General features: G+C 70.5%; 97 protein-coding genes, 1 tRNA gene and 2 pseudogenes (2 of these 100 cut by a window edge). 42 read left to right on the plus strand and 58 right to left on the minus strand.

What is annotated here, in order from left to right; genetic code table 11:
• On the minus strand, positions 1-573 hold the 5' portion of the coding sequence (locus ABZ865_RS07940; protein ID WP_361225613.1) for an SDR family oxidoreductase. 225 nt of this gene lie to the left of the window's left edge; the window shows 573 of its 798 coding nt (coding positions 1-573); its start codon is at positions 571-573; the stop codon falls past the left edge of the window.
• A gap of 107 nt (positions 574-680) precedes the next feature.
• Between ABZ865_RS07940 and ABZ865_RS07945 the strand changes: the two genes are divergently transcribed.
• From ABZ865_RS07945 to ABZ865_RS07955, 3 genes are read left to right on the plus strand one after another with little or no spacing between them, the layout of a single operon-like run.
• Positions 681-815, plus strand: a complete 135-nt coding sequence (locus ABZ865_RS07945) for a hypothetical protein (RefSeq protein ID WP_361225616.1) — start codon at positions 681-683, stop codon at positions 813-815.
• Positions 815-1,984, plus strand: a complete 1,170-nt coding sequence (locus ABZ865_RS07950; RefSeq protein ID WP_361225619.1) for an acyl-CoA dehydrogenase family protein — start codon at positions 815-817, stop codon at positions 1,982-1,984. Before ABZ865_RS07945 ends, ABZ865_RS07950 begins: the two co-directional genes overlap by 1 nt.
• A complete protein-coding gene (locus tag ABZ865_RS07955) occupies positions 1,984-3,027 on the plus strand; it encodes an acyl-CoA dehydrogenase (protein WP_361225622.1) in 1,044 nt (347 codons plus the stop codon). Before ABZ865_RS07950 ends, ABZ865_RS07955 begins: the two co-directional genes overlap by 1 nt.
• Positions 3,028-3,132: 105 nt before the next feature.
• On the opposite strand, the gene ABZ865_RS07960 is transcribed toward ABZ865_RS07955, so the two are convergent.
• The 3 genes from ABZ865_RS07960 to ABZ865_RS07970 form a co-directional block, all read right to left on the minus strand.
• Positions 3,133-4,140 carry a substrate-binding domain-containing protein gene (locus tag ABZ865_RS07960; protein WP_361225625.1) on the minus strand — a complete coding sequence of 336 codons (1,008 nt, stop codon included), beginning with the start codon at positions 4,138-4,140 and terminating at the stop codon, positions 3,133-3,135.
• A 120-nt stretch (positions 4,141-4,260) separates the two neighbouring features.
• Positions 4,261-5,352 (minus strand): ABC transporter permease, encoded by a 1,092-nt coding sequence (locus ABZ865_RS07965; protein WP_361225628.1) that lies wholly within the window; start codon positions 5,350-5,352, stop codon positions 4,261-4,263.
• Positions 5,349-6,938 (minus strand): sugar ABC transporter ATP-binding protein, encoded by a 1,590-nt coding sequence (locus ABZ865_RS07970; RefSeq protein ID WP_361225631.1) that lies wholly within the window; start codon positions 6,936-6,938, stop codon positions 5,349-5,351. The genes ABZ865_RS07965 and ABZ865_RS07970 overlap by 4 nt, the downstream gene beginning before the upstream one ends.
• A 264-nt stretch (positions 6,939-7,202) precedes the next feature.
• On the opposite strand from ABZ865_RS07970, the gene ABZ865_RS07975 reads away from it, so the two are divergent.
• Together ABZ865_RS07975 and ABZ865_RS07980 are read left to right on the plus strand one after the other, a co-directional pair.
• On the plus strand, positions 7,203-8,264 hold the full coding sequence (locus tag ABZ865_RS07975; protein ID WP_361225635.1) for a LacI family DNA-binding transcriptional regulator: 1,062 nt from the start codon (positions 7,203-7,205) through the stop codon (positions 8,262-8,264).
• Between the two features lie 185 nt (positions 8,265-8,449).
• Complete coding sequence (locus ABZ865_RS07980; RefSeq protein ID WP_361227224.1) at positions 8,450-9,658, plus strand: Ig-like domain-containing protein; 1,209 nt, start codon at positions 8,450-8,452, stop codon at positions 9,656-9,658.
• A 586-nt stretch (positions 9,659-10,244) separates the two neighbouring features.
• Here ABZ865_RS07980 and ABZ865_RS07985 read toward each other — a convergent pair.
• A complete protein-coding gene (locus ABZ865_RS07985; protein WP_361225638.1) occupies positions 10,245-10,976 on the minus strand; it encodes a hypothetical protein in 732 nt (243 codons plus the stop codon).
• Between the two features lie 495 nt (positions 10,977-11,471).
• Here ABZ865_RS07985 and purU (ABZ865_RS07990) point away from each other — a divergent pair, with 495 nt between their 5' ends.
• A complete protein-coding gene (gene purU, locus ABZ865_RS07990; RefSeq protein WP_361225641.1) occupies positions 11,472-12,344 on the plus strand; it encodes a formyltetrahydrofolate deformylase in 873 nt (290 codons plus the stop codon).
• 111 nt (positions 12,345-12,455) lie between these two features.
• Positions 12,456-13,253 (plus strand): IclR family transcriptional regulator, encoded by a 798-nt coding sequence (locus ABZ865_RS07995; RefSeq protein WP_361225644.1) that lies wholly within the window; start codon positions 12,456-12,458, stop codon positions 13,251-13,253.
• A gap of 371 nt (positions 13,254-13,624) precedes the next feature.
• On the opposite strand, the gene ABZ865_RS08000 is transcribed toward ABZ865_RS07995, so the two are convergent.
• The 10 genes from ABZ865_RS08000 to ABZ865_RS08045 form a co-directional block, all read right to left on the minus strand.
• Positions 13,625-14,227: a sarcosine oxidase subunit gamma family protein gene (locus ABZ865_RS08000; RefSeq protein WP_361225647.1), complete on the minus strand. Its 603-nt coding sequence runs from the start codon at positions 14,225-14,227 to the stop codon at positions 13,625-13,627.
• Positions 14,220-17,495: a sarcosine oxidase subunit delta family protein gene (locus tag ABZ865_RS08005; protein ID WP_361225650.1), complete on the minus strand. Its 3,276-nt coding sequence runs from the start codon at positions 17,493-17,495 to the stop codon at positions 14,220-14,222. Before ABZ865_RS08005 ends, ABZ865_RS08000 begins: the two co-directional genes overlap by 8 nt.
• An 11-nt stretch (positions 17,496-17,506) precedes the next feature.
• The gene (locus tag ABZ865_RS08010; protein ID WP_361225653.1) at positions 17,507-18,739 is read right to left on the minus strand and encodes a sarcosine oxidase subunit beta family protein; all 1,233 of its coding nucleotides are present in this window, start codon (positions 18,737-18,739) and stop codon (positions 17,507-17,509) included.
• Positions 18,736-20,022: a serine hydroxymethyltransferase gene (gene glyA, locus ABZ865_RS08015; RefSeq protein ID WP_361225656.1), complete on the minus strand. Its 1,287-nt coding sequence runs from the start codon at positions 20,020-20,022 to the stop codon at positions 18,736-18,738. The genes ABZ865_RS08010 and glyA overlap by 4 nt, the downstream gene beginning before the upstream one ends.
• Positions 20,019-20,879 carry a bifunctional methylenetetrahydrofolate dehydrogenase/methenyltetrahydrofolate cyclohydrolase gene (locus ABZ865_RS08020; RefSeq protein WP_361225659.1) on the minus strand — a complete coding sequence of 287 codons (861 nt, stop codon included), beginning with the start codon at positions 20,877-20,879 and terminating at the stop codon, positions 20,019-20,021. Before ABZ865_RS08020 ends, glyA begins: the two co-directional genes overlap by 4 nt.
• A gap of 22 nt (positions 20,880-20,901) precedes the next feature.
• Positions 20,902-23,340 carry an FAD-dependent oxidoreductase gene (locus tag ABZ865_RS08025; RefSeq protein WP_361225663.1) on the minus strand — a complete coding sequence of 813 codons (2,439 nt, stop codon included), beginning with the start codon at positions 23,338-23,340 and terminating at the stop codon, positions 20,902-20,904.
• Between the two features lie 216 nt (positions 23,341-23,556).
• Positions 23,557-24,525, minus strand: coding sequence for an ABC transporter substrate-binding protein (locus ABZ865_RS08030; RefSeq protein WP_361225666.1), 969 nt, complete (start codon positions 24,523-24,525; stop codon positions 23,557-23,559).
• A gap of 14 nt (positions 24,526-24,539) precedes the next feature.
• Positions 24,540-26,540, minus strand: coding sequence for an ABC transporter permease subunit (locus ABZ865_RS08035; protein ID WP_361225669.1), 2,001 nt, complete (start codon positions 26,538-26,540; stop codon positions 24,540-24,542).
• Positions 26,540-27,628, minus strand: a complete 1,089-nt coding sequence (locus ABZ865_RS08040) for a glycine betaine/L-proline ABC transporter ATP-binding protein (protein WP_361225672.1) — start codon at positions 27,626-27,628, stop codon at positions 26,540-26,542. Before ABZ865_RS08040 ends, ABZ865_RS08035 begins: the two co-directional genes overlap by 1 nt.
• A 20-nt stretch (positions 27,629-27,648) precedes the next feature.
• Complete coding sequence (locus ABZ865_RS08045; protein ID WP_361225675.1) at positions 27,649-29,118, minus strand: aldehyde dehydrogenase family protein; 1,470 nt, start codon at positions 29,116-29,118, stop codon at positions 27,649-27,651.
• 220 nt (positions 29,119-29,338) lie between these two features.
• Here ABZ865_RS08045 and purU (ABZ865_RS08050) point away from each other — a divergent pair, with 220 nt between their 5' ends.
• On the plus strand, positions 29,339-30,211 hold the full coding sequence (gene purU / locus ABZ865_RS08050) for a formyltetrahydrofolate deformylase (protein WP_361225678.1): 873 nt from the start codon (positions 29,339-29,341) through the stop codon (positions 30,209-30,211).
• A 77-nt stretch (positions 30,212-30,288) separates the two neighbouring features.
• On the opposite strand, the gene ABZ865_RS08055 is transcribed toward purU (ABZ865_RS08050), so the two are convergent.
• On the minus strand, positions 30,289-31,122 hold the full coding sequence (locus ABZ865_RS08055) for a 5,10-methylenetetrahydrofolate reductase (protein WP_361225681.1): 834 nt from the start codon (positions 31,120-31,122) through the stop codon (positions 30,289-30,291).
• 3 nt (positions 31,123-31,125) lie between these two features.
• Positions 31,126-32,796: a choline dehydrogenase gene (gene betA / locus ABZ865_RS08060; RefSeq protein WP_361225684.1), complete on the minus strand. Its 1,671-nt coding sequence runs from the start codon at positions 32,794-32,796 to the stop codon at positions 31,126-31,128.
• Between the two features lie 155 nt (positions 32,797-32,951).
• Here betA and ABZ865_RS08065 point away from each other — a divergent pair, with 155 nt between their 5' ends.
• Positions 32,952-33,749 (plus strand): IclR family transcriptional regulator, encoded by a 798-nt coding sequence (locus ABZ865_RS08065; RefSeq protein ID WP_361225687.1) that lies wholly within the window; start codon positions 32,952-32,954, stop codon positions 33,747-33,749.
• A 121-nt stretch (positions 33,750-33,870) separates the two neighbouring features.
• Here ABZ865_RS08065 and ABZ865_RS08070 read toward each other — a convergent pair whose 3' ends face one another.
• The 5 genes from ABZ865_RS08070 to ABZ865_RS08090 all read right to left on the minus strand — a co-directional run bounded on the left by ABZ865_RS08070 (position 33,871) and on the right by ABZ865_RS08090 (position 38,650).
• Positions 33,871-35,004 carry an aromatic ring-hydroxylating dioxygenase subunit alpha gene (locus tag ABZ865_RS08070; RefSeq protein WP_361225690.1) on the minus strand — a complete coding sequence of 378 codons (1,134 nt, stop codon included), beginning with the start codon at positions 35,002-35,004 and terminating at the stop codon, positions 33,871-33,873.
• 129 nt (positions 35,005-35,133) lie between these two features.
• Positions 35,134-36,294 carry an FAD-dependent oxidoreductase gene (locus ABZ865_RS08075; RefSeq protein ID WP_361225693.1) on the minus strand — a complete coding sequence of 387 codons (1,161 nt, stop codon included), beginning with the start codon at positions 36,292-36,294 and terminating at the stop codon, positions 35,134-35,136.
• On the minus strand, positions 36,291-36,653 hold the full coding sequence (locus tag ABZ865_RS08080; RefSeq protein ID WP_361225696.1) for a bifunctional 3-phenylpropionate/cinnamic acid dioxygenase ferredoxin subunit: 363 nt from the start codon (positions 36,651-36,653) through the stop codon (positions 36,291-36,293). The genes ABZ865_RS08075 and ABZ865_RS08080 overlap by 4 nt, the downstream gene beginning before the upstream one ends.
• Before the next feature lie 279 nt (positions 36,654-36,932).
• Positions 36,933-37,565 carry an MBL fold metallo-hydrolase gene (locus tag ABZ865_RS08085; protein WP_361225699.1) on the minus strand — a complete coding sequence of 211 codons (633 nt, stop codon included), beginning with the start codon at positions 37,563-37,565 and terminating at the stop codon, positions 36,933-36,935.
• The gene (locus ABZ865_RS08090) at positions 37,565-38,650 is read right to left on the minus strand and encodes an S-(hydroxymethyl)mycothiol dehydrogenase (RefSeq protein ID WP_361225702.1); all 1,086 of its coding nucleotides are present in this window, start codon (positions 38,648-38,650) and stop codon (positions 37,565-37,567) included. Before ABZ865_RS08090 ends, ABZ865_RS08085 begins: the two co-directional genes overlap by 1 nt.
• 327 nt (positions 38,651-38,977) lie before the next feature.
• Here ABZ865_RS08090 and ABZ865_RS08095 point away from each other — a divergent pair, with 327 nt between their 5' ends.
• A complete protein-coding gene (locus tag ABZ865_RS08095) occupies positions 38,978-39,724 on the plus strand; it encodes an ABC transporter substrate-binding protein (protein WP_361225705.1) in 747 nt (248 codons plus the stop codon).
• Positions 39,721-39,984, plus strand: coding sequence for a hypothetical protein (locus ABZ865_RS08100; protein WP_361225708.1), 264 nt, complete (start codon positions 39,721-39,723; stop codon positions 39,982-39,984). The genes ABZ865_RS08095 and ABZ865_RS08100 overlap by 4 nt, the downstream gene beginning before the upstream one ends.
• A 53-nt stretch (positions 39,985-40,037) precedes the next feature.
• Here the strand turns inward: ABZ865_RS08100 and ABZ865_RS08105 are convergent, their stop codons facing one another.
• Genes ABZ865_RS08105 through ABZ865_RS08115 form a run of 3 tightly spaced genes read right to left on the minus strand, consistent with a single transcriptional unit; the run spans position 40,038 to position 42,342 of the window.
• A complete protein-coding gene (locus ABZ865_RS08105; RefSeq protein ID WP_361225710.1) occupies positions 40,038-40,475 on the minus strand; it encodes a hypothetical protein in 438 nt (145 codons plus the stop codon).
• Positions 40,476-40,526: 51 nt separating this feature from the next.
• Positions 40,527-41,387 (minus strand): heavy metal-binding domain-containing protein, encoded by an 861-nt coding sequence (locus ABZ865_RS08110; protein WP_361225713.1) that lies wholly within the window; start codon positions 41,385-41,387, stop codon positions 40,527-40,529.
• 13 nt (positions 41,388-41,400) lie between these two features.
• Complete coding sequence (locus ABZ865_RS08115) at positions 41,401-42,342, minus strand: heavy metal-binding domain-containing protein (RefSeq protein WP_361225716.1); 942 nt, start codon at positions 42,340-42,342, stop codon at positions 41,401-41,403.
• Between the two features lie 296 nt (positions 42,343-42,638).
• On the opposite strand from ABZ865_RS08115, the gene ABZ865_RS08120 reads away from it, so the two are divergent.
• The 5 genes from ABZ865_RS08120 (at position 42,639) to ABZ865_RS08140 (ending at position 45,958) form a co-directional block, all read left to right on the plus strand.
• Complete coding sequence (locus tag ABZ865_RS08120) at positions 42,639-43,541, plus strand: RNA repair domain-containing protein (RefSeq protein WP_361225719.1); 903 nt, start codon at positions 42,639-42,641, stop codon at positions 43,539-43,541.
• A gap of 73 nt (positions 43,542-43,614) precedes the next feature.
• The gene (locus ABZ865_RS08125) at positions 43,615-43,848 is read left to right on the plus strand and encodes a hypothetical protein (RefSeq protein ID WP_361225722.1); all 234 of its coding nucleotides are present in this window, start codon (positions 43,615-43,617) and stop codon (positions 43,846-43,848) included.
• A complete protein-coding gene (locus ABZ865_RS08130) occupies positions 43,778-44,014 on the plus strand; it encodes a DUF6193 family natural product biosynthesis protein (RefSeq protein ID WP_361227227.1) in 237 nt (78 codons plus the stop codon). Before ABZ865_RS08125 ends, ABZ865_RS08130 begins: the two co-directional genes overlap by 71 nt.
• Positions 44,015-44,177: 163 nt before the next feature.
• Positions 44,178-44,477 (plus strand): hypothetical protein, encoded by a 300-nt coding sequence (locus ABZ865_RS08135; RefSeq protein ID WP_361225725.1) that lies wholly within the window; start codon positions 44,178-44,180, stop codon positions 44,475-44,477.
• Positions 44,474-45,958, plus strand: coding sequence for a ubiquinol-cytochrome c reductase cytochrome b subunit (locus ABZ865_RS08140; RefSeq protein ID WP_361225728.1), 1,485 nt, complete (start codon positions 44,474-44,476; stop codon positions 45,956-45,958). The genes ABZ865_RS08135 and ABZ865_RS08140 overlap by 4 nt, the downstream gene beginning before the upstream one ends.
• Positions 45,959-46,602: 644 nt before the next feature.
• Here the strand turns inward: ABZ865_RS08140 and ABZ865_RS08145 are convergent.
• Positions 46,603-48,189 carry a Na+/H+ antiporter gene (locus tag ABZ865_RS08145; protein WP_361225731.1) on the minus strand — a complete coding sequence of 529 codons (1,587 nt, stop codon included), beginning with the start codon at positions 48,187-48,189 and terminating at the stop codon, positions 46,603-46,605.
• 297 nt (positions 48,190-48,486) lie between these two features.
• Positions 48,487-48,609: a hypothetical protein gene (locus ABZ865_RS08150; protein ID WP_361225734.1), complete on the minus strand. Its 123-nt coding sequence runs from the start codon at positions 48,607-48,609 to the stop codon at positions 48,487-48,489.
• A 1,010-nt stretch (positions 48,610-49,619) separates the two neighbouring features.
• Between ABZ865_RS08150 and ABZ865_RS08155 the strand changes: the two genes are divergently transcribed.
• The 6 genes and pseudogenes from ABZ865_RS08155 to ABZ865_RS08180 all read left to right on the plus strand — a co-directional run bounded on the left by ABZ865_RS08155 (position 49,620) and on the right by ABZ865_RS08180 (position 52,340).
• Positions 49,620-50,519, plus strand: a complete 900-nt coding sequence (locus ABZ865_RS08155; RefSeq protein ID WP_361227230.1) for a replication-relaxation family protein — start codon at positions 49,620-49,622, stop codon at positions 50,517-50,519.
• Between the two features lie 484 nt (positions 50,520-51,003).
• Positions 51,004-51,300 (plus strand): hypothetical protein, encoded by a 297-nt coding sequence (locus ABZ865_RS08160; protein ID WP_361225737.1) that lies wholly within the window; start codon positions 51,004-51,006, stop codon positions 51,298-51,300.
• Between the two features lie 22 nt (positions 51,301-51,322).
• Positions 51,323-51,526 (plus strand): annotated as a pseudogene (locus ABZ865_RS08165) (hypothetical protein); the annotation flags it as partial.
• A gap of 55 nt (positions 51,527-51,581) precedes the next feature.
• Positions 51,582-51,770: a hypothetical protein gene (locus ABZ865_RS08170; RefSeq protein ID WP_361225739.1), complete on the plus strand. Its 189-nt coding sequence runs from the start codon at positions 51,582-51,584 to the stop codon at positions 51,768-51,770.
• Between the two features lie 53 nt (positions 51,771-51,823).
• On the plus strand, positions 51,824-52,021 hold the full coding sequence (locus tag ABZ865_RS08175) for a hypothetical protein (protein ID WP_361227233.1): 198 nt from the start codon (positions 51,824-51,826) through the stop codon (positions 52,019-52,021).
• Between the two features lie 91 nt (positions 52,022-52,112).
• Complete coding sequence (locus ABZ865_RS08180; RefSeq protein WP_361225742.1) at positions 52,113-52,340, plus strand: hypothetical protein; 228 nt, start codon at positions 52,113-52,115, stop codon at positions 52,338-52,340.
• A gap of 57 nt (positions 52,341-52,397) precedes the next feature.
• On the opposite strand, the gene ABZ865_RS08185 is transcribed toward ABZ865_RS08180, so the two are convergent.
• From ABZ865_RS08185 to ABZ865_RS08195, 3 genes are all read right to left on the minus strand, one after another.
• Entirely contained in the window at positions 52,398-52,589 is a 192-nt protein-coding gene (locus tag ABZ865_RS08185; protein WP_361225745.1) for a hypothetical protein, read from the minus strand.
• 548 nt (positions 52,590-53,137) lie between these two features.
• Positions 53,138-53,413, minus strand: a complete 276-nt coding sequence (locus ABZ865_RS08190) for a hypothetical protein (RefSeq protein WP_361225748.1) — start codon at positions 53,411-53,413, stop codon at positions 53,138-53,140.
• Positions 53,410-54,228, minus strand: a complete 819-nt coding sequence (locus ABZ865_RS08195) for a phytanoyl-CoA dioxygenase family protein (RefSeq protein WP_361225751.1) — start codon at positions 54,226-54,228, stop codon at positions 53,410-53,412. Before ABZ865_RS08195 ends, ABZ865_RS08190 begins: the two co-directional genes overlap by 4 nt.
• 73 nt (positions 54,229-54,301) lie before the next feature.
• Between ABZ865_RS08195 and ABZ865_RS08200 the strand changes: the two genes are divergently transcribed.
• Positions 54,302-55,096: an AraC family transcriptional regulator gene (locus ABZ865_RS08200; protein WP_361225754.1), complete on the plus strand. Its 795-nt coding sequence runs from the start codon at positions 54,302-54,304 to the stop codon at positions 55,094-55,096.
• Positions 55,097-55,349: 253 nt separating this feature from the next.
• Here ABZ865_RS08200 and ABZ865_RS08205 read toward each other — a convergent pair.
• The 7 genes and pseudogenes from ABZ865_RS08205 to ABZ865_RS08235 all read right to left on the minus strand — a co-directional run.
• A pseudogene (locus ABZ865_RS08205) lies at positions 55,350-55,442 on the minus strand (IS5/IS1182 family transposase); the annotation flags it as partial.
• A gap of 44 nt (positions 55,443-55,486) precedes the next feature.
• Positions 55,487-57,469, minus strand: coding sequence for a glycoside hydrolase family 31 protein (locus ABZ865_RS08210; RefSeq protein ID WP_361225756.1), 1,983 nt, complete (start codon positions 57,467-57,469; stop codon positions 55,487-55,489).
• Between the two features lie 109 nt (positions 57,470-57,578).
• Positions 57,579-58,568 (minus strand): aminoglycoside phosphotransferase family protein, encoded by a 990-nt coding sequence (locus tag ABZ865_RS08215; RefSeq protein WP_361225757.1) that lies wholly within the window; start codon positions 58,566-58,568, stop codon positions 57,579-57,581.
• A gap of 85 nt (positions 58,569-58,653) precedes the next feature.
• Complete coding sequence (gene yicI, locus ABZ865_RS08220; protein ID WP_361225760.1) at positions 58,654-60,936, minus strand: alpha-xylosidase; 2,283 nt, start codon at positions 60,934-60,936, stop codon at positions 58,654-58,656.
• Positions 60,933-62,333 (minus strand): GH1 family beta-glucosidase, encoded by a 1,401-nt coding sequence (locus tag ABZ865_RS08225; RefSeq protein ID WP_361225763.1) that lies wholly within the window; start codon positions 62,331-62,333, stop codon positions 60,933-60,935. Before ABZ865_RS08225 ends, yicI begins: the two co-directional genes overlap by 4 nt.
• A gap of 41 nt (positions 62,334-62,374) precedes the next feature.
• The gene (locus tag ABZ865_RS08230; protein ID WP_361227236.1) at positions 62,375-63,358 is read right to left on the minus strand and encodes an acetylxylan esterase; all 984 of its coding nucleotides are present in this window, start codon (positions 63,356-63,358) and stop codon (positions 62,375-62,377) included.
• Positions 63,359-63,559: 201 nt separating this feature from the next.
• The gene (locus ABZ865_RS08235) at positions 63,560-66,397 is read right to left on the minus strand and encodes a glycoside hydrolase family 3 C-terminal domain-containing protein (RefSeq protein WP_361227239.1); all 2,838 of its coding nucleotides are present in this window, start codon (positions 66,395-66,397) and stop codon (positions 63,560-63,562) included.
• 240 nt (positions 66,398-66,637) lie between these two features.
• Between ABZ865_RS08235 and ABZ865_RS08240 the strand changes: the two genes are divergently transcribed.
• The 9 genes from ABZ865_RS08240 (at position 66,638) to ABZ865_RS08280 (ending at position 79,325) form a co-directional block, all read left to right on the plus strand.
• Positions 66,638-68,305: a Tat pathway signal sequence domain protein gene (locus ABZ865_RS08240; protein WP_361225767.1), complete on the plus strand. Its 1,668-nt coding sequence runs from the start codon at positions 66,638-66,640 to the stop codon at positions 68,303-68,305.
• Positions 68,302-69,249 carry an ABC transporter permease subunit gene (locus ABZ865_RS08245; RefSeq protein ID WP_361225769.1) on the plus strand — a complete coding sequence of 316 codons (948 nt, stop codon included), beginning with the start codon at positions 68,302-68,304 and terminating at the stop codon, positions 69,247-69,249. Before ABZ865_RS08240 ends, ABZ865_RS08245 begins: the two co-directional genes overlap by 4 nt.
• Complete coding sequence (locus tag ABZ865_RS08250) at positions 69,246-70,220, plus strand: carbohydrate ABC transporter permease (RefSeq protein ID WP_361225772.1); 975 nt, start codon at positions 69,246-69,248, stop codon at positions 70,218-70,220. The genes ABZ865_RS08245 and ABZ865_RS08250 overlap by 4 nt, the downstream gene beginning before the upstream one ends.
• A gap of 96 nt (positions 70,221-70,316) precedes the next feature.
• Positions 70,317-71,345, plus strand: a complete 1,029-nt coding sequence (locus ABZ865_RS08255; protein WP_361225774.1) for a LacI family DNA-binding transcriptional regulator — start codon at positions 70,317-70,319, stop codon at positions 71,343-71,345.
• A 26-nt stretch (positions 71,346-71,371) separates the two neighbouring features.
• Positions 71,372-73,357, plus strand: a complete 1,986-nt coding sequence (locus ABZ865_RS08260; RefSeq protein ID WP_361225777.1) for a beta-galactosidase — start codon at positions 71,372-71,374, stop codon at positions 73,355-73,357.
• A gap of 34 nt (positions 73,358-73,391) precedes the next feature.
• Positions 73,392-75,533: a glycoside hydrolase family 36 protein gene (locus ABZ865_RS08265; RefSeq protein ID WP_361225780.1), complete on the plus strand. Its 2,142-nt coding sequence runs from the start codon at positions 73,392-73,394 to the stop codon at positions 75,531-75,533.
• Positions 75,534-75,764: 231 nt separating this feature from the next.
• The gene (locus ABZ865_RS08270) at positions 75,765-75,947 is read left to right on the plus strand and encodes a hypothetical protein (RefSeq protein WP_361225783.1); all 183 of its coding nucleotides are present in this window, start codon (positions 75,765-75,767) and stop codon (positions 75,945-75,947) included.
• A gap of 73 nt (positions 75,948-76,020) precedes the next feature.
• Complete coding sequence (locus tag ABZ865_RS08275) at positions 76,021-77,532, plus strand: glycoside hydrolase family 43 protein (protein ID WP_361225786.1); 1,512 nt, start codon at positions 76,021-76,023, stop codon at positions 77,530-77,532.
• Positions 77,533-77,579: 47 nt separating this feature from the next.
• Positions 77,580-79,325, plus strand: coding sequence for a cellulase family glycosylhydrolase (locus ABZ865_RS08280; protein ID WP_361225788.1), 1,746 nt, complete (start codon positions 77,580-77,582; stop codon positions 79,323-79,325).
• Between the two features lie 160 nt (positions 79,326-79,485).
• Here the strand turns inward: ABZ865_RS08280 and ABZ865_RS08285 are convergent, their stop codons facing one another.
• From ABZ865_RS08285 to ABZ865_RS08340, 12 genes are all read right to left on the minus strand, one after another.
• Positions 79,486-80,193: a FadR/GntR family transcriptional regulator gene (locus ABZ865_RS08285; RefSeq protein WP_361225791.1), complete on the minus strand. Its 708-nt coding sequence runs from the start codon at positions 80,191-80,193 to the stop codon at positions 79,486-79,488.
• Complete coding sequence (locus ABZ865_RS08290) at positions 80,184-81,197, minus strand: aldo/keto reductase (RefSeq protein WP_361227242.1); 1,014 nt, start codon at positions 81,195-81,197, stop codon at positions 80,184-80,186. Before ABZ865_RS08290 ends, ABZ865_RS08285 begins: the two co-directional genes overlap by 10 nt.
• Positions 81,198-81,258: 61 nt before the next feature.
• Positions 81,259-82,353, minus strand: a complete 1,095-nt coding sequence (locus tag ABZ865_RS08295; protein ID WP_361225794.1) for a sugar kinase — start codon at positions 82,351-82,353, stop codon at positions 81,259-81,261.
• On the minus strand, positions 82,350-82,982 hold the full coding sequence (eda, locus tag ABZ865_RS08300; RefSeq protein ID WP_361225797.1) for a bifunctional 4-hydroxy-2-oxoglutarate aldolase/2-dehydro-3-deoxy-phosphogluconate aldolase: 633 nt from the start codon (positions 82,980-82,982) through the stop codon (positions 82,350-82,352). Before eda ends, ABZ865_RS08295 begins: the two co-directional genes overlap by 4 nt.
• Positions 82,979-83,740 (minus strand): SDR family oxidoreductase, encoded by a 762-nt coding sequence (locus ABZ865_RS08305; RefSeq protein WP_361225799.1) that lies wholly within the window; start codon positions 83,738-83,740, stop codon positions 82,979-82,981. Before ABZ865_RS08305 ends, eda begins: the two co-directional genes overlap by 4 nt.
• Positions 83,737-84,780 (minus strand): alcohol dehydrogenase catalytic domain-containing protein, encoded by a 1,044-nt coding sequence (locus ABZ865_RS08310; RefSeq protein WP_361225802.1) that lies wholly within the window; start codon positions 84,778-84,780, stop codon positions 83,737-83,739. Before ABZ865_RS08310 ends, ABZ865_RS08305 begins: the two co-directional genes overlap by 4 nt.
• Positions 84,777-85,214: an RbsD/FucU domain-containing protein gene (locus ABZ865_RS08315; protein ID WP_361225805.1), complete on the minus strand. Its 438-nt coding sequence runs from the start codon at positions 85,212-85,214 to the stop codon at positions 84,777-84,779. The genes ABZ865_RS08310 and ABZ865_RS08315 overlap by 4 nt, the downstream gene beginning before the upstream one ends.
• Positions 85,205-86,110, minus strand: coding sequence for an amidohydrolase family protein (locus ABZ865_RS08320; protein WP_361225808.1), 906 nt, complete (start codon positions 86,108-86,110; stop codon positions 85,205-85,207). Before ABZ865_RS08320 ends, ABZ865_RS08315 begins: the two co-directional genes overlap by 10 nt.
• A complete protein-coding gene (locus ABZ865_RS08325; protein WP_361225812.1) occupies positions 86,103-87,428 on the minus strand; it encodes an L-fuconate dehydratase in 1,326 nt (441 codons plus the stop codon). Before ABZ865_RS08325 ends, ABZ865_RS08320 begins: the two co-directional genes overlap by 8 nt.
• A 93-nt stretch (positions 87,429-87,521) precedes the next feature.
• Positions 87,522-88,562, minus strand: a complete 1,041-nt coding sequence (locus tag ABZ865_RS08330; protein ID WP_361225814.1) for an ABC transporter permease — start codon at positions 88,560-88,562, stop codon at positions 87,522-87,524.
• A complete protein-coding gene (locus ABZ865_RS08335; protein WP_361225817.1) occupies positions 88,555-90,120 on the minus strand; it encodes a sugar ABC transporter ATP-binding protein in 1,566 nt (521 codons plus the stop codon). Before ABZ865_RS08335 ends, ABZ865_RS08330 begins: the two co-directional genes overlap by 8 nt.
• A gap of 47 nt (positions 90,121-90,167) precedes the next feature.
• Positions 90,168-91,232, minus strand: coding sequence for a sugar ABC transporter substrate-binding protein (locus tag ABZ865_RS08340; RefSeq protein WP_361225820.1), 1,065 nt, complete (start codon positions 91,230-91,232; stop codon positions 90,168-90,170).
• A 465-nt stretch (positions 91,233-91,697) separates the two neighbouring features.
• Here ABZ865_RS08340 and ABZ865_RS08345 point away from each other — a divergent pair, with 465 nt between their 5' ends.
• Positions 91,698-93,929 (plus strand): alpha-L-fucosidase, encoded by a 2,232-nt coding sequence (locus ABZ865_RS08345; RefSeq protein ID WP_361225823.1) that lies wholly within the window; start codon positions 91,698-91,700, stop codon positions 93,927-93,929.
• 212 nt (positions 93,930-94,141) lie between these two features.
• Here the strand turns inward: ABZ865_RS08345 and ABZ865_RS08350 are convergent.
• From ABZ865_RS08350 to sucC, 3 genes are all read right to left on the minus strand, one after another.
• Positions 94,142-94,226: transfer RNA gene (locus ABZ865_RS08350), tRNA-Leu, on the minus strand.
• A 189-nt stretch (positions 94,227-94,415) separates the two neighbouring features.
• The gene (sucD, locus tag ABZ865_RS08355) at positions 94,416-95,297 is read right to left on the minus strand and encodes a succinate--CoA ligase subunit alpha (RefSeq protein WP_361225826.1); all 882 of its coding nucleotides are present in this window, start codon (positions 95,295-95,297) and stop codon (positions 94,416-94,418) included.
• An 11-nt stretch (positions 95,298-95,308) separates the two neighbouring features.
• On the minus strand, positions 95,309-96,439 hold the full coding sequence (gene sucC, locus ABZ865_RS08360; protein WP_361225829.1) for an ADP-forming succinate--CoA ligase subunit beta: 1,131 nt from the start codon (positions 96,437-96,439) through the stop codon (positions 95,309-95,311).
• A 145-nt stretch (positions 96,440-96,584) separates the two neighbouring features.
• On the opposite strand from sucC, the gene frc reads away from it, so the two are divergent.
• The 4 genes from frc to ABZ865_RS08380 all read left to right on the plus strand — a co-directional run bounded on the left by frc (position 96,585) and on the right by ABZ865_RS08380 (position 102,773).
• Positions 96,585-97,826 (plus strand): formyl-CoA transferase, encoded by a 1,242-nt coding sequence (gene frc / locus ABZ865_RS08365; protein WP_361225832.1) that lies wholly within the window; start codon positions 96,585-96,587, stop codon positions 97,824-97,826.
• Positions 97,827-97,830: 4 nt separating this feature from the next.
• Positions 97,831-99,975, plus strand: coding sequence for an acetate--CoA ligase family protein (locus ABZ865_RS08370; RefSeq protein WP_361225835.1), 2,145 nt, complete (start codon positions 97,831-97,833; stop codon positions 99,973-99,975).
• A gap of 124 nt (positions 99,976-100,099) precedes the next feature.
• On the plus strand, positions 100,100-101,488 hold the full coding sequence (locus ABZ865_RS08375) for an OFA family MFS transporter (RefSeq protein ID WP_361225838.1): 1,389 nt from the start codon (positions 100,100-100,102) through the stop codon (positions 101,486-101,488).
• 61 nt (positions 101,489-101,549) lie between these two features.
• Positions 101,550-102,773 carry a low temperature requirement protein A gene (locus ABZ865_RS08380; protein WP_361225841.1) on the plus strand — a complete coding sequence of 408 codons (1,224 nt, stop codon included), beginning with the start codon at positions 101,550-101,552 and terminating at the stop codon, positions 102,771-102,773.
• A 40-nt stretch (positions 102,774-102,813) separates the two neighbouring features.
• Here the strand turns inward: ABZ865_RS08380 and ABZ865_RS08385 are convergent, their stop codons facing one another.
• The 4 genes from ABZ865_RS08385 to ABZ865_RS08400 form a co-directional block, all read right to left on the minus strand.
• Complete coding sequence (locus ABZ865_RS08385; RefSeq protein ID WP_361225844.1) at positions 102,814-103,491, minus strand: GntR family transcriptional regulator; 678 nt, start codon at positions 103,489-103,491, stop codon at positions 102,814-102,816.
• A 127-nt stretch (positions 103,492-103,618) separates the two neighbouring features.
• The gene (locus ABZ865_RS08390) at positions 103,619-104,566 is read right to left on the minus strand and encodes a beta-ketoacyl-ACP synthase III (RefSeq protein WP_361225847.1); all 948 of its coding nucleotides are present in this window, start codon (positions 104,564-104,566) and stop codon (positions 103,619-103,621) included.
• Positions 104,567-104,741: 175 nt separating this feature from the next.
• A complete protein-coding gene (locus tag ABZ865_RS08395; RefSeq protein ID WP_361225850.1) occupies positions 104,742-105,269 on the minus strand; it encodes an isochorismatase family protein in 528 nt (175 codons plus the stop codon).
• Between the two features lie 19 nt (positions 105,270-105,288).
• On the minus strand, positions 105,289-105,726 hold the full coding sequence (locus ABZ865_RS08400) for a MarR family winged helix-turn-helix transcriptional regulator (protein WP_361225853.1): 438 nt from the start codon (positions 105,724-105,726) through the stop codon (positions 105,289-105,291).
• Between the two features lie 130 nt (positions 105,727-105,856).
• Here ABZ865_RS08400 and ABZ865_RS08405 point away from each other — a divergent pair, with 130 nt between their 5' ends.
• A complete protein-coding gene (locus ABZ865_RS08405; protein ID WP_361225856.1) occupies positions 105,857-106,774 on the plus strand; it encodes a zinc-binding dehydrogenase in 918 nt (305 codons plus the stop codon).
• Between the two features lie 30 nt (positions 106,775-106,804).
• Here the strand turns inward: ABZ865_RS08405 and ABZ865_RS08410 are convergent, their stop codons facing one another.
• Positions 106,805-107,812 (minus strand): bile acid:sodium symporter family protein, encoded by a 1,008-nt coding sequence (locus tag ABZ865_RS08410; RefSeq protein WP_361225859.1) that lies wholly within the window; start codon positions 107,810-107,812, stop codon positions 106,805-106,807.
• 188 nt (positions 107,813-108,000) lie between these two features.
• On the opposite strand from ABZ865_RS08410, the gene ABZ865_RS08415 reads away from it, so the two are divergent.
• A complete protein-coding gene (locus ABZ865_RS08415) occupies positions 108,001-108,870 on the plus strand; it encodes a LysR substrate-binding domain-containing protein (RefSeq protein WP_361225862.1) in 870 nt (289 codons plus the stop codon).
• 36 nt (positions 108,871-108,906) lie between these two features.
• Here the strand turns inward: ABZ865_RS08415 and ABZ865_RS08420 are convergent, their stop codons facing one another.
• Positions 108,907-109,896: an AsnC family transcriptional regulator gene (locus ABZ865_RS08420; protein ID WP_361225865.1), complete on the minus strand. Its 990-nt coding sequence runs from the start codon at positions 109,894-109,896 to the stop codon at positions 108,907-108,909.
• Between the two features lie 107 nt (positions 109,897-110,003).
• On the opposite strand from ABZ865_RS08420, the gene ABZ865_RS08425 reads away from it, so the two are divergent.
• The 3 genes from ABZ865_RS08425 to ABZ865_RS08435 all read left to right on the plus strand — a co-directional run.
• Complete coding sequence (locus ABZ865_RS08425; RefSeq protein WP_361225868.1) at positions 110,004-111,503, plus strand: MFS transporter; 1,500 nt, start codon at positions 110,004-110,006, stop codon at positions 111,501-111,503.
• A 369-nt stretch (positions 111,504-111,872) separates the two neighbouring features.
• The gene (locus ABZ865_RS08430; RefSeq protein ID WP_361225871.1) at positions 111,873-113,699 is read left to right on the plus strand and encodes an AMP-dependent synthetase/ligase; all 1,827 of its coding nucleotides are present in this window, start codon (positions 111,873-111,875) and stop codon (positions 113,697-113,699) included.
• Between the two features lie 181 nt (positions 113,700-113,880).
• Positions 113,881-114,556, plus strand: the 5' portion of a protein-coding gene (locus ABZ865_RS08435; protein WP_361225873.1) for an aldo/keto reductase. Its footprint extends 161 nt past the window's final position; 676 of the gene's 837 nt are visible here — the first part of the coding sequence; its start codon is at positions 113,881-113,883; its stop codon lies off the right edge, out of view.

Here is a 114,556-nt window from a genome sequence, read left to right on the forward strand (position 1 = left end):
GGCCTCGACGGCGGCGCAGCGGGTGAGCGCCATGACGCCGGCCTTGGCGGCGGCGTAGTGCGCCTGACCCTTCTGCGCGCGCCAGCCGATCACGGAGGCGTTGTTGACGACGACGCCCCCGCCGCCCGCCGCCTTCATCCGGCGCAGCGCGGCGCGGGTGCAGCGGAAGGTGCCGTTCAGGGTGACGTCGAGGACCTTGTCCCACTGTTCGTCGGTCATGTCGACGAGGTCGGCGGTGCCGCCGAGTCCGGCGTTGTTGACGACGATGTCCAGGCGGCCGTGCCGTTCCTCGGCGAGGTCGAACAGCGCGGCGACCTGGGTCTCGTCGGTGACGTCACAGGTCAGCGCCGCAACACGGTCCGCGCCGAAGGCCGCGGCCAGTTCCGCTTCGGACTCCTTGAGCCTGCGGGCGTGGGCGTCGGAGAGGACGACACGCGCGCCCTCCTCCAGCAACCGCCGTGCGGTGGCGCCCCCGATACCGGCGCCGGCGGCGGCGGTGATGACGGCAGTGCGGTCTCGGAGGAGACCGTGGCCGGGGACGTACGGGGGTGGGGTAGGCGCGGGCGAGGTCATGGGCGGGCCTCCTTGGGCAGGCAGCTCATCGGCGGCTGTGGAGGGCTCTCGACGGCTGACAGCCCGTTAGATTAACCTACCAAACACTTGTTAGGGAAGGAGGGCAGATGTCCGCTGCCCGCACCACACCCACGGAGCCCGTCCACACCGAACGTCACAGCTGCTGGGACCACGTCGAACCGCGCGCCGAACTCGCCGATCGTGCACTGTGGTTGGCCATCCGGGCGGAGGCCGGGGCCTGATGGATCTCACCTTCACCGCCGCCGAGGACGCCTTCCGGGCCGAGGCCCGCGCCTGGCTCGCCGCCCGTGTGCCCGAGCGCCCGCTGCCCTCGCTGGAGACGGCGGAGGGCTTCGCGGCCCACCGGGAGTGGGAGCGCACGTTGTCCGCCGACCGCTGGTCGGTGGTCTCCTGGCCCGAGGAGTACGGCGGCCGGGGCGCCTCGATCCTCCAGTGGCTGATCTTCGAGGAGGAGTACTACGCGGCGGGCGCGCCCGGCCGGGTCAGCCAGAACGGCATCAACCTCCTGGCCCTGACCCTGTTCGAGCACGGGACGGCCGAGCAGCGCGCCCGCATCCTGCCGTCCATGGCGAGCGGCGAGGTGATCTGGGCCCAGGCCTGGTCCGAGCCGGAAGCCGGTTCCGACCTCGCCTCGCTGCGCTCCACGGCCCGGCGCACCGACGGCGGCTGGCTGCTCAGCGGTCAGAAGACCTGGTCGTCGCGGGCCGCGTTCGCCGACCGCGCCTTCGGCCTGTTCCGCAGCGATCCTGGCGCGGACAAGCCCCACAGGGGCCTGACCTACCTGATGTTCCCGCTGGACGCCGACGGGGTGACGGTACGGCCCATCGGGCGGCTCGACGGCAAGCCGGCCTTCGCCGAGCTGTTCCTCGACGACGTCTTCGTGCCCGACGAGGACGTGATCGGCGAGGTGGGCCAGGGCTGGCGGGTGGCGATGAGCACGGCGGGCAACGAGCGCGGGCTCACCCTGCGCAGCCCGGGTCGTTTCACCGCGGCCGCCGACCGGCTGACCCGGCTGTGGCGCGAGCGGGCCGACCCGTCCGACACCGCGCTGCGCAACCGGGTCGCCGACGCGGTGATCGGCGCCCGCGCCTACCAGTTGTTCACCTTCGCGGGCGCCTCGCGGCTGGCGGCCGGGGGGTCGATCGGCGCGGAGTCGAGCCTCAACAAGGTCTTCTGGTCCGAGCTGGACATCGCTCTGCACGAAACCGCCCTCGACCTGCTCGGCCCGTACGGCGAACTCTCCGACGAAGCCGGGGAAGCGCCCGCGCACGGCGGCTGGGCCGAGGGCTACACCTTCTCCCTCGCGGGCCCCATCTACGCCGGCACCAACGAGATCCAGCGCGACATCATCGCCGAGCGGCTGCTCGGCCTGCCGAAGGGACGCCGGTGATGCGGTTCCTCCTCGACGACGAGCAGCGGGAGTTCGCCCGCTCGCTGGACGGCATGCTGGCGGCGGCAGGCACCCCCGCGGCCGTCCGGGCCTGGGCGGGCGGGGACCACGGCCCCGGACGCGCCCTGTGGGCCCGGCTGGCGGAGGCGGGGGTCTTCGGCCTCGCGGTCTCCGATGAGCACGGCGGTTTGGGTGTGCTGCCCATCGAACTGGCCGTCTCCTTCGTCGAGTTGGGCCGCCACGCGGTGCCGGGCCCCTTGGTGGAGACGGTGGCCGCCGCCGCCCTCCTGGACCGCCTGGACCTCCTGAACCGCCAGGTCCGCGTGAACCGCCTGGACCTCCAGGTCCCCCAGGGCAACGAAACCGCGGCCGCCGCCTGGCTGCCCGGCATCGCCGACGGCAAGACCATCGCCTCCCTGTGCCTGCTCTCCACCGAGAGCCCCTACGCCCTGGACGCAGACGCCGCCGACGCGGTGTTCGTCGTCGAGCGCGACACCGTACGCCTCACGCAGGACCACGGCGACCCCCAGCCCTCCCTCGACCCGGCCCGCCGCCTGGCCCGCCCACGTGGCGGAACCGTCCTGGCGCGGGGGCCCGAGGTGCTCGCCGCGGCCGCGCACGCCGCCGATGTCGCCGCACTGGCCACCGCCGCCCAGGCCCTCGGGCTGGGCCGCGCCCTGCTGGACCGGACCGTCGCCCATGCCCGGCAGCGCACCCAGTTCGGGGTGGCCATCGGCTCCTTCCAGGCGGTGAAGCATCGCCTCGCCGACACACTCCTCGCCCTGGAGTTCGCCCAGCCCCTGGTCCACGCCGCGGCCCTGGCCCTCGCCTCGCACGACCCGGACGCGGGTCGGGACATCGCCGCGGCGAAGGTCTCCTCCTGCGAGGCCGCCTACGCCGCCGCCCGCACCGCCCTCCAGATCCACGGCGCCCTCGGCTACACCGAGGAGCTGGACCTGTCCCTGTGGATCCGCAAGGCCCGCGCGCTGCGCTCCTCCTGGGGCACACCGTCGGCCTGCCGCGCCCGCGTCCTCGCCCCCTGATCCCACTCGCCATGGATCGACCTCGCGGACGGGCGGCGGGAATGCCGGAGAACCCATGGCCAGGGCCATGGGTTCTCCGGTCTCCGGGGGTCGGGTCGGGGCGGGTCAGCCGAGCTTGGCGGACATGTCGTACCGCTTGTAGATCTCCGCGGCGTTGTCCTTGGTGATCGCGGTGGTCTCCAGGGTCTGCTTCTTGCTGACGGTCTTTCCGTGCGCGATGGCCTCGGCGGTGTCCGCCGCCTCCTGGGCGCCGGTCGGGTAGATGAAGGTGGTGTACATCTGGCCGAGCTGCACGGCGCGGATGCCCCCGGTCGGGATGGCGAGGCCGTCGATGCCGATGAACTTGATGCCGTCGGCCTTGCGGGCGCCGCGGGCGGCGAGGACGGCGCCGAGGGCCATGTCGTCGTTCTCGCCGTAGACGAGGTCGATCTTCTTGTTCTGGGCGAGCCAACGCTGCGTGATCGCGGTGGCGTTGGCCTTCAGCCACTTCGCCTCCTGGTGGTACACGACGTTGATGCCGTGTCCGGCGATGGCGTCTCTGAAGCCCTTGTCGCGGTCGATCTGCGGCTGGTCGGACAGGGTCCCCTGCAGCTCGGCCACGTTGCCGCCGTGCGGCAGGGCCTTCACCGCCGCCTCACCGGCCATCTTGCCGATCTTGTAGTTGTCGCCGCCGATGAAGGACGTGTAGCAGTCGGTGTTCACCGTGCGGTCCAGGACGATGACCGGGATGTGCGCGTTGCACGCCTGCTGCACCGCCGCGGTCAGCGGGGCCGGCTCGTTGGGCGAGAGGATCAGGACGTCGACCTTCTGCTGGATGAAGTTCTGCACCTGGCTCACCTGGGTGGCGCTGTCCTGGTGCGCGTCCGTGATGGGCAGCAGCTTGAGGTCCGGGTACTTCTTGACGAAGTACTGGAGCTGCTCGTTGAGCTGGGCGCGGTACGGCTCGGCGTTGTTGGACTGGGAGTAGCCGACCACGAACGTCTTCTTGCCGCCGCTGCCCGAGCCGGCGGCGTCGGTCTTCGGCGCGTGGGCGGCGCAGGAGGTGAGGGCGGCGACGGTGGCGACCGCGCCGGCGACGGCCACAGCGGTGCGGCTCAGGGACACAGCGGACACAGGGGACTCCTTGCGTGGGTGAGGGTGAGGGTGAGCGTGAGCGGTGGTGCGGGGGGGGTGAAGGGGGCCGGGAGCGCCGGGGAGTGTGGGGGGCCGGGGATGCCGGGGGCGCGGGGAAGGTCAGGCGCGGGTGCGCAGACGGCGCAGCGGCTCGATGAGGGGCTGGAGGAAGCCCGGGCGCTGCAGCACGACGGCGGCGACGACGATGAGGCCCTTGATGATCATCTGCATGTTGTCGCTGATCGCGTTGAGCCCGAGGATGTTGTCGAGCAGGGTGAGGATCAGGGCGCCGATGGCGGTGCCGGTGATGGTGCCCTTGCCGCCGGCCAGACTGGTGCCGCCGATGACGGCCGCGGCAATGGCGTCCAGCTCGTAGGAGGTGCCGGCCATCGGGTCGGCCGAGGCGCTGTAGGCGGCGTCGATCGGACCGGCGAAGCCGGCCAGCAGGCCGCACAGCGTGAAGACGGCGATGATCACCAGGTTGACGTTGACCCCGGAGAGCCGGGCGGCGGTGGGGTTGCCGCCCACGGCGTACACATGCCGGCCGAACCGGGTCCTGGAGAGCAGCAGTTGGACCAGGACGCAGACCGCGACGAACGCGAACACGGGGTAGCCGATGCCCGCGATCAGGGTGTGCCCGGGGGTGCCCAGCGCGGCGAACGCCTCGGCCTTGGGGGTGAGGTGGCCGTGCGGGTCCACCAACTGCACACCGACGGCCACGTTGTCGCTCATCTGCCGGTCGATGCCGCGCACCACCGAGAGCATGGCCAGGGTCATCACGAAGGACTGGATGCGCAGCCAGGTGGTGCCGATCCCGTTGAGGAGGCCGAAGAACGCACCCACCAGCGCGCACAGCGGGACGATCGCCCAGGGCGACAGGCCCTGGTGGACCAGCAGCATCGCCGCGGTCATGGAACCGATGCCCAGCACCGAACCCACGGACAGGTCGATCCCCGCGGTGAGGATGACCAGGGTGACGCCGACCGCGAGGATGCCGCGCGAGGCGAACGCGGTGACGGCGTTGGTGAGGTTGTCCTGGTTCCAGAAGATCTGGCCCTTGGTGACGATGCCGACGGCGACCACCAGCAGCAGGCCGATGTAGCTCTGCAGCGAGCCGAGTGCCGGCAGGGCCCGGGACAGGCGCTCGCGCAGCGTCTGGAGCTGCTCACCGGTCCCGGTGGCCGTGTCGGCCGGTGGGAGTGTCTTGCTCATTTCTCTGCCTCGTTCCCGTCCGCCGGTGGTCCGGCCACAACGTTCTGCCGTGCCATCGCCGCGGTGAGGATGGCTTCCTGGGTCGCGGCCGGCCCGTGGGCCGGGTCGCGATGGAACTCGCCGGTCAGCCGCCCCTCGCAGAGGACGATGATCCGGTCGCACATGCCGATCAGCTCCGGAAGCTCGGAGGAGACGGCGATGATCGCGGTGCCCTGCTTGGCGAGGGCGTCCATCAGGGCGTGGATCTCCGCCTTGGCCCCGACGTCGATCCCCCGCGTCGGCTCGTCGAGCAACAGCACCGAGGGCTCGGTGAGCAGGCACTTGGCCAGCACCACCTTCTGCTGGTTGCCGCCGGAGAGGGTGCCGACCACCGCGTCCAGGCTGTGCGTCTTGGTGCGCAGCTCGGCGACCTTGCCGGCCGCGGCCGCCTTCTCGCGGCGGGCGTCCACCGTGCGCCACGGCCTGAGGTAGCGGTCGAGGGCGGCGAGGGTGGTGTTGAACCGTACGGTGTTGCCGATCACCAGGCTCTGCGCCTTGCGGTCCTCGGCGACCAGGGCGATGCCCCGGCGGATCGCCGTACGAGGGGTGTGCGGGGTGTACGGGCGGTCGTTCAGCGTGATCTCGCCGCGCACGCGGTCGCCGGCGCCGAAGAGGGCCTCCAGCACCTCGCTGCGCCCGGCGCCCATCAGCCCGGCCACGCCGAGGATCTCCCCGGCCCGCACCTCGAGGTCCACCGAGTGCAGGGGCGTACGGGTGCCGGCGGGCGCGGGAGTGGTCGTAAGACCCTTCACGCGCAGTCGTACCGGGCCGTCGGACCGCTGCTCCGGCGCCCGGGGGAACAGCTCCCCGAGCGGCCGTCCGACCATCAGCCGCACCAGTTCGGCGCGGTCGGTGCCGGCGATCGGGCGGTGGCCCGCGAAGGTGCCGTCGCGCAGCACGGTCGCCGAGTCGGCGATCTCCTCCAGTTCCTCCAGCCGGTGGGAGATGTAGATCAGCCCGACGCCCCGGGCCGCCAGCCGGCGGATCACGGCGAACAGCCGCTCCACCTCGGCCTCGGCGAGCGCGGACGTCGGCTCGTCCAGGACCAGGATCCGCAGGGTGCCGTTCAGTGCCTTGGCCACCTCGACGAGCTGCTGTTCGGCGATGCGGCAGTCGCGGACCAGCCGCCCGGGGGGCAGGGAGAGGCCGAGGTCGGCCAGCAGCTCCGCGGTGCGGGCGTGCATCGCCGCGCGGTCCAGGGTGCCGCGTGCGGTGCGCAGTTCGCGGCCGAGGAAGACGTTGTCCGACACGGACAGCTCGGGCACCAGGTTGAGCTCCTGGTGGATCATCGCGATGCCGTGCTGCTGGGCGTGCTTCGGTGAGTGGATCCGCACCGGCTCACCGTCGATCTCGATGGTGCCCTCGTAGTCGGCGTGGACTCCGGCGAGGATGTTCATCAGCGTCGACTTGCCGGCGCCGTTCTCGCCGAGCAGGGCCACCACCTCGCCGGGGTGGACGGTCAGTTCGACGTCGCTGAGCGCCCGGACGCCCGGGAACTCCTTGCTGATGCCCCGCATTCGCAGCAGGGCGGGCGGCGCGCCGCTCATGCCGCGCCGTCCGCGTTCATCCGCGCCATCGCGGACCTCCATGGTGCACAGGTGCCGTAGTAGGAATAGGAACAGGATCAGGAAATCGATTTCATGAGATCGCGCACCAAACCCCTCCAGCAAAGGAAAGTGGTTCAGGAATGGCCGCCTTACAGCGGTGGATGGCCCAGCGGGCTCTTGAAATCCTTTTCAGAGGGAACGTAGGGTTTGATCTCCGAGGGTGTCAAGAGTCCGGTACAGGTCGGGCGAGAGGTCGGAGGACCGATGACGACGATCAACGACGTGGCCCAGGCCGCCGGGGTCTCCCCCGCCACGGTCTCCCGCGTCCTGAACGGGGGCCGTGTCACGGCCGAGCGCGCCGAGCGGGTCCGGCGCGCGGCGGCCGAGCTGGGCTTCGCCCCAAACCGGGTCGCCCGTTCGCTGCGGATGCGGCGCAGCAGCCTCGTCGGACTGATCATCCCGGACATCGAGAACCCGTTCTTCACGGCGCTGGCCCGCGGCGTCGAGGACGCCGCCCAGCGGACCAGCTTCTCGGTGGTGCTGTGCAACACGGACGGGAACGTCGACAAGGAACGGCGCTATCTGGACATCGCGGTCGCCGAGCGGATGGCGGGCGTCATCGTGGCCGCCGCGTCCCAGAGCCGCACCGACGTGTCGCCCCTGCAGAGCCGCGGCATACCGGTGGTCGCGGTGGACCGCCGCCCCGGCGGGGCCGGAGTGGACGCCGTACTGGTGGACAACGAGGAAGGCGGCGCGGCCGCCACCACCCACCTGCTGGCCCGCGGCTACCGGCGGATCGCCTGCATCACCGGCCCGCAGGGCGCCTCCACCGCCGAGGAACGGCTCGCCGGCTACCGCAGGGCGCTACGGAGATTCCTGGACGCCGACGGGGGCGCTGCGGCCACTCACGCCACTCCATCTGCTCCCACCACTTCAGCCCATGACGTGGACCTGCTGCACGACTACACCCGGCACGCCGACTTCAAGGTCGAGGGCGGGTACACGGCCATGACCGATCTGCTCGCGCTGCCGCAGCGGCCGGACGCGGTTTTCGCGGCCAACAACCTGATGGCCGTGGGGGCGCTGCAGGCGGTGCGCGAGGCGGGGCTGGAACCACCGGAGATCGGCGTCCTGTCGTTCGGCGAGGTGCCCTGGGCGCCACTGGTGCATCCCGGCCTGACCACGGTCCAGGTGCCCTCGTACGACCTGGGGCGGACCGCGGCCGGACTGCTGCTGGACCGGATCTCCGGAAAGGAGCAGCCGCTGCGCACCGTGGTGCTGCGCAGCTCCCTCCAGATCAGGCAGACCACCGCGGGACCGGCGTGAGCCGAGGCGCCGCCGGGCGCTCTCGCGGCGCGTGGAATTCGACACAATTTGCCCGCTTCAGGTCACATGGATGCATAAATGGTTCTTTGAAGTCGGCTGCTCCTCGGTAACCGGCTCCAGGGATTCAACGACCAGTGGCATGGGAGAAGCGTTTGATCACGGTACGTAAGCGACGCACGGGGCTGATGGCTACGGCCGGCGTACTCGGCGGCGTACTCGCGCTCACGGCCCTCGGCGGTACCAGCAGCGCTGCCACCGGCGGCAACGACACCGGGAGCCAGCAGAAAACGCAGGCGCAGGGAGATCAGGCCGCCGCCCAGGACGCTTCCGACGCCCGAATAAAGATCACTCCCGGGTACGGTGCCTACAGCGTCGGGATCAACGACCCCGTCAAGGTCACTGTCAGCGACGGCAAGCTCACCAAGGTGGTGATGACCGCCGTCGCGACCGGTACCGAGGTTCGGGGCGCCCTGGCCGCGGACGGCACGTCCTGGAAGGTGGACGGACCGCTGAAGCGGGCCACCAAGTATCAGATCGCCGCGGAGGCCGAGGACGCCAAGGGCCGCTCCGTCACCGGGAACGCCACGATCACCACGGTCTCCCCGGCCAACAACTTCATCGGGCACGTCTCCCCCGAGGCCGGCTCGACCGTCGGCGTGGGCATGCCGGTCAGCGTCAACTTCGACAAGGCGATCAGCGACAAGGCCGCCGTGGAGTCGGCGATCCAGGTCAGCTCCACCAGCGGCCAGCGGGTCGTCGGTCACTGGTTCAACGACAACCGCCTGGACTTCCGCCCCCAGAACTACTGGCAGCCCGGCTCCACCGTCACCGTCAAGCTCACTTCCTACGGCGTCCAGAAGACGGTCACGTTCAAGATCGGCCGGAGCCAGATCAGCACCGTCGACGCCAAGACGAAGCAGATGACCGTCGTACGGAACGGCAAGACGATCAGGACCATCCCGATCTCGTCCGGCAGCCCCGAGCACCCCACGTACAACGGCCAGATGGTCATCTCCGAGAAGTACCGGCAGGTCCACATGAACGCGGCGACCGTCGGCCTCACGGAGAAGGACGGCAAGCCCTCGTACGACATCAAGGCCGTACCGCACGCCATGCGGCTGACCGACTCGGGCACGTTCATCCACGGCAACTACTGGGGTGCCGACTCGGTCTTCGGCAAGGTCAACACCAGCCACGGCTGCGTGGGTCTGAAGGACGTCAAGGGTGGCGGCGACGGCAAGCAGCCCGCCGCGTGGTTCTTCGACCACTCGTTGACCGGTGACGTCGTGATCGTCAAGAACTCCGCGGACAAGACCACGCTGGCCCCGGGCAACGGCCTCAGCGACTGGAACATGCCGTGGAGCGAGTGGGTCGCGGGGAGCGCGACCGGCTGACGCCACGCCGCTCGGCCCACATCTGAACCTGATTCCCTCCCGCCAGGCGGCGGCCGACACCATGCCGGCCGCCGCCTGCGGCGTCAGGACACTCGAACAGTCCGCGGCTACGGGTTACTTCTGCGGGAGCGTGGCGGGGCCCGGGAGTCGTATCCAGCTCCCGGGCCCCTGGGGATGCCACCCAATTGCGCACGCCGGCGGCGTTTAAGAGGACGGATCAGTCATCATGCCGTCGTGTTCTTCCTTTGAACTACCGCACCGCGTGAGAGGTGCAGGCGAGATTCGAACTCGCATCCGACGGCGTTCGTCCGGCCTCGTTCGATCCGGCGATCGGCGGCGATGCTGAGACTGGAGCGAGAGTCTGAGATTGACCGCGGCTGCCTCTGCCATGTTGGGCTACCCCGGCTCGTGGGTGGTGCTGTGCCGGGGGAAGGACTCGAACCTTCACTGTCACCGCGTGCTTCAGGCTGAACTTCAGTGTCAGCTTGCGCTCATCACGCGAACCAGGCCTCAATCCGGCCCGCGTCTGTTGCGCACCCCCGCGCTCGCACGCGGGGGCGATCGTGGATGCTACCCGTGGCCGGTGTCAGCCGAGCAGGTAGCCGAACACCGCGTCGCCGATGCGCTGGTCGGTGACCTCGGCGCCGTTGGCCTCCTCGCGGGCGAACTTCACCGCCTGCTGGAGCTTCTCGACCCGCTCCACCAGCTCGTTCACCCGCCGCGCCGGAAGGGCTCCGGAGAATTTCACGGTCGTCCAGTACCCGATGGGCACGTCCTCGTAGTACACCTCCACCTGCGCCGGGTGCTTGTCGGTCGCCTCCGCCTTGACGTGGTTGCGCGGGACCTTCTTCGTACGGATCGTGCGGACCGGGTCCGTCTTCCACCAGTCCGTCGACGGGTCGTGGGACCAGGACTCGGCAGCGTCGAGGGTGGGCAGTTTCCTGACGAACGTGTGCAGGTCGGTGAGCTGCTTCTCCAGGAACAGGAGGTAGCTGACCGGAACGTCGGCGACGATCGTGCGGCCGTCGACCGTGACGTCCGCGCGGGCCGCGCAGTTCGCCCAGTCCTTGGTGGCGGTCACGTCGAAGAGCCGGGTGAGCGACGCGGACATCTCCCGCAGCACGTCCTCGGCCTGCACCTGTACCCGCGTGGACTCGGGCGGCAGCTGCTCGCCCTCCTCGTCCTTCGGCTGGTACGTGCGCGAGATGCCAGCCAGCAGCGCCGGCTTCTGCACCTTGTGGTGCGCGGCGGTGATGTCCTGGAGCGACTTGCTCTTGACACCCTTCTCGACAGCGATGATCTGGTTCAGTTTCGCCACTTCGGGTCCCCCTTCGAACAGGCAGGAACGTACCTCAGCGACTCGAACGCCCGCACTCCCTTTATCGCCCCGCCTCGCCTCAGGCTGCACCCTCCAGGTGAAGACTTGTCCCGGACAGACTGTGTCGGTCACCGGCCTGGGTGTCGGTGCGGCCGCGCGGCGCATGTGCGCAGGGGGGCCGATGGCGGCGGGGTCGTCCGGCACGTCCCAGTCGGCGACCCGGTCCGGGTCCAGCAGCCGACTGCGGGCCACCAGGAGGGCGATGTCGTCGCGCGGGCGGTCGGGCAGCAGGGCCTCCAGCGCCGCCGCGGTGCGGGCCGCGGCCGAGGAGATCTTCGCCCGGCTCGGCCATCTCGGCCGACCCTGAGCAGTTGTTGCGCACTGCGCACTTCAATGCGCCATAGAAGACATACCCCTTGACCACCCCTCGCCCCCGACGCGACGATGTTGCGTATCACTCTCATCGTTGCGTATGACGCATTCACGGAGGATGCCATGTCTCCTCGCCCGCAGCCCGGCCGCGAGTTCGTCCTCACCCTCTCGTGCCCCGACCAGGCCGGCCTCGTCCACGCCGTGACCAGCTTCCTCATGAGCCACTCCGGCAACATCCTGGAGAGCCAGCAGTTCGACGACCGTCTCCAGGACCGCTTCTTCATGCGGGTGCACTTCGACGTCTCGCACCCGGCCACGTCCCTGGAGCAGTTGCGCTCCGGATTCGGCCCGGTCGCCGAGGCGTACCGGATCACCTGGCAGCTGCACGACGCCTCGACCCCGACCCGCACCCTGATCATGGTGTCGAAGTTCGGCCACTGCCTGAACGACCTGCTCTTCCGCCAGTCCACGGGCGCGCTTAACATCGAGATCCCGGCGATCGTCTCCAACCACCGCGATTTCGAGCCCCTGGCCCGCAACTACGGCATCCCCTTCCACCACATCCCGGTGACCAGGGACACCAAGGCCGAGGCGGAGGCCCGGCTGCTGGAACTCGTCGACGAGCTCGGCATCGACCTCGTGGTGCTCGCCCGTTACATGCAGATCCTCTCCGACGACCTGTGCAAGAAGCTCGACGGCCGGGCCATCAACATCCACCACTCCTTCCTGCCGAGCTTCAAGGGCGCCAAGCCCTACGACCAAGCGCACGAACGCGGCGTCAAGCTCGTCGGGGCCACGGCGCACTACGTCACCCCCGACCTCGACGAAGGCCCGATCATCGAGCAGGACGTCGTCCGCGTGAACCACTCGCACGCCCCGGACGAGCTGGTCACCATGGGCCGCGACGTCGAGGCCCGGGTCCTCGCGCGTGCCGTGGAATGGCACAGCGAGAGCCGCGTGCTCGTGAACGGCAACTGCACGGTCGTGTTCCGCTGACATCCGCGTGCGCAGACGGCCTCCCGACCCGGGGGGCCGTCGTATAACCTCCCTCTGCAACCCCCTCGGCAACTACGGGTCATCCGGGCCGCCCATGCGTATAGTTGCATCATGAGCAACTACCGCGCAGATGGCGAAACAACGGCTCCCGCCGTGAGCGGCGTGCAGTCCGTCGACCGTGCCGTCAGCGTGCTGGAGATCCTCGCGCAGCGCGGGGAAGCGGGTGTCAGCGAGGTCGCCGCCGAGATCGACGTCCACAAGTCGACCGCGTTCCGTCTGCTCGGGGCGCTGGAGGCGCGGGGTCTGGTCGAGCAGGCGGCCGATCGCGGCAAGTACCGGCTCGGTTTCGGGATCGTGCGCCTGGCCGGCGCGGTCACGGGCCGTCTCGACATCACCCAGCAGGGCCGGGAGGTGTGCGAGCGGCTCAGTGAGGAGATCGGCGAGACCGTCAACATCGCCGTCCTTCAGGAGCACTACGCCGTCAACCTCTACCAGGTGCGCGGCCCGGGCGCCGTCGGCACCCACAACTGGGTCGGGCAGCTCACCCCGGTGCACGCCACGTCCAGCGGCAAGATCCTGCTCGCCCACCTGCCGGCCAAGCAGCGCGACGAAGTGCTCGCGGCCTCCGGACTGCAGAAGCTCACGCCGCACACCCTGACGGCCAGGAAGAGGCTGGAGAAAGACCTCACCGAGGCGCGCGAGCGCGGGTACGCGGTGACGCTGGAGGAACTGGAGATCGGACTGCACGCCATGGCGGCCCCGGTCCGCTCCCACCACGGCGAGGTCATCGCCGCCATCAGCGCCTCCGGTCCCGCGTACCGCTTCACCGAGGAGCGCATGCACGAGCTCGCGCCCCTGCTGGTCAAGGGCGCGGAGGAGATCAGCCACCGGATGGGCTACATCGGCTGAGCCTCCTCGGGCGAGGGGACACGGCGGCGCTCCAGGCCGTCCGCCCACGCACCTCGGAATGCCGTGGGAACCGCTGTCAGGCGCCCAGGCGCTGCAGGGGCACCGGCGCCGCGGCCGCCGTTTCGGCGCCCCAGCGCGCGGCCACCCGGACCGCGTCGAGCGTCGAGGCCACGTCGTGCACCCGTAGGACATTCGACCTCGCACCCCTCCAGCCGGCCCTCGGCATCGTCGCGCACGGCTGCGGGCCTTTCTTGTACTCGTTCTGCGGGGAGGCGGCCTGCCGGGCCGGTGGACATGGAACGGCGGTGCCGGGCCGACTGTCCTCGTCGGTCCGGCACCGCCGGGTCATTTCTGCCGCTCTGCCGGGCCGCTCACCGGTACTCGACGGCCGCGTCCAGCAGCCAGTCGGTCAGGTAGCCGGCGAAGGAGGAACGCACCAGGACCCAGAAACCGGCCCTCGCCTCCTCGCGGGCAACCAGGACGACCTGGGTGCGGGCCAGCGTCGTCTGGGCGCTGCGGCCGGGGCCGAAGGCGCGCGGGTGCAGGTCCAGCGCGCACCCGTGGGCCAGCAGGTCCCGGGCGCGCGGTCCGGCGACCAGAAGGGTGGTGCGCTGGGCGGAGACGTCGGTGACGGAGACCGGTTCGTCTCCCGCCGCCGAGCGGATCCGGCTCTCCAGGTCCCGCTGGGTACCGGGCCGGCCCACCACCAGCCATTCGTCGGGGCCGAGCCACACCACGGTCACGTCCCCCGCGTGCACGACGGTGTCGGGTTCCAGGGGCAGCTGGAGTCCCAGGGCGAGGCCGACGGCGTCCGCCGCCGGGCCCTTGGCGTCGAGCCGGACGTCGATCTGCGCCAGGAAGGGCAGTTCGGCCAGGCGGATCGCGCCCCGGGAGGAGCGCGTCGCGGCGGCCAGTCGGTGGGCGGCATGCGCCAAGGGGCTGCGCTGCCGTGCGGTCAGGGCGGTGTCAGCCATCGCGGCGGGCTCCCTCGGGGTCGTAGAGGACGGGGCTTGCGACGGTCACCGGGACCAGCCGGTCGCCGACGGGTGCGTAGAGGCGTTCGCCGATGCGGTCCCGGCCGCCCTTGACCAGGGCGAGCGCGAAGGTCCGGCCGAGCGCCGCGCTGCGGTAGCTGGAGGTGACGTGACCGAGCATCGGCACGGGCGGGGCCGGCAGTTCGCCGTCGGCGACCAGGTGGGTGCCCTCGGGCAGGAAGAAGGCCGGGTCCTCGGGGAGCAGGCCGACCAGGTGCTTGCGGTCGGGGCGGACGGTGTCGGCGCGGGCGTAGGAGCGCTTGCCGATGAAGTCCGGCTTCTTCTTCGACACCACCCAGCTCATGCCGAGGTCCTGCGGGGTGACCGTGCCGTCGGTGTCCTGGCCGACGATCGGGTAGCCCTTCTCGGCGCGCAGGACGTGCATGGTCTCGGTGCCGTACGGGGTGATGCCGTACGGCGCGCCGGCCTCGTACAGCGCCTCCCACAGGGTGACGGCGTCCCACGGCGACACGTTGATCTCGTAGGCGAGTTCGCCGGAGAAGCTGATCCGGCACACGCGCGCGTCGATGCCGGCGACGGTCGTCTCCCGCCACGCCATGAACGGGAAGTCGTCGTTGCCGACGGCCAGTTCGGGCGCGAGCGAGCCGAGGACCGCGCGGGACTTCGGGCCGACCAGGGCCACGGTGGCCCACTGCTCGGTCACGGAGGTGCAGTGGACCCGGAGCTCGGGCCACTCGGTCTGCAGCCACTCCTCCATCCAGTCCAGGACCGCCGCCGCATTGCCGGTCGTGGTGGTGACCAGGAAGCGGTCCCGGGCGAGCCGGATGACCGTGCCGTCGTCGAAGACCATCCCGTCCGGGCGGCACATCACGCCGTAGCGGATCATGCCGACCTTCAGGGTGCTCATCATGTTGGTGTAGAGCAGGTCGAGGAAGGCTCCGGCGTCCGGGCCCTGCACGTCGATCTTGCCGAGCGTGGAGGCGTCCATGAAGGCCACGCCCTCGCGGGCGGCGCGGCACTCGCGCAGTACGGCGGTCTCCATGTCCTCGCCGCCTCGCGGGTAGTACCAGGGCCGCTTCCACTGGCCGACGTTCTCGAAGAGCGCGCCGCGCTCGACGTGCCAGTCGTGCAGGGCGGTGGTGCGGACCGGATCGCTCAGCGCACCGCGGTCGCGGCCGGCGAGAGCGGCGAAGGAGACGGGGGTGTACGGCGGCCGGAACGTGGGCAGGCCGAGCGCCGAGATGTCCACGCCGAGGAGTTCGGCGACGACCCCGCTCGCCAGGACCCCGGCCGTCCTGCCCTGGTCGCCTCCGGTACCGGCGGTGGTGTAGCGCTTGGTGTGCTCCACCGAGCGCAGGCCCGCCCCGGTCGCCCGCGCCAGGTCGTCGACCGTGACGTCGCGCTGAAGGTCGACGAAGCGGGGGGCACCGATGGAGGTGGGGATGGTGAACACGTGCGCGGGCGGGGTGTACGGCTGGGCCGCCACGGCCGGCAGGGCGGGCACCTCGGCGGTGTAGCCCTCCGCCTCGACCGCGCGGGCGCCGGCCTGCGCACCCTGGGCGAGGACCGTCGCGAGGTCGAAGGCCCCGTTCGCGCTGCCCGCGACCTCCACCGCCTGACGGCAGGTGTCCGGGACGAAGGCGCCGAGCACCTCGTCGTGGCGGAGCTTGCCGCCCGCCTGGCTGTACAGGTGCGCGACCGGGTTCCAGCCGCCGGAGACCAGGAGCAGGTCGACGGCGAACTCCCGCTGTCCGGCGGACTCCCCGAACGGCGCGACCGTCACGGCGGTGAGCCGGTCCGCGCCCTCGGTGCCGGTCACCGCGTGCCCGGCGAGCACCTCGATCCCGGCGGACCGGGCACGCTCCGCCCACGGTCCCGGCTCGGGCCGGGTGTCGACGATGGCGGCGATGTCCACGCCCGCGGCCGCCAGGTCGAGTGCGGCGACGTAGGCGCTGTCGTTGGTGGTGAACACGACCGCGTGCCGGCCGGGCAGCACGGCGTACCGGTGCAGGTACGTCCGGGCGGACGCCGCCAGCATCACGCCGGGGCGGTCGTTATCCCCGAACGCCAGCGAACGCTCGTGGGCGCCGGTCGCGAGGACCACGCGCCGGGCGCGGATCCGCCAGACGCGCTCGCGGGAGACGTCGGTTGGGGCGTCGGCGCCGAGGTGGTTGGTGCGGCGCTCGACGGCGAGGAGGTGGTTGTCGTCGTAGTACCCGAAGACGGTGGTGCGGGCGAGGACGCGCACCTCGGGGGCGGCTTCGAGCCGTGCGCGCGTCGCCTCGGCCCAGTCGAGGTGCTCGCCGGTGCCGAGCAGGCTGCCGCCGGGTTCCGGCTGGTCGTCGGCGAGGATGACGCGGGCGCCGCTGCGCGCTGCCGCCGCTGCGGCGGCGAGGCCGGCCGGCCCCGCGCCGACGACCAGCAGGTCGCAGTGGGTGTGGACGGCGTCGTAGCGGGCGGGGTCGGGTTCGGTGGCGAGGCGGCCCTGGCCCGGGAGGCTGCTCGCGACCAGGCCGTCGTAGAGTTCGACGGTCGTGGCGGGGAGCATGGGCTCGGGGAAGGGAGCCTCGATCTGGATGACGGCGTTGGGTTCTTCGACGCCGGCGGAGAAGATGCCCCGGGGGCGGCCCAGCTTGATGCTGGTGGCGGCCTGGATGACGCCGTTGGCGAGGAGGGCGGAGGCGAGGGTGTCGCCGCGGTAGCCCTGGTATGCGATGCCGTCGAAGGTGAAGGTGAGGGGGGTGTCGCGGGCGATGCGGCCGCCGGTGGGGGTGCGGAAGGGATGGTCGCCCCCGCCGCCCCTACCCGTCCCGTCCTCCAGGGGCGCTGCCCCTTCGACCCCGCCAAGGGGCTCTGCCCCCTGGACCCCCGTCGGCCCTGAAGGGGCCTCGTCCTCAAGCTCCCCCAGAGGGGGTACCCCCAGACGGGTTGGTACAGCCAAGACCGGCTGAGGAGTCACCGGCCGCGGCTCCACCGTCTCCGGGCGCGACTCCCCCACCTTGTAAACGGCGAGGATCTCGTTCGTCGCCGTGTTCCGCACCGCGTTGAACCACTTGCGGCAGCCCGCCGCATGGCTCCACCGCTCCGCGAACGGTCCCTTGGGGTTGTCGCGGAAGAAGAGGTAGCGCGCCCACTCCTCGTCGGTGAGGGCTGCGGGGTCCTCGGGGTAGGGCACATGGGCCTGGCCACCGTAGTGGAACTCGGCCTCGTCACGGGGCCCGCACCACGGGCACGAAATGAGCAGCATGGTTCGGCTCCCTAGTGGGCCACCGCGGCCGCGCCGTGCTCGTCGACGAGCGCGCCGGTGGTGAAACGGTCGAGCGAGAAGGGGGCGTTCAGGGCGTGGGGGGTGTCGTGGGCGATGGTGTGGGCGTAGACCCAGCCGACGCCCGGGGTGGCCTTGAAACCGCCCGTTCCCCAGCCGCAGTTGAGGTAGAGGTTGTCGACCGGGCTGAGGCCGACGATGGGCGAGGCGTCGGGGCTGACGTCGACGATGCCGCCCCAGGTGCGCAGCACATGGGCCCGCGCGAACACCGGGAAGAGCTCCAGGGCGGCCGCCATCTGCTCCTCGATGATGTGGAACGCGCCGCGCTGGGTGTAGGAGTTGTAGGCGTCGATGCCCGCGCCCATCACGAGCTCGCCCTTGTGTGCCTGGCTGACGTACACGTGGACGGCGTTGGACATGACGACCGTCGGGTGCACGGGCTCCAGGAGCTCGGAGACGAGCGCCTGCAACGGGTGGCTCTGGACAGGCAGTTCGATGCCGGCCATGGCGGCGAGGACCGAGGTGTGGCCCGCCGAGCACAGGGCCACCTTGCCGGCCGCGATCGGCCCCAGGGTGGTCTGGACGCCGACCACGCGGTCGCCGACCACGTCGAGACCCGTGACCTCGCAGTTCTGGATGATGTCGATGCCGGCGGCGTCCGCGGAGCGGGCGAAGCCCCAGGCCACGTAGTCGTGCTTGGCGATGCCGGCGCGCGGCTGGTAGGTGCCGCCGAGCACCGGATAGCGCACGTCGGGTGAGGTGTTGACGATCGGGCAGACCTCTTTGACCCCGTCCGCGTCGAGCCATTCGGCGTCGACGCCGTTGAGCCGGTTGGCCTCGACCCTGCGCACGCTGTCGCGGACGTCCTGGAGGCTGTGGGCGAGGTTCAGCACGCCGCGCTGGGAGAAGAGGATCGGGTAGTCCAGTTCCTCCTCCAGTCCCTCCCACAGCTTGAGCGCGTGCTCGTAGATGCCGGCGCTCTCGTCCCAGAGGTAGTTGGAGCGGATGATCGTGGTGTTGCGGGCCATGTTGCCGCCCGCGAGCCAGCCCTTCTCCAGGACCGCGACGTTGGTGATGCCGTGGTTCTTCGCCAGGTAGTGGGCGGTTGCCAGGCCGTGTCCGCCGCCGCCCACGATGATCACGTCGTACGACGGCTTGGGCTCGGGGTTGCGCCAGAGCAGGTCCGGGTGGTCGGGCAGGTCGGCGCCGGGGGTGCGGGGGCTCATCGGGCGTCTCCTGAAGGGCCGGAAAGGTGCGGGTAGAGCGGGTGCTCGGCGGCCAGCGCCTCGGTGCGGGCGCGCAGGGCTGCCACGTCCGGCTCGGGCTGGAGGGCCAGCGCGATCACGTCGGCGACCTCGGTGAAGTCCTGCTCGGTGAAGCCCCGGGTGGCGAGGGCCGGGGTGCCGATGCGCAGGCCGGAGGTGACCATCGGCGGGCGCGGGTCGAAGGGGACGGCGTTGCGGTTGACGGTGATGCCGATCTCGTGCAGGAGGTCTTCGGCCTGCTTGCCGTCGAGTTCGGAGTCCCGCAGGTCGACCAGGACGAGGTGGACGTCCGTGCCGCCGGTCAGCACCTTCACTCCGGCCGCGGCCGCGTCGGGCCGGGTGAGGCGCTCGGCGAGGATGCGGGCGCCGGCCAGGGTGCGGGCCTGGCGTTCGGTGAACTCGGGCGACGCCGCGACCTTGAAGGAGACGGCTTTCGCGGCGATGACGTGCTCCAGCGGGCCGCCCTGCATGCCGGGGAACACCGCCGAGTTGATCTTCTTGGCGAGGTCGGCGTCGTTGGTGAGGATGACGCCGCCGCGGGGACCGCCGAGCGTCTTGTGCGTGGTGGTGGTGATCACGTGGGCGTGCGGGACGGGGCTCGGGTGCAGTCCGGCGGCGACCAGGCCGGCGAAGTGCGCCATGTCCACCATGAGGAGGGCTCCGACCTCGTCGGCGATCCGGCGGAAGGCCGCGAAGTCCAGTTGCCTGGGGTACGCCGACCAGCCCGCGATGATCATCTTGGGCCGGTGTTCCTTGGCGAGTCGCTCCACCTCGTCCATGTCGACGAGGTTGTCACTCTCGGAGACGTGGTACGGCACGACGTTGAGCATCTTGCCGCTGTAGTTGATGCGCATGCCGTGGGTCAGGTGACCGCCGTGCGCGAGGTCGAGGCCGAGGACGGTGTCGCCGGGCTTGAGCAGGGCGAAGAACACGGCGGTGTTCGCCTGCGCGCCCGAGTGCGGCTGGACGTTGGCGAAGCCCGCCCCGAAGACGGACTTGACACGCTCGATGGCCAGGCGCTCGGTGACGTCGACGTGCTCGCAGCCGCCGTAGTAGCGGCGGCCGGGGTAGCCCTCGGCGTACTTGTTCGTCGCGACCGAGCCCTGCGCCTCCATCACGGCGGTGGGGGCGAAGTTCTCGGAGGCGATCATCTCCAGGGTCGACTGCTGCCGGTGCAGCTCGGCACGGAGGGCCGCGTGGACCTCGGGGTCCAGCTCCGCGAGGCGGGTGTTCAGGGCGTTCATACGGCGTTCGCGTTCCTCTCGGCGGCCTCGACGACGTTGGCGAGCAACATCGCCCTGGTCATGGGTCCCACTCCTCCGGGCATCGGCGCGACCCATCCGGCGACCTCGGCGACCTCCGGGTGGACGTCGCCGACGAGCCCGTCCTCGGTGCGGGTGATGCCGACGTCCAGGACAGCCGCGCCGGGGCGCAGCATGTCCTTGGTGATCAGTCCGGGCGAGCCGGCCGCGGCGACGACGATGTCCGCCTCGCGCACGTGCCAGGCCAGGCCCTTGGTTCCGGTGTGGCACAGGGTGACGGTGGCGTTCTCCGACCTGCGGGTCAGCAGGAGTCCGATGGGCCGTCCGACGGTGATGCCCCGGCCGATCACGCAGACCCGGGCTCCGGCGAGCGGGACGTCGTGGCGGCGCAGCAGTTCGACGATGCCGCGCGGGGTGCAGGGCAGCGGGGCGTCCACGCCGAGGACGAGCCGGCCGAGGTTGACCGGGTGCAGTCCGTCGGCGTCCTTGGCCGGGTCCATGCGCGCGAGGACGGCGTTCGCGTCCAGGTGGCGCGGGAGCGGGAGTTGGACGATGTAGCCGGTGCAGGCCGGGTCGGCGTTGAGTTCGTCGACGACGTCCTCGACCTGCTGTTGGGTGGCGTCGGCGGGTAGTTCGCGGCGCAAGGAGGCAATGCCGACCTGGGCGCAGTCGCGGTGCTTCCCGGCGACGTAGGCGTGGCTGCCCGGGTCGTCGCCGACCAGGACGGTGCCGAGGCCCGGCGGGCGGCCGGTCGTGGCCGTCACCTTGGCCACGCGCTCGGCCAGTTCACGACGGATGGCGGCGGCGGTCGCCTTGCCGTCCAGCAGTTGAGCGGTCACCGGCGGTGCTCCTTCTGCACGGTCAGCCACGAAGGCGGGACATGGTCGGGTCGAACAGGGGCTCCTCGGCGACGACGGCCTCGACGTGCTGGTCGAAGTAGCCGATGTGCACAGTGGTGCCAGGGGTGGCCAGTTCCGCCGGGAGCCAGGCGTAGGCGATGCCCTTGCCGATCGTGTAGCCGTACGCGGCGCTGGTGACGTAGCCGACGGCGCGGTCGCCGTCGTACACCGGCTCCTTGCCCATCACGACGGCCTGCGGGTCGTCGATGGTGAGGCAGGTGAGCCTGCGCCGCACGTCGGCCTTGCGCCGCTCCAGCGCCGCCTTGCCGATGAAGTCGTCCTTGTCGGCCTTGACGGCGAAGCCGACGCCGGCCTCGTACGGGTCGTGCTCGTAGGTCATGTCGGTGCCGAAGGAGCGGTAACCCTTCTCCAGGCGGAGGCTGTTGAAGGCGCCGCGGCCGGCGATGATGCCGCCCAGCGGCTCGGCCGCCTGCCAGAGGGTGTCCCACAGCTTCAGGCCCTGGTCGGCGGTGGTGTAGAGCTCCCAGCCGAGTTCGCCGACGTACGACAGTCGCATCGCGATGACCGGCACCGAGCCGATGTAGGCGCGCTTGGCGCGGAAGTACTTGAGCCCCTCGTTGGAGAAGTCCTCGTCGGTCAGCGGCTGCAGGACCTCGCGGGCGAGCGGGCCCCACAGGCCGATGCAGCAGGTGCCCGGAGTGATGTCGCGGACCTGCACCGTGCCGTCGGCGGGCAGGTGGCGGGTGAACCAGTCGAGGTCGAGGTTGCCGTTGGCACCGACCTGGAACAGGTCGCGGGCCAGGCGGGCGACGGTGATGTCGCTGCGGATGCCGCCGTCGTGGTCGAGGAGCAGGGTGTACGTCACCGAGCCGACCGACTTGTCGATCTTGCCGGTGCACAGCCGCTCCAGGAAGGCGGCGGCACCGGGGCCGCTGACCTCCAGACGCTTGAGGGCCGTCATGTCGTACATCGCGACCGTCTCGCGGGTGACCTGGGCCTCGGCGCCGACGATCGGGGACCAGTACCGCGCGGCCCAGTCGTTCGGGGTGGTGATGGAACGGCCGTCCACCAGCGCCGCGTTGGCCTCGTACCACTGGGGCCGCTCCCAGCCGTTCGCCTCCAGGAAGAACGCGCCGTGCTCCTGCTGGCGGGCGTGGAAGGGGCTGGTGCGGATCGGGCGGGGGGCACCGGCCGGCTGGAGGGGGTGGAGGATGTCGTAGACCTCGACGAAGTTCTGGCAGTCGCGGGCCAGGACGTACTCCGGGGAGAGCTGGTGCGGCTCGAAGCGGTTGACGTCGCACTCGTGCAGGTCGAAGGAGGAGCAGTAGCCGTCGACCAGCCATTCGGCGACGGCCCGGCCGACGCCCGCGGAGTGGGTGACCCACACGGCCTCGGCGACCCAGAAGCCCTTGACGTCAGGGGACTCGCCGAGCAGCGGGTAGCCGTCGGTGGTGAAGGAGAACAGGCCGTTGATGCCCTCCTCGACCTTCGCCTCCTTGGTCGCCGGGAGCAGGGACCGGGTCTCGGTCCAGGCGTCCTCGAAGTCCTCCTCGGTGAACTTCAGGACCGAGGGCATCTGTTCGGCCTCGTCCACGGAGAGGATGTCGTCGGCGGAGGCCGGCATCGGGCGGTGGCCGTAGTAGCCGATGCCCAGGCCGTCGAAGCGGTCGCGGTAGTAGAGGTCGGCGTCCTGGTGGCGCAGGATCGGGCGGACCGCCTCCTCGGTCTGGCCGGCGAGGGCGGGGACCGGGCCGGTCCAGGCGAGCTGGTGGGCGAGCGGGGTGAGCGGGAGGTTCATCCCGACCATGCGGGCGATCTTCGGGCCCCAGATGCCGGCACAGCACACGACGATGTCGGCGGGGATCTCGCCCTGGTCGGTCACCACGCCGGTGACGCGGCCCTCGCTCTGCTTCACGTCGAGGACTTCGTGGCGGGCGAGGAAGCGCACGCCGCGCTCGGTGGCCCGGCGGATCTGTGCCTCGACGGCGAGGACCGCCTTGGCGAGGCCGTCGGTGGGGATCAGGAGGCCGCCGAGGATCTTGTCGCGGTCGACCAGCGGGTGCCGCTCCACGCACTCGTCGGGGGTCAGCAGGTGCGCCTCGATGCCCCAGGCGGTGATCCAGCCGTGGCGGCGCCGGAGTTCGGCGAGGCGCTCGGGGCTGGTCGCCACTTCGAGGCCGCCGACCTGGAGGAAGCAGGGCTTGCCGTCCACCTCGAGGGAACAGAACTTCTCGACGGTGTAGCGCGCCAGCTCCGTCATGGTCTTCGACGCGTTCGTCTGGAAGACCAGGCCCGGCGCGTGCGAGCTGGAGCCCCCGGTGGCCGGGAGGGGGCCCTGGTCGACCACGGTCACCTCGGTCCAGCCGCGTGCGGAGATCTCGTCCGCCAGGGCCGCTCCCACGACGCCCGCTCCGATGATGACCACTCGGGGTCCCGCCATCGTCCAACCTCCGAACTCGAAACCGGGAGTTGCTTTGTGCGCAACGAGATTCAGGTTGCGCAACTCAATGTGCCTGTCCCGGAAGGGGGTGTCAAGGGGTCCGTGACGTCGGAGAACGCCCCGAAACACGCCCCTGGACACGGCAATGCCCGGCGGGCGGCGCGCACCTGCACGCACCGCCCGCCGGGCATGTCCGACCCGTCCTCCCGACTCGGCCTACTTGAGCCAGGCGTCCACCTTGTCCTTGTTGGCGTCGACCCACTTCTTCGCGGCCGCCTCGTCGGACATCTTGTCCTGGGCGATGTACTTGGCGACCTCGTTCTGGTCGTCGTTCGTCCAGTTGAAGTTCTTCACCAGGTTGTAGGCGGGGCTGCCGGACTTGGCGAACTTCGCGCTGACGATCTTGTTCAGGTCGTACACGGGATAGTCGCAGGCGATCTTCTCGGCGACGGCGTCACAGCCCGTCGTGTACTTCGGCAGCGAGACCTTCTTCAGCGGGACCTCGGACAGGAACCACTGCGGCTCGTAGAAGTAGCCGATCACCCACTTCTTGTTCTTCTCGGCGTCTCGGAAGGACTGGATGAGCGCGGTCTCACTGCCCGCGTACACCACCTTGAAGTTCAGCTTCAGGTTCTTCACCAGCGCCGCGTCGTTGGTGACGTACGACGGGTCGCCGTCCAGGAGCTGGCCCTTGCCGCCCGACTCGGAGGTCTTGAAGTTGGACGCGTACTTGTCGAGGTTCTTCGAGTCGAGGATGTCGGGGTGTGCCTTGGCCAGCCACGGCGGCACGTACCAGCCGATGACGCCCTTGTTGCCGGTCTGGCCGGCGTCGACGGCGGTCTTCTGCTGGGTGATGTACTTCTTCACCAGGTCGTCGTGGCCCCAGTTCTCCAGGATGGCGTCGACCTCGCCGGTGCCGAAGCCCTGCCAGGCGATCTCCTCCTTGAGGTTCTTCTTGGTGACCTTGCAGCCGAGGTTGTGCTCGGCCACGTACGCGACGACCGCCGCGTCCGCCTCGTAGCCCACCCACGGGTTGACCGCGAGGTTGAACGTGCCGCACTTGCCAGAGCTGCCCGCGTTGTCCGAACCCGAGGAGGTGTCGCCGACCTTCGCGCCTCCGCACGCGGTGAGCGTGAGGCCGAGGACGGCCAGGCCGGCCGCGCCGGCTCGCCAGTGTCTTGCCATGGTGTCCTGCTCCTTTAAGCGCTCGCGCGTCGCGCCGCTGCCTGAGTGATCCGGTCGAACATGACTCCGAGCAGTACGATGGCGAGTCCCGCCGCCAGCCCCTTGCCGTACAGCTCTCCCTGCGAGAATCCGGCCACGACGTCGTAGCCGAGGGCCCCTGCTCCTACCAGGCCGCCCACAACAACCATCGACAGCACGTAGATCAGGCCCTGGTTGGTCGCGAGCGTCAGGGCACCGCGTGACATCGGCAGTTGAACCTTGGTGATGATCTGCCAGGTGTTGCACCCGGCGGAGGTGGCCGCCTCCACGGTGGTCTCGGGCACCGCCCGGATACCGTCCGCGATGATCTTCATGGCGACCGGCGCGCCGTAGACGACGGCGGCGACGATGGCCGTGAAGCGGGTGGCGCCGAACAGCGCGAGGAACGGCACGAGGTAGACGAACGGCGGCATGACCTGGGCCGCGTCCAGGCTGGGCCTGATCAGCCGGTCCACGAGCGCGCTGCGCCCCATCCACACACCGAAGACGATGCCGAGGATCATCACCAGCACCGTCGCGACGAGAGTCGAGGCCAGCGTCGTCATGGCGTCCGACCACACGCCGGTGGCGACCAGCAGGCCCACGCACACGGCGGTGGTGATCCCGGCCTTCCAGCCGCCGAGCACCACTGCCAGTGCGACCAGCACCGCGCCGACGAGCCACCACGGGGAGTCGGTGAGCAGCGTCTGGAACGGGTTGAGCAGGCCGTTGGTGAGGGCGTCGCGGAAGGCGTTGGTCAGGCCCGACAGGTTGTCCTGCGCCCAGTTGGTCGCGGTGTCCGCCGCGCTCGCGATGTGGCTGCCGACGGTGCCGTCACCGGGGAAGTCGGCCGCCCACACGTAGGTGTGCGACAGGTGGACGAGAACCGCCGTGACCGCGGCGCCGGCGCCCAGCAGCGGACGCCGCCACTTCACGAAGCGGTTCTTGGAACGCCGCGCGTTCTCCTCGCGCGCGCTGGCCGCGGTCGTGACCCGGTCCAGGACGATCGCCATGACGACGATGGCGAGGCCCGCGTTGAAGGCCGTGCCGACGTCGAGCGACTGCAGTGCCTGGAGGACGTTCACACCGAGACCCGGAGCGTTGATCAGGGCCGCGATGGTCACCATGGCCAGGGCGGCCATGATGGTCTGGTTGACGCCCATCACCACGGTCCGCTTGGACATCGGCAGCAGGACCTTCAGCAGCGACTGACGGCGCGTGGCACCCAGTGAGTCGGCCGCCTCGACCGTCGTCTTCGACACGTTGCGGATGGCGTGCGCCGTGATGCGGATCGTCGGCGGGGCCGCGTAGATCACGGTGGCGATGGTGGCGGACGCGCCGCCGATGAGGAAGAAGAGGGTCAGCGGCGCCAGGTAGACGAAGGTCGGCATCGTCTGCATGAAGTCCAGGAAGGGCGTCATGAGCCGGTTGAACCGGTCCGAAAGACCGGCCCACACCCCGAGCGGGATCGCGAACAGCAGGGCCACGAACACCGCGCACAGGATGAGCGCCAGGGTGTCCATGCTCTCCTGCCACAGCCCCTGCAACCCGAAGAAGGTGAAGCCCGCGACGGCCAGCAGGGCGACCTTCCAGTTGCCCAGGGCCCAGGAGACGTAGCCGGCCAGGCCGACGACGCCGAGCCAGCCGATCTCCGGGACCGGGCGGGCCTCGGACGGCTGGGAGATCAGATGCTGGACGAAGGTCACCAGGTTGTCGATGACCAGCCGGATCTCGTTGAAGAAGTACAGGAAGAGCGGGTTCGAGTTGCGGTTGGCGCCGATGGAGTCGTTGAAGTCGTTGATCCACCGGTGCAGGTCGGTCAGATCGGCCACCGCCAGGGACAGGGTCTGCTTGCCGCGCAGTACGGCGAACAGCGCCAGCCAGACGACGAGGATCGCGCCGATCACCACGGGCCGGCTGACCTTGCGCGCGCCCCGGGCGGGCGCGGCCGGTTCCGCGACCTTTGTTTTCTCGGGCTTCTCCATGGCGACGGTCATCACGCGCCGCCTTCCCGCCCGGCGACCACGGAGAGGATCTCCTCGTCGCCGACGATGCCGAGCAGCTTGCCGTCCTCGACGACCTTGACCGGCTTGTCGGCCGCCAGTACCGCCCGGGTGGCCTCCTTGACCACGACGTCCGGGCCGAGCTCGGGGCCGTCCAGCTCGTCGCCGTCCTCGGGGGCACGCATGATCCACCGCAGGGTGAGCACGTCGCCGCGCGGCACGTCCTTGACGAACTCGCGGACGTAGTCGTCGGCGGGGGCGCCCACCAGCTCGTCGCCGGTGCCGCACTGGACCATCTTGCCGTCGCGCATGATCAGGATGCGGTCGCCCAGCTTGAGCGCCTCGGACAGGTCGTGGGTGATGAACACCATGGTCTTGCCGACCTCGTGGTGCAGCCGGATGATCTCGTTCTGCATGTCGCGGCGGATCAGCGGGTCGAGCGCGGAGAACGGCTCGTCGAAGAAGAGCACGTCCGGGTCGCCGGCCAGAGCCCGGGCGAGGCCGACGCGCTGCTGCATACCGCCGGAGAGCTGATCGGGGTAGGAGTTCTCGTAGCCGGCGAGGCCCACCAGTTCGACGACCTCCAGGGCCCGCCTGGTGCGTTCGGCCTTGCTCATGCCGCGGATCTCCAGACCGAAGGCCACGTTGTCGACCACACGGCGGTGGGGCAGCAGCCCGAAGTGCTGGAAGACCATGGAGAACTTGCGGCGGCGCAGCTCGCGCAGGTGCCTGTCGTCCGCCTCGCGGATGTCCTGGCCCTCGAAGACGACCTCACCGGCGGTGGGTTCGATCAGCCGGGTCAGACATCGCACCAGCGTGGACTTGCCGGAGCCGGACAGACCCATGACGACGAACACCTCGCCCGGCGCCACCTCGAAGTTCACGTCGCGTACGGCGGCGGTGCATCCGGTGCGTTGCATGAGCTCGCGGCGGGACAGACCGCACAGCTCTTCTGAGCCCGGCACCCGGTCGGCCTTCGGCCCGAACACCTTCCACAGATTGCGCACGGATATGACCGGAGTGGCGTCCGAGTCCTGGGGTGTGCCGCGCCGCTGCGGCACCTCGGTCTGTGTTGGGGTCACGATCGACCTCTCTTCGGCGTTCAGCCGCGGAACCAGTGCTGCGGCCGGGGGTGGATGTTCTGCCAGATGTGTTTGGGCTCTCGGTACTCGTTCAGGCCGGTCGGCCCCAGCTCCCGGCCCACGCCCGAGCGCCCGAAGCCACCCCATTCCGCTTGCGGCACATAGGGGTGGTAGTCGTTGATCCACACCGTGCCGTGGCGCAGCCTCCGGGCGACCCGCTGGGCCTTCCCGGCGTCCTGGGTCCACACGGCTCCGGCGAGTCCGTACTCGGTGTCGTTGGCGATGCGTACGGCGTCGTCCTCGTCGGTGAAGCGCTCGACGGTCAGGACGGGGCCGAAGGACTCCTCGTGCACCACGCGCATGTCCTGCCGGCACTCGTCGAGGACGGTCGGCGGGTAGTAGTGGCCGTTCGCGAGAGCCGGGTCGGCCGGCCGCTGTCCGCCGCAGCGCAGTACGGCGCCCTCGGCGAGGCCGGCCGCGACGTACGCCTCGACCTTGTCCCGGTGCTGGGCGGAGATCAGCGCACCGGTCTCGGCCTCGGGGTCGAAGGGTCCGCCGAGGCGGATCCGCCGGGCGCGGCGGACGACCTCGTCGACGAGGCGGTCGTGCAGGGAGTCCTCGACGATCAGGCGGGCGCCGGCCGAGCAGACCTGCCCGGAGTGCAGGAAGACGGCGGTGAGGGCGAAGTCCACGGCCGTCTCGAAGTCGGCGTCGGCGAAGATCACGTTGGGGTTCTTGCCGCCGAGTTCCAGCGCCACCTTCTTGACGGTGGCGGCGGCGGTGGCCATGATCCGCTTGCCGGTCTCCAGGCCTCCGGTGAAGGAGACCATGTCGACGGCCGGGTGCTCGGCGAGCGGCGCGCCCGCCTCGGCTCCGGCGCCCAGGACGAGGTTGGCGGCACCGGCCGGCAGCCCCGCCTCCTCGAGCGCCTTCATCAGCAGGATCGAGGTGGAGGGTGTGAGTTCGCTGGGCTTGAGGACGACCGTGTTGCCCGCGAGCAGGGCAGGGGCGATCTTCCAACTGGCCTGCAACAGCGGGTAGTTCCAGGGGGTGATCAGTCCGCAGACGCCGACGGGCTCGTAGGTGACCCGGCTGACGGCGTCGTCGCGGCCGGTGTCGACCACCCGGCCGGCGTCGGTGCCGGCGATGCCGCCGTAGTAGCGGAAGCAGGAGGCGACGTCGGCGATGTCGTACTCGCTCTCGACCAGGCGCTTGCCGGTGTCGAGGGACTCGGCGCGGGCGAACTGCTTGGCATCGCGCTCCAGGATGTCGGCCGTGCGCAACAGCAGGGCGCCGCGCTCGCGTTCGGGGGTGTGCGGCCAGGGGCCTTCGTCGAACGCGTGGCGGGCCGCGGTGATCGCCGCCTCGGTGTCGGGGCGGGTTCCCTCCGAGACCGTCGCGACGAGCGTGCCGTCCGCCGGGCAGCGGATCTCCCGTTGGCCGCCCGCCACCGGGGCGCGCCATTCACCGTCGACATAGAGATCTGCCATGCGCCGACCCTTCATTCGGAATCCGTTGCGCATTGTGCATTGCTTTGCTTGTGGTGGAACACCTTGTCCGAACGGACGGACAACCGTCAAGGGGGTCTGCGGATCCCGTTTCTACCGCCGGGTCCGTTGCCGCCCCCACCCTTGACCGCGAGGGGCGCGAGCACCCATCTTGTTGCGCATCGCTCACCGTGTTGTGCCATACGCATCGATGGAGGCCCGCATGTCCCCTCTGCCGCAGCCCGGCCGCGAGTACGTCCTCACGCTGTCGTGTCCGGACACCGCCGGACTGGTCCACGCCGTGAGCGGATTCCTCGTGCGCAACTCCGGCAACATCCTCGAGAGCCAGCAGTTCGACGACCGCCTGCAGGGCCGCTTCTTCATGCGGGTCCACTTCGACGTCTCCGATCCGGACATCGGTCTGGAACATCTGCGTCACCGGTTCGGCCCCGTCGCCGAGGCACACGGCATCACATGGACGCTCCGGGACGCCTCCACCCCGACCCGGACGCTCCTCATGGTGTCCAAGTTCGGCCACTGCCTGAACGACCTGCTCTTCCGCCGGCGCACCGGCGCGCTGAACATCGAGATCCCGGCCATCGTCTCCAACCACCGGAACTTCGAGACGCTGGCCGAGACCTACGGCATCCCCTTCCACCACATCCCGGTGACGAGTCAGACCAAGCCGCAGGCCGAGGCGCGTCTGCTGGAGCTGGTGCGGGAGCTGGACGTCGACCTCGTGGTCCTGGCCCGCTACATGCAGATCCTCTCCGACGACCTGTGCAAGGAGCTGGAGGGCCGCGCCATCAACATCCACCACTCCTTCCTGCCGAGCTTCAAGGGAGCGAGGCCCTACGACCAGGCGCACGGACGCGGGGTGAAGCTGGTCGGCGCGACGGCGCACTACGTGACGCCGGACCTGGACGAGGGGCAGATCATCGAGCAGGACGTGGTCCGGGTGGACCACTCCCTCGACCCCGACGACCTCGTCACGGTCGGCCGCGACGTGGAGGCGCGGGTGCTGGCCAACGCGGTGAAGTGGCACACCGAGAGCCGCGTCATGGTGAACGGCAACCGCACGGTGGTGTTCCGCTGAGGGGCACATGGTGAGCGGGCGGGGCCGGAGTCGCTGCACTCCGGCCCCGCCCGGCGTTCGTATACGACGGGACGCGTTCAGGCGAGCCGGTCGAGCAGCGCCCGGCGCCACCGTTCCGTCTCCGCTATCTGGTTGAAGGTGAACAGGTGCAGGCCGGCCACCCCGGCCGACGGCGCGGTGAACGCCTGCGCACCGCGGTCCAGCAGCCGCTCGGGCACGTATCCCCCGGGGGTCGCGAACCGCAGGAACCACGAGGCGTGCTTGGTGAGGAAGCGCGTCGACTCCCCCACCCCGATCTTCGTCGCCATGGCCAGCAGCTTCGCCCGCTGCACGGGCCCGGCGACGCCCACGTACACGGGCAGCGTGACGTCACGGCGCCGTATCCGGGCGATCCAGTCGCCGAGCACCCGCGGATCGAAGCACATGTTGCTGACGATGTACGTGGCGTGCGCCCGTTTGTCCCACATCGACTGGATGGTGATGTCGTCGTGGATGAGCGGATGGCTCTCCGGATAGCCGGTGATCCCCGTCTGCGGGAAGGGCCTGCCCAGCTCGTCGAGCGTGCGCAGCACCGGCAGCGCACCGTCGTACGGCCCGGCCGGCGGGTCGGCGTCTCCCGCCGGCACGAAGACGTCGTCGACGCCCGCGGCGCGCAGCCGCTCGGCGACGTCCTTCAGGTGCGCGTCGTCCCGCAACAGCCGTGCGGGCACGTGCGGGACGACGCGGAACCCGTGCGCCGTGAGCCGCTCGGTCAGGGCGAGCGTCGGCTCCAGGCCCTTGACCGGCGACGCCGTGACCGTGACCACGACGTCGCGCGGGACATGGGCGAGCACCTTCTCCTCGGTCGCCCTGGCCGGCAGCACCTCGTAGCGGACGCGGGCGAGCAGCGCCCGCAGGGCCTCGGCGGACATCTTCTACCCGGCTTGCTGCTGGGCGTCGCGGTGCCGGTAGTACGCGGCCTTGGAGGGCTCCAGCGGTTCCTTGCCGAGGATGAGGTCGGCCGCCTTCTCGGCGATCATCATCACCGGCGCGTAGATGTTGCCGTTGGTGACGTAGGGCATGACCGAGGCATCGACGACGCGTACCCCCTCCAGCCCGTGCACCTTCAGGCTCAGCGGGTCGACGACGGACATCTCGTCGGTGCCCATCTTGCAGGTGCACGAGGGGTGCAGGGCGGTCTCGCCCTCCTTGGCGACCCAGGCGAGGATCTCCTCGTCCGTCTCGACGGACGGCCCGGGCGAGACCTCGCCGCCGTTGTAGGGGGCGAGCGCGGGCTGGTTGAGAAGCCTGCGCGCGACACGGATCGCCTCGACCCACTCCCGGCGGTCCTGCTCGGTGGAGAGGTAGTTGAAGCGCAGCGCGGGCTTCTGCCGCGGGTCCCTGCTCTTGATCTTCACCGAGCCGATGGCATCGGAGTACATGGGCCCCACGTGCACCTGGTAGCCGTGGCCGCCGGCCGGCGAGGAGCCGTCGTAGCGGACCGCGACGGGCAGGAAGTGGAACATCAGGTTGGGGTAGTCCACGTCCTCGTTGCTGCGGGCGAAGCCGCCCGCCTCGAAGTGGTTGGTGGCCGCCGGGCCCTTCCGGAAGAGCCACTGCAGCCCGATGAAGGGGGCGCGCCACTTCGCCATGTACGGCTGCATGGAGACGGGCTGCTTGCAGGCGTACTGGACGTAGACCTCCAGGTGGTCCTGAAGGTTCTCGCCGACGCCCGGCAGGTCGTGGACGGCTTCGATGCCGAGGGCGGCCAGCTCGGCGGCATTGCCGACGCCGGAGAGCTGGAGCAGCTGCGGGGAGTTGATCGCGCCGCCGCACAGGATGACCTCGCCGGCCCGGACCTGCTGCGGCGCGCCGCGCCCGCGCCGGTACTCGACGCCGACGGCCCGCTTGCCCTCGAAGAGGACGCGGGTGACAAGGGCCCGCGTCGTCACCGTGAGGTTCGACCGCTTCATGGCGGGCTTGAGGTACGCCTTCGAGGCCGACAGCCGGCGCCCGCGGTGGACGTTGCGGTCGAACTTGGCGAAGCCCTCCTGCCGGTAGCCGTTGACGTCGTCCGTGGGGGCGTAGCCCGCCTCCTCGGTGGCCTTGAGGAAGGCGCCGAACAACGGGTTGGTCGCCGGGCCGCGCTCCAGGACGAGGGGGCCGTCGTGGCCGCGGAACTCGTCGTCCGGGTCGGCCGCCAGACAGTTCTCCATCCGGCGGAAGTACGGCAGACAGTGGGCGTAGTCCCAGGTCTCCATGCCCGGGTCGGCGGCCCAGCGCTCGTAGTCCATGGGGTTACCGCGCTGGAAGATCATGCCGTTGATGCTGCTGGAGCCGCCCAGCACCTTGCCGCGGGCGTGGTAGATGCGCCGGCCGCCCATGTGAGGCTCGGGCTCGGACTCGTACTTCCAGTCGTAGAAGCGGCTGCCGATCGGATAGGTCAGCGCCGCGGGCATGTGGATGAACACGTCCCAGGGGTAGTCGGACCGGCCCGCCTCCAGGACGAGCACCCGGTTGCCGGGGTCGGCCGAGAGCCGGTTCGCCAGTGCGCTGCCGGCTGATCCACCGCCGACGATGACGAAGTCGTACTGCAGAGGAGCCATGGTGCCTCGTCTCACTCGGTCGCGCCGTCGATATGCGGGGGATGCTAGTACGAGTATCGCGATGCGCACTAGGTTGCGGACGACGCAACCTGCGAGGTTTTGGTTTCGGTCACATTTCTTGCAAGCGCGTTGTTTACCTTGCGTATAGTTTCGCTATGAGCAACTACAGTCCGGATAACGAAACAACCGGCCCGTCCTCCGGCGGGGTGCAGTCCGTCGACCGTGCCATCAGCGTTCTCGAGATCCTGGCCCAGCGCGGCGAAGCGGGCGTGAGCGAGGTGGCCGGAGAGCTCGATGTGCACAAGTCGACCGCGTTCCGGCTGCTCGGCGCCCTGGAGGCGCGCGGCCTGGTGGAGCAGTCGGGCGAGCGCGGCAAGTACCGGCTCGGCTTCGGCATCGTCCGCCTCGCCGGCGCCGTCACGGGACGTATCGACATCACCCAGCAGGGCCGTCCGGTGTGCGAGCGCCTGGCGCAGGAGATCGGCGAGACGGTCAACATCGCCGTGAGGCAGGAGCACTACGCGATCAACCTCTACCAGGTGCGCGGTACGGCCGCCGTCACCGCTCACAACTGGGTCGGCCAGCTCACCCCGCTGCACGCCACGTCCAGCGGCAAGATCATGCTGGCCCACCTGCCGGCCAAGGAGCGCGGCGCGCTGCTCACGCAGTCCGGCCTGAAGAAGGTGACCCCGCACACGATGTCCTCCAAGGCGAAGCTGGAGAAGCAATTCGCCGAGGCCCTGGAGCGCGGGTACGCCTGGACGCTGGAGGAGCTGGAGATCGGACTGCATGCGATGGCCGCCCCGATCCGTGACCGGGAGGGCCAGGTCGTCGCGTCGATCAGCGCCTCCGGGCCCTCGTACCGGTTCACCGAGGAGCGTATGCACGAGCTGGCCCCGGTGCTGGTCGAGGGCGCGGACGAGATCAGCCACCGCATGGGGTACCTGGGCTGAGGACCCTAGCGCCTGTCCTGGCACGACCGCCGCACGCGATGGCCGGGCCGACCGCCCGGAGCACGACCGCCGCACGGCCCGCGTACGCCCCCCGCGCGGGCCCCGGGCACTCCTGACCGCGTCACTCCGGCTGACGCGTCCCGAGCCGCTCATGCACCCAGTCGTGGAAGGCGCCGATGTGGTGCTCGCTGGGCACCAGCACGCCGCCCTTGGCGTACATGCGTGAGCTCATGCCGGGCTGGGTGCGCTCGCAGGCGTCGAAGTCCTGACGGTTGACCCGGTGGAACAGCTCCACGGACCGGCTGACGTCCTTGCCGCTCTCCACCACGCCGGGCAGGTAGAGCCAGTCGCACTCGACGACCGTACGGTCGACGGCCACCGGGTACATCCGGTGGAAGATCACATGGTCCGGCACCAGGTTGATGAACACCTGCGGCTTGACGGTGATCGCGTAGTAGCGGCGGTCCTGGTCCTCCGCGACGCCGGGGATGCGGTCCAGGCCCTCGCTGCCGTCGACGGTGAAGCCCTTGACCTCCTCACCGAACTCCGCGCCGTGGCCGACGTAGTACTGCGCCGCGTAGCCGTCGGCGAACTCCGGGAGCACCTCGGTCAGTTCGGGGTGAATGGTCGCGCAGTGGTAGCACTCCATGAAGTTCTCGATGATGAGCTTCCAGTTCGCCTTGACGTCGTAGACGATCCGCTTGCCCACGGCCAGGTTGTCGATGTCGTAGCGCTCGATCGACGCCACGTCGCCGAGGCGCTCGACGACCGCGCCGATCACGTCCTCCTCGAAGGAGGGCGGGTTCTCCGCCAGGCACACCCAGACATAGCCGAGCCATTCGCGCACGGCCACGCTCACCAGGCCGTACTCGGTGCGGCCGACGTCGGGCATCTTGGTGAGGTTGGGCGCCGCGACGAGCTTGCCGTCGAGGTCGTAGGTCCAGGCGTGGTACGGGCATTGGAAGGCGCGCTTGACCTCGCCGTTGTCCTCGGTGCAGAGCTTGGCTCCGCGGTGCCGGCAGACGTTGAAGTACGCACGGATGCCGTTGTCACGCGCGCGGGTGACGAGGATGCTCTCGCGGCCCACGTCGACGGTGCGGAAGGCACCAGGCTTGGCCAGCTCGGAGGAACGCGCGACGCAGAACCACATCGCCTCGAAGATGCGCTCCTGTTCCAGGGCGAAGAGTTCCGGGTCCGTGTAGGAGGAGCCCGGGAGGGTGGCGATCAGGCTGTCCGGCAGGCTGCTGGAGGTCACGTGCACTCCTCGGGGGAACGTCGTGGGTCGATGGGTCACGCGCCGGGAAGAGCGGCTTCGAACGGCGTTGTGCATGAAGCAACACTGTGTTCTATGTGCAACGCAGCTTGGGTGGCCGCGTGGGCGGTGTCAAGATGCGGCGGCGAGCTGCTTGCGCCAGCGTGTGAACAGCCGCGGCTGGTTCATCCCGAGGGCGGCGACGGGCCTGCCGGCCCGGCGGTAGACGGCGAGGAAGCTGCGCTCGTCGATGGAGCCCTCCTCGACCGTGACACTGTCGGCGCCGGCGGCATGCCCGGTGAACTGGATCTTCACGCCGTACTGGTCGGACCAGAAGTACGGCGGCCGGGGCACGCCCGGCTCGTTCGCGCCGTGGGCGAGCAGCGTGGCCACGGCGGCGGCGGGCCGCTCCAGCGCGCCGGTCCAGTGCTCGATGCGGCGATGGCCGCCGGTGTGCGGGTCGTACCAGTTGGCGCAGTCGCCGACGGCGACGACCCCGGCCAGGCTGGTACGGCCGTCCGCGCCGCACTTCACGCCGTTGTCGAGCGCGACGCCGGATCCCTGAAGCCACTCGACGCAGGGGCGGGCCCCCACGCCGACGACGACCGTGTCCGCGGAGATACTGCGGCCGTCCTCCAGCAGGACGGCGTCGACGCGGCGCTCGCCGCTCAGCCCCTTGACCCCGACCCCGCACAGCAGGCGTACGCCGTGGTCGGCATGGAGGGCGGAGACGACGGCGCCCATGTCCGGGCCGAGCGGTCCGGACAGCGGGGTCGGCGCGGCCTCGATCACGGTGACGTCGAGGCCGAGGGCGTACGCCGTGGAGGCGACCTCGGCACCGATGAAGCCGCCGCCGATCACCACCAGCCGTCCGCCCAGGGCCAGTTCGTCGCGCAGGGCGCGGGCGTCGTCCAGGGTGCGCAGCACGTGGACTCCGGCGAGCCCGTCCGTGCCGGGCAGGGTGCGGGCGGCCGCGCCCGTCGCGATGACGACGCCGTCGGCGCGGATCTCCCGGCCGTCGGCGAGCCGTATCGCCCGCTCGGTGCGGTCGAGACCGGTGGCGCGGGTGCCGAGCACCCACTGCGCGTGGAGCTCCTCACCGTCCCGCTCGAGCGCCAGGTCCGCCTCGCCGAGGGTGCCGGACAGGAACTCCTTGGACAACGGCGGCCTGTCGTACGGGCGGTGGGGTTCGTCGCCGATGACGACCAGCCGGCCGTCGTACCCCCGTTGCCGCAGGGAGCGCGCGGCCGACAGACCGGCCAGTGAGGCGCCCACCACGGCGACCGTCCTCACGCGGGGCCTCCGGCCAGGCGGGCGGCGACGCACGGCGGCAGGTTGGGCGCCTCGGTCGACAGCCGGACGTAAACCGTCCCGTCCTCGACCACGACCTCGTGGGTGCGCACCGGCCGCTTGGCCGGCGGGGCGTCCACGGCTCCGGTCCTCAGATCGAACTTGGAGGCGTGCAAGGGGCATTCGACCTCGCAGCCCTCCAGCCAGCCGTCGGCGAGCGAGGCGTCCTGGTGGGTGCAGGTGTCGTCGATGGCGAAGAGTTCGCCGTCGTCGGTGTGGAACACCGACACCGGCGGGTCGATGTCGAGCCGGTGGGCCTCACCTCGCGGCAGATCCGCGAGACGGCACGCGGGAATCATCATGACACCTCGGTGCGTATAGCGAAACGGATTGCGATTGACGCAACGCAAGTCTGCGGGCCGTTCTGAAGCGTTGTCAAGGCACCCGCAGGCCTGGTTGCGCGGGGCGCGACGACGGTTTCCGGGCACGCCGGAGCGACCGTGAAAAGCGCAGGTGAAAGGGGGATCCGGCGCCTTTTCGGCAGGTGGGACGGGCGCCTTTCCCACAGGCGCGCCGCACGGTGCAGTGACGGCCCTGCCGCCGGCGTGGGGGCAGGGCCGTCGATGTGCCGGGCGACTTACTCAGAAGCCGCGGTCGATCCACTCCTCAAGGTGCGGCGCCTCGGCGCCGATGACGGTGCTCTCCCCGTGCCCGGTGTGCACGACGGTGCCCTCCGGCAGACCGAGGAGGCGGCCTTGGATCGAGGCGATGATGGTGGGGAAGTCGCTGTACGACCTCCCCGTCGCCCCCGGCCCGCCGGCGAACAGCGTGTCGCCGCTGAACAGCGCGGACAGGTGCGGGGCGTACAGACAGACGGCCCCGGGGGCATGGCCCGGGGTGTGGAGCACGGTCAGCTCGATGCCCGCCACCTCGATGCGCTGCCCGTCGGTCAGTTCACCGTCGGGCAGCCGGTCGGGATGGGTCTGCTTCCACAGCGGCAGATCGTCGGCGTGCAGCAGGATCGGGGCACCGGTCCGGGCGGCGAGGTCGGGCGCGGCGTCGATGTGATCGTCGTGCGCGTGGGTGCACACGATCGCGCGCAGGGTGCGCCCGCCGACGGCCCGGACGATCGCGTCGGCGTCATGGGCGGCGTCGATGACGACCGCCTCGTCGTCGTCCCCCACGATCCACACGTTGTTGTCGACGTCCCAGGTGCCGCCGTCCAGCGAGAACGTGCCCGACGTGACCAGGTGGTCGATGCGGGCGCCGGCCATCAGAAGACCACCACCGAACGCAGCACGTCGCCGTGGTGCATGCGCTCGAAGGCCTTCTCGACCTCGTCGAGGGCGATGGTCTCGGTGACGAAGGCGTCCAGATCGAGGCGGCCCTGAAGATAGAGGTCGATGAGCATCGGGAAGTCGCGGGAGGGCAGGCAGTCCCCGTACCAGGACGACTTCAGCGCCCCGCCGCGGCCGAAGACGTCCAGCAGCGGCAGTTCGAGCTTCATCTCCGGGGTCGGTACGCCGACCAGCACCACGGTCCCGGCGAGATCGCGGGCGTAGAAGGCCTGCCGGTACGTCTCCGGACGGCCCACCGCGTCGATGACGACATCGGCGCCGAATCCCCCGGTCAGCGCGCGCACCGCCTCGACGGCGTCGGTCTGCTTGGAGTTGACCGTGTCGGTCGCGCCCAGCCGCTCGGCGGTGGCCAGCTTGCGGTCGTCGATGTCCACGGCGATGACCTTCGCCGCGCCCGCCAGCTTCGCCCCGGCGATCGCCGCGCCGCCCACACCACCGCATCCGATGACGGCGACGGTGTCCCCGCGGCCGACGTTCCCGGTGTTGATGGCCGCACCGAGACCGGCCATCACGCCACAGCCGAGCAGGCCGGCGGCGGCGGACGAGGCGGCCCGGTCCACCTTGGTGCACTGACCGGCCGCCACCAGCGTCTTCTCGGCGAAGGCGCCGATCCCCAGGGCCGGAGAGAGTTCGGTGCCGTCGGCCAGGGTCATCTTCTGCTTCGCGTTGTGCGTGTTGAAGCAGTACCAGGGCCGCCCCCGCAGACAGGCCCTGCACTGGCCGCACACGGCACGCCAGTTGAGGATCACGAAGTCACCGGGCGCCACGTCGGTGACCCCGTCACCGACCGCCTCGACCACCCCCGCCGCCTCGTGTCCCAGCAGGTACGGGAAGTCGTCGCTGATGCCGCCCTCGCGATAGTGCAGATCGGTGTGGCAGACACCGCAGGCCTCGATCTTGACCACCGCCTCGCCCGGGCCGGGGTCGGGCACAATGATCGTTTCCACACTGACCGGGGCACCCTTGCTCCGCGCGACGACAGCACGGACCTGCTGAGACATGGCCACTCCTCTGCTGACAGAAGACGAGGTGTTGCCTATTACGGCACTCACATCGTATTTCGCAACACAGCATCGCGGAGGCCGGGGCGGCGGTCAAGAAGCGGTTCGTTCTCGTCCTGGTGAGCACCCACGACACACAGGGCGGCGGTGACGCCGTCGCCCCCGACGCGTGGACTTTGACACCCGACTTCAAGATCAAGCCCAACCTGGCGACGTCGTGCGCGAACCCCGACCCGACGACCTGGGTCTACAAGCTCCGCAGCGACGCCACCCTCTGGGACGGCTCGCCGATGACGGCCGACGACGTCGTGGAGCATGTGGCACAACATGACGGACAAGTCGAGCTTCTACGGCTACCTGTACGCGAACGTCGCCTCGATCACGAAGCCGGGCGCCGGCGAAGTGACGGTCAGGCTCAAGAAGCCCGACTACCTCTTCAACGACGAGTTGGCGAGCTTCGCCGGTGTCGTCGTCGAGAAGAAGTTCTACGAGCGACACGGCAAGAAGGTCGGTACGCCGGGCGTCGGCGTCATGTGCACCGGCCCCTACAAGTTCGGCACGTGGACGCAGGGTCAGTCGATCAAGGTGAGCCGCTACGACGGCTACTGGAACAAGTCGCTGCCTCTGAAGGTGAAGAACATCGACTTCACGTTCCTGACCGACGACTCCGCGATCACCTCCGGCCTGCTCTCGGGCCAGATCGACGGAACGTACGGTCCGCCGATGGCCGGGCTGTCACAGCTGAAGACGTCGTCGGCGGGCAAGCTCTACTCGGGTGCCGCGCCCCTGGCTGTCACGCTCGTGGTCGCGAACCAGAAGGGCGATGGGCAACGCCGACGTGCGCAAGGCGCTCCAGATGGCCATCGACTGGAAGGGCATCGGCAGCCATGGTACGGCGGTGAGGGGACCCCTGCTTCGCTGCAGACCGTGTCGGCCGTGTACGGCTTTGCGAAGGACAACCTGACCTCGTACGCCGACTCGACCCGGCGACGCGTGGCAACACCGACCTGCTGTACACGCAGTTCTGGCCCAACATCCCGAACCCGCTCGACTGGCTGGGCCTCACCGCGGTGACCGGCGGCACCTTCAACCAGTCCGGCTACAGCGGCATCGACGGGCTCTACGCCAAGGCGATCAGCGCGAAGGACGACAGCGCCCGCGCCAAGCTGGTCGTGCAGATGGAACGGAAGCTGCACGACGAGATGAAGCCGATGTTCTCCGGCATCCAGCTGACGTACGACGTGTGGCTCGGAAGCAGGATCACCGGGGCGCCGGCGGCATTCGACTACGTCTACTACCCATGGGCGGCTTACCTCAGCGGGACCGGCAAGTAGTACGCACACCGGCGAGGGTGTCCGAGGGGTGAGTGGCCAGGGAGGCCGCGCCCTTACTCCCCGAGCACCAGCCGCTCCAGCGCTGCCCGGGCCCGCGCGTCAGACTGTGCACGGGCCGCGATCGCGACCGCGAGCTCCCGTACCCACTCGTCGAGCGCCACCGGGCGCCGCGAGAGCACCACGCCGCGGACCTCCTTGCACACCTCGCCCTGGGGACGCCCGCCCACCAGGTCGAGCACGAGACGCTGCTCGCCGAGGAAGACCTCGACCCGCTCGACGCGGCCCTCGCGCCCCGCGAGCCGGTCGGCCATGCCCCGTCTGCGCTCGACGGCGACGGAACCCGGCGGCAGCGCCTCCGAAAGGGTCCCGGTGAGCACCTGGGCGTAGACCTCCAGGTCGGCGGCGTCCCTGCGCAGCGCGGCCGTCAGCAGGTCGAGGGAGTCCGATGCCCCGTCGGGCTCGAACGGGACGGGGTCGTGTGGCGAGGTCATCGCGGGGCCTCTCGTGGTGTGCCGTTGGTGCGAGTCTGCTGGGCCGGGTGCTCAGCCGTCGAGGCCGAGCACCATCGTCGGACGCTCGATGACGTGGTCCTCGCGCAGCGGCCGTACGGCCGTGCCGATCGCGAAGAACTCGGTGGTGTGACCGCCCCAGCGGTGGTTGTGCGCGTTGAGCTGTACGCCGACGATGCCCTCCGCTCGCAGCTCCTCCGCCTCGTGCTGCATCCGCGCCATCGCCAGCTCCCGCGCGTCGTACAGCGCCTGCGTGAACTGCTCGATCTCCACGTTCTTGCCGATGTTGGAGAACATCTGCCCCATCTTCTGGTGCGCGATGTGGTAGACGCAGGTGCCCATCACCATGCCCAGTGGGGCGTAGCCGGCGCGGATGAGCGTCCAGAAGTCCTGACCGTTGAGATCCGAGGTGAACGGCTGGCCCTTGAGGTTGCGCCAGCTGCCGCCGTTGCCGCCAGGGGCCGGGTGATCGGCCTTGACGGCGGTACCGATCGCGATGAACTCCGCGATGTCGTTGCCGAATTCACGGGCCTCGACGCTCAGCCGCACCCCGACGATGCCGTCCGCGCCCAGCTGGGCCGCCTCCGCCTCCATGCGGGTCATCGCCAGCTCACGGGCGTGGTACATCGCCTGGCTGAGCGTCGTCAGCTCCTGGTTCTTGCCCCAGCGGCCCAGCTGGATGCCCACGTGGTAGATCGAGCTGCCCAGGACGAGGCCGATGGGCCTGAATCCCGCCTCGCGCACCAGCAGGAACTCGTTGACCGACAGGTCGCTGGTGAAGATCGAACCCGGCCTGCCCGGCTGCAGCTCGGCCAGCCGCCGCATCGCGTCGGCCGGCACGCCCTGGGCGGACATGCCGTCAGGGGTGCCATCGGCGGGGTTGAAGACGCTCATGAACGGGTTCCCCTCATCGCGTATCGGTGGCGGTGCGGCGCATGGTCCGGCGACGTCGTTCCGGGTCGAGCCGCATCACGGTGAGTGTGCGGGGCGGCTCCTCGCGTGCCGTGAAGCGGGCGACGGTGGTACCCAGCAGCGTCGCCTCGGCCACATGGTCCTCCTGGTCGTTGTTGCTCCTGCGCATGCACGGCTCGCCCCAGATGCGCAGGCGGCCCGAGGAGAGGATCACGCCGTCGCCGCCCCGCCGCCCCGTCTGCGCCCACAGGTGCGCACGGGCGTCGGAGCGCACCGCCTGAACGAGCTCGCTCCAGCCGCTGACCTCGGTGTTGCTCCACGAGCGCGACTGTGCGCGGGTGCGGTAGTCGTCGTGGCGTACGCCGATGGACATTCCGTACAGCAGCTCCACCGGGACCCATCCCGCGGTCACCAGCTTCGCGAACCCCTGGCCGTCGAGGTGGCAGGTGACCGGCTGCGGCGCCCGCACCGTCCCGGCCGCGCGCACCGCGGTCCCGATCACCTTGAACTCCAGGCAGTTGGGCTGCGCCACGAAGGGCGCCACGGTCAACTGTGCCGCGACGACGCCGTCGCCGCCGAGAGCCGAGCACTCGGCGGTCATCCGGTCGAGGGCCGAGCGACGCGCCCGGTCGAGCACCTCGACGAGCCCGGCGGACGGGGCTCCGCGTCCGGAGAGGGCTATGGGCGCCGGGGCGCTGCTGAAGGCGTACCGCATGCCGCCATAAAGACAGTCGTGATAGCCCCAGTACCGGCCGCTGCGGCCCACGTGGTAGACGGCCGAGCCCATGACCTGGCCCACCGGTTCGAACCCCACGGCGCGCAGTGCGGCGAACTCACCGGTGGACAGCGCCGAGGACCACGTCCCGCTGCCCCGCACCTCCGCAATGCGCGCGGCTGCCGCCGGGGGCAGCCCCGCCCCCGTCCAGTCCCCGCTCATCGACACCAACTCCCCGCCTCATGCCCTGCCCAAGGCACAGCGGCTCGAGTCCATGCCCGGCCGCCGGACCGACCCAGGTGAGGTCGACACCGAAGAGCCGGGTGAATCGGCGGTGGCGACCCGCTCACCAACGCCCCGCCCCGGCACGGCCGGTGGCGGGCATGCGGCTGTCCGGGCGGCGAGACGCCTGCCTCACGTACCGTGCGTGATCAGTCGCGGTGAGTGTGGAACAAGCGTCGAGGGCAGGACGGGCGGCACTCTGGAGGAGGAGGTGTGACGGCGGGAGAGGAGGCGTGATGCGAACCAGCGACGAGATCTATCACCGCGTCCGCTGGGACCCACGGTTCGACCCGGCCCGGTTCATGCTGGGGATCAGCCAGCGCGGGGATGCCTGCAAACGCGTCCCGCTCCCTTACTTCACGCCCGGGGGCGACATCCCGTGGCACCGGGTGGTGTTCATCGAAGCGGACGGCGAGGTGGTCTGGGACCGGGCCACGGGTGTGGACCGCATCGACGCGTCGGGCGCCGGCCGGGTGCGGGACCCGGAAGCGGACCTGGGCTTCGGCAGGGGAGAACCCGTCGGCCTCCTCGGCGTGTCCCCGACGGCCCGCACGGCGCTGGCCTGGATCCCGCCCGCGGAGCTGTGGCCGCCGATCCAGGACATCCGCCAGGATTACGATCCGCAGATCCACCGCTGGCCGCCGCACGTCAACGTCCTCTTCGGCTTCGTGCCGGAGTCCGACTTCGAGCGGGCCGCCCCACTGCTCGCCGCGGCGACGGCCGATACGCCGGTCTTCACTGCCCGGCTGGACGGGGTACGCACCTTCCGGCACAGGGCGTACTCCACCATGTGGCTCGACCCGACGGCGGCCGGCAAGGCGCCGTGGGAAGACCTGCACCGCGTACTGCGGCAGCGGTTCCCGCATGGCCTTGGGGCCGCCGAGAACTTCACCCCGCATCTGCCCCTGGGCCGGACCCGGGATCCACGGCGAGTCACCGCCGACTGCGCCACCCGGCTCGACGCCATGACGGCGACAGTCTGGGAACTCGTCCTGCTCTCGCGCAGAAGCCACGGGCCGATGCGGCCACGGGCCACGGTCGCCCTGCGCACGGGCGAGGTCCGCTGGCTGCCCCCACCCGACCTCGAAGCGCCTGGCCCGGAGGGCACGGCATGGCTCTCCGAGATCACCGACAGGTGAGGCTACGGCCAGATGCCCTCGACCAACTCCTGGCAGCAGAACCGGCCCATCGGAAGGACGCTAATGTCCGGGCATGGACGACAGCAACGCACCCCAGACGGCATCTGACGATCCAGTAGAGGCCAAGTGGCAGCTGGTGCTGGAGATGGACGAGAACCTCATAGACAAGCCCCTCGTCGAGGCGGCGTACGCCGCCCCTGCTCCGAAGACTGTTCCCGCTGGTCAGCCACGGATCGCTGCAATTCAGCCGATGCACCCGCTTTCCCTGGTCCGGCGACCTACCCTCGGTCTTCCCCCTCGCCGGTGAGCGGTTTCGCGTGCTGCGGCTGCATGAACCACGAGGCTCGGGACGGGAAGAGGTCGGCGAAGCCGATACCGCCGAGGAAGCCGTCGAATTGGTTGTCTCACACCTTCCCACAGGTTGCGGCCCCGCCGTGGACGGCACACCCGACGTCCTCGATCCGCTTCGCTGACACCACTTCGGACTTGGCGAATCCGATTCCACGGAAACGGCGGACAGTCGTGCGGGAGCTCTGCAGTGTGACGTGATGAGACGTGCGTCACGCCTGGCCGCGTCATGTCACATTCGGCCCCCTTCCAGGGTCTCAGTGGTGAGACCCCCAGGGAGGCACAGGCATGCCTGAAAGGACCGACACCGCAACCCAGGTGTTCGTCGACCACCACGAGCTGCCCTTCGCGATCGTCTACAACATGCTCGGCAGCGTCACCGACACGCGGACCGGCCGGACGGGGCGCGCCCGCTCCGACGGGATCGGCGACCCGCGCGCCCGTCTCGTACGCATCGCCGTGAACCGCTCCCTCGCGCGCCGCACCGACATCAGCCGCCGCCGCGAGACCTCTGTGGACCCGTGGCTCCCCGAGCCCCTGGTCGATGAGGCGGCTCCTGACGACTCGGCCGAGGAGGAGCGGGCATGACGGCGACGGGGCAACGGCCCGAGAAGGCTTCCTCCGGAGAGCGCGTCGCCGACTGGTTCGACGGCCGGCTCGGCATCCACACTCTGGGCCGGCAGTACCTCCGCAAGGTCTTCCCCGACCACTGGTCGTTCCTGCTCGGCGAGGTGTGTCTGTACAGCTTCGTCGTGCTGATCCTGACCGGGATCTACCTCACGCTCTTCTTCCACCCGTCGATGACCGAGGTGACGTACCACGGCAGTTACGTCCCGCTGAACGGCATCCGCATGTCCGACGCGTACGCCTCGACGCTGCACATCAGCTTCGACATACGCGGCGGTCTGCTGATCCGGCAGATCCACCACTGGGCCGCGCTGATCTTCGTCGCGGCGATGCTGACGCACATGATGCGGCACTTCTTCACGGGCTCGTTCCGCAAACCGCGTGAGCTGAACTGGCTGTTCGGCTGGCTGCTCCTCGTCCTCGGCATGTTCGAAGGGCTGTTCGGCTACTCGCTGCCCGACGACCTGCTGTCAGGCACCGGGCTGCGGTTCGTCAACGGCGCGCTGCTGTCGATGCCGCTCGTGGGCACCTATCTGTCGATGTTCTTGTTCGGCGGGGAGTTCCCGGGCCATGACATCGTGTCCCGCTTCTACTCCCTCCATGTGCTGCTGATCCCGGGGATCATGGCGGCGCTCGTCGTCACCCATGTCCTCCTGGTCGTCTACCACAAGCACACGCAGTTCGCGGGTCCGGGGAAGACGGAACGGAACGTCGTGGGCTCTCCGTTCTTCCCGGTGTACGTGGCGAAGGCGGGAGGTTTCTTCTTCCTCGTCTTCGGGGTGATCGCGTTCATCGCGGCGGTGGCATCGATCAATCCGGTCTGGGCGTACGGGCCCTACCGCGCCGACCAGGTGTCGACGGGCGCCCAGCCGGACTGGTACCTGGGCTTCGCGGAGGGGCTGGTCCGCATCATGCCGGGCTGGGAGGTCGACCTGTGGGGCCACACCCTGGTCCTCGGCGTGCTGATCCCGGTGGTCGTCTTCCCGCTCCTCCTGGTCCTCATCGGCGTCTACCCGTTCGTGGAGGCGTGGGTCACCAAGGACCGTCGCGAGCACCATCTGCTGGACCGCCCGCGCAACCGGCCGGTCCGCACGGCGCTCGGCACCGCATGGCTGAGCGTCTATCTGATCCTGCTCGCGGGCGGCGGCAACGACATCGTGGCCACGCGTCTCCATCTGTCGATCAACGCGGTGACGTGGACCATCAGGATCGGCGTGTTCCTGGTGCCGTCGGCCGTCTTCGTCGTGACACGGCGCGTCTGTCTCGGTCTCCAGCTGAGGGACCGAGAGCTGGTGGAGCACGGCCGCGAGACGGGAATCGTCAAGCGGCTGCCGCACGGCGAGTATGTCGAGGTGCGGCAGCCGCTGTCCCCGGCCCAGCGGTACACGCTCACCGCCCACCAGCGGGAGCTGCCGTCAGCCGGACGCGACCTCCATCGGTGACGGCAGGGGCCCCTGGCCGACGGGTACGCCGGCCAGGGGCCCCTTCAGGAGGTCGGCCTACGTCAGCCGTCGTTCTCCGACGACGGGATGTAGGCGCCCGGCACCCCGTTGGGCGTGTAGATCTTGGTGTCGCCCGGGTACGGCTTGGCCCAGTCGTGGGCGAGACCACCCACGAAGGCGGGCGAGGCCTCTTCCTGGTCGCCCAGCTCGCCGACCGCTGGGGTACGCGCTATACCCGGAACGGCAAGGTCATCTGGTCCGAACAGCCACTCCCGGATGAGTACCGCGGCGTGATGCCTGTGTAATCGCCTGCTGTCGCGACGGTCCGTGCGGCGCGCCAAGCGTTTCCCGGCTCACGCGGCCTTGGTGGAAGGCACCAGGCGGTCGATGTCCTGTTCCGAAGCCGGTCGAACTCGTGGCGAAGGCAGGGCGACGCTCCATCGGCAACGCCGTCGTCCGACTTGGACAGGTGGCGGTCCAGCGCCGCCAGGTCGCCGCCCCGAAACCTCGCTGGGCAGACCGCGCCCTGCTCGCCGCCCTCGCCCGACTGCTGCACCGGCCACTGCGCGCCCACCGGACGGTCTCCCTCCGCGGGTCTTGTCGAGTGCCCCATCGGTGTAGGGGCGGGTTGCTGAAGCCGGACGTCAGTCGCGGGGGCGGAGGCTGGCTTCTTCGAGGTCGAGTTCGTGCTGGATCCGGCGCCGGGTGGCGTTGCTGATCTTGTTCGCTTCGTAGAGGCGCTGGAGCTCGGCCGCCTCGATGGTGATGAGTGTCCGGCGTATCTCGCGGTAGGCGTCGGCAGGGCGGGCGTCCGGGTCGCTGTAGTGGGCGTCTTCGACCTGGTGGATGCGCGCTTCCAGATGATGACGGGCCTGTTTCAGGGCGGCCTCGGCGGCGGCGCCCAGATCGGCGAGCTGATCCGGATCGCCCAGCTGTTTGAGCTCGTCGAGAGCGGCGTGGGCGATGTGCCGGCGGGTCCGGGCCTCCTCGCGTGCGGTGTGCTCCGGTTCCAGAGCGATGCCGGAGCGGCGGACGACGGGGGCCAGGGTGAAGCCCTGGACGACGAGAGTGAGCGCGACGGTACCGGTGGTGAGCGTGAGAATGAGCGCCCGGTGCGGCAGTGGCGCCCCTGTGTGGGTGGTCAGGGGGATGGAGAGCGCGGCTGCCAGCGGCATGACGCCTCGGGTGCCCGCCCAGGACAGGACGGCCGGAACGCGCCAGGAGAGGCGGTTGTCGCCCTCCCTGTGCCGGTGGTGGATCAGGGCGGACAGCGGGAAGATCCACAGCAGGCGGATCGCCAGCAGAGTGAAGGCGATCGCCGGCACCCACAGCGGCCAGCCGTGCTCGTCGCGCGCGAGATGACGGACGGCCCAAGGGAGCTCGAGGCCGATCAGGGCGAAGACGACACTCTCCAGCAGGAAGGCCACGGTGTCGTAGACGGCGTGGACCTGGAGGCGGACGGGGGCGTCGCCGAGCTTGTGGCCGGTGCTGCCGAGGACGACCCCGGCCACGATGACGGCGGTCACGCCGGAGGTGTGCGACTGCTCCGCGATGACGTAGGAGGCGTAGGGAGTGACCAACGCGATGACGGTCTCCAGCATGGGGTCGTCGGTCCGTCTGCGGATCAGCGTCTCCACTGCGGCGACCGCCGCCCCGATGAGGGCTCCTCCGCCGGCGAGGATCAGGAACTGCAGGGCGGTTCCGGGCACGCTGATGGCGCTGCCGGACACCGCGGTGGCCACGGCGACCTTGTACAGGACCAGCGAGGTGGCATCGTTGAACAGGCTTTCCGCCTGCACCATGGCCTGCACGCGCGGTGGGAGAGACAGGCGCCGGCCGAGCGCGGTCACGGCCACGGGGTCGGTGCTGGCCAGGACAGAGCCGAGGATCAACGCGGCCGCGGCCGTGAGCGGGGTGATCGCATGGGCCACGGACCCGACGGCGACGGCCGAGGCGAGGACCAGGCCGAAGACCAGGCCGGTCACGGGCCGCCACACGGTGCGCAGGTCGCGGACGGAAATCTCCCCGGCCGAGGCGTAGAGCAGCGGTGGCAGCACCAGCACGTTGATCACGTGAGGCGGCAAGCGCACCTCGGGAACCCAGGGCATCAGCCCCACGACCAGACCCGCGACCACAAGGAGCGAGGGTGCGGGCAGGCTCCAGCGCCGGGCACCGGTCGCCACGGCTGTGGCCAGGACCACCAACAGCAGGACGACGATCAGACCGGTCATGGAGCGTCCCCGGTGGGTTACGGCTTGTCACCCGCCTTTGACCAGGTGCTTTACCAACGTAACCGACCTCGGGCGGTGATGCAGCCGACAGGGAGCAGCGACCGCCCAGCGCCCCGGCAGGTCTGCACCCCACGGCACGCACAGCCCGGCGACGCCCGCGGCCCGGATGCTGCGGACAGAGCCGGTGAGGGTTCCGGCCTCGCTCGACGAAGCATGTGCGAGGGCCAGGCTTGAGCCACTCATCCCCGTGAGGTCGGCTCCAGGAGTCCGCTGAGGCCTTATCTGAGCACGGAAGGGTCACCAGCAGCCCCAGCAGGCGATCCGGTGCAGGATCAGCGCGGCGCCGAAGAGTTGGACGCCGCGGGCGGTGTGCGGGTGGACGCCGGTCAACTCGGTGACACGAGCCAGGCGGTTATCCACCGCGTTGGGGGTGCATGTCACGTGCCTGAGCCGTACGGCGCCGGTCGAAGTCACAGTCGGTGCACGCCGGGCTTGGCGCCTGGAGGGCTTCACCGAACGCGCCCGCGCCGGCATCGACTCCCTCAGCTTCGAGCAGCACCAAGCCCTCCTCCGCCTGGTCGTGGAGGAAGTCGAGGTAACCGGCTGGCACGTCACCATTCGCCTACGGATCCCCCGCGACGACCCACCGCCCGCACCCACACGACCTGGTCTCCGCCCCCTCACCCCCGCACCGTCCAGCCAAGTCAGTCTGCGTTCCGTTGGTGGTCACTCAGGGTGATTCATTTCGGCTCACCGAGGCCACCAGCGGTCAGGGGGTGATCGCGCTGACCCACCCACCAACAGCGGGGAGATATCTGGCCGCCGTTGGGAAGTACTGAGTGGCCGTTGACACGCCATGCGACAGCCGCCCGTGCGCTTCGCCTGCACATCGCTCGGGCTTGGCGTCTGAGCTCTGCACGAGGGCGATTAGGGTGGGAAAAGCGCCACCATGGCATCGTGACGACGGCGCCTGTTCTTGTACCGCTGCGCCTCGCCCGCCGGTCCCCTCTCTGTGCCGGCCTGCCCGGCGCCCAGCGCGGAGGCCCCGGCCGACGCGCAACAGGACCTCGGGCCGCCCGATCCCCCGCCGCGCCGACCGCCCGCCCCAGCCCGCCCCACCCTTTCTCTTTCTGCTTCGGGGTCGGCTGCGAGAGCCGCATAGGGGGATGTCGGGCTCCCGACCATGCCCAAACAGGCGTGGTGAGCTGCGGATATGCCGTCAGGCGCCCGGAAGGTGGGGAGAGTTGTCGGCAGGGATGCTGGCGGGGCTTTCGGCGGGGTTTCCGGGGTGGTCGGGGGCGGGGTTATCGCATCGTGACGCTGGTTGGGCCACCACGGTCGGGAGTGTGGTCGGGGCCGGCTGTTGGTCTGTCCGTACGCGCGGCGCCGGGCAGCGGTTCCGCACCGTACGGGAGGACCTGGCGGTGGCGATGGTGAAGGTGGACGCGGGCGGCCGGGACCGGCTGGCACTGGCGGTGCTGGCCCAGTATCGGATGGCGACGACGGAGCAGATGCATCGGGTGATCGCGCCTGGGGTGCGGATCGAGCAGACGCGACGAAGGTTGGCCAAGCTGCGCAGCGAGGGCCTGATCGATCGCGTTACCCTGCCGCAGGCCGGCCGGATGCGGGCGTGGTTTGCCTCCCAGTACGGCGTGCAGATCGCCTCCGAGTGGCCGGAGCTGCGGGAGTGGCCGCCGCCGAAGCTGATCGCCGACCATACCGCCGCGCGGCTTCGGGCAGGGCACGCGCTGGCGGTAGCGGAGACCGGGCTTGCTTTCCTGCAGGACGCCCGGCGCCGTGGGGACGTGTGCCGGCCGCTGGACTGGATCCCCGAGGTCTACCACCCCCTCGGTGGCGGCGAAGCCGTCATCCCCGACGCCCTCCTGTACTACCGCAGCTGCGGTGACGGCGGGTCGATGCTGCGGGCCTTTGTGGAAGTCGACCGGGCCACCATGGGCCCGGAACGCCTGGCCGCCAAACTCGGCGCCTACGCTCGCCTGCACGCCTACGTGCCCACACCCATCGGACGACCACGGCCGAACTTCGGGCAACAGCCCCTGGAGGAGGACTGGAGGCGCCGCTACGCCCTGTTCCCGCGGCTGCTGTTCGTCCTGGACGGCACTGGCCCAACCGGCATCGCCACGCGCATCCAAGCCCTGCGCGCAGCCACCAGCGCACTGGCGCTGTCCAGCTTCCTGCGCGACGTCCCTGTCCTGGCAGCGCCTCTGACCGACCTGCTCCGCAACGGCCCCTCCGCGCCCGTATGGCATCCCATCCACGTCCCGGACCAGGACCACAAGGTCGGCTGGATGCAGTCCCGCCACGCTTAGCCCCTCCGCCCGCGCCTGCGTAATTCTCCCGACCATGGGCCCGACCACAGCAGGTCACGGCGCTGCACGGCACATTGCGCACGCGATGGCTGTGCAACCGCTCAGGCCGCCTTCATCACACCGCCGACATGGCCCGGACATCATGCCCGCCCACGGCCTGTGCGGACCCGGCCATGGAGCGGGCCAGCCCGACCATGGACCCGACCACAGCAGGTCACAGCGGTGCACACACCGTCCGCCCGATAGCTGCACAATGGCAGCTCGATCACGCAACGACGGATGTCGTCCAGGCCCGGGTGCGCAGGCTGCGCACCGTGAAGTCGCCTGGCGGCGAGGCTGCGCAATGGTCCCGGATACGAATGCGCAGCCGATTGCGCAGATCTGTTTCAGCAGGGCCAATAGTCGTCTGAGCGTTGGAGCAGGAAGCCGCGCTCTGCCCCGGGCGGGACCACCCGCGGACCGTCAACCTGCGCGAAGACGTCGAGTGCCCGGGCGCCGGCCTTCCGGCGCGACCGGCAACCGCGCGGCTGTCGGCCCCGACCAGGGCGTCATCCTCTCCGGAACCTCGTCCGGCGGCACCGGCCGATGGGGCGTGCACGCCTTCACCACCGCCGTCACCTACGGCTCAACTCCACCCATCTGTGCCGCCATCGAAGAGGGCCTGATCTTCACCGGCGCGAGCGGGGGCACCTTCGCCCTCCAGGCCGCGCAGACCACCGCCAACGCCACATTCAGCAAGGTCGCGCAGGGCTCGTACATGCGCGTCAAACTCCTCTCCTGATCGGAGCCCCGCCATGGCACTCATGCCCCAGGCGACCTACATCGGCCCCACCCCGCATCAGCGCGTCGACGGCTTGTTCGAGGTCCGCGGCCTCGTCCTGCACATCCAGCAAGGCACCGAAGCCGGGAGTGAGGCCTGGTTCAAGAACCCAGCCTCGCAGGCCGCCAGCCACTTCATGAACCCGAAGACTGGCGGCCTCCGGCAGCTGGTCGACACCAAGGACCGCGCCTGGGCCGAGGCCGCCGGGAATGCCCACTGGGTCTCGATCGAGAACGAGGGCTATGACCGCGCTGGGCTTCGCCGTGGCACTCCCTCTCATCGTGCAGGCCTCCGCCATCCCGGCCACCCTGCCCTGGGTCGCCGTAGGCCTCGCCGTCGCAGGCGGCTTCGCCCCGGTGATGGCGCTCCCCGCCGTCCAGGCCCTGCTCCCCGCGTGGCTGCGCACCGACGGCACCGCGGACCGCCAGTGACACCGCCGGAATCCACAACAGTCGCTCTCGAACTCGCCGAGCTGCGGCGCACGATGGAGGTGGGCTTCACGGAGCAACGCGGCCAGCTCGCTCTCCTGGTGCAGCGCGGCGACCAGACCGACAAGACGCTCGACGACCACGAGAAGCGGCTCGACGCGCTGGAGCGAAACCGCTGGCCGCTGCCCACCCTCGGTGTCCTCGCAGGCCTGGCAGGCGCCGCCACGGGCGCCATCTCCCTATTCGCACGCTGAACCCCAACGCCCCCAGCCACGGTCATCACGGCCGTGGCTGGGGGCGTTTCGTCGTGCCATGCTGGGGCGGTTTCCGACTTGGGAGGATGCGATGGCCGACAGGCAGCTGACGCACAAGCAGGCGCTCGCCGCGGCGATTCAGGCTCTGGGGGGCACATGGGACACGCAGCGCGCCGTATTGGCGCTGCGCGTCGCTGGACACGAGCCGAACGACCAGGAGGCCGCAGAGAAGGCAGCCCGCACCAATCTCCGCGCCCTGGCCGAGGACGGTGTCATCGTGAGACCGAACCCGGACCAGGCCGTGTACCGGCTGGCTTGACCGCTTCGCGTGACACGCTCCCTGCGAATCCAACGTGACCGTGCAGGGGGCGTTTTGTCATGCCGGAGGTCGAAGCGTGCCGTTCTGATATGGGATGCAGAAGACCACGTCCGCTGCCATCACCACCTGTGCGGCGTCGCCGCCTTCAAGGCCGAAGTCCTCGGAGACTTGGTGGGCTAGCAAGGCGGTATCAGTCGTGCCTTCCTTCTCTTGGCCACACACATCGCGCGCCGCGAACAGGGCATCCAACGGCTATCGCTGCGATCAACAGCGACGTTCTGAGACGCATGAGCGGTCCTTCACTGGCGCCGCTGAGCGGCTGTGAAGGGACTGCGGTTGTGCACCGTTGGTCGCAGTAGGTTCGCTGCCCCGCTCCCCTTTGGGAGGCAAGGCCGCTCCGTCCAGTCCGGTGTCAGCGCAGCGAGTCCAGCGCCTTCACGATGAGCGCCCGGGCGTCGGCGCCGTACACAGCCAGCTCCGCGAGCCGCGCGAACGCCCGACGTCGTCGGCGAAGAACGCATCGCTGGGTGCACGCCTGCCTGTCTTCCTCTGCCGCGGTGCGGACGGACGCGACGGCCACGCCCGCGCGTTGTCAGCCTGCTTTCTCACCTTGCAGTAATTACCTTCATCCGGGTCTCCGACGTGCCTCCAGAGCACAGGCCTTCCGCCCGCCCCTGCGGGGCGTCGTCCCCGCCGCCCTCGCCGGGGTCAACCGCCCCAGCACCCGGGTCCGCCACCTCAACGCCCCGCTACGGCTATGCCACCCACCGGACAGGAGCAGCAGTTCCAGCACCGGGTCAAGAGCGAGAGCTGTCCTCCACCTTCTCGAAGAAGAACTCGTGTTTGAGGAAGGAGACGTCGTACTCGTGACCGGACTGAGGCGGCAGCAGTTGGGAGGCCTGGAACAGGCGCCACCCGTCGTGCAGCGCGGCAAGCCCAGTGGGATAGGGCGGCTCGTCGCTGTCGCCGGTCGTCGGACGGGTCCGGCCGGTCCCGTCGTATCGGGACCAGCCCACGACGTCGGAGTCCAGCGCCGACGTCGCGAGATAGAGGACGAGAACCTGCTGCCTCATGCGGGACTCCTCAAGGTCGGCCGATTGCTCACGCGCGTGGCCCAGTACTCGACATCGAACGAGTCGTCACCGGTCAGGGCCCGCCACAGCATGACCCGGTTGTAGATCTCCAGTCGGCCCGTGGCCCACTCGTACCAGGGGAAGTACGTATTGAGTTCCGCGGCCACCGCAGGGTCGTGCAGGTCGGAGACGTCCCACAGACGCACCTGCGGCACGGTCGGGTTGAGGCGGATTTTGTACATGTAGCGACGATCCACGGTGTCGTTGCGGCGGCCACTGTGCCAGATGCCGTGGTGCACGAGAACGACCGTGCCCGCCGGGCAGGTCAGACGGGTCTGCCCCCTGAGGTTCTGGACGCGGCCGACGTCCGTCTCGTTGATCCTGCGCAGATGGCTTCCGGGCACACTGAGGGTGCCGCCCATCTCGGCGGTCACCTCGTGCGGGTAGTACATGAGCTGGATGTCGAACGCATCCGGCCGCACATCGATGATCGCGTCTCCGTGGAGCGGCTGCGCCTGTCCCTCGTGTGGCTCGCGCACATGAACCGCATGGTGGTCGACGGTCGGCTCGGGGCCGACGAGGCTCTCGACGGCGCCTGCGACGACCGGCAGGGTGAGCAGCTCGTGGACGAAGGTGTCTTGCGCGAACGCCCCGCCCAGCGGAGTGCCGTAGGACACTTCCGGCAGGCCCTCGGTCAAGGCCGCGATGGCCCGTTCATTGATCTCCTGCGGCACCGCCCCGTCCAGGCGCAGAAATCCCTGCGCGACGAAGCGCGCCACCTGAACCGACGTCAGGAGTTGCTTGCTGGTTGACATGCACCGAACGTACGTGCCCTGTCCGGATCGGTCGTGGGTTGAAATCGTCCAGTGCTGGTAATTTTCCATCCTCGTGAAACACGCAACACTGCGGCTCGACGAGGCGCCCACCGTGGTCGATGCCGGCATCGGGGTGCACGGCGTCGCCACCGCCCACGACGTCTTCCGGCTGCCCGACCTGTGGCAGCTGCACCTCTACAACTACGAGGGTGCTCTGTCCCTCGGGCAGTCGGTCCACCCCATACGCCCCGGCCACGTCAGCCTGGTACCGCCGAACACGGAGGTGCACTTTCACTACCGGGGCAGGTCGGAGCATTTCTACGTCCATCTGCGGCTGCACGACGGCGGAACCGCGCGGGTGGTGCCGGTGATGCAGGACGCCGCGGCCGAGAGCACACGCCTGGCCGATCTGCTCCGACACGCCGTGACGGCCATGCCGACTTCTCCCCCGCGGGCCTCGGCCGAGGTCTGGACCGCTCTGTGGCGCATCGCCGAGTTGCCGAGGGGTGATGGAGCCGGGCGCCGCCACCCCTTCGTGGCAGCCGCCCAGGCCTACGTCGAGGAACACCTGGCCGACCCGTTGTCCGTACCGGACGTCGCTCGCGCCGTCGGAATCTCCCACACACACCTGACGCGCGTGTTCCGTGCCGAAACCGGCCTCACAGTCGTTTCGTACATCCGGCATCGCCGCCTGCAGCGCGCCCGCCACCTCCTGTTGTCCTCCACCCTGTCCATCACAGCCATCGCCGCGGCCGTCGGCATCGCCGATCTCCAGGCCTTCAACAAGGCCTGCCGCCGTGAACTCGGCGCGAGCCCGCGTGACGTGCGTGCGGCTGCCCCTGCGGGGCTGGACGGCCCAGGACCGTAAGGGTGCCGGCAGACACCTTCGCGGCCCGCTGGACCTCTCCCCCCGGGCCGCCGATCTGATCCTGCTCCGGGCTTCCTCGTCATCGCCTGCCTACCCGCCATCATGCACACCTCCGAAGCCTGGATCGTCGTCGCCGTGCTTGGCTACGGCGTCGGCCAGGTCACTGGAACAGCCCTCGTGCCCCGGCTCATCCGCCGGCAAAGCGAGGAACCCCAGCCGACGCGCGGCTGGGGTTCGTCAAGGCGCCGACCGCGCGGATCTTCGCGTGAGCACGGTTTGCTGCCCGCTGGCCTGCCGAGAGCTTGTCCCAGCGGCCGCGGCAGGGAACGCGGACGGCTGGGCCGGCAACCGCCCCGGCGTGTAGGTGGGTTGGAAAAGACTTGGGGCAAGTCAGCCGAGCTGGGCTGCGACGTCTGCCCCTTCCCGTACGAAGACCGGGATGCGTTCCAGTGGGGCTTCGGCGTCGAGCAACGTTCCGCCCTCCAGCACGCGTCCGGTGGCCGGGTCGAGCCAGCGGGCGCCGGACGGCAGGTACACCCGGCGGGCCCGGGCACCCGTCTCGTACACGGGTGCCACCAGCACGTCGGGGCCGAGCAGGAACTGGTCGTTCACGTCCCAGGCGTGCTCGTCCTTGGGGAAGTCGAAGAAGAGCGGGCGCATCGGCGGGGCCCCGGTGCGGTGGGCGTCCTCGGAGAGCGTCCTCAGGTACGGGCGCAGGCGCTCACGCAGCCCCAGGTGGTCGCGGAGGATGCTGTACGCCTCCTCCCCGTACGACCAGACCTCGTTCGGCCCACCGGTCATGTCCGCCGAGAAGGTGGGGTGATTGGGGTTGCGGTCCCCGTGCAGCCGCATGACGGGGCAGAAGGTACCGTACTGGAACCACCGGATCAGCAGCTCGCGGTACGCCGGGTCGTCCGGGTCGCCGCCGAAGAAGCCGCCGATGTCGGTGTTCCACCAGGGGATGCCGCTCATGGCGACGTTCAGGCCGGCCCTGATCTGGCGCCCGAGGGAGTCGAAGGTGGTGGGGATGTCGCCGGACCACAGCAAGGCCCCGTGAGCCTGGCTGCCCGCCCAGGCGGAGCGGACCAGCGACAGCGGCCGGTCCTCGCCCGCCGCGCGCAGGCCGTCGGCCACTGCGCGGGCGTGCAGCACGGGGTAGAGGTTCGCGACCTCGGCGGCCGGCCCGGCCGCGTAGACGGCGCGGTCGGCGAGGTCCCGGGGCAGGTCGGGCTCGCAGGCGTCCAGCCAGAAGCACGCCACGCCCAGCGAACGGTAGTTGTCGTTCAGCCGCTGCCACAGTGCGGCGCGTGCTCCGGGGTGGGTGGCGTCGTAGTACGCCATCGGGCTGATCAGCGCATCTCCGCTGTACCGGGACGGCCACGGGAAGGTGAGCAGGCCGCCGTGCGCGTCCCGTACGAGGTGGCCGGCCGAGCGCAGTTCGTCGTGCGAGTCGCTGCCGGGCTCGACGGTGGGCCACACCGAGACGGCGAGTTTCACCCCGAGGTCCGTCAGCTCCTTGACCATGGCGGCGGGGTCGGGCCACTCGCTCTCCTCGAAACGCCAGTCGCCCATCCTCGGCCAGTGGAAGAAGTCGCAGACGATGACGGACAGCGGCAGTCCACGCTCCTTGTACTGCCGTGCCACCGCCAGGAGTTCGTCCCGGGTGCGGTAGCGCAGCTTCGACTGCCAGAAACCGGACGCCCACTCGGGCAGGAGGGGCGGGCGTCCGGTGGCCCGGGTGTAGGAGTCCAGGATCTCGGCCGGGGTGTCGCCGGCGGTGATCCAGTAGTCGATGCGCCCGCCGGCGTCGGCGGTCCACCGGGTGGTGTCGGCGCCCAGTTCGACCCGGCCGGTGGCGGGGTTGTTCCACAGCACTCCGTAGCCGCGCGAGGAGTGCAGGAAGGGGACGGCCGCCACGGTGTTGCTCTGGACGAGGTCGATCACGCAACCCTTCTGGTCCAGGCGCCCGTTGGGGTTCTGCCCCAGGCCGTGCAGCCGTTCACCGTCGTACGCCTCGAAGTGCTGTTCCGTCCGGCCGCCCGCCGCGTGGACGCGAGGGCCGCCGGGTGGCCCGTACGGGCCCTTGTCGGCGAGGAGTTCGCGGCCCGAGACGGCGTGGCTGAACCTCAGCCGGCCGTCCGCCGAGGCCTCGACCACAAGGCGGCCGTTGACCAGGCGGGCGCAGCCGTCGTCCGATACGGACAGTGCGGCGTGCGGGGCGGGCGAGGGGCTCTCCAGCGCACCGGGGGCTGCGGGGTCGACGGTCCCGGACGAGGCTCGCACCCGAACGGCGTCCGGTCCCCAGGGCTCGATGCGGAGAATCTCTGCGGCGGTGTGCCGTTCCAGACCGCCGGCGCGGACGATGTAGGGCAAGGTGATTCCCCTGTTCTTCTCGAGTTGCGGGTGAGTACAGCCGGTCGCCGATCACCGGCGTCGTTATGTGCTTTCCGCAGCAGGAGCAACGGCCTGGATCCAATACGGTCTATCCCAGCGCCCGGAGTCGGGCGATGGAGTCGGCGAGCATCCGGCGGCAGAACGCAAGGTGGTCCTCCCCGTAGCCGCGCGGGGCGCACTCCACGACCAGCAGCAGGCCCAGGTAGAGCTGGTAGAGCGCCACGCGGTGCCGGAGGGCGGGGCCGAAGTCCAGGCTGCCGCCTGCTGTGGTGTAACCGGCGGCGAGGTCGCTGTCCGGGCCGGTGCCACCGCCGAAGGCGAGGGAGACCAGCTCGGCTGCCGGGTCGCCCCAGAAGGCCCGCTCGTGGTCGATGAGTCCGGTGATCCCGGCCTGCCCTGCGTCACCCGGTCGGATGAAGATGTTGCCCGGCCAGAGGTCGAAGTGGACCAACCGGGGCTCCGTGACCTCGTCCAGGGCGTACCCGCCTTCGGACACCAGCGTGCGGATGTCCGAAGGCAGTACGGCCAGGGGAGAGCGCCAGTGGTCGGCGTCGTCGAGCAGGGCCTCGATCATGGCGCTGAAGGCCGTACACCAGTCGGCGGCGGACAGGCCGGACTCAGCGGCCGGGTAGCCGAAGCGGCCGTCGGCCGGGGCCAGGGTGTGCAGTCGGGCGGTGATCGCGCCCAGTTCCCGGCGGAGCAGGGGCCCCGCGTCGGCGGAGAGCTGCTCGCCCGCCTTGTCCCACGGAGTTCCCTCCAGGAGCGACAGGACGATGAACTCCTCTTCCGCGTGGAGCAGTTCGGGCACCGGAACTGTGCCTCCCGGCAGGGCTGCGAGCCGCCGGTAGACCATCGTCTCCGTCCCGAGGATGCCCCGCTCGTACCGCAGTACCGGTGCGTCGGCCGGTGGCGCAAGTTTGACGACGGCCGGCCTGCCGTCATCCAGCAGCACGCGGTAGGCGCTGTTGAACCAGCCGTCGGTCAGCTCGTGCTCCAGACGGCACCCGATGCCGACGGAGGTGCGCAGCAGGGCGTCGAGCGCGGCGGGCGTGAGGTGACGTTTGGTGCGGCTCTGCACGGGTACCTCCGGGTGCCAGGTTGGAGGGGCAAGTCCCCGCACGCCCTTGCGGGGGCGTGCGGGGCCTCGCGTCCGGGGGCCGGCCTCAGTTCGGGTAGGGCAGCTCGGCCTCCGCGGTGCCGGGCGGGCAGACGTGCAGGACGCCGTCCGGGCCGCCGATGCGCAGCTGCCAGGGGTGCGGGCTGTCGGTGGTCACCCGCAGCAGGCCACCCTCGCGGCGCAGGTGGAAGACGGCGGTCCGGCCGGGGCCGTCGCTGCGCGGGATCACCACGGTGCGCTCGGCGCCGTCGGCGAAGGCGTGGACCCGCAGTTCCACGCCCTCGGCCCAGGCGGAGACCGGGTGTTGGTCGTCGGCGGCGAGGGGAATGACGGAGTCGGGGCGGGCGAGCAGCGGCAGGGTGTGGAAGCCGTGCTGTTCGCGCACCCAGCGCGGACCGGTGATTTGTTTTCCCGTCAGGAAGTTGGTCCACGTCCCCTCGGGCACGTAGTACTCGACCGTGCCGTCGTCGGTGAAGACGGGGGCGACGAGCAGGTCGTCGCCGAGGAGGTACTGCCGGTCGAGCGTGGCGGCGGCGGGGTCCTCGGGGAACTCCAGCACCATAGCGCGCATCATCGGGACGCCGGTGCTGTGCGCCTGCTGGGCGGCGCGCTGCAGGTAGGGGGCGAGGCGGTGCTTGAGGAGGGTGAACTCGCGGGTGACCTCGACGGCCTCCTCTCCGTAGTCCCACGGCACGCGGTAGGACTTGCTGCCGTGCAGGCGGCTGTGCGAGGAGAGCAGGCCGAATTGCGTCCAGCGCTTGAAGACGGTGGAGGTGGGGGTACCCTCGAAGCCGCCGATGTCGTGGCTCCAGAAGCCGAACCCGGACAGACCGAGGGAGAGCCCGCCGCGCAGTGACTCGGCCATGGCGTTGAAGTGCGATTCGCAGTCGCCGCCCCAGTGCACCGGGTACTGCTGGCCGCCGGCGGTGGCGGAGCGGGCGAAGAGCAGCGCCTCGCCCTCGCCGCGCTCGGCGCGCAGCAGCTCGAAGACGGCCCGGTTGTACAGGTGGGTGTAGTAGTTGTGCATCAACTCCGGGTCGGAGCCGTCGTGCCAGACGACGTCGGTGGGGATGCGCTCGCCGAAGTCGGTCTTGAAGCAGTCCACGCCCTGCGCGAGGAGTGTGCGCAGCTTGCCGGTGTACCAGGCGCGGGCGGCCGGGTTGGTGAAGTCCACCAGTGCCATGCCGGGCTGCCACAGGTCCCACTGCCAGACGGTGCCGTCCGGTCGGCGCACCAGGTAACCCTCGCGCATGCCCTCCTCGAACAGCGCGGACTTCTGCGCGATGTAGGGGTTGATCCAGGCGGAGATCCGCAGGCCCTGCTCCTTGAGCCGGGCCAGCATGCCCGCCGGGTCGGGGAAGGTGTCGGAGTCCCAGTCGAAGTCGCACCACTGGTACTCGCGCATCCAGAAGCAGTCGAGGTGGAAGACGCTCAGCGGGATGCCGCGCTCGGCCACGCCGTCGACGAAGCGGTTGACGGTGGCCTCGTCGTAGTCGGTGGTGAAGGAGGTGGTCAGCCACAGGCCCAGCGCCCAGGCCGGGGGCAGTGCGGGGCGGCCGGTGAGCGCGGTGTAGCGGGCCAGGATCTGCTTCGGGGTCGGGCCGTGGACGATGAAGTACTCCAGCGACTGGTCCTCGGCACTGAACTGCACCTGCCCGACCGACTCCGAGCCGACCTCGTAGCTGACCTTGCCCGGGTGGTTGACGAAGACGCCGTAGCCCCGGTTCGTCAGGTGGAACGGGACGTTCTTGTATGCCTGTTCGCTGCTGGTGCCGCCGTCCGCCTGCCAGATGTCCACCGTCTGCCCGTTCCTGACGAACGGGGTGAACCGCTCCCCCAGCCCGTACACCAACTCGCCTACTCCCAGGGAGAGCTGGCCGAGCATGTGGTGACGGCCGTCGGCGTCGGTGACGAAGCCGGTGCCGCGCTCACCCACGGAGGTCAGCACCCGGCCCCCGGCGGTGAACTCCAGCCGCCACCGCTGGGAGGTGTCGACCCGCAGCGTCAGTTCTCCGGAGCTGAGCTGCACCACCTCGCCCTCGCGGTGCACCTTTCCGGCCCCCGGCTCCGCACCGAGCAGCGCGAACTCCGGCCCTCGGCGCACCGATCCGGCGTGGTGCGTGGTGCGCACCCCGATCACGCCCTCGGCCGGCGACCAGCACTCGACCGTCAGCAGCGGGCTGTTGAGCGTGTCACCTCGGCCGCGCACGTGCTTGACGGGCGCGTAGAGGGTCATCCGGTCCTCGCCGGTGCGGACGTCGGCGACCTCAGTGGCGTAGCGCGCGGTGACGCCCGGGCGCATCAGCCAGTAGCCGTCGGTGAACTTCATCGGGCAGGTTCCTCCGTCCGCGCGCGGTGCGCGGTGATCAGGCCCCGGTACCAGTCGTAACTGTCCTTGGGGATTCGGGTCAGGGTGTCGTAGTCGACGCGGACCAGGCCGAAGCGTTGCTCGTAGCCGCGGGCCCACTCGAAGTTGTCCAGCAGGGACCAGACGTAGTAGCCGCGCACGTCGACGCCGGCCGCGATGGCGTCGGCGACGGCGGTGAGGTGACCGGCCAGGTAGTCGATCCGTTCCTCGTCGTGCACCTGGCCGTCGGGGGCGACGGTGTCGTCCTCGGCGGAGCCGTTCTCGGTTATCCAGACCGGCGGGAGCTGCGGGTAGCGGGCGTGGAGTCCGCAGAGCAGTTCGGTGAGCGCGGACGGGACGACGGGCCAGCCCATGGTGGTGAGCCGGGTGCCGTACGGGTTCTGCTCGGCGACGCCGATGTCCATGGCGGTGCGCAGTTCGGGGTCGTCCTCGCGGTGGGGGGCGGCCTCGACGGTGATCGGCCGGTAGAAGTTGATGCCGACGAAGTCCATTGGTGCGCCGATCAGTTGCCGATCCCCCGGCCGACGCCAGGCGCCGTCGGCCAGTCCCTCCCAGGTCTCGGCCTCGTGCTCGGGGTAGCGCCCGGCGAACAGCGGCTCCGTCCAGACCTCGTTGTGCAGCACTTCGGCCCGGCGCAGGGCGGCGAGGTCCTCGGGGTGGTCGGAGGCGGCGTGCAGCCGGTCGAGGTTGAGCGTGATGCCCACCTCACGGGCGCCGGCGGCGCGCAGCTCCCGCACGGCCAGGCCATGGGCGACCAGCAGGTGGTGGGCGGCCGCCAGGGCCCCGCGGCCCTCCCGGGCGCCGGGCGCGTGCCGGCCCTCGGCGTAGCCGACGAAAGCGGAGCAGAACGGCTCGTTGAGCGTGATCCAGCGCTCCACCCGGTCGCCGTAGCGCTCGGCGGCAAGGGCCGCGAACTCCGTGAAAGCCCCGGTGGTCTCCCGGACGCGCCAGCCGCCGCGGTCTTCCAGGGCCTGGGGCAGGTCCCAGTGGTAGAGGGTGGCGGCGGGCGCGATCCCGGCGGCAAGCAGTTCGTCGATCAGCCGGTCGTAGAAGTCCAGGCCCTTCCGATTGACCGCACCGGTGCCCTGGGGCAGCAGGCGGGGCCAGGAGATCGAGAAGCGGTAGCCGTCGACGCCGAGTTCGCGGAGCAGGGCGAGGTCCTCGGGGTAGCGGTGGTAGTGGTCGCAGGCGGTGTCGCCGGTGGCGCCGCCGAGGGTACGGCCCGGGGTGTGGCTGTAGGTGTCCCAGATGGACGGGCCGCGGCCGTCCTCGTCGTGGGCGCCCTCGATCTGGTACGCGGCGGTGGCGGCGCCGAACCGGAAGCCGGGTGGCAGTTCTGGGAAGGCCAACCTACTCATGCGGCGCACCTCACTGTTCTCTCGGTGATCGGGAACGGCGGTCACAGCTCCGGTGCCAGCCCGCGGTCACGCAGCCAGGACAGCTGGACGGGCGGGTTGGAGCCGCAGCCGCCGGCGTGGTCGGCGAAGGGCCAGACCGTCATGGTGCGGTCCTCGCCCGCGTAGTGGTTGAAGGCCGCGTAGACCGTCCGGGGCGGGCAGATCGGGTCCATCAGGCCGACGCTGAACAGGGCAGGTGCGGTGGCCCGCTGGGCGAAGTGGACGCCGTCGAAGTAGTCGAGGGTGGCGAAGGTCGGCTGCAAGCGGTGCCGACTGTGCCAGCGCAGATACTTGACGAGCTCCTGGTACGGCCCGTCCAGGGATGTCTGCGCGCCCTGGAGGTAGTGGCACAGGAACGGGACGTCCGGCATCACCGCGGCCACCCGGTCCCCGGTGAGCCCGGCGACGGCAAGGGCCAGGCCGCCGCCCTGGCTGCCGCCGGCCACCACGATCCGGTTGGCGTCGAGACCGGGCAGCTCTGCGACGGCGTCCACGGCGCGCACACAGTCGGTCATCAGCCGCCGGTAGTAGTAGTTCTCCGGGGAGTCGATGCCGCGGGTCATGAAGCCCTCGACCCACTGGGTGCCGTCGCCCATGGTCTGGTCCGGGGTGTCGTGGCCCTGTCCCCGGCTGTCCACGACGAGCTGGGCGTAGCCGACGGCAGACCAGAACAGGTGTTCGGTTGGTAGCCCGCGGCCGCCGCAGTAGCCCATGTACGTGACGACGACCGGCAGCGGGCCCTCCACGCCGCGCGGGCGCAGCAGCCAGGCGGCCACCGGCTCGCCGTTCCAGCCGGGGAACCGTACGTCATCGACCTCGACGGTGCGCAGTCCGTACTGCGCAGTGACGAGTTCGGCCTTGACCACCCCACCGTGCGAGCGGGCCTCGGCGAGGGTGCGCCGCCAGAACTCGTCGAAATCCTGCGGAATGGTCGACTCGGGCTGATAGCCGGCGAGTTCGTCGAGTCCGAAGTCGGTGAGCGGCATGGGGGATTCCTCCGGATGTTGCGAGGACGAGGTGAGGTGGTGGGGCGTCAGCAGCGACATGGGTGCCGCCTCCGGGCGGCGGGGTACGGGGTCGGAACGGATGCGGCAGCGGGCGGGTCTTCCGGCGCGCAGGCCGGGCAGGGGTGGGAGGGCGGTCCGCCCCCTCATAGGCGGACCACCGGTCTGGGGGGGTGGGAGGCCTCAGCCGGCCCCACCGAAGCGGAAGGCGGTCAGCCGGAAGTCGCCGTGCAGGGTCAGGCTCAGGTCGTGCACGCCGTGGAGCGGGGCGGCGAGCTCGGCGGTGGTGCTGGTCCAGGCGTAGCGGTCGCCGGTCACGGGCACCTCGATCGCGGCCAGCACCCGGCCGCCGCAGCGGATGTCGAGCCGCGCCCCGCCCGTGTCGGCGCCCTCGCGGGCGGTCTCGACCTCGATCGCGCGGGCGCCGGAGAGGTCGACCTCGCGGAAGAGGAGTCTCGCGGGCTGTGCGGGATCGGTGGGCGTGACGGCGTCGCCGTCGGAGCGGGTGGCATCGACGATGGTGGCGTCCTCGTAGTCGTCGAACTCGACGGCCAGGATCCGGTGTTCGAAGCCCGGCCGGGGTGCGGCGGGCGTCCCGGTCACGGTGAGCGGCGCGATGAGCACGGGGTGGTCGGCGCTGCGGGCGACGATCACCTCGTAGCGGCCGGGGTCGACGGCGAAGTCCCCGGTGGCGACGGACCAGTGGGCGAGCTGCTCGGTCGACAGCCGGAAGGTCAGCTCGCGGCTCTCCCCCGGCTCCAGCCGGACCTTGCGGAAGTCGGCCAGGCGCAGCCGGGGTGCTTCGTAACGGGCCTCCAGGGCGCGGACGTAGACCTGGACCACCTCGCTGCCGGGCCGCGCTCCGCCGTTCTCCAGGGTCACGGTGGCCTCGACCGAGCCGTCCTGGCCGATCGACGGGTGCGACAGGCGCAGGTCGCGGTGGGCGAAGTCGGTGTAGGACAGCCCGTGGCCGAAGGGGTAGAGGGGTACGGAGCGGTGGTACTGGTAGGTCCAACCGGCCTTGATGATGTCGTAGTCGAGCGGTGCGGGCAGCGGGTCGTCGCCCCGGTACCAGGTCTGCGGCAGGCGGCCGGCGGGCTCGGCCTCGCCGAGCAGCACGGCGGCCAGCGCGTTGCCGGTCTCCTGCCCGCCGTGGGAGGTCCACACCACGGCGGGCAGGTGTTCGTCGGCCCAGTCGAGGGCGTAGGGGTAGCTGCTCATCACGACCAGGGCGGTGTCCGGGCGGACGGCCGCGACGGCGCGCAGCAGTTCCTCCTGCCCCTCAGGCAGGTCGATGTCCGCGCGGTCCTCGGTCTCGCGGCCGTTGATCATCGGGTGGTTGCCGAGGACGACCACGGCGACATCCGCCGTTTCGGCGGCCGCCCGCGCCTCGGCGATGCCGTCGCGCACCAACTCGCGCTGCCAGTGTTCGGCCTCCTCCGCGGTCTCGGCGGTGAGGGTGACCCGGCCGCCGGTCGGGTCCACGGCGGCGTAGCGTCCGGTGAACACGGAGCGCAGCAGCACGGTGTCGGGGCCGGCCGGTTCGAGCCGGAAGGTCTCCTTGACGAACCAGCTCTTGATGGTGTCCTGATCGACGGCCAGGGCGTCGTCGTCCTGAAGGCTCAGGTAGCGGCCGGTGTCGGCGGCGCGCAGCGTGACGGCGCCACCCCAGTCGGTCAGGTCGAAGGCGGTTTTGCCGAGCAGTTCGCCCGTGCTGCGCGAGCGCAGGGCGATCCGGTCGGAGCCCTCCACCGGGACGATCTCGCCGCCGTGGGCGGCGAGAGCCGCGGCGAGGCCGCTGGCGACAGTCACCCGGTACGGCATGGTGCCGCTGTACCAGTCCTCGAAGAGGGTGTCGGCAAGCGGGCCGATGACGGCGATCCGCGGTGTGCGGGCCGGATCCAGCGGCAGCAGACCGTCGTTCTTGAGCAGCACCGTCGACTCGGTCGCGGCCCTGCGGGCCAGGGCGCGGTGCTCGGGGCTGTCGATCACCTCGGGGCCGGTGTCCGCATACGGGTCCAGTTCGGGGTCGAACTCGCCCAGGCGGAAGCGTAGTTCAAGCTGGCGGCGAACGGCGCGATCCACGTCGGCGTCGTTGATCAGCCCGCGCTCGAGCGCCTCGCGCAGCCGGCCGACCGGGGTCCCGCTGTCCTCACCGTGGTCGGTGAAGCTGTCGATGCCGGCCTTGAGCGCGGCCGCGTGGGACTCGGCGTGGTCGTCGAAGTAGTGCTCCGGGTCGACCAGGTTGGAGGGGGCCTCGGCGTCGCTGACCACGAACAGCTCGTGGCCGGTCGGCTCGGCCCAGCGGCGCAGTTCCGCCTCGATGAGCGGACTGACGTGGCAGGGACGGCCGTTGACCAGGTTGTAGGCGGCCATCGCACCGGTCGCGGCGCCGGAGGCGACGACGGGCCGGAAGGCGGCCAGGTCGTACTCCTGGAGCACGCGCGGGCGCAGCCCGGAGGAGGTGGTGCAGCGGTCGTCCTCGTTGTTGTAGGCGAGGAAGTGCTTGAGCACCGGGGCAGAGCGCAGGTAAGTCGGGTGATCGCCGGAGAGCCCGTTGCAGAACGCCTCGCCGACCCGCGCGGTGTGCACCGGATCCTCGGAGTAGCCCTCCTCGTTGCGCCCCCAGCGCGGGTCGCGCAGCAGGTTGAGCACGGGGGCCCAGGCCTGCAGCGAGTTGGCTCCGTGCTCCGGGCTGCTGACCGCCGGCGGGCGGTGGTAGTGGAAGGCCCGCAGCTCGGTCGAGACCGCCTCGGCGACCTCGCGCACCAGGTCCTCGTCCCAGCTGGCGCCGAGTCCGACGGCCTGTGGGAAGACCGTCGCCTCACCCAGCCAGGACACCCCGTGCAGGGCCTCGCTGCCGGTGCGGAACGCGGCGACGCCGAGGCGCGGGACGGCAGGCGCGTACTGGTGCAGCATCGCGATCCGCTCGTCGAGCGTCAGCCGTTCGAGCAGGTCGTCGACGCGCTTGCGCAGTGGCAGCGCGGGATTGCGGAAGTCGGGCAGGCCGGCTGCGGACATGGGCACGGAACTCACGTGGAACACCCCTCGGGCGGACTGGGCTCGATGGTCCTGATCGAAGCGCTTCGACGCTGGCACGCTCCGATGTGAGTGTCAACTCCCCAAGTCACATGGATTTTGTATTTGTTCAGCCTCTTGCCGAACCGAGTAACGCGTCGTTAGTGTCCCCGAAATATTCAAGCGCTTCGACGCTTCGACCGCGCTTCGACGGAGAGGGGCCACGCCACCATGAGATCCGGCTTGAACCGCAGGAGCTTCCTGAGTACCGCCGCCACGGTCGCGGGAGCCGCCGCGATGGCGCCCCTGCTGTCCGCCTGCGGCGGCAGCACGCAACACAAGACCGGTGCGAACACCGCGCAGGGCCTCAAGGCGGCCCTGCCCGCCTACGTGCCCAGCACCGTCATCAAGCCGGACATCCCCTCCGTCGCAGGCGGCGCCGGCACGGCGACGGACCCCGGCTTCCTCTCCTACCCGGCCTCCCCGGTCGCCAGCGTCTCCGGTATTCCGGGCAAGGGCGGCAGCTACTCGGCCGTGACGCCGCTGTGGGGCACCGTCCCGCCGGCCGGCAACTCCTTCTACCAGGCCATGCACAAGGCCCTGGGTGTCAACCTCACGATCAAGCCGGCCGACGGCACCCACTACGACACCATCGTTCCGACGATGACCGCCGCCAAGAAGCTGCCGGACTGGATCAACCTGCCGTCCTGGTGGAACAACAACTTCAACACCGGCGAGCTGGTCGGCACCCAGCTCGCGGACCTGACCCCTTACCTGTCAGGCGACAAGGTCAAGAAGTACCCCAACCTGGCCGCCATCCCCTCCGTCGCCTGGCAGATGGGGGTCTGGGGCGACAAGCTCTACGGGATCCCCTGCTTCTCCACCAGCTTCTGCATCCCCGGCGCCATCTTCTACCGGCGGGACGTCCTCGATGCCCGGGGCATCACGGCCGACCAGGTGAAGTCCGCCGACGACCTGATGAACCTCGGCAAGGAGCTGACCGACACCAAGAGGGGCGTGTGGGCCTTCGACGACGTGTGGACCTACCTCTTCACGGCCTGGGGCGCTCCCCAGAATTGGAAGGTCGACAACGGCAAGCTGGTCCACAAGTATGAGACCCAGGAGTTCCTGGAGGCCCTCGACTGGCACCACCGCCTGGCCACCTCCGGCTACATACACCCGGACGCCCTCGCCGGTGACGTCGCCAACGGAGCTACCCGCTTCTACAGCGGAAAGGTACTCATCGGGGGTGGCGGAGGAGGCGCCTGGAATCTGGCCGACCACCAGTCCGGCGTCGCCGCGGACCCGAACTACCGGCGCGGCGCCTTCCACGCCATCACCGGCGACGGCAAGGGCGCGCCCGTGATCTGGATGGGCACCGCCGCCAGCATGATCAGCTACCTCAACGCCGATCTGAAGCCCGCTCAGATCGAGGAACTGCTCTCCGTCGCGAACTACCTCGCCGCTCCCTACGGCACGGCCGAGTACACCCTGGCCAACTTCGGTGTCGAGGGCGTGCACCACAAGCGCGTCAACGGCGTGCCGACCTTCACGGACGAGGGCAAGAAGGATGTCCAGGCGACGACCTACCCGTTCCTGGCCGCTCCCGCCTCCGTGATCAGCAATCCGGGGGGCGACATAGTCACCAAGGACTACGCGGCCTGGCAGGCCGCCAACGTCAAGTACCTCGCCAAGCCGGCCTTCTGGGGCATGAACTTCACCATGCCGCAGGCGATCGCCTCGGCCGCAGCCGCACAGGCCGTCGAGGACACCATCAAGGACTGCTACCACGGCAAGAAGAAGGTCTCCGACGTGCAGGACGCCATCGCCGGCTGGCGGTCCGGCCCCGGGGAGCGGCTCAAGCAGTGGATGACCGACAAAGTCCTCAACAAGTACGGCACCGGCCAGTGAGCACCGCAGCACCGCAACGCCCGGCCGGCCCCGCGCGGCTCAACTGGCGGATCAGGCTGAGGCGCGACAAGTCGCTCCTGCTGATGACGGTGCCCGCGGTCGTCCTGCTCCTGGTGTTCAACTACGTCCCGCTGTTCGGCATCCTCACTGCCTTCCAGGAGTACGACCCGCTGGTCGGGGTCTGGCACAGCGACTGGGTCGGCTTCGACCAGTTCCGGCAGCTGTTCGGCGACCCGACGTTCTGGGCCTCGATGAAGAACACGCTGTATCTGAGCTTCGTCCAGCTGGTCCTCTTCTTCCCGGTCCCGATCGCCCTGGCCCTGCTGCTCAACTCCGTGGTGAGCGAGCGGATCCGCAACATCTTCCAGTCCGTCGTCTACCTGCCGCACTTCTTCTCGTGGGTGCTCGCGATCACGATCTTCCAGCAGATGCTGGGCGGCGCCGGCGTGCTCAACCAGTTCCTGCGCCAGCACGACATCGGGACCTGGGACATCATGACCAACCCGCACACCTTCGCGCTGCTGGTCACCTCCCAGGTGATCTGGAAGGAGGCGGGCTGGGGGATCATCGTCTTCCTCGCGGCGCTGAGCGCGATCAACAGCGAGCTGTACGAGGCCGCGGCAGCGGACGGCGCGGGCCGGTTCCGGCGGATGTGGCACATCACGCTGCCGGGCCTGCGCGGCGTGATCGTGCTGATGCTGGTCCTGCGCCTGGGCAACGCACTGTCGGTGGGCTTCGAGCAGTTCCTGATCCAGCGTGACGCCGTCGGCCACGAGGCCGCGGACGTCCTGGACACCTTCTCCTTCTACTACGGCATCGCCACCGGCGGCTACAGCTACGGCGCGGCGGCCGGGCTCTTCAAGAGCGTGGTCTCCCTCCTGCTCATCTGGGGCGCCAACCGGCTGGCGCACGCCTTCGGCGAGGACGGGCTGTATCGCAGATGACCAACGCACTCACCATCGGTTCGCGGCGCGAGCAGCGCCGCACGGCAGCAGCAGCCGCCCGCCGCCGGGCCCGCTCCGCCCGCCCGCCCTGGGAGGAGCCGCCCACCGCCGTCGGCCAGACCGCCAAGGGGCTCACGCTCGGCGCAATGCTCGCCGTCATTCTGGTCCCGCTCTGGATCATTGTGGTGACCAGCTTCTCCACCCCCGGCGCCGTCAACCGGGCCGGCGGCCTGGTGATCTGGCCGGACGGCCTGACCACCGAGACGTACCGCCAGATGCTCAGCGACCCGACGGTCGTCACCGCACTGATGGTGAGCCTGGGCATCACCGTGGTCGGCACCGCGATCTCCATGGCCGTCTCCATCCTGTGCGCCTACGGCCTCTCTCGGCCGCGCTCCCTCGGGCACCGCTTCGTCCTGCTGCTGCTGATCACCACGATGTTCGTCAGCGGCGGCCTGATCCCGAGCTTCCTGGTCGTCACCGGACTCGGCGGGTACGACGAGTGGTGGGCGCTGATCCTGCCCAGCGCCGTCTCCGTCTTCAACATCCTGGTGCTGCGCGCCTTCTACCAGGAGACCTCCTCCGAACTGATCGACGCGGCCCGCATGGACGGCGCAGGGGACTGGCGGATCCTGTGGTCCGTCGTCCTGCCCACCTCACGCGCCGTCACCGCCGTCACCGCGCTGTTCTACGCCGTGGGCTACTGGAACGCGTTCTTCAACGTGATGCTCTATATGCCGACGGACAGTCAGAAATGGCCGCTGCAATACGTGTTGCTCACCTACGTCAACCGGGGCAACGGACTGCCGGGCTCCGTCAACTCCGGCTTCGGCACGACCCACGCGCAGACCGCGCCGCTGTCGCTGCAGATGGCGGTCGTGGTCCTCACCCTGGTGCCACTGCTGATCGTGTACCCGTTCGTGCAGAAGCACCTGCGCACCGGCGTCCTCACCGGCGCGATCAAGGGCTGAGCCCGGGGCTCCCGCAGACCGGGAGCGGTCCCGCGCGCCCCTCCCCAGCCGCGTGAGAGGGACCGCTCCCCAGAACCGACAGAAGGAAACAGAACGATGGTGACACTCGCCGATGTGGCCAGGCACGCCGGCGTCTCGTCCAGCACGGTCAGCTACGCACTGAGCGGCAAGCGCCCGATCTCCGACGAGACCAGGAACCGCATCGAGCAGGCCGTCACGGACCTCGGCTACCACCCCAACGCGGGTGCCCGGGCTCTCGCGGGCAAGCGCTCCCACGTCATCGCCCTGGTGGTGCCGCTCCACCCCGAAGTGCACGTACCCACCATGATGGAGATCGCCATTGCCGTCACCGTGGCCGCCCGCGAACACGGCTACGACGTCCTGCTGCTCACCAACGACGAAGGGCCCGAGGGCATCCGCCGGGTCGCCGCCACCGGACTCGCCGACGGGGTCATCCTGATGGACGTCCGGCTGGACGACGACCGGATCCCGGTCCTGCAGGCCGAGGAGATCCCGGCCGCCCTCATCGGCCTGCCCGACGACCCCGCCGGACTCTCCTGCGTCGACCACGACTTCGCCACTGCGGGCGCCCTGTGCGCCGACCACCTGGCCGACCTCGGCCACCGCGACGTCGCCTTCATCGGCTACAGCAGCGGCGTCTACCGCCGCCACGCCGGCTACGCCGAGCGAACCCTGAACGGATTCCGCCAACGTGCCGAGCGGCGCGGTCTGCGCGTCCTCCACCGGCCGTGCGAGGGCACGTACGAGAGCACCGCGGGCACCCTGGCCCGCATCTTCGCGGACCGCCCGGACACCACGGGGCTCGTCGTGCAGAACGAGGCCGCGATCGGCCCGCTGCTCAGCCTGCTGCGCGTCGGCGGACGGACCGTGCCGGAGGACGCCTCCGTGCTCGCCATCTGCCCCGACCCGCTGGCGGAGCAGCACTCCCCCCGGCTCACCTCGGTGACCAGTCCCAAGAAGGACCTCGGGCAGGTCGCCGTCGACCAGGTCATGGCGAGGATCGCCGCGACCGTCGCGGGTGACCAGCCGGAGGATCAACTCCTTTTGATGCCACCGGAGCTGGTGGTCCGCGAAAGCACCGCCCCAGCGCCGCACCGCAGGTGACACCACGACCAGAAGGACGGTTCCCGATGGACATCCGCCGGCTCACCGACCGCCTCGGCGGGCTCGCCTTCGGCGGGGACTACAACCCCGAGCAGTGGGACGCGGAGGTGTGGAAGGAGGACGACACGCTGATGCGCCGGGCCCGGGTCAACCTCGCCACCGTCGGCGTGTTCTCCTGGGCCCTGATGGAGCCCGAGGAGGGGCGGTACGGCTTCGCCTGGCTCGACGCCCACCTCGACCGCCTCCACGCGGCCGGCGTCGCCGTCGACCTGGCCACCCCCACCGCCTCCCCGCCGCCCTGGTTCACCCTCGCCCACCCGGACGCCCTGCCGGTCCGCCCCGACGGCGCCCGCCTGACCCACGGCAGCCGGGACACCTACTGCCTCACCGCCCCCGCCTACCGCCGGGCCGCCCGACGCATCGCCGCCGCCCTCGCCGAACGCTACGGCGACCACCCGGCGCTCGCCCTGTGGCACGTCCACAACGAGTACGTGACCCTCTGCCTGTGCGACCACACCGCCGCCGCCTTCCGGGTCTGGCTGCGCGCCCGCCACGGCTCCCTCGACGCCCTCAACGAGGCCTGGGGCACCGCCTTCTGGAGCCAGAACTACACCTCGTGGGAGCAGATCCTCCCGCCCCGAGCCAGCCAGTGGCACCACAACCCCGGCCAGACGCTGGACTTCAGCCGCTTCTGGTCCGACGAGACCCTCGCCGCCTACCGCGAGCAGCGCGACGCGATCCGCGCCCACAGCGACCGCCCCGTCACCACCAACCTCATGCTGCCCGGCTACCAGAACCTGGACCTGTGGGCCTTCGCCCGCGAGGTCGACGTGGTCTCCGTCAACCACTACCCCACCGCACCCGGCGTCGACGCCGCAGCCCAGGCCGCCTTCGACGCCGACCGGGCCCGCTCTGTCGCCGGCGGCGCCCCCTGGCTGCTGATGGAACAGGGCACCAACACCGTCTACGCCGGCGGCCGCGTCCTCGCCAAGGAGCCGGGGGACATCCTGCGCCACTCCCTCGCCCACATCGCCCGCGGCTCGGAGGGCGCGCTGTTCTTCCAGTGGCGCCAGTCCCGGGCCGGCGCCGAGCAGTGGCACTCGGCGATGGTCCCGCACGCCGGGCCGGACAGCCGCACCTTCCGCGAGGTCACGGCGGCCGGAGAGGCCGTCGCCCGGCTCGGCGAACTCGCCGGCTCCACCGTCCGGGCCGAGGTCGCCGTCCTGCACGACTCGGACGCCTGGTGGGCCATGCGCGTCGACGGGCTCCCGTCTTCCGAGCTCGACTACCTCGCCGCGCTGCGCCGCGCCCACCGGGCGCTCTGGGACACCGGCCGGACGGTCGACTTCGCCCACCCCGAGCACGACCTGAGCCGCTACCGGCTGGTCCTCGCCCCCGCCCTGTTCCTGCTCACCGACGCGGGCGCCGAGAACCTGCGCCGCTACGTCGCCGCCGGCGGCACTTTGCTCGTCCAGCACTTCAGCGGCGTGGTCGACGAGCGCCTGCACTCCCGGCTCGGCGGCTACCCGGCCGCCCCGCTGCGCGAGGCGCTCGGCATCCGGGTCGAGGAGTACCGCCCGCTGCGCCAGGACGAGCAGATCACGCTCTCCGACGGCTCGACGGCCACCTCCTGGAGCGAATCCCTACGCACCGAGGGCGCCGAGGCGCTCGCCGCCTACACCCACGGCATGCTCGCCGGCAGCCCGGCACTCACCCGCCACGACTTCGGCTCCGGCCACGGCTGGTACCTCTCCACCCACCTCGACGAATCCGGCTACGCCGCCCTGGTCGGCCGACTGCTCACGGAGGCCAGGGTCGCCCCGGAGCTTCCGGGCCTGCCGACGGGCGTCGAAGCCGTCACCCGGCACGCCCCGGACGGCCGCGGCTGGCACCTGCTGCTCAACCACCGCGCCGAGGCCGTACCGCTGCCCCGGCCCGGCCATGACCTGCTCACGGACGGGCCGCTGAGCGAGCTGGCGCCCGGCGGCTGCGCGGTCCTGCGCGCGCACTGACCTCCCGCCGCGTCTCCCCATCGAGGAAGGCATCATGACCGACCCGCACGAGACGATCCGCTGGGGCCACGACGCCCTGGAGCTGGAGATCTCCCTGGGCGAGCCGGGCCCGCCCCGCCTGGTCCGCCTCGGCGCACCCGGCGAGAAGACCAGCACTCCGCGCCCCGGCGCACCGCTGCCGCTGGTGGAGGTGACGACCGCAGGCCTCGGCCGCCACTGGTCGGGCCGGCACCTCGTCAACTCCGTCCTCGGTGCGCGGCTGCGCCACCGCTCCCACCGCGCGAGCCGGGACGGCGACTGGCACGTGCTCACCGTCGAACTCCACGAGCCGGAGACCGGTCTGACCGCCGAGGCGGTCTACCGGTCGATGGACGGCCTGCCGGTGCTGCGCAGCGAAGTCCTGCTGCGCAACGAAGGGGCGCAGACGCTGCACCTGGAGTCGGTCGGCTCGCTCGTGGCGGGCTGCCTCACCAGGGGCGATCCAGCGGCCTTGGACAACGCCGAGCTGCTGTGGGCGGAGAACGAGTGGTTCGCCGAATGCCGCTGGCAGCGCCTGCCGCTGCGGGTGTCCTCGCCCGAACGCAACGGCCGCTTCCACACCACCGCCGGCCGCAGCACCCGCGTCGTGGCCGGGCAGGGCGTGTGGTCCAGCTGCGGCCGGCTGCCGATGGGTGGTCTGACCGACCGCGAGTCCGGCCGTACCTGGCTGTGGCAGATCGAGCACAACGGCGGCGGCTGGCGCTGGGAGTGCGGCGTGCGTGACGACACTGCGTACGCGGCACTGTACGGCCCTGACGACGCCGACCACGGCTGGCGCCACCCGCTGGAGCCCGGCGCCGAGTTCCGCACCGTGCCGGTGGCTCTGGCGTTCTGCGCGGATGGCGGGCCCGACGGCGCCTTCGGCGCCCTCACGCGCTACCGCCGCGCCACTCGCCGGCCGCACCCCGACCACCGCCGCCTGCCGGTCATCTTCAACGATTACATGAACTGCCTGATGGGCGACCCGACCACGGCCAAGCTGCTGCCGCTGGTCGACGCCGCCGCCGAGGCCGGCGCGGAGTACTTCGTCATCGACGCCGGCTGGTACGACGACGGCGACAACTGGTGGCCATCTGTCGGGGCTTGGGAGCCGTCGACCTCGCGCTTCCCCGGGCCGAAGGGGATCCACGAAGTCCTGGACCGCATCCGGGAGCGGGGCATGGTCCCCGGCCTGTGGCTGGAGCCGGAGGCGGTCGGGGTGAACAGCCCGGTCGCCAGGTCCCTGCCGGAGGAGGCGTTCTTCCGCCGCGACGGTCGGCGCGTGGAGGAGGGCGGCGGCCGGTACCACCTGGACCTACGTCACCCGGCCGCCCGGGCCCACCTGGACGGTGTGGTGGACCGCCTGGTCGGGGAGTGGGGCGTCGGCTACCTCAAGCTCGACCACAACACCGACCCGGGCTCCGGCACCAGCAGCCACCCGGGAGAGGCCCCTGCGGCCGGCCTGCTCGGCCACAACCGGGCCCACCTCGACTGGCTGGAGGCCATCCTGGACCGATTCCCGGACCTGGTGATCGAGAACTGCGCCTCCGGCGGCATGCGGATGGACCACGCCCTGCTCTCCCGGCTCCAGTTGCAGTCCACCAGCGACCAGCAGGACCTGCTGCGCTACCCACCCATCGCGGCGGCGGCCCCCACCGCCGTCACGCCCGAGCAGGGCGCCGTCTGGGCGTACCCGCTGCCCGAGGACTCCCCCGACGAAGTCGCCGTCACCATGGCCAACGCGCTCCTCGGCCGCATCCACCTCTCCGGCCGACTCATCGAACTCTCCCCGAATGCAAGGGACTTGGTTCACGAGGCGGTGGCCGTCCACAAGTCGATCCGCGCCGACCTGCCGCAGGCACTGCCCGCCTGGCCGCTCGGGCTTCCGGGCTGGGAGGACCCGTGGATCGCCCTGGCACTGCATACCCCGGCCACCACCTATGTCAGCGCCTGGCGGCGCTCCGGCGAGCAGGTCGTCAGGGATCTCGACCTGCCCCACCTGGTCGGCTCCGATGTCCACGTCGAGGTGCTCTACCCGTCGTCCAGCCGGGCCGCCACGGTCTGGCACCCGGACACTGCCAAACTCGCCCTGACGCTGCCGACGGCCCCGTCCGCCGTCCTGCTGCGCCTCACCAGGAGTCCCGCCAAAGGAAGTTGATCGTGGCCTGCGTGACCGCGCGCTGCCCCACCGCACCGGCCCGCATCGGTACGGAACACGCCTGGCGTCCGGGCCCGACCCCGAGCAGCCACACCGGGACCCACCGTCCAGAACGCGGGAGTTCGATCCCCCACCCGAACACCACGCACCCACTCCCTGGAGAGACGCAATGAGATCACCCGCCCAACTCCGCCCGTCAACACCCCCTTCCCCGCCTACTACGGCATCCAGATGATCAGCAAGCTGGGGGCGCCCGGCGACACCCTGGTCAAGGCCGCCAGCTCGTCCTCGCTGCTCTCCGCAGGGCGGGAGCGTCCAGTGGGGCTTCAGGGCCACCTGGTCCGGGAGCGACGCCAACCCCTTCACCTTCTGGTTCAACGGCGCCTCCTGCGCGATCGGCTGAACCCGATGTGAGCCGGTGGTGCCCCGGAATTCCCCAGGGCCGGGTCGCCACACCCGAACGCGAACCCGAAAGGAACCGACCCACGTGTCAGGCCAGCATCAGACAGACGGCACCGTCCCCAACCCGGTGATTCCCGGCTTCCACCCCGACCCCAGCGTCTGCCGCGTGGACGAGGACTACTACCTCGTCTGCTCCAGCTTCGAGTACTTCCCCGGCATCCCGGTCTTCCACAGCCGCGACCTGGTGAACTGGACGGAGATCGGCAATGCCCTGGACCGGCCGAGCCAGCTGCGCCTCCCGCGCGACATGCCCTCCTCCGGAGGGATCTACGCACCGACGCTGCGCCACCACGACGGCCGCTTCTGGCTGATCGTCACCAACGTCGGCGACGGCGGGAACATGCTCTTCACCGCCACCGACCCGGCCGGTCCGTGGTCCGACCCTGTCCGGCTGCCCGGAGTCCCCGGCATCGACCCGGACCTGGCCTGGGACGAGGACGGCGCCTGCTGGTGCACCGTCGCCGGGGTCTCCCAGGTCCGCATCGATCCGACCACCGGCGAGACTCTCGGCGAGCCGTACCGGATCTGGTCCGGCACCCCCGGCGCCCTGGCCCCCGAGGCCCCGCACCTCTACCGTATCGGCGGGTACTGGTACCTGATGATCGCCGAGGGCGGCACCGAGCGCGGCCACGGCGTGTCCATCGCCCGCGGCCTCACGCCCTCCGGCCCGTTCGAGCCGTGCCCGGCCAACCCGGTCCTGACCCACCGCAGCACCGCCCGCCCGATCCAGAACACCGGGCACGCCGATCTCGTCCAGGCGCCCGACGGCTCCTGGTGGATGGTGCTGCTCGGCGTACGGCCGCGCGGCGGCACCCCCGGCTGGCACGTGCTCGGCCGGGAGACCTTCCTCGCCCCGGTCGAGTGGGTGGACGGCTGGCCGGTCGTCGGCGAGGTCACCCCCGAACTGCCCACCCCGGCCTGGCCGCTGCACCCCGCGCCCGCCGTACCGACCCGGGACGACTTCGACCAGGCCGAGCTGCATCCCCGGTGGATCTCGCTGCGCGAGCGTCCGGAGCACCTGTGCACCACGAAGGAACGATCCGGCTGGCTGACCCTGCACGCTGCGGGTGCCTCCTTGGACGAGAACGACGCGGTCTTCGTCGGCCGGCGCCAGCAGCACCTCGCCTGCCGGGCCCGCACCCTGGTCGACGCCACCGACGGCCGCGGCGGCCTCGCCGTCCGCCTGGACGAGGAGCACCACTACGAGATCGAGGCGGCCGACGGCGAGGTGAGGGTGCTCGCCCGGATCGGCTCGCTGCGCACCGAGGTCGCCGCTCGTCCCGTGGCGGCCGGAGCGGTGGTCCTCGGTGTCGAGATCGCTCCGCTGCCCCCGAGCGGCGCGCGGACCGGACCCGACACCCTCTCCTTCGGCATCGAGGAGCCGGACGGCACCTTCACCGCACTCGCCGCGCTCGACGGCCGCTACCTGTCCACCGAGGTGGCCGGCGGCTTCACCGGCCGGGTCATCGGCATGTACGCCGCTACCGGAACCGTCCACTTCGACCGGTTCGATTACGAGCCGCTCCCGCTCCCCTGACCATCCGTCAGGGCTCCCCCACCCCTGTTCCACACGAAAGGGACACCGTGAACGACGCACAGCAGACCGCCCGCCCGCGCAACCGTCGGCTCCACCGCACGGCCGCCCTCGTGGTGGCGCTCGCCACCGCCGGAAGCCTCGCCTGCGGCACCGCCGTCGCCGCACCGGCCGACCGGGCCCGGACCCGGGACAGGGCGGTCACGGTCCCGCAGGACCCGATGGCCGCGGTCGCCGCGATGCAGCCCAGCTGGAACCTCGGCAACACCTTCGACGCCATCCCCGACGAGACCTCCTGGGGCAACCCGCTCACCACCAAGGCGACCTTCGACGGCCTCAAGGCGCAGGGCTTCCGCAGCGTCCGCATCCCCGTCACCTGGTACCCCCACCAGTCCGCCACCGCGCCCTACACCATCGACCCGGTGTGGATGAAGCGGGTCAAGCAGGTGGTCGACTGGGCCCTGCAGGACGGCCTCTACGTCGAGATCAACGTGCACCACGACTCCTGGCAGTGGATCGCGAACATGTCCACCGACCACGACAACGTGCTCGCCCGGTTCAACTCGACCTGGCAGCAGATCGCCACCGCCTTCCGGGACGAGCCGCGGGCGCTGCTCATGGAGAGCATCAACGAGCCGCAGTTCAACAACGCGACCGACGCCCAGAAGACCCAGTACCTGCGGGAGCTCAACACCTCGTTCCACACCATCATCCGCAACTCCGGCGGGCAGAACAAGGACCGCCTGCTCGTCCTGCCCTCGGAGGAGACCAACAACGCCCAGCACTGGCTCGACGACCTGTCGACCACGATGAACTCCCTGCACGACCGCAACCTGGTCGCCACCGTGCACTACTACAGCTGGTATCCGTTCAGCGTGAACATCGCCAACGGCCCGACGTACGACGCCACGGCCCAGGCCGACCTGCAAGACGGCTTCGCCCGGGTGCACAACACCTTCGTCGCCAAGGGCATCCCCGTCTACCTCGGCGAGTACGGCCTGCTCACCTCGCCCTACTCCGGCGTGGTCGAGCGCGGCGAGATGCTCAAGTACTTCGAGCATGTCAACTACGAGGCGCGGGGCAACGGCATGACCTCCGCCGTCTGGGACGCCGCCAACGACTTCCTGAACCGCTCCACCATGCAGTGGATGGTCCCCGAGATGAAGGCGCTGATCCAGACCTCCTGGCGGACCCGCTCGGGCACCGCCTCCACCGACAACGTCTTCGTTCCGAAGTCCGGCTCCATCGCGGCGCAGACCATCACGCTGAACCCCAACGGACAGTCGTTCACCGGGGTGTGGCAGGGTGACACCCCGCTGACCCCGTACCGCGACTACACCGTCAACGGCAACCAGCTCACCCTGACCGCCGAGGCCCTCACCCGGCTGGCCGGCAACCGGGCTGCCGGGATCAACGCCACCCTCGAGGTCCGGTACTCCGACGGCGTGCCGTGGAAGCTCTTCGTGCGCTCCTACGACAAGCCGGCCATGGCCGACGCCACCGGAACCGCCGACGGGCTCACCATCCCGACCCAGTTCAACGGTGACCTGATGGCCAACGTGGAGTCCACCTACGCCGACGGCACCGCCGCCGGCCCGGCCTCCTGGACCACGTTCCAGTCGTTCGCCAACTACGGCCCCGACTACAGCGCCAACACCACCACCGTCAAGGCCGATTTCCTCAAGTCGCTCAAGGACGACGCTCCGGTGACGCTCACCTTCCACTTCTGGTCCGGCGCCACCGTGACCTACCACGTGACCAAGTCCGGCACCACGGTGACCGGCACCGCCTCCTGACCGCATTCCTCCCGCGCCCCGGCTGCCGCCCCCGGCAGCCGGGGCGCGGATCCTCCCTCACTGTTGACCTGCTTCCTCGCCGACGTGAGTGGCCCGGTCAAGGACATCTGCGTCCAGTTGGGCAAGGGCACCGCACCTGGGCAGGTGAAGCCATCGACGTCTACCGAAGGGGAGGAGCCTGTCCGGAGCGCAGGTGTTCTCTGAGCCACTGTTCGGTGTTGTTCACGTGCAGCAGTGCTGCGGCCTGACTGAGGGAGGCGTCGCGGGTGCACAGGGCATGGAAGATCGCCTCATGCTCGGCGAGGGTGCGGCCCGCGGCCTGGGTGTCGACCAGGCCGCGCCAGATGCGGGCGCGCAGAGTGCGGCCGGAGATGCCCTCCAGGAGGGTGAGCAGGGTCTCGTTGCCCGTGGCCGTGCTGACGGCGCGGTGGAAGGCGGCGTCGTGGATGTTGAGCTGCTCGACGTCGTCGCGGGCCTCGCGCATGGCGTCCAGGTGCCGCTTGACCTCGGCAAGCTGCTCGTCGGAGATCCGGGTGGCGGCCAGGGCGGTGGCGGCCGGTTCGAGGAGACGCCGCACCTCCATGAGGTCCTGCAGCGCGGCGGAGTCGCCCTGCAGCAGTTCCACCGCTCCGCCGAGCCCTTCCAGGAGAAGGCTCGGCTGCAGGCTGGTCACGTACGTGCCGTCACCCCGCCGGACCTCCAGAACCCGCGCGACGGCCAGCGCCTTGACCGCCTCACGGGCCAGGTTGCGGGACAGACCCAGCTGGGCTGCCAGGTCCGGTTCCGGCGGCAGCTTGGAGCCCGGAGGCAGCGCACCCGTGCGGATCAGCTCGCGGATCTGCGCTATGGCCTTGTCCGTCAGAGACACTGCGAACTCCTTCCGGGATCGTTCGCCGTGGGCACGTCCGACCTGATCAGTCCTAGGACACGGAGATCATCCCAGAGATCTTCAGGGATCCGCTGATCGTGGAGTTCCACGTTCCGTGCAACCTGCTCGGCGTTCCGCATACCGAGGGTGATGTTGATGATACTGGGATGGGTGCGCGGGAAGGCGATCGCGGCGGCGGGCAGGGTCGTGCCGTGCGCCGCGCAGACGTCGGCGATCGCCCGAGCGCGGGCCACCAGGGCAGGCGGGGCGTCCTGGTAGTCGTACTTCATGCCCTCGGCAGGGCGGTCGCTGGAGAGCAGCCCCGAGTTGAAGACGCCCACCGCCACGACGCTCTTGCCGAGTGCCTGCGCGGCGGGCAGGACGTCGTCCAGAGCCGACTGGTCGAGGAGTGTGTAGCGCCCGGCCAGCATGACCAGGTCGGCTGCGGTCTCGCGCAGAAAGCGGGCCGGCATGGCCGACTGGTTCATGCCGGCGCCGATCGCGCCGATCACCCCCTGGTCGCGGAGGTCCGCGAGGGCCGGCATGGCCTCCTCGGCGGCTTGTCTCCAGTGGTCGTCGGGGTCGTGCAGGTAGACGACGTCCAGGCGGTCCAGGCCGGTGCGTTCCAAGGTCGCCTCGATGGAGCGGAGCACTCCGTCACGGCTGAAGTCCCACTGCCTGCGCAGGTCGTCCGGCACCACGAAGCCCTCGGTGTCGATGCCGCGCGGCTGCTCGTTGGGGACGAGCAGGCGGCCGACCTTGGAGGAGACGGCGTACGTATCGCGTGGACGGTCCCGCAGGGCGGCTCCCAGGCGGCGCTCGGAGAGACCGAGCCCGTAGTGCGGTGCCGTGTCGAAGTACCGGATGCCGGCCTCCCAGGCCGCCTCGATCGCGGCCTGCGCGTCGTGAGGAGGGGTGACGCGGTAGAGATTGCCGATCACGGAGGCCCCGAAGCCGAGTTCCGTGAGCTCGACGGGGGTGTTCGTGATCTTCCGGTGTCCCATGGTCCGGTGTGTCACCTGTGCTCCTCTGCTGGTGCGGTTCGGTACGGCGGCCGAGGGCCGGTCATCGTCTGACGGCGGCCGAGCCACCTGCCATGAGCGCCTCGACCTCGGTGAGTGAGGACATGGAGACGTCGCCGGGCGTGGTCATGGCCAGTGCGCCGTGGACGGTGCCGTAGGCCAGAGCGCGTTGCAGGCCGACGGCATCGAGGTTCGCCGCGGGCCTGGCGCGAGCCGCCGGGCCGCCCTCCTCGATGTCGCCCGTCAGCAGTCCGTAGATCAGTCCGGCCGCGAACGCGTCGCCGGAGCCGATGCGGTCCAGGACGTGCAGGCCGGGCATGTCGGGACCACGCACGCAGCCGGTCCGGGCCGACCAGGCGGCCGAGGACCAGTCGTTCACCCCGGCCGAGGGCACCGTGCGCACGGTCGTCGCCAGCACCTCAGCCTGGGGCAGGCGTCCCGCGACCTCTGCGAGTGCGTCCTGCACCTCGTCCCTCTCGACCCGCAGCGCCCCTGGGTACGGTCCGGCCAGGCCCAGGGCACCCACGACGACGTCGGCGTGCCGGGCCAGCCGCAGGTCGACCTCGCGGGCGGCGTCGGCGCCGCCCCGGCCGGCCCACAGACTCGGGCGGTAGTTGGGGTCGTAGGAGACCGTCACGCCGTGCCGCCGCGCGGCCGCCATGGCCTCGTCCGCGACGTCCACAGTGGTGTCCGACAGACCGGCGAAGATGCCGCCGGTGTGGAACCAGCGGGGTCCCGAGGAGAAGACCGCGTCCCAGTCGACATCCCCTTTGCGTAGCTGCGAGACGGCTGTGCCCGCGCGGTCGCTGACGCCCATTGCGCCCCGGATGCCGAAGCCCCGCTCCACGAAGTTCAGCCCGTTGCGGGCGGTGCGGCCGATACCGTCGTCGGACACCCAGCGGATCAGGGAGGTCTCGACTCCGCCCTGGAGGATCAGGTCCTCGGCAAGCCTCCCCACCGCGTTGTCGACCAGGGCGGTCACGATGGCCGTGCGCAGGCCGAAGCAGCGGCGCAGTCCCCGCACGACGTTGTACTCGCCGCCGCCTTCCCAGACCTGAAAGGTGCGGGCGGTGCGGATCCTGCCCTCGCCCGGGTCGAAGCGGAGCATCACCTCGCCGAGGGCCACCACGTCGGTCACGTCGCGCTCCTGTGTACGGCCTCGGCGGTCAGCCGGCGGATCTCCTCGTACTCGCCCCGTTCCAGATGGGCGGCGGTGGCCATCCAGCTGCCGCCGACGGCGAGGACCGCCGGGTCGGCGAGGTAGGCGGTCATGCGGTAGGCGTCGATGCCGCCCGTCGGCACGAACCGGGCCTGCGGGAAGGGCGCCGCCAGGGCTCGCAGCATCGGAATGCCACCGAGCGGCTCGGCGGGGAAGAGCTTGACGCTGTCGAGGCCGGCCCGCAACGCGCGCATCAGCTCGGTGGCGGAGGCGATGCCGGGCACCACGGGTACCCCCAGCTCGCCGCACCTGGCGACGACTGCCTCGTCGAAGCCCGGAGAGACGACGAAACGGGCCCCGGCCGCCACGGCCAGGTCCACCTGCTCGGGCGTGAGGACCGTACCGGCGCCGACCGTCAGCCCGCCGTGGGCGGCCATCGTCCTGAGTACCCGCTCGGCGTCGGGGGTGCGGAAGGTGACCTCGGCGCACCGGGCGCCGCCCGCCGCGAGCGCGTCGGCCAGCGGGCCGGCGGTCGCGGCGGAGGGCACGGTCAGCACCGGCATGACGCGGGCGCCGGCCAGTACGGAGGCCAGGTCGGTGTCACTCATCGGCCGAGCCATCCGCCGTCGACGGGCAGGACGGTGCCGTGCACGTAGGCGGCGGCGTCCGAGGCGAGGAACACCGTGGCGCCCGCCAGGTCGTCGGCGCTGCCCCAACGCGCGGCCGGGATGCGGTCCAGGATGGCCTTGCTGCGGACGGGGTCGTCCTGCAGAGCCCGGGTGTTGTCGGTGGCGATGTAGCCGGGCGCGATGGCGTTGACGTTGACGCCGTGCGGGGCCCACTCGTTGGCCAGGGCCTTGGTCAGACCGGCGACGCCGTGCTTGGCGGCGGTGTAGCCGGGGACGGTGATGCCGCCCTGGAAGCTGAGCAGCGACGCCGTGAAGATGATCTTCCCGTGGCCGCGCGCCACCATCGCCGCGCCGACCGCCCGGGTCAGGGCGAACTGGGCGTTGAGGTTGACCTGCAGGACCAGCTCCCAGTCCGCGTCGGTGTGTTCGGCGGCCGGGGCGCGGCGGATCGTACCCGCGTTGTTGACCAGGACGTCCACCGGCCGCTCGCGCCCGGCGAGGTCCGCGCCCAGGGCCCGTACGGCGGCGGGGTCGGCGAAGTCGGTGCGGATCGCCTCGAAGGTGCGGCCCGCGGCGAGAACGTCCTTCTCCACGTCGCTGCCGGACTCCTCCAGCGAGGCGCTGACGCCGATGACGTCCGCGCCGGCCCCGGCGAGGGCGCGGGCCATGGCCCGGCCGATGCCGCGCCGGGCACCGGTGACGACCGCGAGCTTCCCGCTGAGGTCGAAGGCGTTCACTGGATGGCTCCCTGGGCGTCGTCGGTGCAGTCCACGAGGATCTTCATCACGTCACCGCCGCCCTCCAGGGCCTCGAATGCGGCGGGCGCCTCGGTGAGCGGCACCACCTTGCTGATCAGCCGCTCAGCCGGGATCGTGCCGTCGGCGACCAGGGCAACCGCCTTCTCGAAGTCGGAGCGGTCGTACAACCGGGCGCCGACGAGGGTGAGTTCACGCCAGAAGAAGCGGTGGAGGTTCACCTCGCGGGGCCGGGGGTGGATGGCGACCAGGCACAACCGGCCGCGCACGCCGAGAACCTCGACGGCGGTGTCCACTCCGCCTTGCGCACCGGAGACTTCGAAGGCGACGTCCGCACCGGCGTCACCGGTCCACTGCCGGACCAGCTCGGGCATGTCGTCGGCGCCCGGATCCCAGGTGACCAGCCCCAATTCCTCGGCGAGCCGCCGCCGGTGAGGGCTCAGCTCGACCACCCGGACGTCGGCTCCGGCTGCCCGGGCGACCAGGGCGATGAGGACGCCGACGGGGCCGCCGCCGACCACGACGGCCTTCTCGCCGTCGCGGACCTGGGCCCGGCCGACGTCGTGCACCGCGACCGCGGTGGGCTCCACGAGGGCGGCGTGGTCCAGGGGGAGGGAGCCGGGCAGCCGGATGAGTGTCGAAGCGGGCACGGTCCAGCGCTGCTGCATCGCGCCGGGGGAGTCGATGCCGATGAAGTCGAGGTGCTGGCAGATGTGTTGGTGTCCGGCGCGGCATGCGGGGCAGGTGTCGTCCCAGCGCAGCGGCATCACGGTGACCGCGTCCCCGGGCGACCAGCCCTCCACTCCTGCACCGACCCGTACGATCCGGCCGGACATCTCGTGCCCGAGGACGGCGGGCACGGCGACCCGGGCGTCCATGTCGCCGTGGAAGATGTGCAGGTCGGTGCCGCAGATACCGACGTAGGCGGGGGCGATCTCGACCTGGCCGGGGCCGGGGGGCGGGCTCTCGGCGGGCGCGGTGTCCAGGGTGCGGGCGGCGAGGTAGCGGACTGCGAGTGTCATCGTGTTCTCAGGGTCCCTTCAGCGCGGACGCCGATGGTCAGCAGCAGGTTGGCGTAGGTCCGGGTGTCGGCGGTGACGATGGCGAGGGCCAGGTCGGGTGAGCGGGCGGCGTCGTAGAACTCGAAGCGGCCGAGCGTCTCGACGGGGACGGGCGCCAGCATCGAGCGGTACTCGGCGATGGCCGGCGGCTCCGGCTCGCCCTCGGGCGGCACCATCACGTGCGCCGACTCGACGGGCAGAGCCCGCAGCAGGACGTCGAGCACGGTGGTGACATCCAGCAGCCCCGGCGCCAGGTTCAGATGGACGGTCCTGGCGCGCTCGCCGGTGGCGGTGCTCGCAGGGTAGTGGCCGTCGGCGAGCAGCACGCGGGCGCCGTGGCCGGCTCCGGCGAGGGATTCGAGGATGCCGGGATGCAGCAGTTCGGTCAGGAGCACCGGGATGTTCCCTCCTTCGGATCGGTGCGCTGGAGTCTGTAGAAGTCGGTCGCGGTCCTGGCGAGGACCGCATCGGTCTCGCTGTGGGAGCAGCCGGCCAGGAGTTCCTCGACGGTGGCGGCCCACCGGTTCCAGCCGCCGGCGAGGACGCAGACCGGCCAGTCCGAGCCGAACATCAGCCGGTCCGGGCCGAAGGCCGCCAGCAGGACCTCCCACACCGGCCGGATGTCGTCGACGGTCCACTTCTCGTGGTCGGCCTCGGTGACCAGGCCCGACACCTTGCACCGCACCTGGGGATGTGCGGCCAGCCGCCGCACGCCCCGCTCCCAGTCGTCCAGGTCCTGCCGGGCGATGGGTGGTTTTCCGGCGTGGTCGAGGACCAGGGGAAGGTCAGGGAGGCGTTCCGCCAGGCGGATGGCCTGGGGGAACTGGTGGCTGCGTATGAGCAGGTCGTACCCGAGGCCCCGTTCGCCCACCGCCCGCAGTCCCCGCTCCACCGAAGACTGTTGCAGCCAGGCGGCGTCGGACTCCCCCTGGACGAGGTGACGTATGGCTCGCAGGTAGGTGCCGCCGGGTCCGGCGCGCAGTGCGTCGAGTACGTCGCCGATCGCCGGGGACGTGAGATCCGCCCAGCCGACGACCGCGCCGATGAGCGGGTCACTCTCGGCGAGGGCGAGGAACTCGCGCGTCTCGTCGACCGACGTCACGCACTGGACGAGCACCGTGCACTCCAGCCGCCGACCTGCCACGGTCGCGGTCGCGGCCGTGCGCAGGTCGGCGGTGCCGAAGCTGCGGCGGATGGGCTCGTGACCGGGCTCGTCCAGCCAGGGCTGGGGGCGGTGGCCGAGATTCCAGACGTGGTGGTGGCAATCCACGAGTTCGGGGGTGTCAGACACGGGCGGACCAGACCGGGCCGTCGGGGTACGCGTAGTCCTTGAGGGAGTCCGGGTGCATCTGGGCGCTCAGGCCGGGCAGAGCCGGCGCGAGGTAGTGACCGTCCACGATGCGCACCGGGTCGACGAAGTGCTCGTGCAGGTGGTCGACGTACTCGATGACTCGGTCCTCGACGGTGCCGGAGACGGCGACGTAGTCGAACATCGACAGGTGCTGGACCATCTCGCACAGGCCGACACCGCCGGCGTGCGGGCAGACCGGCACGCCGAACTTGGCGGCGAGCAGGAGGATCGCGATGTTCTCGTTGACGCCGCCGACCCGCGCGGAGTCGATCTGCACGATGTCCACCGCGCCGGCCTGCAGAAGCTGCTTGAAGACGACCCGGTTGGCGATGTGCTCGCCGGTGGCGACCTTGATGGGCGCGACGGCCTTACGGACGGCCGCGTGGCCGAGGATGTCGTCGGGGGAGGTGGGCTCCTCGATCCAGTACGGGTCGTAGGGGGAAAGGGCGCGCATCCAGTTGATCGCAGGGGCGACATCCCATCTCTGGTTGGCGTCGACGGCGATGCGGATGTCCGGGCCGACCGCCTCGCGGGCGACGCGCATGCGCCGTACGTCGTCCTCCAGGGACGCGCCGACCTTCAGTTTGATCTGGGTGAAGCCGTCGGTGACGGCCTCGCGGGCCAGGCGGGCCAGCTTCTCGTCGGAGTAGCCGAGCCAGCCGGGCGTGGTGGTGTAGGCCGGGTAGCCACGCTCCAGCAGACGCGCGATCCTCTGCTCGCGGCCCGGTTCGGCACGGCGCAGGATGTCCAGCGCCTCCTCGGGCGTGAGCGCGTCGCTGAGCCACCGGAAGTCGACCTGCGCGACCAGCTCCTCGGGCGACATCTCGGCCAGGAAGCGCCAGACGGGCCGGCCGGCGCGCTTGGCGGCGAGGTCCCAGGCTGCGTTGACGACGGCTCCGGTGGCCATGTGGATGGCGCCCTTCTCGGGACCCAGCCAGCGCAGTTGGGGATCGTGCACGAGCGAGCGGGAGAAGGCCCCGAGGTCGCCGCAGACTTCTTCCACCGAAAGGCCCACCACGTGCGGGGCGAGGGCCGCGATGGCGGCGGCCTGTACGTCGTTGCCGCGTCCGGTGGTGAAGGCGAGCGCGTGGCCTTCCAGTCCGTCGCCGGCATCGGTGCGCAGGACCACGTACGCGGCGGAGTAGTCGGGCTCGGGGTTCATGGCGTCCGAGCCGTCGAGGTGTTCGGAGGTAGGGAACCGCACGTCCAGGACGTCCAGGGCGGTGATGCGGGCGGATGAGGGCACGGTGGCGGACATGGCGGCAACTCCTGTGAGGGGCAAGGGGATTCGGTCCCCTTGCGACGAGACGTGAACGCGGCGGAGGTCGGGCGGCCGGTGGGGCCGCCCGGGTCACTCCTGGACCTTGCCGCCGGTGATGCGGGAGATGGCGAGGGCGACCAGGATGATCAGGCCGTTGAGAGCGCCGATCCACTGGGCGGGGACGCCCGCCAGCGTGAGCACGTTCTGGATCATGAAGAGCAGCAGGATGCCGCAGAACGCGCCGAACATGGTGCCCTTGCCGCCGTTCAGACTGATCCCGCCGATGACGGCGGCGGCGAAGACGGTGAAGATGTAGCCGTTGCCCTGTGCGGAGGCGACCGAGGCCAGGCGTCCGGAGAGCATCAGGCCGGCGAGGGCGGCGAGCACGCTGCCGGTGACGATGACGATGCACAGCACCCGGTCGGTACGGATGCCGGCCGCCTTCGCCGCGTCGACGTTGCCGCCGATGGCGTACAGGGAGCGGCCGAAGCTGGTCCAGCCGAGCACCACGATCGCGATCGCGAACAGGGCCAGGCAGATCCAGATGGAGGCGGGCATCCCGAACCATTCGGCGGTGCCGGTGTAGAGCATCGACGGGGGCAGCTGGAAGAAGGTCTGGCCGCCGGAGATGCCGGTGAGGATGCCGCGCAGGACGATGAGCATGCCGAGGGTGACGATGAAGCCGTTGAGGCCGAAGCGGATGATCAGGAGGGCGTTGATCACTCCGACGAGTGCGCCCACGGCGAGGGTGACGGGGATGGCCCAGGCGCCGGGGAGCAGGCCGAGTCCGTGTCCGGCGCCGGCCGGGACGACCAGCCAGGCCGCGACTCCGGGCGCGAGGCCCATAGTGGACTCCAGGGACAGGTCCATCTTCTTGACGATCAGGATCATCGTCTGGGCGAGGACCAGCAGGGCCATCTCGGACATGGTCTGCAGGACGTTGATGAGATTGTCGGCCTGCAAGAACACCGGGTTGACGATCTGGCCGACGATCGCGATGACGACGATCGCGGGGACGAGGGCGAGGTCGCGCAGGCGGGCCAGGGGTATCCGGCCGCCGAGCAGCGCGGTGCGCCTGGGCTTGGGTTCCATGGCCTTGGCGGCTGCGTCCGCGAGGACGGTTTCAGGCATTGAGGTCCACTCCTTCCATCGCGGCCACGAGTTCGTGGTCGTGCCAGCCGCGGGCGATCTCTGAGGTCACCCGGCCCTGGAACATCACCAGGACCCGGTCGCACATGCGCAGGTCGTCGAGTTCGTCGGAGGCGATGAGCACTCCGGTGCCGGTTTCCGCGGTCTCCTCGACCTTGCCGAGGAGGAACTCCTTGGAGCGCACGTCCACGCCCGCGGTCGGGTTGATCAGGACCAGCAGCCGGGGGTCGTCGGCCAGGGCGCGGGCCATGACGACCTTCTGCTGGTTGCCGCCCGAGAGCGCGGAGACGGGCAGCTCGGGTCCCGGGGTCTTGATCGCCAGCTTCTCGATCATGTTGTCGGCGAGCCGGTCCCGTCGGGCACGGCTGAGAAAGCCGTTCTTGCCGAGCCGGTGAGCAACGGACAGCGTGGCGTTGTCCGCGATCGACATGTCGGGCACGAATCCCTGATGGTGCCGGTCCTGCGGGACGAACCCGGCGCCGGCGGCGAGCGCGGCGGGCACGCTGCCCGGCCGGGGCCGCCGCCCGGCGATCTCCACCTCGCCCGCCTGGGCCGCTCGGAGCCCTACGACGGTCTCGGCGACCTCGGTACGACCGCTGCCGGCGGCACCCGCGAGTCCGACGATCTCCCCGGCGCCCACCTGGAAGGTGACATCACCGTAAGCACCGTCGCTGCCCAGCGCCTGCACGGACAGCGCGGGCGTGGCGGTGCGGTCGAGGGTGCTCGACCGCACCTGCAACCGGTCGACCGCCGCCTCGCCGGTCATCGCGGCGACCAGCTCGGTGCGGGGGAGCTCCGCGACCGGCGCGGTCACGATGTGCCGGGCGTCGCGGAACACCGTCACCATGTCGCAGATCTCGTAGACCTCCTGGAGATGGTGGCTGATGAACAGAAAGGTCACGCCCTGGCGCTGCAGGTGCCGGATCCGGTCGAAGAGCCGGTTGATGGCCGCCCCGTCGAGCTGGGCGGTCGGCTCGTCGAGGATGATGAACCGGGCGCCGAAGGACAGCGCCCGGGCGATCTCCACGAACTGCCGCTGCTCCACGCTCAGATCGCCGGCCGAGGTCTGCGGGTCGACGTCCACGGACCACGTCGACAGAAGCTCCTGCGCCCGGCGGCGCACACCCTGCCAGCTGATGAGCCGGCCGCGGCCGTGGTCGTGCCGGTTCAGGAAGAGGTTCTCGGCGACGGTCAGGGTGGGGATGATCGTCGACTTCTGGTAGACGCACGCCACGCGCTCTCGCCAGGCGTCACGGTCCGCGAGTCGTGGTGAGGGACTGCCGCCGAAGGTGACCGTTCCCTCGTCGGGGGCCTGGAGTCCGGTGAGGACGGACACGAGGGTGGACTTGCCGGCGCCGTTGCGGCCGACGAGCGCGTGGGTCTCGCCGGGCCTGATGGTGATCCGGGCGCCGTCGAGGGCGACCGTCGGACCGAATCGTTTGACTATGCCCGTCGCCTCGACGACGGGCGGACCCGCCTGGGACCGTCCGTCGTCCACCGGGGCGGGCGCGGGGCTGACTGCTCGCTCCCCGTCGCTCATCACAACCGCCTTGTATTCGTTAGCCGTTGGGTTCCTGGCAGGGCACATCAGCCGAGGTTGTTGCCCCACAGGGAGGTGTCGTTGCTCTTGACGCTGGACACGCCGCCATAGGTGCCGCCGTCGGCCGTGACCAGGGGAGCGGAGAGCTGGTCCTCGAGCAGACCGTCACGGACCTGGATGATGGTGCTGTTGTGGTCGGTCTTGCCGGGCTTGAACGTCTTGCCGTCGATCGCCGCCTTCACGTAGTACAGGGCGTACTTGGCGTAGAGGTCGGCCGGCTGGGAGATCGTGGCGTCGATCTGCCCGGCGGCTATGTCCTTCAGCTCCTCGGGGATACCGTCGTTGGACACGATGAAGACGTGCTTCTTGTCCTTCGGGTCGACCAACAGGCCCTTCTGCTTGAGCACCTGGAGCGTGCCGGACAGTGCGAAGCTGGACTCCATGTAGACGCCCTTGATGTCCGGGTTGGCGGTCAGGTCGGTCTGGAGCTTCTGCGCGGCGACCGCGCCGTCCCAGTTGGTGGCCTCGCCGAACACCTTGATGCCGGGGTAGTTCTTCTTCATGCAGTCGTTGAACGCCTCGGTGCGATCGCGGCCGTTGATGGAGTCCAGCCCGCCCTCCAGCATCACGACCTTGCCCTTGCCGTTCAGCTTGGTGCCCAGGAACTGGCAGGCCTTCTCGCCGTAGGCGCGGTTGTCGGCCCGCACCACCATGAACACCTTGCCGGTGTCGGGGCGAGTGTCCACCGTGACGACCGGGATCTTCTTCGCCTCCAGCTGCCCCAGCGTCGGTGCGATGGCGGCGGTGTCCTGCGGAGCCATCGCTATGCCCTTGACACCCTGGCTGATGAACGTCTGCACGTTGGCGGTGAGCTTGGCGACGTCGTTCTGCGAGTTGGTGGTCTTGAGGGACAGGCCGAGCTTCTTGGCGAACTCGGGCGTGTACTTGATGTACGAGTTCCAGAAGTCGGTGTCGGAACGCGGGTAGTCGACACCGACCTGCGGCGCGTCGCTCGACGTGGACGCGGTGCCCGAACCGCTGCTGCACGCGCTGAGCAGCGCCAGGGCGGACAGGGCTGAGGCGGTGGAGCAGAGAGCAGTTCTGAGTCTCATGGATACTTCCTCGCGCTGGTCCCGGAGCGGGAGATGGTTTCCAGGGCGACAGCTGTGTGCCGCCACATCGAAGAGATGGGATGTATGTATAGGCGGCGACCGAGGTGCTGTCCAGGTGTCGGGAGAAAATGCTGGAAACGGGGTGGGTGTGGATCTCGCGGTGATGACGCGGGGCTGAATCAATCCCATCAATGATGCGCACTCGTGATGCGCTGACGGCTTGTCAGTGGACTTCCGTTGTGTTGGCGCGTCCTTCGAGTGGCCCGCAAACATTCCATGTCTGGCGCCTAACAATAGGGCGATAGCGCCCATATGCGACAAAGGTGCGAGTCAAGGGAGTGCTTTCATCCCTGCACGCCCGTTGACACCGGTGCGTCACATGGTCGAACTTCGTGCGTAACCTCCGGCGCCCCAGAACCGTGGGCGTCGTGTGTCCCCCTCGTCCCCGACTTCCCGGATGTCCTTATGCCGAGTTCTCTCAACAGACGCCAGTTCCTGTCGGCCGCCACCTGTGTAGCGGCGGCAGCCATCGCCGACGGCGGCCTCGGGGCCGGCGTCGCACAGGCGGCACCGAGCACCTACACGCCCGACTGGACCTCGGTCGACCAGCACCCGCCGGCCCCGGAGTGGTTCCAGGACGCGAAGTTCGGGATCTACTTCCACTGGGGCGTCTTCAGCGTTCCCGCCTACGACAACGAGTGGTACCCGCGCAACATGTACATAGCCGGCAGCGCGGCCAACCAGCACCACGTCGCGACCTACGGCGACCCGTCCGTGTGGCCGTACCACAACTTCATCAACGGGGCGAAGGACCTGGCCGGGAACACCGTGCAGTTCGCACCGAAGCTGAAGTCGGCGGGCGGCAACTTCGACCCCGACGAGTGGGCGCAGCTGTTCGTCGACGCGGGAGCGAGGTTCGCCGGACCGGTCGCCGAACACCACGACGGCTTCTCCATGTGGAACAGCCAGGTCAACGAGTGGAACTCGGTCGCCAAGGGCCCGAAGCTCAACCTGCTGCAGCTGTTCACCACGGCGATCCGGGCCAAGGGGCTCAAGCTGCTGGTCGCCATGCACCACGCGTACCACTACAACGGCTTTTACGACCACGTCCCCGCGCAGTCGGACCCGAGCCTGCAGAAGCTGTACGGGCAGCTGAGCAGGACGCAGGAGAACCAGCTCTGGTACGACAAGCTCAAGGAGGTCATCGACCTCGCCCAGCCGGACATCCTCTGGCAGGACTTCAAACTGGACGCGGTCGACGCGACGCAGCGCCTGAACTTCCTGTCCTACTACTACAACCAGGCCAACGCCTGGGGCCGCGAGGTCGTCGCCACCTACAAGGACGGGTTCGACAACAAGGGCGAAATCTTCGACTACGAGCGCGGCGGCCCGGCCGACCTGACCACGCCGTACTGGCTCACCGACGACAGCATCTCCAACTCCAGCTGGTGCTACACGCAGGGCATCGGCTACTACAGCATCAAGCAGATGCTGCACGCGTTCATCGACCGGGTCAGCAAGAACGGCAACATGCTGCTGAACATTGCGCCGATGGCCGACGGCACCATCCCCCAGGCACAGAAGGACATCCTGCTCGGCATCGGCGACCACCTGAAGCGCTTCGGCGAGTCGATCTACTCGACCCGCGCCTGGACGGTGTACGGCGAAGGCCCGACGAAGATGGGCGGCGGCGCCTTCACCAATCCGACGGCCGGCACCGCGCAGGACATACGCTTCACCCAGAACAAGGCCAACAACGTCCTGTACGCCACCGTCCTGGGCTGGCCGGGCAGCTCACTGACGATCAAGACCCTCAGCTCGGACCGGATCAACCTCTCCTCGCTGACCTCGGTGAAGCTGCTCGGCTCCACCGCCGGCACCTACATCGACCTGCCCACACCGGTCCAGAACTCCTCCGGCCTCACGGTCACCCTGCCCGCCTCCGCACCGTACAGTGCCAACGCCTACGTCCTGAAGCTCTCTTTCTCCGGCACCATCCCGGGCATGCTGCCGCTCGCCGGCGCCGTCGCCTTCGCGGACGTCAACTACACCGGCAGCTCAGCCACGTTCACCCTCGGCGACTACACCGCGGCCGACCTGACCGCGGCCGGACTGGGCGCGCGCACCATCTCCTCCCTCCGTCCGAACCCCGGTTACCAGGTGATCGGTTACTCCGGAGACAACTTCACCGGCACCTCATGGACCTTCACCGCCGACAACCCCGACCTCAGGGTCACCGGCAACAACGACCAGATCACCTCGCTGAAGGTCCAGTTCAACCCGTCGACGTACTTCCGGCTCACCAATGTCACCGACGGCCTCGCCCTGGACAGCGGCGGTAGCGTCGCCTCCGGGTCCAACCTCAAGCAGTGGACCTGGGACAGCAGCCCCAACCTCCAGTGGCAGGCGGTCGAGGTGGGCGGCGGCTTCTACAAGCTGGTCAACCGCACCAACGGCATGGTCGCCGACGGCTGGGGCGCCACCGGCGACGGTTCAGCGGCCAGGCAGGCGCCATGGAACGGCGGCCCTAACCAGCAGTGGAAGATCACCCCCCGGGGCGGCAACACCTACTCGATCGCCAACCGCACCACCGGCCTGGTTCTCGACGGCGGCGGCAACGTCGCATCGGGCTCGATCACCAAGCAGTGGACCTACGGAAGCAGCACCAACCTGCTGTGGACCTTCACGGCGCTGTGACCCTCGCACCCGCATGACAAGCGGCTGCGGCGGGCGCGCTCCAGGGACCGATCACTGAGAGTCTTTGAGAGATTGCACAGCGCATCCAGACTGCCGCCGTCGAGAAGAAAGGTCCGCTCTACGAGGCCCTGGGCAGCACGATCAGCTACGAACACGCAACGAGGACCGCGACCGTAAGGTCGAGGCCCTCGCTTGGGTATCGCTGCAGCAAGTGTCCGAGGGGGGACTTGAACCCCCACGCCCGATAAAGGGCACTAGCACCTCAAGCTAGCGCGTCTGCCATTCCGCCACCCGGACAAGGTGTCTGCCGCCTTGCCGGGGCTGTTCCCCGCGGCGACATGGACAACAATACCAAGGTTTCGGAGTGCGTTTCACCTGCGTATCCGCCCTGCGGGCGACGGCCCGGACACGCTGTGTGTCCGGGGCCGCAACCCTTGCCACGGCATGCGATCACCTGCGTACGTCACGTGAGGAAGGGGGGACACGTCACTCGCGGCGCAGCGTCTCCAGGACCAGCCGGGCCGTCTCCGTGGGCGTTCGCCCGACCCGTACCCCCGCCGCTTCCAGCGCCTCCTGCTTGGCTTGGGCCGTGCCGCTGGAGCCCGAGACGATGGCGCCCGCGTGCCCCATGGTGCGGCCCTCGGGTGCGGTGAACCCGGCGATGTAGCCGACGACGGGCTTGGTGACGTGGTCGCGGATGTGGGCGGCCGCGCGTTCCTCCGCGTCGCCGCCGATCTCCCCGATGAGGACGATCAGGTCGGTGTCGGGGTCGTCCTCGAAGGCGGACAGGCAGTCGATGTGGCTGGTGCCGACGACGGGGTCGCCGCCGATGCCCACGCACGTGGAGAAGCCGGTGTCGCGCAGCTCGTACATGAGCTGGTAGGTGAGCGTGCCGGACTTGGAGACCAGGCCGATGCGGCCGGGTTTGGTGATGTCGGCGGGGATGATGCCGGCGTTGGACTGACCCGGGCTGATCAGGCCGGGACAGTTGGGGCCGATGATCCGCGTGCCCTGCCGCTGTGCGTACGCGGTGAAGGTCACGGTGTCGTGGACCGGGACGCCCTCGGTGATGACGACGGCGAGGGGGATGCGGGCGTCGGCGGCCTCGGTGACGGCCGCCGCGGTGAAGGCGGGCGGGACGAAGACGACCGTGACATCGGCTCCGGTGGCCCGCATGCCGTCGGCGACCGATCCGAAGACGGGGATCGCGCGGTCGTCGAAGTCGACCGTCTGCCCGGCCTTGCGCGGGTTGACGCCGCCGACGACGTTCGTGCCGGCCGCGAGCATGCGCCGGGTGTGCTTCATGCCCTCGCCGCCGGTCATGCCCTGGACGAGGACCTTGCTCTCCTTGGTGAGATAGATGGCCATGCGTGTCCTCCTCAGGCGGTGCGGGCGAGTTCGGCGGCCCGGCGGGCGGCGCCGCCCATGGTGGCGACCTGTTCGACCAGCGGGTGCGCGCGCTCGTCGAGGATCGCGCGGCCGCGTGCGGCGTTGTTGCCGTCGAGGCGGACGACCAGCGGCCTGGTCAGCCGTACGGTGTCCAGGGCCCGGACGATGCCGTCGGCGACCGCGTCGCAGGCGGTGATCCCGCCGAAGACATTGACGAAGACGGACTTCACGGCCGGGTCGGACAGGATCACCGAGAGTCCGTCGGCCATGATCCGGGCGGAGGCTCCGCCGCCGATGTCCAGGAAGTCCGCGGGCCGGGCGCCGCAGCCGGCGACCGCGTCGAGGGTCGACATGACCAGGCCCGCGCCGTTGCCGATGACACCGACCTCGCCGTCGAGCCTGACGTAGTGGAGGCCCCGGGCGGCGGCCATCGCCTCCAGCGGATCGCGGTGCTCGTCCGGCTCCGCGCCCCAGCGGGCCTGCCGGAAGCGGGCGTTGTCGTCCAGGGTGACCTTGCCGTCCAGCGCGACGATGCGGCCCTGGGTGGTGCGCACCAGCGGGTTGACCTCGACCAGCAGGGCGTCCTCGCGGACCAGTACCTGCCACAGGCGTACCAGGACGTCGACCGTCTGCGGCGGCAGCCCGGCCGCGTCGGCGATCTCGGCCGCCTTGGCGGAGGTGACGCCCTGGGCCGGGTCGATCGGCACCCGCGCCACGGCCTCGGGCCGCGTGGCGGCGACCTCCTCGATCTCCATGCCGCCCTCGGCGGAGGCGATGGCGAGGAAGCGGCCGGCCGCGCGGTCGAGGACGTAGGAGACGTAGAACTCGCTCTCGATGTCCACGGGCTCGGCCAGCATGACCGTGCCGACCGTGTGCCCCTTGATGTCCATGCCCAGGATCCGGCGGGCCGTCAGCTCGGCGGCAGCCGGGTCGGCGGCGAGCCGCACACCGCCCGCCTTGCCCCGGCCACCGGTCTTCACCTGGGCCTTCACCACGACCCGGCCGCCCAGTCGGCGGGCGATCTCGCGCGCCTGCTCGGGCGAGTCGGTGACCTCGGCCCGCGGCACCACGATGCCGTGTTCCTCGAGGAGGTCCCTTGCCTGGTACTCGTACAGGTCCATCTCGGCTCCTGTCTGAAAAGTGCCGCACGCCCCCTGGACACCACCCACCGGATGCGGGATAACAAGCTTCATACAGTATTCGTCGACTGTATGCAATGTACGGTCGACCGCATGCGATCAGCCCATACAAGTGAGGTGGCCTCCCATGACCGGCACGTCCACCAAGGCACTCGACGGCATCCGCGTCCTGGACATGACGCACGTCCAGTCCGGGCCCTCAGCCACCCAGTTGCTGGCCTGGCTGGGCGCGGACGTCGTCAAGCTGGAGGCGCCGACCGGTGACATCACGCGCACCCAGCTGCGCGACATCCCGGACGTCGACTCCCTCTACTTCACGATGCTCAACTGCAACAAGCGCAGCATCACGCTGAACACCAAGACCGAGCGCGGCAAGGAGATCCTCACCGAGCTGATCCGCCGCTCGGACGTCATGGTCGAGAACTTCGGCCCGGGCGCGGTCGACCGCATGGGCTTCACCTGGGACCGCATCCGGGAGATCAATCCCCGGATCGTCTATGCCTCCATCAAGGGGTTCGGGGAGGGCCCGTACACCGACTTCAAGGCGTACGAGGTGGTCGCACAGGCCATGGGCGGGTCGATGGCGACGACCGGGTTCGAGGACGGGCCGCCGCTGGCGACCGGTGCCCAGATAGGCGACTCGGGGACGGGTGTGCACGCCGTGGCCGGCATCCTCGCCGCCCTGCTCCAGCGGGAGCGGACCGGACGCGGCCAGCGGGTCAACGTGGCCATGCAGCACGCGGTGCTCAACCTGTGCCGGGTGAAGCTGCGCGATCAGCAGCGCCTGGCGCACGGGCCGCTCGCCGAATACCCCAACGACGACTTCGGCTCGGAAGTCCCCCGCTCCGGCAACGCCTCCGGCGGCGGCCAGCCCGGCTGGGCGGTCAGGTGCGCGCCGGGCGGACCGAACGACTACGTGTACGTCATCGTCCAGCCCGTCGGCTGGAAGCCGCTCAGCGAACTGATCGGCCGGCCCGAACTCGCCGACGACCCCGAGTGGGCCACCCCGGGGGCCCGGCTGCCGAAGCTGACCAAGATGTTCCAGCTGATCGAGGAGTGGACGTCCACGCTGCCCAAGTGGGAGGTGCTGGAGCGGCTGAACGCGCACAACATCCCGTGCGGGCCGATCCTGTCCACCAAGGAGATCATCGAGGACGCCTCACTGGCCGCCAACGAGATGGTCGTCAGCGTCCCGCACCCCGAGCGCGGCGAGTTCATCACCGTCGGCAGCCCGCTCAAGCTCTCCGACTCCCCCGTCGACGTGACCGCCTCCCCGCTGCTCGGTGAGCACAACGAAGAGGTCTACGTCGGTGAACTCGGCCTCGGGGAAGAAGAGTTGCTCCTCCTCAAGTCGAACGGGGTGATCTGACGTGATGGCCGAGGACCGGCTGCTGCGGGTGCGGTCCCTGCTGGACTCCGTGCGCGCCGAGGGCCGCACCGCGCTGACCGCGCCCGAGGGCAAGGTGATCGCCGACGCGTACGGGATCGCCGTACCGGGCGAGGAGTTGGCGACGGACGTGGACGAGGCGGTGGCGGCCGTCGCGCGGTTCGGCGGGCCCGTGGTCATGAAGATCGTCTCGCCGGACATCCTGCACAAGACCGACGCCGGCGGGGTGGTCGTCGGGGTGGCGGGCGCGGCGGACGTACGGGCCGCGTTCCACAGGATCGTCGAGAACGCGCGCGCCTACGACTCCGCGGCCCGGATCGAGGGCGTCCAGGTCCAGGAGCTGCTGCCCCAGGGGCAGGAGGTCATCGTCGGCGCGGTCACCGACCCCACGTTCGGGAAGGTCGTGGCGTTCGGGCTCGGCGGTGTGCTGGTCGAGGTGCTGAAGGACGTGACGTTCCGCCTGGCACCGGTGTCGGCCGACGAGGCGCTGTCGATGCTGGACTCCATCCGGTCGGCGGAGATCCTGCGCGGGGTGCGCGGGCGGGCGGGCGTGGACCGGTGGGCGGTCGCGGAGCAGATCCGGCGGGTGTCCCAACTGGTCGGTGACTTCCCGGAGATCGCCGAGGTGGACCTCAATCCGGTGATCGCGACGCCGGAGGGCGCGGTCGCCGCCGACATCCGGGTGATCCTCGCCGAGAGCCGGCCGGCACCGAGGAGGACGTACACACGCGACGAGATCCTCGCGTCCATGCGCCGGCTGATGCGGCCCTCCTCCGTCGCCGTCATCGGCGCCTCCAACGAGCAGGGCAAGATCGGCAATTCGGTGATGCGCAACCTCCTCGACGGCGGATTCTCCGGGGAGATCCACCCGGTGAACCCCCGGGCCGATGACATTCTGGGCCGCAAGGCGTACAAGAGTGTCACGGACGTTCCCGGTGAGGTGGATGTGGCCGTGTTCGCCATTCCCGCCCCGTTCGTGGCCGCGGCGCTGGAGGAGGTGGGACGCAAGAAGATCCCCAACGCGGTCCTCATCCCCTCCGGTTTCGCGGAGACCGGCGAGCACGAACTCCAGGCGGAGATCGTGCGGATCGCCGAGCGGCACGGCGTCCGCCTCCTCGGCCCCAACATCTACGGCTACTACTCCACCTGGCACGACCTGTGCGCCACGTTCTGCACGCCGTACGACGTCAAGGGAGGGGTGGCGCTGACCTCGCAGTCCGGTGGCATCGGCATGGCCATCCTCGGCTTCGCCCGGACCACGAAGACGGGTGTGTCGGCGATCGTCGGCCTCGGCAACAAGGCGGACCTGGACGAGGACGACCTGCTGACCTGGTTCGGCGAGGACCCGCACACCGAGTGCATCGCCATGCACCTCGAAGACCTCAAGGACGGGCGGGCGTTCGTGGCGGCGGCCCGCGCGACCGTGCCGAAGAAGCCGGTCGTGGTACTGAAGGCGGGCCGTACGGCGGCGGGGGCGAAGGCGGCCGGTTCGCACACCGGCGCCCTCGCGGGCGACGACGCGGTGTACGACGACATCCTGCGGCAGGCGGGCGTGATCCGGGCGCCCGGCCTGAACGACATGCTGGAGTACGCCCGCGCCCTGCCCGTCCTGCCCACCCCGAAGGGCGACAACGTCGTGATCATCACCGGGGCGGGCGGCAGCGGCGTGCTGCTGTCCGACGCGGTGACCGACAACGGGCTGTCCCTGATGGAGATCCCGCCCGATCTGGACGAGGCGTTCCGCCGGTTCATCCCGCCGTTCGGGGCGGCCGGCAACCCCGTGGACATCACCGGGGGCGAGCCACCGTCGACGTACGAGGCGACGATCCGCCTCGGCCTGGAGGACCCCCGGATCCACGCGCTCGTCCTCGGCTACTGGCACACCATCGTCACCCCGCCGATGGTCTTCGCCGAGCTGACCGCGCGCGTGGTCGCCGAGTTCCGCGAACGGGGCGTCGAGAAGCCGGTCGTGGCGTCCCTCGCCGGGGACGTCGAGGTCGAGGAGGCCTGCCAGTACCTGTACGAGCGGGGGGTCGTGGCCTACCCGTACACCACCGAACGGCCGGTGGCCGTGCTCGGCGCGAAGTACAGGTGGGCGCGGGCGGCGGGGTTGTTGGGGGGCGGTTCATGACGTGAGTGAGTCGGGGGCCGGCCGGCGGGTGCGCGTCGGCCGGTCCCGTGACCCGTGCGCGCACGAAAGGCGATGGACAGGGGGCGCTGGCCAGAACTTTCGACGCAAGGGGTGCTGAGCACAGATGACAACCACCGAATTCTCGTCGTCCGTCCCGTACAGAGAGGTGACGGACCGCAACGGCCGCGTGTACCGGATCGGCGAGTCCGATGTCGACGTCATGGGCCGCACACGCAAGTGGATGGTCATCCTGCCCTGGGTGGGCATGATGGGCATCAGCTCCGCCGAGTACGCGTTCACGTCGGCGGAGGACACGCTCCACGAGGCGCATCTGTGGAGCAGCGGGCACATCTTCTGGCTGATGGGCGTCTGGGTGTTCTTCCAGGCGGCCGTGGCCTTCCCGGCCGGTCAGCTGCGGGAGAACGGCAAGCTGTCCGCGCGCACGGCCATGCTGATCGGCGCGGTCGGCACCATGCTGGGCTATCTGTCACTGGCCTACGCGCCGCACGTGCTGGTCGCCTACCTCGGCTTCGGCGTGTGCAGCGGCATCGGTGCCGGTCTCGTCTACGCGACCTGCGTGAACATGGTCGGCAAGTGGTATCCGGAGCGGAAGGGCGGCAAGACCGGCTTCGTCAATGGCGGTTTCGCCTACGGGTCCGTGCCGTTCGTGTTCCTGTTCACCTCGTACATGGACCTGGGCAACTACCAGTCGGTGCTGGCGACGGTCGGTGTCGGGCTGTGCGTGATGGTCGCCGCCGCGGGCTGGTTCTTCAAGGACCCGCCGAAGAACTGGTGGCCCGCGCAGGTCGATCCGCTGAAGGCGACCGACGACCCGCGCATCCGCCGGGCCCTGGAGAAGAACCCGCCGGCGATCAAGCAGTACACGCCACGGGAGGCCGCTCGTACCCCGGTCCTGTGGATGATGTGGTTCTGTCTGCTGTGCACGGCCGGCATCAACATCTTCGGCATCGCCTTCCAGGTGCCGTTCGGCAAGGACATGGGCTTCGCGGGCGGGATCGTGGCCACGGCGATGTCCCTGAAGGCCATCGTCAACGGCACCGGACGCGGTGTCATCGGCTGGATATCCGACCGCTACGGGCGTCGCAACACCCTGATCATCGTGTGTCTCGTGCTCGGCAGCGCGCAGTTCGGCGTGCTGGTCTCCGGCCAGATGGGCAGCATGCCGTTCTTCCTGTTCTGCTCCATGGTCTCCGGCTTCGGCGGCGGCGCGATCTTCCCGCTGTTCGCGGCCATGACGGCGGACTACTTCGGTGAGAACAACAACGCAAGCAACTACGGCATGGTCTACAGCTCCAAGCTGATCTCGGGCCTCGTCGGCTCCGGTCTGGGCTCGGTCGTCGTCGGCGCGTGGGACTACCACGGCGCCTTCGTGCTGGCCGGCTCCATCGGCCTCGCCTCCGCGGCGCTGGCCCTCTTCCTCAAGGCACCGGGCAGGCCGGACGCCCGGAGCATCGTCCCCAACCCGCAGCCGCTCGGCGAGGAGATGGCCTGACCTGACACAGGGTGTTCCCCCTCTACGATCGGCTCAGCGATCAACGGAGGGGGAACACCGCATGCACAGCACGCCCGTCGACCCGGCGGCCGAGGATCCGGGGCGCCGGGTCACCACCCTGGAACTCTTCTTCGACCTGGTCTTCGTCTTCACGCTCACCCAGCTCACCGTGCTGCTGGCGCACGACCTGTCGTTCGCCACCGCCGGCCGGGTGGCGCTGATCCTCGTCGTGCTGTTCTGGATGTACGGCGCCTACGCCTATCTCACCAACCAGGTGCCGCCCGACCGTCCGGCGCGCCGGCTGCTGCTGATGCTCGGCATGGGCGCGTTCCTGGTGTGCGCGCTGGCGATCCCGCGCGTCTTCGACGACACCGGCGTGGTGTTCGGGCTCGGTTTCCTCGTGGTCGTCGTCGTGCACACCGCGCTGTACACCCGCAGCCACGGCTGGGACTCGATCTGGTACGGCGTCTCGAACGCGCTGGCCGCCCTGTCGGTGACGGCCGCGGGCCTCGTCGACGGCCTGCCGGCGGACGGACTGTGGCTGCTGGCGATCGCGCTGCAGTTCGTGACGCCCTACGTCGCCGAGCACGGCCCCGGACGCCGCTGGGGGTCCGCCCGCACCAGCCGAGCCGAGCGTGAAGGAGGCCGTACGCCCGAGACGATGCGGGTGCAGCTGGGCAGCCTGGACCCGGCGCACTTCGTGGAGCGGCACGGACTGCTGCTGATCATCGCGTTCGGTGAGTCGGTGATCTCGATCGGCGTCGGGATAGGCGATCTGCCGCTGACGCCGGGCCTGTTCGGGGGCGCGTTCCTGGCGCTGGCGCTGGCGGCCGCGCTGTGGTGGACGTACTTCGTGCGCGACGAGGAGCGCGCCGAGGCGGCGTTCCGCGCGACCCCGGCGGCGGACCGCTGGCGTCTGGCGATGAACGCGTACTACTACGCCTTCCTGCCGATGCTGCTCGGCATCGCCTTTCTCGCGGCGGGTGTGAAGAAGGCCCTCGGCCACCTCGGGTCGCCCGCGCACGGGGGCCCGGCGCTGGCGCTGGCGGGCGGAGTCGCCCTGTTCCTGGCGGGCGACGCCGCCTTCCGCGCGGCGATGCGGCTGCGGCCCCTGCGCTTTCGCGCGGGGGCCGCGCCGGTGGTCCTGGCGACCGCGCTCGTCGGCACCCGGTTCTCGGCGGCGGGCGAACTCCTCGCTCTGGTCGCGGTGTTGGTGGCGATGCTGGGCGCGGAGGCCCGCTGGGGCGTCCGTACCGCCCGGGCAGGCGAGCCGGCCCCCGCGTGATCGGGCCGCGCTGTGCCGCCGCCCGACTCCCCGCGTTAGGTCAGGAGTTGCCCTGCAAGTGGTAGGACTGCCGGGTGTGCTCGGTATGTTCGCGCATGAGCCGGGTGGCGCGCTGCTCGTCGCGGTCGTCGATGGCGTGGATCAGCTGCTCGTGCTCGTCCCAGGAGGTGTCGCCGCGCAGCCGGGCCACCGGCGCGTAGTACCAGCGGACCCGGCGGTCGACCTGGGCGGCGAGTTCGGCGAGGACCGCGTTGCCCGCCAGTTCCATGATCTTGGCGTGGAAGGCGGCGTTGAGCGCGACGGCCCGGGGGACGTCGCGCGCGGCCACGGCCGGTCTGCCCTGCGCCACGATGTCGCGGAGGGCGTCGACGCCCGCCTTGTCGGCGTTCAGGGCGGCGAGCCGGGCCGCCTCCGCCTCCAGGAGCGAGCGGACCGACAGCAGTTGGTCGGCCTCCTGCTGGGTGGGCTCGTGGACGAACGCGCCCTGCGCGGGCCGCAGGTCCACCCAGCCCTCGGTGTTCAGCCGCTGCAGCGCCTCGCGCACCGGCTGCCGGGAGACGCCGAGCTGTCCGGCGAGTTCGCTCTCCACGAGGTGCCGGCCCGGCTCCAGGGCGCGGGTGGTGATCAGCTCGAGCAGCGCCTCGTAGACACGCTCGCGCAACGGGCCGGGGCGCTCCAGCCTCGGCACGGCACCCTGCGGCAGTCCGGTCGGCAACATCGCGGTCCCCCTCCTGGACGTGGCACCAACTATCGATTGTCTTTCGTCTACAGTCTACGGCGCACAGGGTCCAGAAGAAGCGGAAGTCGGGCGCGTCACATCCCGCCGCGCGCCCGCACCGGGCGCCTCACGGGCACCGCACGACCTGACCGGCGTACGACAGGTTGCCGCCGAAGCCGAAGAGCAGGACCGGGTCGCCGCTGCGCACCTCACCCCGCTCGATCAGCTTGGACAGGGCGAGCGGGATGCTGGCGGCGGAGGTGTTGCCGGACTCGGTGACATCGCGCGCGACCACGGCGTTGACGGCGCCGAGCTTCTCCGCGAGGGGCTCGATGATGCGCAGGTTGGCCTGGTGCGTGACGACCGCGGCGAGGTCGACGGGGTCGACGCCGGCGCACTCGCAGGCGCGGCGGGCGATGGGCGGCAGCTGGGTGGTGGCCCAGCGGTAGACGCTCTGCCCCTCCTGCGCGAACCGCGGCGGCGTGCCCTCGATCCGCACGGCGTGGCCCATCTCGGGCACCGACCCCCACAGCACCGGACCGATCCCGGGCTCCTGGCCCGGCGCGCACGCCTCGACCACCGCGGCGCCCGCCCCGTCGCCGACCAGGACGCAGGTGGTGCGGTCGCTCCAGTCGGTGACCTCGGACATCTTGTCGGCGCCGATGACCAGCGCCCGGGTGGCGGCGCCCGCCCGGACCGTGTGGTCGGCGGTGGCCAGGGCGTGCGTGAACCCGGCGCACACCACGTTCACGTCCATCGCGGCGGGCCCCGGGATGCCGAGCCGGGCCGCGACCCGGGCGGCGGTGTTCGGCGAGCGGTCGATCGCCGTGGAGGTGGCGACCAGGACCAGGTCGATGTCGCCGGGGGTGAGGCCGGCCGCGGCGAGGGCCTTGGCGGCGGCGTGCGCGGCCAGCTCGTCGACGGGTTCCTCGGGTCCGGCGATGTGCCGGGTACGGATGCCCACCCGGCTGCGGATCCACTCGTCGCTGGTGTCGACCATGCCGGCCAGGTCCTCGTTGGTGAGCACCTTGGCCGGCTGGTAGTGACCGATGGCGGCGATGCGCGAGCCGTTCATGTCGGGATCCCCCTTGTTGCCGTGGGTAGCGGGATTCTCCAGTCTGATCAGTAACCGGCGGATACGGCGGCAGGTGAAGCCACAGGAATCGGGCACCTCTGTTGTCGGCTTCTTGCAGACCTTCGGACGCCCGAGCAATGCGCCGAGGACCGCCGGGGCAAGGGGCGCAGGTGGCTCAGCGGGGCGCGAGGCGGATCTGGGAGGCGGTCACGACCGTGCCCAGCCTCGGGAAGTCCAGCCGGACGGACGCGTCGTGTTCGGCGGCGGTGAGCCCGGCCATGGCGTCCTCCACGAAGACGAGGTCGTAGCCGAGGTCGGCGGCGGCGCGGGCGGTGGACTCGACGCCGAGGTTGGTGGCGATGCCGCCGAACACGAGCGTGGTGATGCCGTGTTCGCGCAGCCGCTCGTCCAGATCCGTGCCCTGGAAGCCGCCGATGGTCCGCTTGACGATCTCGACGTCGCCGTCGCGGACGAGTCCGGCCACCAGCCCGCTGCCGGGCGGCTGCTCGGCGACCGAGGGGCGTTCGACCCGGATCAGTACGACGAGCGCGCCGGCGGAGCGGAAGGCGGACGCCAACTCCTCGGCGACGGCGAGCACTTCGGTGCCTTTGCGGGGTTCCAGGGGCAGCGCGACGATGCGGTCCATGAGGTCGACCAGGACGAGGGCGGTGCGCTGCGGATCAAGGACGGGAGCTGCGGTCATGACGGAACGTTAGCCGCCGTCAGCCGTCCGTGCCGGAAATCCGGATCAACAGGCCCGTGAACTGATCGCGTTCGGCCGCTGTCAGCGGGGCGAGCAGCTCGTCGTTGGCCTCGCGGGCGGCCTTCTCGCAGCGGGCGAGCATGCGGGCGCCCGCGTCGGTGAGGGAGACGGCGTTCTTGCGCCGGTCCTTGGGGTCGGGGGCGCGGACGACGAGGCCGTCGGCCTGGAGGTTGTTGAGCACGCCGACGACGTCCTTGGGGTCGAGGCCCACGCCCCGGCCCAGGTCGGCCTGGGCGACGGGGGCGAGGTCGCGTACGGCGGAGAGCACCACGTGGTGCCACATCTTCATGCCCTCGGCCGCGAGCGCGTCGGCGACCAGGGCGCGGCCGCGCGCGGCGGCCCGGCCGAGGAGCCAGCTGGGCAGGGCGCGGATGGCGGGGAGAGGTGCTTCGGCCATGGCGGCAGCCTACCGAAGAATCGTTGGACTTCCCCATGAATCTCCCCTACCGTTGGGGCTCCCAACGAATTCATGGGTGCTCCCAACGATCCGTCGGTGCGTACCGCGTGTCCGGCGTCTGGAGGTTGCGATGCGTCGCGTCCGGTACGAGTCCACCGGCGGCCCCCTGTTCCTGGAGGAGGCCCCCGTCCCCGAGCCCGGCCCCGGTGAGCTGCTGGTGCGCTGCGCGGCCGTCGGTGTCACTTTGCCGGTGGTCCGCAAGGTCACCGAGGCCCCCGAACCCATCGCCCTGGGCGGCGAGCTCGCCGGTGAAGTGGTGGCCGTCGGTGCGGGCGTGACCCGCTTCCGCGCCGGCGACCGGGTCACCGGGCTGTGCTTCGGCCACGGGTACGCCGACTTCGCCGTGCTGCACGAGGCCATGGCCTCCCCCGTGCCCGACGATGCCGGCGCCGTGGACGCCGTCGCCCTGGTGCGCAGCGGCCTGGTCGCGTACGGCGCGCTGGCGGCGGCACGCCCCGCGCCGGGCGAGTCGGTGCTGGTCACGGCGGCGGCAAGCGGGGTCGGACACCTGGCGGTGCAACTGGCACGGGCGCGGGGCGCGGGGCGGGTCGTGGGGGCCGTCTCCGATCCGGCCAAGGCGGAGTTCGTGCGCTCGCTGGGCGCCGACGACTGTGTCCACTACGCCGACGACAGCTGGGGAGAGCCGGTCGACTGTGTCCTGGACGCGGTCGGCGGCGACCTGCTCACCCCCGCCCTCGCCGCGCTCGCCCCGCACGGCCGGCTGGTCGCCTACAGCTCCGGCGGCGGCACGATCCGGGCCTACGACCTGCTGGTCGGCGCCAAGTCGGTGATCGGCTTCCAGATGGCCCTGATCGCCCGGGGCCGGCCGGACCTGTACGAGCAGTGGCGGCGGGACCTGTGGCGGATGTTCGCCGACGGCGACCTGAAGCCCGCCGTGCACGGCGAGTTCGCGCTGGAGGACGCGGCCGAGGCGCACGAGGTGATCGAGTCCCGGGCCAACCTCGGCAAGGTCGTCCTGCGCCCCTGATGTCCGGCTCCCGACCCGAAGAACCCGCGGTCAGCGCAGGACACGGTGCTGTGGCTCGCCTTGGACCACGTGGGCGGCTGACGGTCTCGGGGTCGTCCGCGGGTCGTGGGCCCGGCGCTTGGCGATGACCGCGCACACCATCAGCTGCATCTGGTGGAAGAGCATCAGCGGCAGCACGGCCAGGGAGGCGTGGCCGCCGAACAGCACGCTCGCCATGGGCAGCCCGGAGGCGAGGGACTTCTTCGACCCGGCGAACTGGATGGCGATCCGGTCCTCCCGGCCGAAGCCCAGCGCCCTGGAGCCGTACCAGGTCAGGGCGAGCATCACGGCCAGCAGCACGGCCTCGACACCGAGCAGCCCGGCCAGCCGCACGGGGCTGACCTGGTGCCAGATGCCCTGGGTCATGCCCTCGCTGAACGCGGTGTAGACGACCAGCAGGATCGAGCCACGGTCCACCAGGCCGAGCACCTTCTTGTGCCGGGCGACGAAGCCGCCGATCCACCGGCGCAGCACCTGCCCGGCGAGGAACGGCACCAGCAGCTGGAGCACGATCTTCACCAGGGAGTCGGCGGAGAACCCGCCGCCGCTGTTGCCGAGCAGCGCGGCCGCCAGCAGCGGGGTGACGACGATGCCGACCAGGGAGGAGAAGGAGCCCGCACAGATCGCGGCGGGCACGTTCCCCCGGGCGATCGAGGTGAACGCGATGGACGACTGGATGGTGGACGGCACCAGCGTCAGGAACAGCAGCCCCTGATACAGCGGGTGGGTCAGCAGAACCGGCACCAGGCCGCGCGCGACCAGCCCCAGCACCGGAAACACGACGAAGGTGCAGGCCAGCACGGTGGCGTGCAGCCGCCAGTGGCGCAGCCCGGCCAGCGCCTCATGGGTGGAGAGCCGGGCGCCGTAGAGGAAGAAGAGGAAGGCGATCGCGGCCGTGGACGCGCCGGAGGCCACGTCGGCGCCGGTGCCCCGGGCCGGCAGGAGCGCCGCGAGGCCCACCGTGGCCAGCAGCAGCACGATGTAGGGATCGATCGGCATCCAACTCGGCCAGCGCAGGCGTTTCACGGTGCTCCGATTGCTGTTCGTACTGCTTGTACCTGTTCGTCACGGTGCTGCATGGGCCCGGAAGACCCCTCTCCATCGTCCTCTTCCTCCCGCCGATCGGGAATCCCACATACCACTCTGACTGTCATCACGTTCCCCGATGACCGCGCTACGCTGCCGTCATGTACGACCCCACCCACCTGCGCACGTTCCTCGCGGTGGCCCAGACGCTCAGCTTCACGCAGGCCGCCGGGCGCCTCGGGCTGCGTCAGTCGACGGTCAGCCAGCATGTGCGCCGGCTGGAGGACGCCACGGGCCGTCAGCTGTTCTCACGGGACACGCACTCGGTGGAGCTGACCGAGGACGGCGAGGCCATGCTGGGCTTCGCCCGCCGGCTGCTGGAGGTGCACGAGCAGGCGACGGCCTTCTTCACCGGCACCCGGGTGCGCGGCCGGCTGCGCTTCGGCGCCTCGGAGGACTTCGTGCTGACCCGGCTGCCGGAGATCCTGGAGGGCTTCCGTTACGACCATCCCGAGGTCGACCTGGAGCTGACCGTCGAGCTGTCCGGCACCCTGCACGAGCAGCTGGCCGCCGGGAAGCTCGACCTGGTGCTGGCCAAGCGGCGTCCCGAGGATCCGCGCGGCGCGCTGGTGTGGCGCGATGACCTGGTGTGGATCGGCGCCGAGCGGCTGCGCCTGGACCCGGACCGGCCCGTTCCGCTGATCGTGTATCCGCCGCCCGGCATCACTCGGGCCCGGGCGCTGGAGGCGCTGGAGGCCGAGGGGCGCCACTGGCGGATCGTGTGCACGAGCGGCAGCCTCAACGGTCTCATCGCCGCCGCCCGTGCGGGGCTCGGCGTGATGGCCCACTCCCGGCGGCTGATCCCGCCGGGCCTGCTCCGGGTGCCCGAGCGCGCGGGCCTGCCGGAGCTGGGCAAGGTCGACTTCGTCCTCGTCCACGGGCGCCGGCGGGCGGCCGCGGAGGACGCCGCGAACGCGCTGGCGGCGGCGGTCCTGGCGGGCGGCGAGCGGCTCCGACGCCGCGGCGACTGAGCGGCGCGGGGCACGCGAGCGGCACGGAGTCGGCCGTCAGCGTCCCGCGCGGTACGTCAGCTGTTTGACCCGGCGCAGGAACGGGCTCGTCTCCACGTGCTGCACGCCCTCCAGCCGGCCGAGCGGCCCGCTCAGGTAGGCGTACAGGTGCGCGGTGTCGCGGACGACGACGGTGGCGACGATGTGGGAGGGGCCGGCGGTGGCGGAGGCGAAGGCTATCTCGTCGTGTCCGGCGAGGGCCTCGCCGACTGAGTGCAGGGCGGCGGGGGCGGTGGTGATCCACAGCAGGGCCGCGCGGGGGTGCCCGAGGGTCTCGGAGTCGTACTCGACGTCGATGAACACCGCTCCGGAGCCGAGGAGGGCGGCGAGGCGGCGTTTGACGGCGGACTCGGAGCGGCCGGTGGCGCGCTGCAGTTCGGGGTGGGTGGCCCGGCCGTCGCGTTGCAGGACGGCGAGGAGCGGCTCGTCCTCGGGTTCGATGCGGGCCGGTCCCGCGGGCCGGTCGGGCGGGAGGGGCTGGGGGCGCAGGGCGGCGATCTGGTCGGCGTCGAGCGCCCGGAACTTGCGGGTCCAGCCGGTGGGGCCGCCGTAGAAGCGGTGCAGGAGCTGCTGGGCGCGGATCTCCACCACGCTAGGGGTGCGCGGCAGTTTGCCGAGGAGGAGGTCGTCGTGGTCGCCGGGGCTGCGCGGCCGGGTCATGCAGGCGATCTCGGTGCCGCCGGCGGCGAGGCCGATCCAAGAGGTGTCGGGGCGTTTGGCGAGCGCCTCGGCGATGACGGTGGCGCTGTCGGGGGTGCAGCGCAGGCGGAGCATCCACTGGTCCTGGCCGAGGACCACGGCGTCGCGCTGGGCGACGACCCGCAGGCCGCCCTCGGCGCACAGGCGGCGGTAGCGGCGCGCGACGGTCTGGTCGGAGACGCCGAGCACCTGCCCGATCCGGCTGAAGGAGGCCCGGCCGTCGATCTCCAGGGCGGACAGCACCTGGAGGTCGAGGTGGTCGAAGGTGTCGGATTCCAGCGTCAGCATGCTCTCCCCCGTCGGATTCCGTCGGTGCGTCGACCGGAACCGGGATGTTCGGCCGTGTCGCACGCATCGTACGGAGCGATTCGCAGTCGTCGTACAGGGAGTGGGAGATGCGCAGGTGGGGGACGCTCACGGCCGTGTGCCTGGGCACGTTCATGTTGCTGCTGGACGTGACGATCGTGGTGGTCGCGCTGCCGGACATGGCCGGCGCGCTGCACGCGTCGCTGGGTGATCTGCAGTGGGTGGTGGACGGGTACGCGCTCGCGCTCGCCGCGCTGCTGCTGGGGGCGGGCGCGGCCGCGGACATTCTGGGGCGGCGCCGGGTGCATGTGGCCGGGGTGGTGCTGTTCGCGGTGGCGTCGCTGCTGTGCGGGCTGACGTCCGGGCCGGAGCTGCTGGTGGCCGCGCGGGCGTTGCAGGGTGTGGGCGCGGCGGCGATGTTCGCGACGACGCTGCCGTTGCTGGGTTCGGTGTACCAGGGGCAGCAGCGGTCGGTGGCGCTCGGCGTGTGGGGCGCGGTGAGCGGCGGGGCCGCGGCGGTCGGCCCGATACTCGGCGGTCTGCTGGCCGAGGGGCCCGGCTGGCGGTGGATCTTCTTCGTGAATCTGCCGGTGAGCGTGGTGGAGGTGTGGCTGACGCTGCGTGTGGTGCCGGAGTCGCGGGGGCCGCGGGGCATGCGCGTGGACTGGGCGGGTACGGCCGCCTTCGCCGCCTTCGCGGGCGGGGTGACGTACGCGGTGGTGCGGGCCGGGGAGGACGGCTGGACCGCGCCCGCGACGCTCACCTCGTTCGGGTGCGCGGCGCTGGCGCTGCTGGTGTTCGTGCTGGTGGAGCGGCGGGCGGCGCATCCGCTGCTCGATCTCGCGCTGCTGCGCAGGCGCACGTTCGTGGGCGTGATGGCGGGGGCGTTCGCCTTCAACGGGGTGGCGTTCGGGGTGACGCCGTACGTGTCGATCTGGATGCAGACGCTGCTGGGCATGAGCCCGGTGCGCGGCGGGCTCACGCTGCTGCCGCTGACGGTCGCGGCGATGATCGTCGCCGTCCTGGTGGGGAAGCTGCTGCACGGCGCGCCGACCCGGCTGACCATCGGCGGCGGGCTGCTGCTGATCGGCGCGGGGAACCTCTGCCAGGCCGTGCTGGACACGGGGTCCGGCTGGGCGGCCCTCGTGCCGGGGTTCGTGCTGGTGGGCGTGGGCACCGGGTTCGTGTCGCCCACCGTGGGCGGGGCGGCGCTGGCGGCGGTGCCGCCGGAGCGGTCCGGGATGGCGGGCGGCGCGGTGAACACGGTCCGGCAGCTGGGGTACGCGCTCGGGGTCGCCGTCTTCGGGACCGTTCTGACGTCCCGGATGGACGGGTCGCTGCCGCACGGGGCCGCGCACGCGCTGGCCGGCGGCGGGGCCGGGGCGCTGCACGGCGCCTTCCCGGACCACGTGCTGCGGGAGGCGTTCGCCTCGGGTCTCGACGGCGCGCTGGTGGTGTCGGGGCTCACGGGGATCGCCGCCGGGTGCCTGGTGCTGCTGCTGGTGCGCACGCCTCGGCCCGCGGCCGGGCAGGCGGCCGGGCCGGCGGCGGGGCCGGTCGCGGAGAAGGCGGTGGCGCCGCGCGGGTGACCAGCGGTGACACAGGGCATGACAGGGCGGTCCCGGCGCTTGGCGGGGCCGCCCTCGCCTGCGCGGACCGCCGCCGGACCACCCGTGTGCCCGCCGTGTGCCCGCCATGCGCCCTGCACGGACAGAGCCGGGGGCCGTAACCGGGTCGTACAGATTCGGTGGAGATTACGGTTCCGAAACTTACTGACCCGTCAGTATTGTGTCCGTCCCTTCCCCATGTGCGGGCATTTTCCGGCACCGGGGCGGGCAGAAGGCGAGATTTGGTCGGTTTCCGTACCCCTCCCGCCCGGCAGGCGGGTGGGGTAGCTTTCACGGCGCTGTGCGGAGCATCGCGGGCGTGACCGAAAAGCGAGGAACGGGGAGCGAGGTTTGCGCGAGTTCACCAACCCTCCGATGACGTCGGCGCCGCCGGTGGGCGGCCTGGCCGATGTCGTCTTCGACCATGCCCGGACCGATCCCCTGCACGTCGCCCTGGGCCGCAAGGACGAGGCCGGTCAATGGCGGGACGTGACGTCCGCGGAGTTCCGCGACGAGGTCCTCGCCCTCGCCAAGGGTCTGCTCGCCCGCGGCATCCGCTTCGGCGACCGGGTCGCCATCATGTCCCGCACCCGCTACGAGTGGACCCTCTTCGACTTCGCGCTGTGGACGATCGGCGTCCAGGTGGTGCCGGTCTATCCGACGTCCTCGGCCGAGCAGTGCTTCTGGATGCTGTACGACGCCGAGTGCACGGCGGCGATCGTGGAGCACGAGGACCACGCGATGACCATCGCCACCGTCATCGACCGCCTGCCGCAGCTGCGGGAGCTGTGGCAGCTGGACTCGGGCTGTGTGCAGGAGCTGTACGACGCCGGCGCGCACCTGGACGACGAGGTGGTCCACCGGCACCGGCAGGCCGTCACCCCCGACTCGATCGCCACGATCATCTACACCTCGGGCACCACCGGCCGCCCCAAGGGCTGCGTGCTCACGCACGGGAACTTCATGTTCGAGGCGGACAACGTCATCGAGCGCTGGGAGCCGGTGTTCCACTCGAAGAAGGGCGACGAGGCCTCCACCCTGCTGTTCCTGCCGCTGGCGCATGTCTTCGGGCGGATGGTGGAGGTCGCCGCGATCCGCGGCCGGGTGCGCTTCGGGCACCAGCCGCAGCTGCACGCGGCCGCCCTGCTGCCGGACCTGGCCGCGTTCCGGCCGACGTTCATCCTGGCCGTGCCGTACATCTTCGAGAAGGTGTTCAACGCGGCCCGGCGCAAGGCGGAGAAGGAGGGGAAGGCGGGGCCGTTCGAGAAGGCGGTCGAGATCGCGGTGAAGTACGCCGAGGCCGTCGAGGCGAAGGCGTGGGGCATCGGGCCGGGGCCGTCGGCGGGTCTGCGGATGCAGCACCAGCTGTTCGACAAGCTCGTGTACGGGAAGGTCCGTGCGGCGATGGGCGGCCGCATCCGGAACGCGATGTCCGGCGGTTCGGCGATGGACCGCCGGCTCGGGCTGTTCTTCGCGGGCGCGGGCGTGCAGATCTACGAGGGCTACGGCCTGACCGAGTCGACGGCCGCCGCGACCGCCAACCCGCCCGAGCGCACCCGCTACGGCACCGTCGGCCAGGCCATCCCGGGGGTGACCGTGCACATCGCGGACGACGGGGAGATCTGGCTGCACGGGGAGAACGTCTTCCAGGGCTATCTCAACAACCAGAAGGCCACCGACGCGACCCTGCACGACGGCTGGCTCGCCACCGGCGACCTCGGCTCCCTCGACGAGGACGGTTATCTGACGATCACCGGTCGCAAGAAGGAGATCCTGGTGACCTCCGGCGGCAAGAGCGTCTCCCCCGGTGTGCTGGAGGAGCGGGTCCGCGACCATCCGCTGGTCAACCAGTGCATCGTCGTCGGCAACGACCGCCCCTACATCGCTGCCCTGGTCACCCTCGACCAGGAGGCCGTGGAGCACTGGCTGCAGATGCGCGGCAAACCGAAGCTGAGCGCGGCGGACCTGGTGCGCGACCCGGACCTGGAGACGGAGGTGCGGCGGGCGGTGGTCGCCGCCAACACCCTCGTCTCCCAGGCCGAGTCCATCCGCACCTTCCGCATCCTGGCGCAGCCCTTCACCGAGGAACACGGCCTGCTGACGCCGTCGTTGAAGCTGAAGCGGAAGGCGATCGAGAAGGCGTACGAGCGCGAGGTCGAGGCCCTCTACCGGGCCTGACGGCCGATCAGCCGACGTGCCCGGCCGATCCGGTCTCCGAAGACCGGATCACCGGTCGGTCGGCTTGCCCAGGTAGGTGCCCAGCTGCTCGGACCGGACCGCGCGTCTGGAATGCGTGACGGGCCGTGATCGTTGACGATTGGGAGTACCACCTGTCGACAACCGAAGGATCAAGAGGCTCGTGAGCACCAAGGTCCCCCCGATCATCCTCAACAACGGCGTCGAGATGCCCCAGCTGGGCTTCGGTGTCTGGCAGGTGCCGGACGACGAGGCCGAGCGGGCCGTGGTCACGGCGCTCGAGGCCGGGTACCGCAGCATCGACACCGCGGCGATCTACGGCAACGAAGTGGGCACCGGCAAGGCCATCGCCACCTCCGGCGTGCCCCGTGAGGACATCTTCGTCACCACCAAGCTCTGGAACAGCGACCAGGGATACGACTCCACGCTGCGCGCCTTCGACGCGTCGCTGGAGAAGCTGGGGCTCGACTATCTGGACCTGTACCTGATCCACTGGCCGCTGCCGTCCCGGGGCAAGTACACCGATTCCTACAAGGCGTTCGAGAAGCTGTACTCCGAGGGCCGCGTCAAGGCGATCGGCGTGTCCAACTTCCTTCCCGAGCACCTGCGGCGGCTGATCGAGGAGACCTCGGTCATCCCGGCGGTCAACCAGATCGAGCTGCACCCGCACCTGCAGCAGCACGCCGCCCGCGAGTTCCACGCCGAACAGGGCATCCGCACGGAGGCCTGGTCGCCGCTCGGCTCGGGCAGGGGCCTGCTGGAGGTGCCCGCGATCATCGCCATCGGGCAGAAGCACAACCGCACTCCGGCGCAGGTCGTGCTGCGCTGGCACATCCAGC

It is taken from the genome of Streptomyces sp. NPDC047085 (assembly GCF_040643735.1).
Lineage (GTDB): Bacteria > Actinomycetota > Actinomycetes > Streptomycetales > Streptomycetaceae > Streptomyces.

Coding starts and splice junctions, on each gene's coding strand:
- ABZ865_RS08310 (WP_361225802.1), bottom strand. CDS start 84,780: ATGACACTCGCAGTCCGCTACCTCGCCGCCCGCACCCTGGACACCGCG.
- ABZ865_RS08140 (WP_361225728.1), top strand. CDS start 44,474: ATGACGGCGACGGGGCAACGGCCCGAGAAGGCTTCCTCCGGAGAGCGC.
- ABZ865_RS07965 (WP_361225628.1), bottom strand. CDS start 5,352: ATGAGCAAGACACTCCCACCGGCCGACACGGCCACCGGGACCGGTGAG.
- ABZ865_RS08400 (WP_361225853.1), bottom strand. CDS start 105,726: ATGGCCGAAGCACCTCTCCCCGCCATCCGCGCCCTGCCCAGCTGGCTC.
- ABZ865_RS08290 (WP_361227242.1), bottom strand. CDS start 81,197: ATGGGACACCGGAAGATCACGAACACCCCCGTCGAGCTCACGGAACTC.
- ABZ865_RS08000 (WP_361225647.1), bottom strand. CDS start 14,227: ATGGCTGACACCGCCCTGACCGCACGGCAGCGCAGCCCCTTGGCGCAT.
- ABZ865_RS08425 (WP_361225868.1), top strand. CDS start 110,004: ATGCGCAGGTGGGGGACGCTCACGGCCGTGTGCCTGGGCACGTTCATG.
- ABZ865_RS08390 (WP_361225847.1), bottom strand. CDS start 104,566: ATGAACGGCTCGCGCATCGCCGCCATCGGTCACTACCAGCCGGCCAAG.
- ABZ865_RS08025 (WP_361225663.1), bottom strand. CDS start 23,340: ATGGCGGGACCCCGAGTGGTCATCATCGGAGCGGGCGTCGTGGGAGCG.
- sucC (WP_361225829.1), bottom strand. CDS start 96,439: ATGGACCTGTACGAGTACCAGGCAAGGGACCTCCTCGAGGAACACGGC.
- ABZ865_RS08180 (WP_361225742.1), top strand. CDS start 52,113: ATGGCCGACAGGCAGCTGACGCACAAGCAGGCGCTCGCCGCGGCGATT.
- ABZ865_RS08405 (WP_361225856.1), top strand. CDS start 105,857: ATGCGTCGCGTCCGGTACGAGTCCACCGGCGGCCCCCTGTTCCTGGAG.
- ABZ865_RS08335 (WP_361225817.1), bottom strand. CDS start 90,120: ATGAGCGACGGGGAGCGAGCAGTCAGCCCCGCGCCCGCCCCGGTGGAC.
- ABZ865_RS08250 (WP_361225772.1), top strand. CDS start 69,246: ATGACCAACGCACTCACCATCGGTTCGCGGCGCGAGCAGCGCCGCACG.
- ABZ865_RS08080 (WP_361225696.1), bottom strand. CDS start 36,653: ATGATGATTCCCGCGTGCCGTCTCGCGGATCTGCCGCGAGGTGAGGCC.
- ABZ865_RS08035 (WP_361225669.1), bottom strand. CDS start 26,540: ATGACCGTCGCCATGGAGAAGCCCGAGAAAACAAAGGTCGCGGAACCG.
- ABZ865_RS08410 (WP_361225859.1), bottom strand. CDS start 107,812: ATGCCGATCGATCCCTACATCGTGCTGCTGCTGGCCACGGTGGGCCTC.
- ABZ865_RS08115 (WP_361225716.1), bottom strand. CDS start 42,342: ATGAGCGGGGACTGGACGGGGGCGGGGCTGCCCCCGGCGGCAGCCGCG.
- ABZ865_RS08235 (WP_361227239.1), bottom strand. CDS start 66,397: ATGTCCGCAGCCGGCCTGCCCGACTTCCGCAATCCCGCGCTGCCACTG.
- ABZ865_RS08055 (WP_361225681.1), bottom strand. CDS start 31,122: ATGTCCGCCGAGGCCCTGCGGGCGCTGCTCGCCCGCGTCCGCTACGAG.
- ABZ865_RS08135 (WP_361225725.1), top strand. CDS start 44,178: ATGCCTGAAAGGACCGACACCGCAACCCAGGTGTTCGTCGACCACCAC.
- ABZ865_RS08375 (WP_361225838.1), top strand. CDS start 100,100: ATGACAACCACCGAATTCTCGTCGTCCGTCCCGTACAGAGAGGTGACG.
- ABZ865_RS08255 (WP_361225774.1), top strand. CDS start 70,317: ATGGTGACACTCGCCGATGTGGCCAGGCACGCCGGCGTCTCGTCCAGC.
- betA (WP_361225684.1), bottom strand. CDS start 32,796: ATGGCTCCTCTGCAGTACGACTTCGTCATCGTCGGCGGTGGATCAGCC.
- ABZ865_RS08145 (WP_361225731.1), bottom strand. CDS start 48,189: ATGACCGGTCTGATCGTCGTCCTGCTGTTGGTGGTCCTGGCCACAGCC.
- ABZ865_RS08270 (WP_361225783.1), top strand. CDS start 75,765: ATGATCAGCAAGCTGGGGGCGCCCGGCGACACCCTGGTCAAGGCCGCC.
- ABZ865_RS08095 (WP_361225705.1), top strand. CDS start 38,978: ATGACGGACAAGTCGAGCTTCTACGGCTACCTGTACGCGAACGTCGCC.
- ABZ865_RS08125 (WP_361225722.1), top strand. CDS start 43,615: ATGGACGACAGCAACGCACCCCAGACGGCATCTGACGATCCAGTAGAG.
- purU (WP_361225678.1), top strand. CDS start 29,339: ATGTCCCCTCTGCCGCAGCCCGGCCGCGAGTACGTCCTCACGCTGTCG.
- ABZ865_RS08415 (WP_361225862.1), top strand. CDS start 108,001: ATGTACGACCCCACCCACCTGCGCACGTTCCTCGCGGTGGCCCAGACG.
- ABZ865_RS08340 (WP_361225820.1), bottom strand. CDS start 91,232: ATGAGACTCAGAACTGCTCTCTGCTCCACCGCCTCAGCCCTGTCCGCC.
- ABZ865_RS07970 (WP_361225631.1), bottom strand. CDS start 6,938: ATGAGCGGCGCGCCGCCCGCCCTGCTGCGAATGCGGGGCATCAGCAAG.
- ABZ865_RS08260 (WP_361225777.1), top strand. CDS start 71,372: ATGGACATCCGCCGGCTCACCGACCGCCTCGGCGGGCTCGCCTTCGGC.
- ABZ865_RS08085 (WP_361225699.1), bottom strand. CDS start 37,565: ATGGCCGGCGCCCGCATCGACCACCTGGTCACGTCGGGCACGTTCTCG.
- ABZ865_RS08230 (WP_361227236.1), bottom strand. CDS start 63,358: ATGCCGCTCACCGACTTCGGACTCGACGAACTCGCCGGCTATCAGCCC.
- sucD (WP_361225826.1), bottom strand. CDS start 95,297: ATGGCCATCTATCTCACCAAGGAGAGCAAGGTCCTCGTCCAGGGCATG.
- ABZ865_RS08045 (WP_361225675.1), bottom strand. CDS start 29,118: ATGGCAGATCTCTATGTCGACGGTGAATGGCGCGCCCCGGTGGCGGGC.
- ABZ865_RS07980 (WP_361227224.1), top strand. CDS start 8,450: ATGGCTACGGCCGGCGTACTCGGCGGCGTACTCGCGCTCACGGCCCTC.
- ABZ865_RS07945 (WP_361225616.1), top strand. CDS start 681: ATGTCCGCTGCCCGCACCACACCCACGGAGCCCGTCCACACCGAACGT.
- yicI (WP_361225760.1), bottom strand. CDS start 60,936: ATGAAGTTCACCGACGGCTACTGGCTGATGCGCCCGGGCGTCACCGCG.
- ABZ865_RS08380 (WP_361225841.1), top strand. CDS start 101,550: ATGCACAGCACGCCCGTCGACCCGGCGGCCGAGGATCCGGGGCGCCGG.
- eda (WP_361225797.1), bottom strand. CDS start 82,982: ATGAGTGACACCGACCTGGCCTCCGTACTGGCCGGCGCCCGCGTCATG.
- frc (WP_361225832.1), top strand. CDS start 96,585: ATGACCGGCACGTCCACCAAGGCACTCGACGGCATCCGCGTCCTGGAC.
- ABZ865_RS07955 (WP_361225622.1), top strand. CDS start 1,984: ATGCGGTTCCTCCTCGACGACGAGCAGCGGGAGTTCGCCCGCTCGCTG.
- ABZ865_RS08225 (WP_361225763.1), bottom strand. CDS start 62,333: ATGAGTAGGTTGGCCTTCCCAGAACTGCCACCCGGCTTCCGGTTCGGC.
- ABZ865_RS08190 (WP_361225748.1), bottom strand. CDS start 53,413: ATGAGGCAGCAGGTTCTCGTCCTCTATCTCGCGACGTCGGCGCTGGAC.
- glyA (WP_361225656.1), bottom strand. CDS start 20,022: ATGAACGCCCTGAACACCCGCCTCGCGGAGCTGGACCCCGAGGTCCAC.
- ABZ865_RS08420 (WP_361225865.1), bottom strand. CDS start 109,896: ATGCTGACGCTGGAATCCGACACCTTCGACCACCTCGACCTCCAGGTG.
- ABZ865_RS08370 (WP_361225835.1), top strand. CDS start 97,831: ATGGCCGAGGACCGGCTGCTGCGGGTGCGGTCCCTGCTGGACTCCGTG.
- ABZ865_RS08110 (WP_361225713.1), bottom strand. CDS start 41,387: ATGAGCGTCTTCAACCCCGCCGATGGCACCCCTGACGGCATGTCCGCC.
- ABZ865_RS08010 (WP_361225653.1), bottom strand. CDS start 18,739: ATGAGCCCCCGCACCCCCGGCGCCGACCTGCCCGACCACCCGGACCTG.
- ABZ865_RS08385 (WP_361225844.1), bottom strand. CDS start 103,491: ATGTTGCCGACCGGACTGCCGCAGGGTGCCGTGCCGAGGCTGGAGCGC.
- ABZ865_RS08155 (WP_361227230.1), top strand. CDS start 49,620: ATGGTGAAGGTGGACGCGGGCGGCCGGGACCGGCTGGCACTGGCGGTG.
- ABZ865_RS08330 (WP_361225814.1), bottom strand. CDS start 88,562: ATGCCTGAAACCGTCCTCGCGGACGCAGCCGCCAAGGCCATGGAACCC.
- ABZ865_RS08395 (WP_361225850.1), bottom strand. CDS start 105,269: ATGACCGCAGCTCCCGTCCTTGATCCGCAGCGCACCGCCCTCGTCCTG.
- ABZ865_RS08090 (WP_361225702.1), bottom strand. CDS start 38,650: ATGTCTCAGCAGGTCCGTGCTGTCGTCGCGCGGAGCAAGGGTGCCCCG.
- ABZ865_RS08265 (WP_361225780.1), top strand. CDS start 73,392: ATGACCGACCCGCACGAGACGATCCGCTGGGGCCACGACGCCCTGGAG.
- ABZ865_RS07995 (WP_361225644.1), top strand. CDS start 12,456: ATGAGCAACTACCGCGCAGATGGCGAAACAACGGCTCCCGCCGTGAGC.
- ABZ865_RS08105 (WP_361225710.1), bottom strand. CDS start 40,475: ATGACCTCGCCACACGACCCCGTCCCGTTCGAGCCCGACGGGGCATCG.
- purU (WP_361225641.1), top strand. CDS start 11,472: ATGTCTCCTCGCCCGCAGCCCGGCCGCGAGTTCGTCCTCACCCTCTCG.
- ABZ865_RS08005 (WP_361225650.1), bottom strand. CDS start 17,495: ATGCTGCTCATTTCGTGCCCGTGGTGCGGGCCCCGTGACGAGGCCGAG.
- ABZ865_RS08120 (WP_361225719.1), top strand. CDS start 42,639: ATGCGAACCAGCGACGAGATCTATCACCGCGTCCGCTGGGACCCACGG.
- ABZ865_RS08170 (WP_361225739.1), top strand. CDS start 51,582: ATGACCGCGCTGGGCTTCGCCGTGGCACTCCCTCTCATCGTGCAGGCC.
- ABZ865_RS08345 (WP_361225823.1), top strand. CDS start 91,698: ATGCCGAGTTCTCTCAACAGACGCCAGTTCCTGTCGGCCGCCACCTGT.
- ABZ865_RS08065 (WP_361225687.1), top strand. CDS start 32,952: ATGAGCAACTACAGTCCGGATAACGAAACAACCGGCCCGTCCTCCGGC.
- ABZ865_RS07975 (WP_361225635.1), top strand. CDS start 7,203: ATGACGACGATCAACGACGTGGCCCAGGCCGCCGGGGTCTCCCCCGCC.
- ABZ865_RS07950 (WP_361225619.1), top strand. CDS start 815: ATGGATCTCACCTTCACCGCCGCCGAGGACGCCTTCCGGGCCGAGGCC.
- ABZ865_RS08030 (WP_361225666.1), bottom strand. CDS start 24,525: ATGGCAAGACACTGGCGAGCCGGCGCGGCCGGCCTGGCCGTCCTCGGC.
- ABZ865_RS08175 (WP_361227233.1), top strand. CDS start 51,824: ATGGAGGTGGGCTTCACGGAGCAACGCGGCCAGCTCGCTCTCCTGGTG.
- ABZ865_RS08325 (WP_361225812.1), bottom strand. CDS start 87,428: ATGTCCGCCACCGTGCCCTCATCCGCCCGCATCACCGCCCTGGACGTC.
- ABZ865_RS08195 (WP_361225751.1), bottom strand. CDS start 54,228: ATGTCAACCAGCAAGCAACTCCTGACGTCGGTTCAGGTGGCGCGCTTC.